Here is a 112,886-nt window from a genome sequence, read left to right as displayed (position 1 = left end):
GGTGGCCGCAAGCCCCGTTGACCGCCGCGCGCGCGCGCGGCATCACTCGGCCATGAGCTTCGCATCCCGCCTGACCCGCGCGCCCCTTGCGCATGAGCCCGACCGCGCCGCCGAGGCGGCCGACCGTTTCGCCGCCCAGCCGCCCGAGATCCGCGCCCTGCTGGAGGGCACGGCGGGCTGCAGTCCCTATCTCTGGGGGCTGATGACGCGCGAGGCCGACTGGCTGGAGGATCTGCTGGCCGGTGCGCCGGAGCCGGTCTTCGCGGCGCTGATGGACGAGGTCCGGGGGCTGTCGCTCGAGGCGCTCAAGCCCGGGCTGCGTCAGGCCAAGCGGCGCGCCGCGCTCCTGATCGCGCTGGCCGATCTGGGCGGGCTTTGGCCGCTCGAGGCGGTGACCGGCGCGCTGACCGATTTCGCCGATCTCTGCGTCGATGTGACGATCCGGCGCCTGGTCGCGGCCGAGATCGCGCGGGGCAGGCTGCCGGGTCTGAGCGAGGCCGATGCCGACACCGCGGGCGGCATGGTGGCGCTGGCCATGGGCAAGCAGGGCGCGCATGAGCTGAACTATTCCTCGGATATCGACCTGATCTGCCTGTTCGACCAGGACCGGTTCGACCCGGCCGATTTCCACGAGGCCCGCAGCGCCTTCGTCAAGATCACCCGGCGGATGACCGCGATCCTGTCCGAGGCCACCGGCGAGGGCTATGTCTTCCGCACCGATCTGAGGCTCAGGCCCGATGCCTCGGTCACGCCGGTCTGCATGTCGATGGAGGCGGCCGAGCGCTATTACGAAAGCCTCGGGCGGACCTGGGAGCGCGCGGCCCATATCAAGGCGCGGCCCTGCGCGGGCGACATCGAGGCGGGCTGGGCCTATCTCGACCGGCTGCGGCCCTTCGTCTGGCGCAAGCATCTCGATTTCGCGGCGATCCAGGACGCCCATGACATGCGGCTGAGAATTCGCAGCCACAAGGGTCTGCATGGCGGGCTGGTGCTGGAAGGCCATGACATGAAACTGGGGCAGGGCGGCATCCGCGAGATCGAGTTCTTCACCCAGACCCGGCAGATCATCGCGGGCGGCCGCGACCCCGAGCTGCGGGTGCGGGGCACGGTCGAGGGGCTGACGCGGCTGGCGGCCAAGGGCTGGGTGCCCGATGAGGTGGCCGAGACCCTGACCGCCGATTACCAGGCCCATCGCGAGGTCGAGCACCGGCTGCAGATGGTCAATGACGCCCAGACCCATCTTCTGCCCAATTCGGCCGAAGGCATCGTCCGGATCGCGCATTTCTGCGGGGCGCCCGAGGCCGGTCCCTGGCGCGACGCGCTGGCCGCGCGGCTGCGCCGGGTGGCGGGGCTGACCGAAGGCTTCTTCGCCCCCGGCAAGCCCGCCGAGGACCTGCCCGAGATCCCGAAGACCGCGGCCGAGATCGTCGAGCGCTGGCCGCGCTATCCCTGCCTGCGCACGACCCGCGCGCAGGAGATCTTCAACCGGCTCAAGCCCGATCTCTTCTCGCGGCTGACCAAGGCGCCGCGCCCCGACGAGGCCTTCGCGGCCTTCGACGGCTTCCTGGCCGGTCTGCCCGCCGGGGTGCAGCTTTTCTCGCTGTTCGAGGCCAATCCGCATCTGATCGACCTGCTGATCGACATCACCAGCGTCTCGCCCGAACTGGCGCAGTATCTCTCGCGCAATGCCCGGGTGCTCGACGCGGTGATCGGCGGCAGCTTCTTCGAGGACTGGCCGGGGCGGGCGGCGCTGACGGATGCGCTGGACGACCGGCTCGGGGCGCTCGGCGATTACGAGGCCCAGCTCGACGCCGCGCGGGCCTGGGCACGCGAATGGCATTTCCGGATCGGGGTGCATTTCCTGCGCGGGCTGATCGATGCCAAGACCGCAGGCGCGGAATATGCCGATCTGGCCGAGGCGGTGCTGGCAGCACTCTGGCCCCGCGTCGTGGCGCAATTCGCGGCCAAGCATGGCGCGCCGCCCGGCAAGGGCGCCGTGGTGCTGGGCATGGGCTCGCTCGGGGCCGGGGCGCTGAGCGCGCGCTCGGATCTCGACCTGATCGTGATCTACGATGCCGACGGGGTCGAGGCCTCGGACGGTCGCCGGCCGCTGGCCTCACGCGCCTATTACGCCAAGCTCACCCAGGCGCTGGTGACGGCGCTGACCGCGCCGATGGCCGAGGGCCGGCTTTACGAGGTCGACATGCGGCTTAGGCCCTCGGGCAATCAGGGGCCGGTCGCGACCTCTCTGCAGAGCTTCCGGAACTATCAGCGCGACGAAGCCTGGACCTGGGAGCATCTGGCGCTGACCCGGGCGCGTCCGGTCGCGGGCGAGGCGGCGCTGGGCGCCGAGGTCGAGGCGTTCCGGCGCGCACTGTTTGCCGACAAGGCGGATGTGGCGCGCACGGTTGCGGGCATTGTCGACATGCGGCGGCGGTTGGCCGGGGCCAAGCCCGCGAAATCGACCTGGGACGGCAAGCAGGGGCCGGGCAGGGGGCAGGATATCGAACTGATCGCGACGGCCGCGGCGCTGATCGCGGCCAGCCCCGCGACCGCGGTTGCCGAGCAGATGGCGGCCGGGGTCGATGCGGGCTGGTTGCGGCAGGACGAGGCTGCGGCGCTGGGCGCGTCCTACCGGCTGCAGCGCCGGATCCAGGGCGCGGCCAAGCTGATCTCGGACTCGCCGCTCGACCCGGCGCGGCTTGGCGAAAGCGGGCAGGCCTTCCTGCTGCGCGGCACCGGTGCGGCGGATGTGGCCTCGCTTCAGGACCTGCTGGAGATTCAGCGGGCGGCGGCGGCCAAGGCCATCGAGGCGGTGATTGCGCGCAGCCCGGCCGAGGAGGAGAAGGCGGATGCGGATTGAGCTGGCGGACCCGCGTGGCGTAATCCGCGAATCCTACCGGATCGAGGGCATCGGTGCGCCCGAATGCCGGTCGATCTTTCTCGACTGGGCGATCGGGTTGCCCGAGGGCGTCGACCCCCAGCGCGCGCTGCGGCGGCTGCTGGCCGAACATGCAGCCGCCGCGCCCGATCACCCGATGACGGCTGTGCTCCGGGCAGGGCTGGAGACGGGGCCGCGGGCGCGGCGGCGCGGCGGGGCGCGCGGCAGACGAAGCTGACCCCCCGGGACGGCGCCTCCCGGCTCTGATCCCCGCAATGTGACCTGCCGGGCCGGGCGGTTCGGGCCGGGAAGGGCGCCGGGCCGCTTTCGGAACATCGGGCCCGCCGCCGGATGTCCCCGACCCGGGCCATCCTGCGGGCAGGGCTGGTCGGCGTTCGTCGATCAGTGCCGCGAAACGCCCCGTCGTCTTCGGTTGCCCGTCTGGCCGGTGACCCGCCCGCGTTGCAGCGGCCATTCCGAAGCCTTTGCGCATGATCCGCGACACACTCCGCCCCGGGGGAGCTGCCTTTCTTGCGGGCTGTTGAACGGGCCAACCCGATGCAGCCCGGTCGGAATGGATTGCGGGCGTCGACTTGCCATGTGCCCGGGGCAAGTCGGGTTCCTGCGCGCTGTTGCGTCGTCGGGACCACGGACCGCGAGAGGAGGGAGGGGGCCGACCGGGTCCACCGCGGCCTGCCGCGGGTTCTTTCTGACCGGCCGGGCGCCCCGATACGCTTCCGGTGCAGGGGGCATGATCCGGGTCGGATTTTTCCTGCACCCGCCCGGGGATGGGCGCGGTCGGGCAACGCCATAGGAATGTGAGGCAGACTCATAACAATGGTGACAAACATGAATTGGACTTGTCTCGCAGAAGGCGCTACCTGCCGCCCATGACCCATACCGTACCCCGCCCCGCCCGCCTCGCCCTCTCGCCCGTCTTCGACACCCTTCGTGCGGCTGCGCGTGACCGGGTTCTGGTCCTTGACGGGGCGATGGGCACGCAGATCCAGAAGCTCGGCCTGAGCGAGGAGGATTTCACCGGCCATGGGGCGGGTTGCGGATGCCATCTGCATGGCGACAAGCCGCAGAAGGGCAATAACGACCTCCTCAATCTCACCAATCCGGATGTGATCGAGGAGATCCATTACCGCTATGCCCTCGCGGGCGCGGATCTGGTCGAGACCAACACCTTTTCCTCGACCACCATCGCCCAGGCCGATTACGGTCTGGAAGACAAGGTCTTCGCGCTGAACGAGGCGGGCGCGCGGCTGGCGCGCAAGGCCATGGACCGGGCCGAGGCCGAGGACGGGCGGCACCGCTTCGTCGCGGGCGCGCTGGGGCCGACCAACCGCACCGCCTCGATCAGCCCCGATGTGAACGACCCCGGATACCGGGCCGTCAGCTTCGACGATCTGCGGATCGCCTATGCCCAGCAGCTGCGCGGGCTGATCGCGGGCGGCACCGATCTGGTGCTGATCGAGACGATCTTCGACACGTTGAACGCCAAGGCCGCGATCTTCGCCTGCGAGGAGGTGTTCACCGAGACCGGCCTGCGCCTGCCGGTGATGATCTCGGGCACCATCACCGACCTGTCGGGGCGCACGCTCTCGGGGCAGACGCCCACGGCCTTCTGGCATTCGGTCCGTCACGCGAACCCGCTGACCATCGGGCTGAACTGCGCGCTGGGGGCCGATGCGATGCGCCCGCATCTGGCCGAGCTTTCGGCCGTGGCCGATACCCTGATCTGTGCCTATCCCAATGCGGGGCTTCCCAACGAGATGGGCGAATACGACCAGACCCCGGACGAGATGGCGGCGCTGGTCGCGGGCTTCGCAGAGGACGGGCTGGTCAACGTGGTCGGCGGCTGCTGCGGCTCGACCTACGATCATATCGCGGCCGTGGCACAGGCGGTGAAGGGGCATGCCCCCCGCAGCCTGCCCAGGCCCGCGCGTCATTTGCGGCTGTCGGGGCTCGAGCCCTTCACCCTGACCGACGATATCCCCTTCGTGAATGTGGGCGAGCGGACGAACGTCACCGGCTCGGCCCGCTTCCGCAAGCTGATCAAGGAGCAGGATTACGCGACCGCCCTGGATGTGGCGCGCGATCAGGTCGAGAACGGCGCCCAGATCATCGACGTGAACATGGATGAGGGGCTGATCGATTCGAAACAGGCGATGATCGATTTCCTGAACCTCGTCGCCGCCGAGCCCGATATCGCCCGCGTTCCGGTGATGATCGACAGCTCGAAATGGGAGGTGATCGAGGCCGGCCTGAAATGCGTGCAGGGCAAGCCCGTGGTCAACTCGATCTCGATGAAGGAGGGCGAGGAGGCCTTCCTGCATCATGCGCGGCTGTGCCGGGCCTATGGCGCGGCGGTGATCGTGATGGCCTTCGACGAGCAGGGCCAGGCCGATACCGAGGACCGCAAGGTCGAGATCTGCCGGCGTGCCTACAAGCTTCTGACCGAGGAGGTCGGCTTCCCGCCCGAGGACATCATCTTCGACCCCAATGTCTTCGCCGTCGCGACCGGCATCGAGGAGCATGACAATTACGGCGTCGATTTCATCGAGGCCACCCGCCGGATCACGGCCGATTGCCCGCATGTCCATGTCTCGGGCGGTGTCTCGAACCTGTCCTTCAGCTTCCGCGGCAACGAGCCGGTGCGCGAGGCGATGCATGCGGTCTTCCTGTACCACGCCATCCAGGCCGGCATGGATATGGGCATCGTCAATGCCGGGCAGCTGGCAGTCTATGACCAGATCGACCCCGAGCTGCGCGAGGCCTGCGAGGATGTGGTTCTGAACCGCAACGCCAATGCCACCGAGCGGATGCTGGAGCTGGCCGAGAAATATCGCGGGCAGGGCGGCGGCAAGACCCGCGAGAAGGACATGTCCTGGCGCGAGCTGCCGGTCGGGAAACGGCTGGAACATGCGCTGGTCAACGGCATCACCGAATTCATCGAGGCCGATACCGAGGAAGCCCGGCTGGCCGCCGAGCGACCACTGCATGTCATCGAGGGCCCGCTGATGGCGGGGATGAACGTGGTCGGAGACCTCTTCGGCGCGGGCAAGATGTTCCTGCCGCAGGTGGTGAAATCGGCGCGCGTGATGAAGCAGGCCGTGGCCGTGCTGCTGCCCCATATGGAGGCCGAGAAGGATGGCCGCCGCGAGGCTGCGGGCAAGGTCCTGATGGCCACCGTCAAGGGCGACGTCCATGACATCGGCAAGAACATCGTCGGCGTCGTTCTGGCCTGCAACAATTACGAGATCGTCGATCTGGGGGTGATGGTCCCGCCCGAGAAGATCATCGCCGCCGCGAAGGAGCACGAGGTCGACATCATCGGCCTGTCGGGGCTGATCACGCCCTCGCTCGACGAGATGGTGCATATGGCCTCGGAGATGGAGCGTCAGGGCTTCGACATTCCGCTGCTGATCGGGGGGGCGACCACCAGCAAGGTGCATACGGCGGTGAAGATCGCGCCGCATTACAGCCGGGGGCAGGCGGTCTATGTCACCGATGCCAGCCGCGCGGTGGGCGTGGTCTCGTCGCTCCTGAGCGACAACCAAAGGGCGGGCTATGTCGAGGGCATCCGCGAGGAATATCGCGAGATCGCCGAAAAGCATGCCCGTGGCGAGGCCGCCAAGAAGCGTCTGCCGCTGGCTGCGGCCCGCGCCAATCCGGTGCCGATCGACTGGACGGCCCATGCCCCGGTCAGGCCCTCCTTCCTCGGCACCAGGGTCTATGACCGCTGGGATCTGTCGGATCTGGCCGCGCATATCGACTGGACGCCGTTCTTTCATGCCTGGGACATGCGGGGGGTGTTTCCGCGCATTCTCGAGGACGAGAAGAAGGGCGAGGCGGCGCGCACGCTTTACGACGATGCGCGGCGGATGCTCGACCGGATCGTGCAGGGCGCGTGGTTCGCGCCGAAGGGCGTGGTGGGCTTCTGGCCTGCCAATGCGGTGGGCGACGATGTCCGGCTTTACACCGGCGAGGACCGGACCGGGACGCTTGCGACTTTCCATACGCTGCGCCAGCAGACCGCCAAGCGGCCGGGCGTGGCCAATGCCGCGCTGTCGGATTTCGTGGCCCCCGAAGGCGTCGCGCCCGACTATCTGGGCGGTTTTGCGGTGACCGCGGGCCCCGAGGAGGTCGCCATCGCCGAGCGCATGGCGGCCGAACATGACGACTATAGTGCGATCATGGTCAAGGCGCTTGCCGACCGCATCGCCGAGGCCTTCGCCGAACGGATGCATTCGGAAGTGCGCCGGACGCTCTGGGGCTATGCGCCCGACGAGGCCTTCAGCCCCGAAGAGCTGATCGCAGAGCCCTACAAGGGCATCCGGCCCGCGCCGGGCTATCCGGCCCAGCCCGACCATACCGAGAAGGTGACGCTGTTCCGGCTGCTCGATGCCGAGCGCGCGGTCGGCATCCGGCTGACCGAGAGCATGGCGATGTGGCCGGGCTCGTCGGTCTCGGGGCTCTATTTCGCCCATCCCGACAGCTATTATTTCGGGATCGGCAAGGTCGAGGCCGACCAGGTCGCCGATTATGCCGCGCGGAAGGGGATTGCGCTCTCCGAGGCCGAACGCCATCTGGCACCGGTGCTGAATTACACCCCCGGCAGGGGCGGCGACGCGGCGGCAGCCTGAAGCCACGCGCTCTACGCGCCCGGCGGATCTCGCCGGGCGCTCAGCCCCGTTTCAGGGCCCGGGCCGTCAGGCTCGACAGCGCCAGCGAGGCCAGCACGCAGAAGGTGAAGAGGTAAAGCCCCCAGGCGGTCTCGACCCGGCCCATGCCGATACCCTTGACCACCACCACATAGATCGCGATCAGGAACACATCGGCCATGGCGAGCTTGCCCATGACATGGATCGCGGGCAGCAGCCGTGGCGAGGCCAGATCGTACTGGATCAGCGCCAGCCCCACGGTCTTGGCATAGGGCGCGACCAGCGCCAGAAGCGTCACCAGCAGCGCCAGCAGGATGTCGGTCTGCCAGAGCGAGGCGAGCCCCGACAGCACCGAGATCTCCGACAGTCCGAACAGTGGCAACAGCCCCGCGCGCAGCAAGGGCGCCGCCCAGGCGATGGGGAACAGGACCAGCAGCGCCAGATTGGCGAGGCGCAGCAGGCGCAGGGTCACGGCCGTTCCGTCACCGCACCGCCTCGATGGGGCCTTCGGCGCGGCCATGGATGAACTGGTCGAGATAGGGATCGCCCGAGTGGTCCATGTCGGCGACGGGGCCCGTCCACTGGATCACGCCGCCATGCAGCATCGCCACATTGTCGGCAATTGCCCGGACGGAGCTCATGTCATGGGTGATAGTCATGGCGGTCGCGCCCATCTCGACCACGATCTCGCGGATCAGCTCGTTGATGACGCCGGCCATGATCGGGTCGAGCCCGGTCGTGGGCTCGTCGAAGAAGATGATCTCGGGCTCGGCCGCGATGGCGCGAGCCAGGCCCACGCGCTTTTGCATGCCGCCCGAGAGCTCGGCCGGGAACAGCTCGGCGACATCGGGCTTCAGCCCGACCCGGCGCAGCTTCTCGATGGCGATCTCGCGGGCCTCGGCCTTGGGCCGCTTGCCGGGGCCGCGCAACAGCCGGAAGGCCACGTTCTGCCAGACCGGCAACGAGTCGAACAGTGCGCCGCCCTGGAACAGCATCCCGAACCGCGCCAGAAACGCCTCGCGCTCGGCCTTCGAGGCGTCTTCGCCCTGGATCAGGATCTGGCCCGCATCGGGCCTGACAAGCCCGAGGATGCATTTCAAAAGCACCGACTTGCCGGTGCCCGAGCCGCCGATGATGACCATGCTCGCGCCTTTCGGAACGGACAGGTTGACGTCGCGCAGCACGCGGTTGCGGCCGAAGGCCTTTTCGATGTGGCGAAGCTCGATCATGCGGAGAAGAACAATGTGGTGAGAAGATAGTTCGAGGCGAGGATCAGGATCGAGGCGGCCACCACGGCGGATTTCGTGGCCGCGCCGACGCCCTGGGCGCCGCGACCCGAATTCATGCCGAAATAGCAGCCCACGAGCGCGATCAGGAAGCCGAAGACCGCGCCCTTGATCAGCCCCGAGGTCACGTCCCAGAACTCGAGGTAATCGGCGGTATTCTTGAGATAGGCGGCGGCGTTCAGCCCGAGGCTCTTGGTGCCGACCAGATAGCCGCCGAGAATGCCGATGGAATCGCCCACCGCCACCAGGATCGGCACGGTCAGCGTCGCTGCCAGCACCCTCGGCACGGTCAGATAGCGCATCGGGTCGGTCGAGAGCGTGGCCAGGGCGTCGATCTGCTCGGTCACCTTCATCGTGCCGATCTCGGCCGCGATCGACGAGGCCACGCGCGCGGCCACCATCAGCCCGCCAAGGACCGGTCCAAGCTCGCGCACCATGCCGATGGCCACGATCGAGGGCACCACCTGCCCGGCATTGAAGCGCGAGCCGCCCTCGTAGATCTGCAGCGCCAGAGCGGCCCCGGTGAAGACGGCGGTAAGCCCGACCACGGGCAGGCTGTTATAGCCGATCACCCAGATCGCATGGCCGAGCTCGCGCAGGTAGAAGGGTGGCCGGACCAGGGCGTAGAGTGTGGCCAGGCCATAGAGCGCAATCCGGCCGATGGCCGCGAGCGCCCCCAGTACGGCGCGTCCGAGCGCGCCGAGCGGCGCCAGCAGGGTCATGCCCCGGCTCCGCTGACGTAACGGCGGGCATAGCGGCGCCCGAGCGCGGTCATGATCTCGTAGCCGATGGTTCCGGCCGCGTCGGCGACCGCATCCACCCCCTGTTCGGGGCAGAGCAGGTCGAGCGCGGGCGGCACCTTGCGAAGATGGGTGATGTCGGCGGTGATGAGGTCCATCGAGACCCTCCCGAGGATCGAGCAGGGCGTGCCCTCGAACCAGAGCTGGCCCCGGTTCGACAGCGCCCGGTGCATGCCGTCGGCATAGCCTGCTGTGACGGTCGCGACCACGCGGCGATCGGGGGCGGTATATGTATAGCCGTAACCGATGCTCTCGCCCGGTTCAACCTCGCGGGTCTGGATCACCGGGAAGGAGAGGCCGACGACCGGCTCGGCCTCGGCGAAGGGCATCCCGCCATAGACGCCCATGCCGGGCCGGGTGACGTCGAAATGATAGTCCGGTCCCAGCAGCACCCCGCCGGTGGCCGAGAGCGAGCGCGGCACGTCGCAGCCTTCGGTCATCTCGCGGAAGGCGGTCAGCTGCTGGAGGTTCGCGGGGTGCTCGGGCTCGTCGGCGCAGGCCAGATGGCTCATGATCAGAACCGGCTTCGCGGCCAGAACGATCTCGCGCAGCGCGGCCCATTCGGCCGGTTCGAGACCCAGCCGGTTCATCCCCGAATCGAGCTGGATGCCGAAGGGCCGGCCGGGCAGGCCCTCCATATGGCGGGTGAGCTGCTCGACCGAGTTCAGCATCGGCACCAGATCGAGATCGCCGATCATGTCGGTATCGCCCGGCATATGGCCCGAGAACACGCAGATCTGCGGCCCCGGTCCCAGCGCGTTGCGGATCTGGGCGCCTTCCTCGGCGGCGGCGACGAAGAAGCGCCGGGCGCCGGCCTGGGCCAGCACGCGGGCGACGCGGTCGCCGCCAAGCCCGTAGCCGTCGGCCTTGACGACGGCCCCCGTTTCCACGCCCGCCCCGCTTGCGCGGTCGAGCGCCTTCCAGTTCCGCGCGAGCGCGTCGAGATCGATCGTGAGTGTTCCGGTAGCCATGGGCGCTGTTGTGCCACGCGCGCGGGCCGCGTCAAGAGCGGAATGCCCCGGGCGCGGGGCCGCGACCCAAGGTCCGATCAAAACCCCTCGACCGCCTGTCCCTGCTGCCAGGGTTGGACGAGGTTGCCGAAGCGGGTGAAGCGGCCCTCGAAGCTGAGTTCGACCGAACCGATGGGCCCGTGCCGCTGCTTGCCGATGATGACCTCGGCCTTGCCGTGCAGGCTTTCCATCGCCTCCTGCCAGCGCGCCATGCCTTCGAGGTCATGATCGCTGGGTTTCTCGCGTTCCTTGTAATATTCCTCGCGGAACACGAACATCACGACGTCGGCATCCTGCTCGATCGAGCCCGATTCCCGCAGGTCGGACAGCTGCGGCCGCTTGTCCTCGCGGCTTTCGACCTGCCGCGACAGCTGCGACAGCGCGACGACGGGAATGTCCAGTTCCTTGGCGATGGCCTTCAGGCCCTGCGTGATCTCGGAGACCTCGTTCACCCGGCTGTCCTTGGCGGTGGCGGGACGCACGAGCTGTAGATAGTCGACGAAGAGCGCATCGAGCCCGTGGGTCCGCTTCAGCCGCCGGGCGCGCGCGGCGAGCTGGCTGATCGGCAGGGCGGGGGTGTCGTCGATGTAAAGCGGGCACGCCTCGAGTTCCTTGGCGGCATTGACGAAGCGGCGGAACTCGGCCTCGGTCATGTCGCCGCGGCGGATCTGTTCGCTGGGCACTTCCGAGGCCTCGGACAGAACCCGGGCGGCGAGCTGCTCGGCGCTCATCTCGAGGCTGTAGAAGCCCACCACGCCGCCATTCACCGCGCCGACCGACCCGTCGGGCATGGTGCCGCGCTTGTAGGCGCGGGCGATGTTGAAGGCGATGTTGGTCGCAAGCGAGGTCTTGCCCATCGAGGGCCGCCCGGCGAGGATCAGAAGGTCCGAGCGGTGCAGCCCGCCGAGCTTCTTGTCGAGATCGGTCAGCCCGGTCGAGACGCCCGCAAGCCCGCCATCCCGCTGATAGGCGGCATTGGCGACCTTCACGGCATCGGTGACGGCGCGCAGGAAGGACTGGAAGCCGGATTCGGACTGGCCCTTCTCGGCCAGCTTGTAGAGCCCCTGCTCGGCCTCGACGATCTGGGCGGCGGGTTCCGAGGCGATGTCGACCTTGGCCGCCTTGTCCGAGATCTCGGCGCCGAGCTTCATCAGCTCGCGGCGGAGCCAGAAATCGTAGATCATCTGGGCATAGTCGCGGGCCGCGAAGGACGAGATCGCCGCCCCCGCAAGCCGCGCCAGATATGCCGGCCCGCCCAGTTCGGCCAGCCCCTCGTCATCCTCGAGGAAGGCCTTCAGCGTGACCGGCGAGGCCAGCTGGTTCTTCTGGATCCGGTTCGCGGCGATTTCGTAGATCCGGGAATGGACCGGGTCGTAGAAATGCTGCGGCTGGACGATGGACGCGATCCGGTCGAAGATCTCGTTATTGGTCAGGATCGCGCCCAGCAATTGCTGTTCGGCCTCGACGTTATGGGGCAGGCCGACGGTCTCTTCGGCTGTCTCGCCCTCGGGCCGGATCGTTCTGACCTTGTTCATGTCGATTAATCTCCCTGCGGCCGGGTTCTAGCCCCCCGCCAATGGCCACGGCAAGCTTTGTAAAGCTGTGGATGGCCTGTGGATGAATTGTGCATGAAGTCCCGCCCCCTTCATCTTGCTGCGAAGGAGGTTCATGCGTCAAGATCTGGGTCGGCCCGGTCCGGGCGGCGGAAAGTCCGGCCAAGCGGCGGGCGGGATTGCGCCTATTGCTGGCGGCGCGCCTCCTGCCAGGCCCGGGGGGCATCGAGAAAGGCCTCGACCTCGGACAGGGTCGTGGCATCGAAGGCGTCCTGGCGCCTGGCCTCGGCCAGAACGTCGCGCCAGGTGCACAGATGGTGCAGCCGGACGCCGTGATCGCCGAGCCTCTTCTCGGTCTCGGGGAAGATCCCGTAATAGAAGATCACCGCCGTATGGCCGCAAACCGCGCCGGTCTCGCGGATCGCATCGACGAAGCTGAGCTTCGAGCCGCCATCCGTGGTCAGGTCCTCGACCAGCAGCACCCGGTCGCCCTCGGCCATCACGCCCTCGATCCGGGCATTGCGGCCATAGCCCTTGGGCTTCTTGCGGACATAGGTCATCGGCAGCGCCATCCGCTCGGCGATCAGGGCGGCGAAGGGAATGCCCGCGGTCTCGCCACCGGCGATGTTGTCGAAGGCCTCGAAGCCCGCCTCGCGCAGGACGGTGACGGTCAGGAAATCCATCAGCGTGGCGCGGATCCGCGGGAAGGAGATCAGCTTGCGGCAGTCGATATAGGTGGGCGAGGGCAGACCCGAGGCCAGCGTGAAGGGGGTCTCGGCATTGAAATGCACGGCCCCGATTTCCAGCAGCATGCGGGCGGACAGGCGGGCGATCTCGGTCTGGTCCGGGAAGGCTGTGGGGATCATGGCGCGGACGTCTCCATTGGCTGCCGGACGGCCCCGCCCGGCGATTTTTCTGCGAAAAATGCGCGGCTCACCGCTCGACCCGCCAGTGCAGATCGAAGCCCGGATCGAACAGCGTGACCGGACCGGCCCCTGTCTCGATCCGCGCCGGATAGGCGACGGGGGCGGCGTCCCGGGTCAGGGTGATGCGGTCCTCGTTGGGCGGCAGGCCATAGAAGGCGGGCCCGTTCAGCGAGGCGAAGGCCTCGAGCCGGTCGAGCGCATCGGCCTGCTCGAAGACCTCGGCAAGGCAGGAAAGCGTGTTGCTGGCCGAAAAGACGCCCGCGCAGCCGCAGGCGCATTCCTTGGCGGGATCGACATGGGGGGCGCTGTCGGTGCCGAGGAAGAAGCGCGCATCTCCGGAGGTGGCTGCTGCGACCAGCGCGTCGCGGTGGCGGGAGCGCTTTGCCACCGGCAGGCAGTAGTAATGCGGCTTGATGCCCCCGACCAGGATATGGTTGCGGGTGATGATCAAGTGGTGGGTCGTGATCGTCGCACCAAGCCCCGCCGGGGCCGCGCGCACGTAATCGACGCCATCCGAGGTCGTGATATGCTCCATCACCACCCTGAGCCCCGGCACGGCCCGGCGGATCGGGTCGAGCACCCGGTCGATGAAGACGGCCTCGCGGTCGAAGATGTCGATCTCGGGGTCGACAACCTCGCCATGGACGCAAAGCGGACAGCCGATCTCGGCCATCTTTTCGAACACCGCCCGAACCTTGCCGAAATCGCTTACGCCCGAGGCCGAATTGGTGGTGGCCCCGGCGGGATAGAGCTTGACCGCCGTCACCAGCCCGGCCGCATGGGCCCGCGCCACATCCTCGGGGTCGGTCTCTTCGGTGAGATAAAGCGTCATCAGCGGCGTGAATTCCGCCCCCTCGGGCAGCGCGGCCAGGATCCGGTCGCGATAGGCGGCGGCTTCGGCTGCGCTCACCACCGGCGGCACGAGATTGGGCATGATGATGGCACGGGCGAAGTCGCGGGCGGATTCGGGCAGAACGCCCGCCAGCATGGCGCCGTCGCGCAGATGAAGATGCCAGTCGTCGGGGCGGCGGATGGTGAGGCTCTGGGTCATGGGGCAGGGCGATACACAATCGTCCGGGCGCTTTCCAGTACCGATCGCGACGCGGGCCGGACCAGGGCCCGGTGAAGCGAAGTCCGGCGGGTTCGCGCCTTTGCCCCGCGGGGGAGGGAAGGGGCGAGCCACCCGCCGGGCGCAAGGCGGGGCTTCCCAGCCGACAATGGAAAAGTCACGGATTCTGTCCTATCTTGGCGGCATGGGAGGAAACGTCTGTACACGAACAGGAGTTTCCATATGGCACTCGCGAATACGCATGTTGCGGGCCCTCGCGGCTCGTTCTTTTCCTCGGTCATTGCGGCCATGGTCCGCATTGTCGAGAACCACCCGCGCACGCGCGCGCTGGACCGGCTGAACGCCATTTCCGATGAGGAACTGGCCGCCCGCGGTCTGACCCGTCAGGACGTGATCCGCCGGATATTCAGCGACCGCTTCTATCTCTGAGTTCCGGCCCGGAGGGGAGGGTTGCGCCCGGATCAGACCGGATCGGCGGGATCGGCTGGGCGGTGACGCCGGAGCTGCCGGTCGAGATCCGTGCGCGGGCCGGTGAATGCGTTGATATGCCCCGAGGCCGTCTCGGTTGCCGCAATGCGGCGGGCATGGCGGCAGACCCTGGCGGCCAGATCCGTCCGGCCCGATTTGTCGAGCCGCTCCATCAATGCGGCCAGATAGGGCGCATGCCGCCGCCGGGCCCGAAACAGCCGGTGATAGACCCCTGACGAAAGCTGCCCTTCGCCTGCCGCGTCGATCAGCTCGGGCAGAACCCCCATCGCCGCGAGATGGGCTTCGAGCGCGTCGCCGCAACAGGGCGCGGCCAGTCGCAGCACGTTGGCGCCGTCGAACAGCGCTGCATGCATCGCATCGAGCGTCTGTGCCGGATCGTAAAGGATCGCGGCGCAGGCGGCCGCCTCGATCATGTCGGGGGCGTAGCCGTACCGCGTGGCGAAATCGCGTCGCCGCGCGATCAGGAAACGCCGGTCCCAGTCAAGCCGCGCCGGGTCGAGCGTGGCCTGCGGCGCCAGCGCCACGACGGCGGCGCCCGGTGCCGCCACCGAATAGGCGCAGGCGGCATAGCCGCACATTCCCGCCCCGTAGAACACGACCCGCTCGAATCCGTCAAAGAACTCCGCATCGATCCGTTCGTCGAAGAAGCCAAAGACCGCCGGGTCGCGGAACCAGGTTGCGCCATGTGCGACCAGCGTCAGCCGCGACCAGCCCGCGGGCTCGGCCAGATGCGCGGCGAGGGTCCGCCCGGCGGTCTCGCCGGTCAGGATCTTGCGCGCCTGCTCGAACGTGACCAGCAGCGTGTCGCCGCCCGGCGCCCAGACCGCCGCATGATCGGGGCCGAGCGCCTTCACCCAGGCGCCGGTTCCTGACCTGTCCAGCAATGTCTGCCAACGGCCTCTGTCGTTCTCGCTCGCCAACCGGTCTTTCATGGCCACCTCTGCAACCCTGAGAAAGCCTAAAGCCAAGTTGCGGCCTTCGAAAGGCGCGTTTCGCCTCGCCGGGCGCGGAACGGCGAGCCCTCGGCAAAAAAATGCGCCGGCGGCTCAGTTGCGTGCGGCGGTGGCGGTCAGTGCCCCCATGCCGATCAACGCGCCGCCGCCCGCCCGGCTCATCCAGCGCAGCACCGCAGCCCGCCGGATCTGCGCCCTCAGCCGGTCGGCCAGCAGCGCATAGGTCAAGGCGTTCAGCGCTGCGAGGCTGATGAAGGTCGCGATCAGCACCGCGAATTGCGGTGCAAGCGGGGATGCCGGGCGCAGGAATTGAGGCACGAAGGCAATGAAGAAGGCGATCGACTTCGGGTTCAGCGCGGTCACCAGGGCCGCATGGCCGAAGACCGCGCAGGCCGGGTGCGGGGCCGGGTCGACCTCGCCGGCCAGCACCGGCGGGCTTCTGAAAAGCCTGATCCCGAGCCAGATGAGATAGGCCGCGCCGATCCATTTCAGGGCTGTGAACAGCGTGGCAGAGGTCAGGATCAGTGCACCGAGCCCGGCAAGCGACGCCGTCATCGCGATCAGATCGCCCAGCGCCACCCCCAGCGCCATGGCCACCGCGACCCGCCGCCCCTGGCTCAGCGCATAGCTCACCACCAGCAGGATCGTCGGCCCCGGCAGCACCAGCAGAACCGCCGAGGCCAGGGCAAAGGCAAGCCAGAGATCCAGGGGCATGAGAGGCACTCCGGAGATGAACGTTCGGTTCGGGATTCTACGCCCTCCCGAAGCCCGCGCAAAGCATGGCGAGATCGCAGATCCCTTCTTCTTGGCCGAAATACCCCGGGGGGAGTCCGAAGGACGGGGGGCAGAGCCCCCCCGGCGCGCAAGATCCCGTCCCCGCGACGGGGCCTCAGAAAGACGGGGCCTCAGAAAAAGGCCTGCAGTCCGGTCTGCGCCCGGCCCAAAATCAGCGCATGAACGTCATGGGTGCCCTCATAGGTGTTCACCGTCTCGAGGTTCACCAGATGGCGCATCACCGGATAGCTTTCGGAAATGCCGTTGCCGCCATGCATGTCGCGTGCGGCCCGGGCGATCTCGAGCGCCTTGCCGCAATTGTTGCGCTTGATCAGGCTGATCGCCTCGGGCGCGGCCTGGGCTTCGTCCATCAGCCGTCCGACCTGCAGGCAGGCCGACAGCCCCAGCGCAATCTCGGTCTGCATGTCGGCAAGCTTCTTCTGGAAAAGCTGTGTCGCGGCCAGCGGGCGGCCGAACTGGCGCCGGTCGAGCCCGTAGCCACGTGCGGCATGCCAGCAAGCCTCGGCCGCGCCCATCACGCCCCAGGCAATGCCGTAGCGCGCCCGGTTCAGACAGCCGAATGGCCCCTTCAGCCCCTCGACCCCGGGCAAAAGTGCCTCTTCGCCGACCTCGACGCCGTCCATCGCGATCTCGCCGGTGGGCGAGGCCCGCAGCGACAGCTTGCCCTCGATCTTCGGGGCCGAAAGCCCGGCCATGCCCTTTTCCAGCACGAAGCCGCGGATCTTGCCGCCATGGGCCTCGGATTTGGCCCAGACCACGAAGATATCGGCCATCGGCGCGTTCGAGATCCAGGTCTTGCGGCCGGTCAGCCGGTAGCCGGTCGCGGTCTTCTCGGCCCGGGTCTTCAGGCTGCCGGGATCCGACCCGGCCTCGGGTTCGGTCAGCCCGAAACAGCCGATCAGCGTGCCCTGTGCCAGCCCCGGCAGATAGCGCTGGCGCTGCGCCTCCGAGCCGTAGGCGTAGATCGGATAGATCACCAGCGAGGACTGCACCGACATCATCGAGCGATACCCCGAATCGACCCGCTCGATCTCGCGCGCGACAAGGCCGTAGGTCACGTAGGAGGCCCCAAGCCCGCCATGGGCCTCGGGCAGGGTCACCCCCAGAAGCCCAGCTTCGCCCATATCGCGGAAAAGCCCGGGCTCGACGGTCTCGTCGCGGAAGGCCTCGGTCGCGCGCGGTTGCAGCCGGTCCCGGGCAAAGGCCCGCGCCGCGTCGCGCAGCATCCGTTCGTCCTCGTCCAGCCTGTCGTCCAGGCGCAGCGGGTCTTCCCAGTCGAACCGCGCCAGCTCGGGCGCCTCCGTCGGTTTCAGCGGGTTCTCCAAGGCCATTCCTCCTCCTTTGGGCTCAGGGACGAGGCATAGCGCGCGCGGCAGGGTGGGGCAATCGCCGCGGCGCGGCGCAGAGCGGCGGGCAAGGGCGAAAGGACAGCGCCGATTGCGGGGGAAATCGGGGCCATAGAAGCGGTGCAGGCGATGCTGGCGGGGCAGGACCATTGCTGCGGCCGCGCCCCTGGTCTCGTGCCGCAGTCGGGCCGACCGGCTCGGGCCGCTGCCGGACTGGTGCGGCACGACGGGTGCCACCCTGCGCGCGGGCGGGGAGATACGCGATTTTTCGACGAAAAATCGGTGCCCGCGCTGGTCCTCTTGGTTTTGCTGTGCGCGATTTCCGGCTTGGTGTCGCCATATTCGCGGACGGTGCTGCATATTCTGCATGCCGTGTCGAATGCGAAGAGCGCGGGCTGGACCAGCGTCGATGCCTTCACCTTCGGCACCCGTCTGACCAATATCACCCGCCATCTCGCCACGCAGGATGGCGACGCGGCGCGTGCCGCCGCCGGGGCCAAGGCGTCCGACTGGGAGGGCCGCCCCCGGATCGTTATATCGCTTCAATTGCGACTGGTCGCTTCGGGTGCTCGGAACCGGCGAGGTGGTGCTTTTGATCACCGACGGGTCGACCGCGACGAGATGGACATCCTGTCGCGGGAGATCGAACGGCTGCGTCTCTTCGCAGATCCGCCGATCTGGATGATCCCGCCTCGGTGCCGGGACGGATTGCCCCCAAGGTATACCTAATAAAGAGGATTTCTTCCCATTTGGACTGTTTCTGGCCGGCCATTCGATCCGCTTGTTTGAGGAACTGTCCGGGGCCGTTTCCGAGACCCCGGACAGCGGCGAGCGCGACCGGTTTCTGGCCGCCATGCGACATTCAGAACCGACTTGATTTAGATCAAAGTCGTGCTTCGGTAAAAGATACATCTGGCAATTACTGTTTGCGGGCGGCGCCGGACCGTTCCCAGCCGACGCCAGCAAACCCGCAGCGAGTCCCCTGTGTCTTTCCCAGCACAGGATTTCGGCATCAAAGGGGCCCTCCCTCCCCGGATGCCGGTCAGTGAAACGCCGTGGGCCCTCCCTCCCACGGCGTTTTTCAGTTCTTCGACGAGCGTTTTTTACGGTGGATCGGGCTAGATCCGAACCATGGCACGCAGTCATTTTATTCCTAAAATGGAATGTAATATGGCGTGAAACCGGTGAAGCCCCTGGCGCTGAACTGGAAGATCGGCGGTCCGCTTCTTGAGATCGCGTTCTTTCTGACTGGGTTTAAGGCGAGGCCGATCAGCGTCTCGACCCGGGGTCGTGCTGTTCGACGCCTTTTCGCGGAACCTTCAGTGTCCTGATGCGGGTATCGCCACCGAGACAGCCGGGGTTTCTTCAACACAAGCAATGCCTTACTGACGAATTCGGATGGCGCATTGGCCGCCGGGCCACATGATTTCGGGCCTGATGCAAAGCCCGGTTTTGGTCCATGTCTTCGCCTTCGGAGAATTCCTGACCGCCATCCCGAGGGCGATGACGCTTCTGAAGAAGGAGGGGTGATCCATGACCATGACCCTTGTCGTGGTCGGGCTTCTGGTCTTGGCCTTCGGTTGGATAATCGACCGGATCGTTGCCTCAAAGCCGAACTGTATCTGTAAGATACTGACGCTGACCGATACCAACCTGCTGAAGACGATCCTCGTGGCGATCGGGACCGCTTCGATCCTTGTTTTCGCCGGACAGATCCACAGGAGTGTCGATGTCGGCCATTTGGCGGTCAATTCGGCCCATGGCCGCGTATTGCCTGGTGGCGGGGGCCTGGGCTTCGGCTGGGCCATCGCGGTTGGTCGGATCGACGCGCTTTGCCTTGCAAGGCTGCGCCTCCTTTTCTGCGGGACGGCTGTCCGGTGGCCCGTTTCGATGTCTGTTGCGGCGCTTGGGCGACGCGTTTGGGCCGGTTGCCGGGAAGTGGGGCGCCATCTCTCCCGGTGATCAGGTTGCAAGAGCCGTTCGTCTTCGGTCTATCGGAAATCCGGCAGCCCCGACGCCCTTCCGCCTTACCTCTCCGACGTATAGACAGCAAATCTGTCCTGTACACCCGGATGAGCCCGGCAATGATGCCCGGGCAGAGCCTCTGAGGCCGTCTTGTTGTCATCGGATGCGGACTTGTCGCGGATGGCGGGGGTGCATGGCGGCTGAGACTGCCGGGCCATCCCGATCCTTCCTGACCCTATCCGGGCGTTCGGGCCCGACCCTCTGCTGACCCCCTTGGTTCTGAAACAGCCAAACAGCGCGCGCATTGTCAGGACGTGGCCCGGCGTCCGGCCGGGTTTGTCCTCTCCGCCGTTTCGTCGGCGAAGGCAACGCGGTCGAAGAGCGATATCCCCACCGGCCCTCTGCCTGGGCAAAGGCATTGCCTGCGCGGTAGGAGCTTCGGTCTATGTCCGGTTGAGTGCAGACCGCTCGGTGTGCCCGCCGCCTTGCCTGTGTCACGGGACCCTGTCTGGCCGGGCATGCGTCTGTTTCGGGAGCGCGCGTCGAGCGCAATGCTGCCGCTTGCTCGACCGGTCTTCGATTTATTCCGGAAACTACATGAAAGGCGTTGCTGGCGAGGCTGGTGACAGAATCTATCCTCGAAATGAGGATGGAGCATCTTCCCGTGCATATCTGCAGCATGGCGGGGGTCGACGTCCTTGACAAACCCTGCAGCGATCCGCGCAGAGCGGGCTCTGCCGGAGCGGAGGGCGGTCCTTCAAAACCAGCGGACGTGCCAGGGATCAGGCCGCGCGGAGCGCGTTCAGGAAGGCGCGTACCCGCTGCGACAGGGTGCCCGTCTCGTCCGAGACCGTGCCGACCGCGTCTTTCAGCGTTCTCGACGTGTCGCCGGAACGCTCCACCCTATGCGAGACGTCGCGGATCATCTGGGCGATTTCGCTGGTGCTGGAAGCCGTCGAATCGGCGTGTTGCGAAATATGCCGGGCGGCCTGGGTCTGTTCGGTCACCGAGACGCGGATGCTGTCCGAGAATGAGCGGACCCGTTCCACGCTGTCGCTGATGCCGGATATGCGGGTGCTCATCATATTGGTTTCGGACTGGATCCGCTTGATCCTGTCGTTGATCGACGTGGTGGCCTGACCGATCCGCTCGGCCAGGGCCTTGATCTCGAAGGCGACCACCGCGAAGCCCTTGCCCGCATCCCCCGCGCGGGTCGCCTCGACCGTGGCGTTGACGGCCAGCAGATTGGTCTGCTTGGCGATCTGCGCAATCATGTTGACGACCTCGTCGATTTCCTTGGCGGCGGATTGCAGGCTTTCGAGCTGTTCGGAAGAGGCCTCGGCCTCTTCCATCGCATTGGCCGAGGCCGTGGCCGCGTTGGTGACGTCCTGGGTGATCGAGGTGATCGATGCCGAGAGCTGCTCGATGGCGGAGGCGACGGACTGGGCGCTGGTTGCGATCCGGGAGGCATTGTCGGACAGCGTGTCGGTGCCCTGGCGCGCGCGGGAAATCTCCGAGTTCATTCCGTCCGCGGCATCGTCGAGCCTGGTCATCGAGCTTGAGAGCACCTCGGTCACGCGGCTGATTTCATCCTCGAAATTGCGGCTGAGCTCGTTCAGGCGGTTTTCGTACTGCTCGGCCTGGGCGGCGAAAAAGGCCGAATTGGCAAGCTCGGTATCGAGCATCAGCACGCGCGAGAGCGTATCCATCAGCGGTGTGGGGTCTTGACGCCGGAAGAAGGATTTCCGGCGCACCTCGTTCATGATGACCCCCTGCAACGCCAGTCCGACACGGGCATAGGCTGCGGTATAGAAGCTTATCGGCAATCCGATCCTGTGATGCACCAGGCCGATCTTCTCGGCGCTGTCGAAATACTGCTGCGAGAAATCCGATGTCAGCATCAGCACCCAGTGCTGCTTTTGCTTCTTGCGGGCGTGATCGCGCAGCGCCTGGCTCGGGAAGAATGCGTCCCAGTCCGGGGTATGGGCGATTTCCTCGTAGAAATCGGCAAGCACCTCGTCGAGATGGGGCAACAGGATCCGGCCCACCTCCTTCACCCGCTCGCGCGTTTCTCCCTGAAGCCCATAGGCCTGAAGCCGGGCCGACGGTTTTCTCTTTTCGGCCATGGTGCTGGGCGGCTCCTTGTTGCGCATGCGGATGCGTCAGCACTGTCGGGCACAAGGGTTGACCTGGCGTTACCTTTCGGGAGTTGCCTACAATACGAATGAAAAAGCCGCCCCGAGGGGCGGCCGTTCACCGGTCATTCCGGAACCTAGCCTACTTGGCCGGGCCGATCATCATCACCATCTGGCGGCCCTCGAGCTTGGGCATGTTCTCGACCTTGCCGATTTCCTTGATCTCTTCGGCAACCCGCTCGAGCAGTTCGCGCCCGAGATTCTGGTGCGCCATCTCGCGGCCGCGGAACCGGAGCGTGATCTTAACCTTGTCGCCATTCTCAAGGAACTTGACCACCGAGCGCATCTTGACCTCGTAGTCGTGGCTGTCGGTGTTGGGCCGGAACTTGATTTCCTTGACCTCGATCACCTTCTGTTTCTTGCGGGCCTCGGATTCGCGCTTCTGCTGTTCATATTTGAACTTGCCGAAATCCATGATCTTGCAGACCGGCGGCGTGGCATTGGGAGAGATCTCGACAAGATCGAGCCCGGCCTGTTCGGCCAGCTCCACACCCCGGGTGGGGGTCACGACTCCGAGGTTTTCGCCCTCTGCACCGATCAGGCGGATTTCAGGACAGCGGATGCGTCCGTTGACGCGAGGGCCGGTATCGCGCGTGGGCGGCGCGTTGTGAGGTCGGCGGGCTATGGTGTTGCTCCTTGGATCGTTTCGATTATTCAGACCCCAAGTTACCGCCGCGCCGGGTTCGCTTCAAGGCGGTTTTCCCTTGCCCGCAACGGATTGCCCCCTGCAGCGACGGGCCGGTTTGCCGCAGGCCGGGGGCTGCGGGGAAAAAACCGCGCCGGAAGCCGGATCCGGACGTTCGGCATCCCGGCAGCTGTCGATCAAGAGAGCCCCCGGTCGCGATCGTCATTCTTGTCGCCCTTGGGTCGGGCGCAACAGGGCGGGAGCTGCTGGCGGCCGGGGCGCCAGGCGAAGCCCAGAAGTTCCCGCATGCGGGCGGCGCGCCATGCCGGCCCCCATGCCAGTCGCGGCCATTGGGGCGGGAGAGGTCAGTGCCAGGGCCAAGGGCCCCGAGGAAGAGTCATCGTCCGCCGCTTATGCGGGCTCTGTTGCACAAATCCGGCGAGGTATTCCTCTTGTGAACCCCGCGTGTCAGCTGCTCTGCATGAGCAGACCGATCTCTCCGAGCGACAAGATCGGGAACTGGCCAGCCCATAACGAAGCGCTCAAACGGCAGGGCTGACTGACGATGAAAGTGCCGTTCGGCATGGCGTTCCGACAGGCGCCCGGGGGCGTCGAAAGCCTGCTGCGGCTGGTCGGCCTCGTCCGGACGGTGCCCGGCTTCAGCGCGCTGTCCCGCCGTCAGAAGACCTTGGCGGTGAACATTCCCTATCGCGCCTCTGAGGGGCCGCGGCATCTGGTGATCGACAGCGCGGGCATCGAGGACGAGGGTTAAGGGGAGTGACATGCACGCTAGCACAATGGTCCGAAATGTCCTGTCTGGCGCAAGATCCGCCTCGGGATCGGCGAGCAGACGCTGGGGGGCCGGGCGTTGAGATCACCGGGCACCGGCTCGGCGAGGCATCGGGGCAGCCCGACCTGCTCAGCCAGATCCCGGAGGATCAGGAGATCGGCAGTGGCGAGCCCGCGAAGGCAGACGGCGCGTATGACACCCGGAAATTCCATGATGCCATTGCCGACCGCGGTGGCCATGCCGTCATCCCAACCGCCGAGACTGCCAGGCCGTGGATGCCCGTCAGCGCTGGTGCCCTTGGCCCGAAACGACCCATGGCGCGCCGCGAAATACCTTAGTCGCGCGCTGTGGCGGCGGTGGAGTGGGGACCATCGCCGCAGCCGCGCCGGAACGAGGATGCACGGCATGAAACTGTCGGGCCAGCGGTCCATGGCCCGGGACTTTGATCGGCAGATCGCCGAGATACAGCTCCGCATCGCCATCCTGAACCGCGACACCACCCTTGGCATGCCCGTCACAGAGGCCGTAGGGGCGGTCTGTCCGCAGATAGAGGAACGCGCCTATCTGCCGATTTCTTCAGCAAAGCCCGTCGAGATCTGCCGTCGGCTGCCTTCTCATGAGCGGCTGTTTCTGGTGTTCACACGCCATCGGGTCCGGCGATCCGGCAGAAATGCCGGCCTCGCCTGACAGCTTATTATACCGCAGCGCAGGGCGCGCTCCGGGACTGTTCGAAAAGCGAAACGCCCGGAGCTTGCGCCGGGCGTTTCGTCGAAGGTCTGGCCGGGATCGCTGCCGGTCAGGCGGCGGGAGCGGCCTCGAGGGCGGCGATGATCGCCGAGAAATCGTCCGCCTTCAGCGAGGCGCCGCCGACCAGCGCGCCGTCGACATTGGAGGTTGCGAAGATCTCGGCGGCATTGCCGGGTTTGACCGACCCGCCATAGAGCAGGCGGATGCCTTCGGCCGCGGCGCCATAGCGTGCGTCCAGCGCGGCGCGCAGGCTGTCATGGACCTCGGCAATCTGCTCGAGCGTCGGCACCCGGCCGGTGCCGATGGCCCAGACCGGCTCATAGGCGACGACCATGCTGTCGCCGGTGACGCCGTCATCGGGCAGCGAGCCGGCAAGCTGTGCACCCACCACGGCCAGGGTCTCGCCCGCGTCGCGCTGGCTCTCGGTCTCGCCGACACAGACCACGGCGGTGAGACCGGCGGCCAGCGCGGCCTCGGTCTTGGCGCGGATCAGCGCGTCGGTCTCGCCGTGATCGGCCCGGCGCTCGGAATGGCCGAGGATCACGTAGCTTGCCCCTGCATCGGCCAGCATCTCGGCCGAGATGTCGCCGGTATGGGCGCCGGAAACAGCCGGGTGGCAATCCTGACCGCCGACCGCAACCTTCGAGCCATGGACCGAATCCGCCATCCGGTCGAGCAGGGTGGTCGGCGGGCAGAGCAGGATGTCGACATCCGGGGCGGCATGGGCGGCAGCCAGAGCCACGGCCTCGCCGAGCGATCCGCTCAGCCCGTTCATCTTCCAGTTCCCAGCCGCCAGCTTCCTGCGCATGCGTTCGCTCCTCGCCAATGATGATGATTCCGGCCTTCCTAGGCGATTTCCCGGCCGGGAGGAACGGCCCTTTTCCACGCAGGGCCGGAACAGGGGCGCGCGCCGTTTCAGGCGGTCGCGGGGCCTTCCTGGGGGTCGTCGGCATCGCGGAACTTGATCGATTCGCCGCAACCGCAGGCATCGACCACATTGGGGTTGCGGAACTTGAAACCCGATTCGAGCAGCGAGACCTCGTAATCGATCTCGGTGCCGAACAGGAACATCTGCGCCATCGGCGCGATCGCCACGCGGGCGCCGTCCTGTTCGACGATCTCGTCCATGGGGTCGATCTCGGCGACGTAATCCATGGTGTATTCCATGCCCGCGCAGCCGCCCTTCTTGACGCCGATGCGCAGTCCCTTGGCCTGCTGCTGCTGCATCAGCCGGGCGACTTCTGCCGCCGCGGCGGGGGTGAGGCTGACTGCCTGCTTTCCGGGAATGGCGAACATTTCGTACCTCGTTTCTGCTGTGCGAAGGGTAGGGCGCGGCGCCCGTCTCGCAAGGGCCGCCGCAGGCGCTTGTGCCGCGCCTTGCCGCCCCCCTTACATGAAGCCGAGTTCGAGCCGCGCCTCGTCGGACATCATGTCCATGCCCCAGGGCGGATCCCAGGTGATGTCGACATCGACCCGCTTGACGCCGGGCAGCGGCTCGACCGCCTCCTGCAGCCAGCCGGGCATGTCGCCAGCCACCGGACAGCCGGGGGCGGTCAGCGTCATGGTGATATGGACGACGGTCTCGGCATCTATCGTGATCGTGTAGATCAGTCCCAGATCGTAGATATTGACCGGAATCTCCGGGTCGTACACGCTGCGGCAGGCCTCGACGACCTGATCGTAAAGCGGGTGATCGGTGGTCGAGGGCTCGATGAGCGGCGTACCTTCAAGCTTTCCCTGCGGCTCGGTCATGGCGGCTCCTGTAATTCCTAGCAATTATATAAGGAATGCGAAATCCGCCGTCCAGAGGCGGAATCGGCTGCAGAAAGCGGCTCTGGTGCCGGGCCGGGCGCCTCGGAAGGGCTTTTGGCAAGGGGGGAACGTCCCCGGAGTGTCGACCCCGGTGTCGCGAAGATGGCTGCCGCGCCCGCCGATCATTATTTCTCGCGTGGCAATGACGGTCCCTTTCAGGTTCTATCCGTGAGAGGGTCATTCGCCAGCCAACTGGCTGTGATATCGGTCTTTTCAACAGGAATCCGGAGATGCGGGGGCGCCGGTGGCCCGCAAGGTGGGACCGCGCTGCTTCGGCCACAAGGGGGCCTTGGCCCGCGCAGCGGCGCGACCTGATTTTTGCAACCTGATTTCCTCCGCTGCCCTGGCCCGGTGGCCTTTCGTTTTTCCGGCAGCCGGTAGAACGGCCGCTGCCTTTCGTCGCGCGCTTTTCATTGCGCGGGCGTTGCGCTAAAGCGCAGCCAATCAGACGGGAGAGCCCCATGAGCGAGCGGAAGAACGGCCTGACCTATGCCGGGGCAGGTGTGGATATCGATGCAGGCAATGCCCTGGTCGAGCGGATCAAGCCTGCCGCCAAGCGGACCGGACGGCCCGGCACGCTTGCCGGGCTGGGCGGCTTCGGCGCGCTGTTCGACCTGAAGGCGGCGGGCTATCTCGACCCGGTGCTGGTGGCCGCGACCGATGGCGTCGGCACCAAGCTCCGGATCGCCATCGATACCGGCCATCTCGACGGGGTCGGCATCGATCTGGTGGCGATGTGCGTCAACGATCTGGTCTGTCAGGGCGCCGAGCCGCTGTTCTTCCTCGACTATTTCGCGACCGGCAAGCTCGAGATCGACGAGGCGGCGCGGGTGATCGAGGGCATCGCCGAGGGCTGCCTGCGCTCTGGCTGCGCGCTGATCGGGGGCGAGACCGCCGAGATGCCGGGCATGTATCATGGCGGCGATTTCGATCTGGCGGGCTTTGCCGTCGGCGCGATGGAACGCGGCCACGATCTGCCCGCCCATGTGGCCGAGGGCGACGTCCTGCTGGGGCTGGCCTCGGACGGGGTGCATTCGAACGGCTATTCGCTGGTCCGCAAGGTGGTCGAGCATGCGGGGCTTGGCTGGGACGCGCCCGCGCCCTTCGCCGAGGGGCCTCTGGGCGCCGCGCTGCTGGCGCCGACGCGGCTTTACGTCAAGCCCGCGCTTGCCGCGATCCGGGCGGGCGGCGTGCACGGGCTTGCGCATATCACCGGCGGCGGTCTGACCGAGAACCTGCCGCGGGTGCTGCCCGAAGGGCTGGGTGCGACGGTCGATCTGTCCTCCTGGGATCTGCCGCCCGTCTTCCGCTGGCTGGCCGAAACCGCCGATCTGTCCGAGGCCGAGCTTTTGAAGACCTTCAATGCCGGGATCGGCATGGTGCTGGTCGTGGCCGAGGACCGGGCCGAGGCGCTGAGCGCACTTCTGGCCGAGGCGGGCGAGAGCGTGGCCCGGATCGGCCGGGTCGGCCCCGGGCAGGGCGTGGCCTATGAGGGACGCCTGCTGTGACCGAACCGACGCGCGTCGCGATCCTGATCTCGGGATCGGGCTCGAACATGGTGGCGCTGGCCGAGAGCATGACCGGCGATCATCCGGCGCGCCCGGTGCTGGTGCTGTCGAACGATCCGGCAGCGACGGGGCTCGGGCGGGCGCGGGCGCTGGGGATTGCGGCCGGGGCCGTCGACCACCGCCCCTTCGGCAAGGACCGCGCGGCCTTCGAGGCGGCGCTGATGGAGCGTCTTGCCGCCGCCGCCCCCGACATCCTCTGCCTGGCCGGGTTCATGCGGGTGCTGACGCCGGGCTTCACCGAGGCCTGGGCCGGGCGGATGCTGAACATCCATCCCTCGCTCTTGCCGAAATATCGCGGGCTCCACACCCATGCGCGGGCGCTCGAGGCAGGCGATGCCGAGGCGGGCTGCACCGTTCATGAGGTCACGGCCGAGCTCGATGGCGGCCCGATTCTCGGGCAGGCGCGGGTGCCGGTGCTGGCTGACGATACCCCCGACAGGCTGGCGGCGCGGGTGCTGGTGCAGGAACACGCGCTTTATCCCGCTGTGTTGCGCCGCTTTGCCGCCGGCGACCGCACCCCACTATATTTGCCCTGAGACGGCCGGGGGCGCGGGGCGATATGATGCGGCCTTTCCATTTTGCGACATTTTCCCTATCAGGAACGGGTCGGGTGTCATGGAGGTGCTATCTGGGTGATGCGGGTTGAGATGAAGACACTGACGACGACCGAGGCGCTGGCCGCCTTCTGCGAGAAGGCCGCGAGCGCCCCTTATATCACCATCGACACCGAGTTCCTGCGCGAGCGGACCTATTACGCCAAGCTCTGCCTCGTGCAGCTTGCGCTGCCCGGCCGCGAGAGCACCGACGCGGGCGAGGCGGTGCTGGTCGATCCGCTGGCGGGCGACATGTCGCTCGAGCCGCTTTACGCGCTGTTCCGCAATGCCGACGTGGTCAAGGTCTTCCACGCCGCGCGGCAGGATCTCGAGATCTTCTTCACCGAGGGCAAGGTCTTCCCCGAGCCGCTCTTCGACACCCAGGTCGCGGCCATGGTCTGCGGCTTCGGCGAGCAGGTCGGCTACGAGACGCTGGTGCGCAAGATCGCGCGGGCGAGCCTCGACAAGACCTCGCGCTTCACCGACTGGTCGCGCCGTCCGCTCTCGGAGGCGCAGAAATCCTATGCGCTGGCCGATGTCACCCATCTGCGGGTGATCTACGAATATCTCGCGGCCGAGCTGGAAAAGACCGGCCGGGCCAAATGGCTTCAGGAAGAGCTGAGCGTCCTGACCGATCCCGAGACCTATATCGTGCGTCCCGAGGAAGCCTGGCACCGGGTCAAGACCCGTACCCATTCGGGCAAGTTCCTCGTCGCGGTCAAGGAGCTGGCGCGGTTCCGCGAGACCTATGCCCAGGCCCGCAACATTCCGCGCAACCGGGTCTACAAGGATGACGCACTGCTGGAGCTGGCCTCGACCAAGCCGCAGAGCCTCGAGGACCTGTCGCGCTCGCGCCTGCTCTTGCGCGAGGCGCGGCGGGGCGACATAGCCGAGGGGATCATCGCCGCGATCAAGGCCGCGGCCGAGACGCCGCAGGCCGATTATCCGAAGATGCCCGATACCGACGACAAGCTGCAGGTGAACCCGGCGCTGGCCGATCTGCTGCGGGTGCTTCTGAAGGCCAAGTCGGAACAGGCCGGGGTGGCGCAGAAGCTGATCGCCACCGCCTCCGAGCTGGATGCCATCGCTGCCGGGCGGCGCGACGGCGCGGCGCTGCGGGGCTGGCGGGCCGAGGTCTTCGGCGATGACGCGCTCAGGCTGTGCGCGGGCAAGATCGCGCTTGCCGCCAAAGGCAGCAACGTGGCGGTGGTTCCGCTCTGATCCGTCCCGCCCTGCGCAAGGCCCGCGCATGATCTGCCGCGGGTCCGGGGCACGCCCTGCCGGTCGGGCGGGGATGATCTTCCCGGGCCCGGCCGTGCCGCGCAATGGTGTCAGGTCAGCCGCGTCGGGGTACGCCCTGTCAGGATGGGCGCCGGCACTCATAGGCGCGGGCGATCAGGGCTTGTTGCGCTCGCGCCAGTAGGTCGCCTCGCTTGACATGTCGCGGGAATTCAGACGGCGCAGCCTTGCATCGCTCCGGCTCAACGCCTGTTCGAGGTCGCGGCAGTGCAGATATTCGGGCGGGGTCACGGCTTCGGTCGCCGTCCCGGTGCCCGGGTCTTGCGCCGCGGTTTCGCGGGCGGTGGGGTGGACTGACAATCCGCGACAAGCGCGGTCGCACACAGGATCGGGAAAACAGGCCTTGTGGCCATGGTGTTCGCCATCATGGCAGTCGTCGGATATCGCGATCCCCCCCCGCCATCCGGCGGACGGTGCCGTCTGGATGTGTCCTGCCGGGCCCCGCAGCCCATGCCGCTAGCGGCGGGCCTGCCTCTGGTTCTGCGCGCCGCGGACCACCAGCGTGCGGATGCCCTGCAGATCGTCTTCGGACAGGAACCGCCCGGCGGTGATCTGGCGCGAGGGCTCGGTGCCGACCGCTGTCGCGGTCCCGGGGCGCGCGATCCTGAAGTCGAAGACCAGCGTATCGGAGGGGGCTTCGTCCTCGGCTGCAGGGACGGGCACCAGCGCGGCATCCCAGAAGCCCTGACGCTCGGGCAGTCCGGTTGCGGTCAGGATGGCGCCGCCCGGCGCGCGATCGACGGTCATGGCGGTCACCTGATCGACCAGCGGTCTGGGATCGGCGGCCTCGGCGCGGCGCAAAGGCTGTTCTGCGGTGGTTTCGGTCTCGGTCGAGCTGCTGAACCAGTTGAACGGGTTCAGCCGTGACTCGCGCACCGTTCCGCAGGATGACACGGCGAGCGCCGCGCACAGGGCGGCCGAAAGCGATGTTTTCATGGGCAGGCCCCCGGTTGCTTCGTCCAATCGGTTAGCCGAAACCGGCGCCGTTGAAAAGCCGGTCTGGTCCCGAAGCTGGACCTTTGGCCGCACCGCCGCTAATCAGGACCGGTCAGGCAAGGAGAGATGACGTGTCGAGTGAAGCCTTCGAGGAGATCGTGGAGACCTTCGAGTTCCTGGAGGACTGGGAGGACCGTTATCGTCATGTGATCGAACTGGGCCGCGCGATGGAGCCGCTGGCCGAGGCGTTCAAGGTCCCCGCGACCAAGGTCGATGGCTGTGCCAGCCAGGTCTGGCTGATGGCCGATGTCGAGGGCGCGGGTCCCGAGGCGGTCTACCGCTTCCAGGGTGACAGCGACGCGATGATCGTGAAGGGGCTGATCGCGGTGCTGCGGGCGCTTTACAACGGGCTGACCGTATCGAAGGTGCTCGACACCGATGCGGGCGCCGAGCTGGCGCGGCTGGGGCTGGACGAACACCTGTCCTCGCAACGCTCGAACGGTCTGCGCGCGATGGTCGAGCGTATCCGGACCCAGGCCGCGGGCGTCGCCGAAGGCGTCTGACGCGCGGCGGCCGGGCCAGACGGGCCTCGACGGGGCTCGGTCGGGCCTAGACGAGGCTCAGTCGGTGAAACGCACCGCGCCGATATAGGGCAGGTTGCGGTTGCGCTGGGCATAATCGATGCCAAGCCCCACCACGAACCGGTCCGGGATCTCGAAGCCGACCCAGCGCGCGCGCACGTCGACCTCGCGCCGCGCCGGCTTGTCGAGCAGCGCGCAGCATTCCAGCCGTGCCGGCTTGCGCCCGCCCAGAAGGTGCAGCACGTGCTTCAGCGTGTGACCGGTATCGACGATATCCTCGACCACCAGCACGTCGCGCCCCTCGATCTCGCCGCGCAGATCCTTCAAGATCCGCACCTCGCGCGAGGAGGAGGTGGAATTTCCGTAGGACGAGGTCTCGATGAAATCGACCTCGACCGGCAGGTCGAGTTCGCGGACCAGATCCGCGATGAAGATGAACGAGCCGCGCAAGAGACCGACGACGACCAGCTTTTCGGTTCCTGCGAAATGCGCGGTAATCTCGCCCGCCAGCGATTCGACTCGGGCGGCAATGGTCTTCGCCGACAGCAATTCGTCTATGACATATGGTCTCTCGGCCATGGGACCCCCTTGATTTTGCCGGGCTTCTAGCAGAAATGGCGTCCCATTGTCAGCAGCGAACGGGATCCCATGCCGCGCCATTCGGAAAACCGCGAGATGCCTTACACCGCCCAGCAGATGTACGATCTGGTGGCCGATGTCGCGTCCTACCCGCAATTCCTGCCCTGGACCGCAGCCGCGCGCATCCGCTCGCGCAAGGATTTCGGCGATCACGAGCTGATGGAGGCCGATCTGGTGATCTCGTTCAAGGTGTTCCGCGAACGCTTCGGCAGCCGGGTGACGCTCTGGCCGGCGGATTTCCGGATCGATACCGAGTATCTCGACGGGCCGTTCCGCTACCTCAAGTCGCACTGGAAGTTCGAGGACCTGCCCGGGGATCGCTGCAAGGTCGAGTTCTTCGTCGATTTCGAGTTTAAGAACCGGGTGCTGCAGGGGGTGATCGGCGCGGTCTTCAACGAGGCGATGCAGCGGATCGTGCGGGCCTTCGAGGACCGGGCGCGGGCGCTTTACGGCGCGCGCCCCTGAGGCCCGCCGAAAGCCGTTCAGCCCGCCGGGCGCTGCGCGCCCAATGCCGCCAGCAAAAGCGCCAGCGCATGGTCGCGGGTCGCGGCGCGGACCCGGTCGCGGCCGAGCGCGCCGAATTCAACGGTCTCGGTCAGGGTCTCGATCCCGGAAACGGCATCGGCATCGGCACGGCGCCTGGCGAGGCCGAAACAGACCCGGCCCTCGGGCTTGAACTCGGATCCGCCGGGGCCGGCGATGCCGGTGACGGCGACGGCAAGATCGGCTGCCGAATGCGCCAGCGCGCCCGAGGCCATTTCGGCCGCGACCTGTTCCGAGACCGCGCCATGGGCCTCGAGCGTTTCGCTCAGAACCCCCAGCATCGCCTGCTTGGCGGCATTCGAATAGGTGACGAAGCCCCGGTCGAAGACGGCGGAAGAGCCCGGTACATCGGTGATGGCAGCCGAGATCATCCCGCCGGTACAGCTTTCGGCGGTGGCGATCACCAGGCCCGCGGCGCGGGCCCCGGCGATGAGAGGGGCGGCCTTGTCGCTCACATCAGAAAGATATGCGACAGGGCGGCCAGCGCAAGCACCAGAAGCGCCGTCGCAGCGCCCGCCAGCACGTCGTCGAGCATCACCCCGACCGGAGTCTTCATCCGGTCGGCGAAGCCGATCGGTCCCGGTTTCCAGATGTCGAACAGCCGGAAGCCCAGGAAGGCCGCGATCCAGCCGGGGTAGAGCGCGGTCGCATCGACCCCGGCCGCCGCCGCGCCGAACGAGACCGGCAAGAGCGCGATCCACATCCCCGCGACCTCGTCGATCACATATTCCGAGCGGTCCGGGTCGGACGCGCCCGCCGCCGCCTCGCGCACCGCCCAGATGCCGAGCGGGATCACCGCCAGCGTCGCCAGGGCGGTCAGGAAGACCCCGCCGGTCACGTCGAGCGCCCAGAATGCGGGGATCGCCGCCAGCGAGCCCCAGGTGCCGGGGGCCGGGCGCAGGCGGCCGACCCCGAAGACGGTGGCTATCTGCGTGGCGAGGCTCATGGCGCCACCAGCGTCACCGTGGCGAGTGCCGCGATCCCTTCCTCGCGCCCGGTGAAGCCCAGCCGTTCCGAGGTGGTGGCCTTGACGCTGACGCGGGCCTCTTCCATCCCCATCAGCCGCGCCATCTCGGCCTGCATCGCGCCGGCGACGGGGCCGATCTTGGGCCGCTCGCAGATCAGCGTCAGATCGACATTCGAGATCCGGAAGCCCCGCTCGGCCGCCAGCGCGACCGCATGTTTCAGGAAGATCTCGCTGGCCGCGCCCTTCCATTGCGGATCGGAAGGCGGGAAATGCCGGCCGATATCGCCCTCGGCCAGCGCGCCATAGATCGCGTCGGTGACCGTGTGCATGCCGACATCGGCGTCGGAATGGCCCTTCAGCGCCTTGTCATGCGGCACCTTGATGCCGCAGAGAATGACGCCGTCGCCCTCGCAGAAGGCGTGCACGTCAAAGCCGTTGCCGGTGCGAATGTCCATGTTTCTCTCCCGCAGGACCCGCTCTGCGCGGGCGAAATCCACCTTGTGGGTGATCTTGAGATTGTCTTCGTCGCCCTCGACGATGGCCACGTCAAGGCCTGCCGCCAGCGCCACCTCGACATCGTCGGCGGCGCCGCCCGGATGGGCCTCATGCGCGGCGAGGATGGCGCGCAGGTGAAAGCCCTGCGGCGTCTGGGCGCGGTAGAGCCCGTTGCGCGGATGCGGGGCCTCGACCTTGCCGTCGCGCCCTTGCCAGAGCGCATCGGTCACGGGCAGGGCGGGGGCGGCGCCGGGGCTGTCATCGAGCGCGTCGATCACCCGCCCGATCAGTGCGGCCCCGACCAGCGGCCGGGCGCCGTCGTGAATCAGCACCCGCGTGGTGCCGTCGGGCGCGGCGCGCAGGCCCGCCTGTACCGAGGCATCGCGCGTGGCGCCGCCCGGAACGGTCGTGACCCGGGCCGTGCTGCCCGCGAGGGAGGTTTCGAAAAGTACGCCATCCTCGGGGCGCAGAACCACGACAATGGCCCCGATCCGGGGATGGGCGGCAAAGGCCTCTACCGTGCGCGCCAGCACGGCGCGGCCTGCAAGATTCTGATATTGCTTTGGTTTGTCGCCCCCGACCCGGGTGCCGCGGCCCGCGGCCACGATGATCGCCGTGACAGTCATCTTTCGCCCCCCTGCTGCCCGCCGGGATTTTAGGCAAGCCCGTGCTGCGGGGCAATGGGGCAAACTGGCGGCGATGAGTGCTTGATTTTTGTGCAAATGAATTTTCCGATGGGCCAAAGCCTGTCAGGATGATTGCCATTGCGGGGTGGGAAAGCTAAATCGATCTCAAATGCACAAGGATTAATCAATTGGCCATTCATATGGCAGACATCACGCTCGACCCGCCGGTTCTTCTGGCGCCCATGGCGGGCATCACGGACTTGCCGTTTCGACGGCTGGTTGCCTCCTTCGGGGCCGGTCTGGTGGTGTCCGAGATGGTCGCGAGCCAGGAGATGGTGCAGGCCAAGCCGGGGGTGCGCGAGCGCGCCGCGCTGGGGCTTGGCGAGGAGGCGACGGCTGTGCAGCTGGCCGGACGCGACCCGGACTGGATGGCGCGGGCGGCACGGATGGTGGAAGAGCAGGGGGCCAGGATCATCGATATCAACATGGGCTGTCCGGCCAGGAAGGTGGTCGGAGGGCTGTCGGGCTCGGCGCTGATGCGCGATCCCGACCGGGCCCTGCGGCTGATCGAGGCGGTGGTGACGGCAGTGTCGGTGCCGGTCACGCTGAAGACGCGGCTGGGCTGGGATGACGATCTGCGCAACGCGCCCGATCTTGCACGCCGGGCCGAGGCGGCGGGGGTGCGGATGATCACCATCCATGGCCGCACCCGCTGTCAGTTCTACAGGGGCCGGGCCGACTGGCGCGCGATCCGCGAGGTCAGGGAGGCGGTCTCGGTGCCGGTCGTGGCCAATGGCGATATCGTCTGCGGCGAGACCGCCTCGGCGGCGCTGGCGCAATCGGGTGCCGACGGGGTGATGGTCGGGCGCGGGGCGCAGGGGCGGCCCTGGCTTCTGGCCGAGATCGGCGCCCGGATCGCGGGGCGTCCGGCGCCCGCCGCGCCCCGGGGGGCGGCGCTGACCGAGATGGTCGCGCGCCATTACGAGGACATGCTGGGCTTTTACGGTGCGGCGCTTGGCGGACGCGTCGCGCGCAAGCATCTGGGCTGGTACATGGACCGTGCGGGCACGCCCGGCTCCCTGCGCCGCCGGGTGCTGACGGCGCCGGCCGGGGCGGCGGTGCTGGCGCTTCTGCCCGAGGCGCTGGCCTCGGAGCGGAGGGCCGCGGCATGACGCTCGATCAGGACGCGATCTGGACCGCGCTGCCCATTCCGGCCTTCCTGCTCGATGCGGATGACCGGATCACCAATATCAACCCGGCCTCCGAGCTGTTCGTCAATGCCACGATCAAGACCCTGAGCGGGGTGCCGGTCTTCGACAGGCTGGCGGTCGATGCGCCGCTCGACGAGGCCTTCGCCCGGGTTCGCGCCAACCGCGCGCCGCTTTTCATCAACGATGTCGATGTCAGCGCGGGCAACAGGCCGCCGGTTCTGTGCAATGTGCAGGTGGCGCCGATGAACGACGCCGAGGAGCAGCTGCTGCTTCTGGTCAGCCCGCGCGAGATCGCCGGGCGGCTCGGCCGGGTGCATTCGGTGAAATCGGCCGCCAGGTCGGCCATCGGCATGGCCGAGATGCTGGCGCATGAGATCAAGAACCCGCTTGCGGGCATTACCGGGGCAGCGCAGCTCTTGTCGATGAACCTCTCGAATGGCGATCTCGAGATGACCGATCTGATCGTCGAGGAGAGCCGCCGGATCGTGAAGCTGCTCGAACAGGTCGAGCAATTCGGCAATCTGCGCCCGCCGGCCTGCAAATCGGTCAATATCCACGATGTGCTGGACCGGGTGCGCCGCTCGGCAACGGTCGGCTATGCCGCCAACATGGCCATCCACGAGGAATACGACCCCTCGCTGCCGCCGACCTGGGCCGATCCCGATCAGCTGATGCAGGTCTTCACCAACCTCATCACCAATGCCGCACAGGCGGCCGGTCCGCGCGGCGGCACGATCAGGCTGCGCACCTTCTACGATCTGTCGCTCCGGCTGCGCCATCCCGACGGGTCGGGCGTGCCGGTGCCGCTGCAGGTCGAGATCACCGATGACGGGCCGGGCCTGCCCCCCGAGATTTCCGCCGAGATCTTCGAGCCCTTCGTCTCGGGGCGCGAGAACGGCACCGGGCTGGGGCTTGCGCTGGTCTCGAAGATCATCGGCGATCATGGCGGCTGGATCGCGGTCGACTCGGTGCCCGGGCGCACCGTGTTCCGCGTCTCGCTGCCGGTTGCCCCGAAACCCGAAGAGGATGAGAGCTGATGGACGGAACCGTACTTGTCGCCGATGACGACCGCACGATCCGCACCGTTTTGACCCAGGCCCTGACCCGGGCGGGCTGCAAGGTGCATGCGACCTCGTCCCTGACCACGCTGATGCGCTGGGTCGGCGAGGGCAAGGGCGATCTGGTGATCTCGGACGTGATCATGCCCGATGGCAACGGGCTCGAGATGCTGCCGAAGATCGGGCAGGAGCGTCCCGGCCTGCCGGTGATCGTGATCTCGGCCCAGAACACCATCATGACGGCGATCCAGGCGGCCGAGGCCGAGGCCTATGACTATCTGCCCAAGCCCTTCGATCTGCCCGATCTGATGAAGCGGGCGGCGCGCGCGCTGGAGACCAAGCGCCGGGTCGGCCGTCCGCGCGAGACCGCGCCGCCGACCGGGGGCGATACCCAGGACGACCTGCCGCTGGTCGGGCGCACGCCGCAGATGCAGGCGTTGTACCGGCTGGTGGCGCGGGTGATGAATGCCGATCTGCCGGTGCTGATCACCGGCGAATCCGGCACCGGCAAGTCGCTGATCGCCCGCGCAATCCACGATTTCTCGGACCGCCGCTCGCTGCCCTTCGTGATCGCGACCGCCGCCGACATGGAGGGCATCGACGGTCCCTCGGCGCTGGTGTCGCGGACCCGCGGCGGCTCGATCCTGTTCGACGAGGTGGCCGATCTGAGCGAGGAGGCGCAGGGCCGGATCGTGCGCATGCTCGACAGTTTCGGCGACAACGCCCCAAGGGTGATGGCCACCAGCCAGTCCGACCTGATGGCGCGGATGGAGGCGGGGCAGTTCCGTCATGACCTGTTCTACCGGCTGGGCGGCGTCAGCGTCGCGGTGCCGTCGCTGCGCGAGCGGGTCGATGACATTCCGCTACTGGCCGAGCATTTCCTCGGCCGCACCGAACGCGACGGCACCGCGACGCGGCGGCTGGCCGAGGAGGCGATGGATCTGATCCGCGCCTATAGCTGGCCCGGCAATGTGCGCCAGCTCGAGCACACGATCCGCCGCCTCGTCGTCACCAGCCCCGAAGAGGTGATCACCCGGGCCGAGGTCGAGGCGGTTCTGGGCAATCAGCCCGAAATCGAACCGCTGGTCGGCGGCGGCGACGGCGAGAAGCTGTCGGCCTCGATCGCCAAGCATCTCCGGCGCTATTTCGATCTGCATGGCGGGGTGCTGCCGCCGCCCGGTCTTTATGCCCGTATTCTGCGCGAGGTCGAAATGCCGCTGATCGAGATCGCGCTGGATGCGACCGGCGGCAATCAGGCCAAATGTGCCGATCTTCTGGGGATCAACCGCAATACCTTGCGCAAGAAGATCACCGATCTCGATATTCGCGTGACACGGCGTCGCAAGTTGATGTAAATTGGCAACAACGCGTGGCCGACCGGACATAGGATCGGCGGTCGCGCGATGAGGCTGATGCCGCGTCCTGGCGGCGCAACGACACGAGGCGAGCGGTGACACATGCCAAGGGCCTTCTGGCCCTGGAAAGGCTTTTACGCCTGCGCAGATCGCGCCAGGCGGGCAATGCCGCCACGCTGAGCGTCGTGGTGCTTGGCCCGGTTCTGGCTGTCCTGACCTTCCTGACACTCGGCCCGCTCGATCAGGGGGCCTCCTCGCACGGGCTGCGGATCGTGCTGCTGGCCGATCTGGTCTATGCGCTGGTGGTGGCGACCCTCGTCGTGCAGCGCATCGCGCGGATGGTGGCCGCAAGGCGGCGGCATTCGGCGGGCTCGCGGCTCCATCTGCGGCTGACCGGCGTCTTTGCGCTGATCGCGCTGATCCCGACCGTCTCGGTCGCGATCTTCGCCGGGCTGACCATCAATATCGGGCTCGAGGGCTGGTTCTCGGAGCGGGTGCGCAATGTGGTCGGGGCCTCGCTGGCCGCGGCCGAGGCCTATGAGGAGGAACACCGCCGCGATCTGGTCTCCGATGCCCATACGCTGGTGGGCTATCTGACGGCGGCGCGGCAGGCGACGGTCTTCCTGTCCGACGGCGACATGCGCCAGATCCTGACCCAGGCCCAGGCGCGGGTGCAGCGCGGCCTGAAGGAAGCCTATGTGATCGACGGATCGGGCGAGATCCGGGCCCGGGGCGAGCGGTCTTATCTCTTCAACTACGAACGCCCGGATCCCGAGCAGATCGTCCGCGCCGGTGCCGGCGAGACGGTGGTGATCCAGGACTGGGACAACAACGAGTTCCGCGCGCTGATCAGGCTCGACGGCTATCTCGACCGTTATCTCTACATTTCGCGCACGGTCGATGGCGACATCCTGAACCTGCTGGACGACACCCAGCAATCGGTGCGGCTGTACCAGCAGCTCGAGCAGGAGCGCGGCCGGGTGCTGTTCGAATTCGGGCTGCTCTATCTCGGCTTCGCGATGATCCTGATCCTCGCTGCCGTCTGGCTGGGGCTGTGGTTCGCCGAGCGGCTGTCGCGGCCGGTGGGCCGGCTGGCGGGGGCTGCGCAGCGGGTCGGCGCGGGCGATCTCGATGTGCGGGTGCCCGAGGAGACCAGCGATGACGAGATCGCGATGCTGGGGCGGATGTTCAATCAGATGACAAGGCAGCTCAAGCTGCAGCGCGATGCGCTTCTCGACAATACCCGCCAGATCGAGCGGCGGCGGCGGCTGTTCGATTCCGTGCTGTCCTCGGTGACGGCGGGGGTGATGGGGCTCGATGCCGAAGGCCGGGTCGAGGTGCTGAACCGCTCGGCGCTGGCGCTGTTGCGGCTGGATGCGGCCGAGGCCGAGGGCCAGGAGCTGCGCGTGGCGGTGCCGGAATTCGCCGAATTGCTGGAAAAGCTGAAGGCCAGCCGCCGCGGCACCGCGCAGGAAGAGGTCCGGCTGCTGCGGGGCGGCAACATGGAGCATCTGCTGGTGCGCATGGCGATGCGCCGGCGCGGCGATGGCGGGGCCGAGGGCTATGTCGTGGCCTTCGACGATGTCACCGATCTGGTGACGGCGCAGCGGATGGCGGCCTGGGGCGACGTGGCGCGCCGGATCGCTCATGAGATCAAGAACCCCTTGACCCCGATCCAGCTCTCGGCCGAACGGATCAAGCGCAAGTTCCGCGGCGCGGTCGGCGATCAGGCCGAGGCGCTGGACCAGATGACCGACGTGATCGTGCGTCAGACCAATGACTTGCGCCGGATTGTTGACGAATTTTCCAAATTCGCCCGGATGCCCGAACCCGACCGCAAGCCGGTCGATCTGACGGCGCTTCTGCGCGATGCGGTGATGCTGCAGGAAGCAGGTCAGCCGGGGGTCGCCTTCGCGGCCGACATTCCGCCGGAACCTGTCCCTGCCGAGCTCGACGCGACGATGATCGCCCAGGCCCTGACGAACATCATCAAGAACGCGGGCGAAGCGATTGAAAGTCTTCGGGAAAAGGGAGAGCCAGAGGGATATGCCCCCGAGATCCGGGTGAGCTTCTCGGTCGAGGATGGCAATGCGGTAATCCTGATCGCAGATAATGGCGTCGGCCTTCCGCAGGACCGTTCGCGGCTGTTCGAGCCTTATGTCACCACCCGCGATCACGGTACCGGGCTTGGCCTTCCCATCGTCAAGAAGATCATCGAGGAACATGGCGGACGGCTCGATCTGCGCGATGCAGAGCCCTTCGCCGAAGGCGCCCATTGCGGCGCCCTGGCTGAAATCACGTTGCCGGTCGGTCCTGTGAAGGCCCCGGCGCCGCGCGCGGCGGACCCCGCGCTTACCGACACGACATCCGCAACCGCGGGAACCGGGGAGTAGGACATGGGCGACATCCTCATCGTCGACGACGAGCGCGACATCCGGGAACTGGTCTCGGATATTCTGCAGGACGAAGGCTACACGACGCGGCTGGCGGCCAATTCCGATGCCTGCATGGCCGAGATCAACGCGGCCGCACCAGCGCTGATGGTGCTCGATATCTGGCTCAAGGACAGCACCATGGACGGGATCGACATCCTGTCGAGGGTCAAGCGCGACAATCCCGATATTCCGATCGTCATCATCTCGGGGCATGGAAATATCGAGATCGCGGTCGCGGCGATCAAGCAGGGCGCCTATGATTTCATCGAAAAACCCTTCAATATCGATCAGTTGCTGGTCGTCATTCGCAGAGCGATGGAGGCCTCGCGGCTCCGGCGCGAGAATCAGGAACTGCGCCGCAAGGATGTGACGCAATTCGAGATGATCGGGTCCAGTCCGGCCTTCAAGCTGTTGAAATCCAATCTCGAGAAGGTCACACGCTCGAATGGACGGGTGATGCTGAAAGGCCCGTCGGGCTGCGGCAAGGAGGTCGCCGCGCGTTACATCCATGCCAATTCCGGCCGCGCCTCGGGTCCCTTCGTCGTGGTCAATTCCGCCTCGATCGAGCCCGAGCGCATGGAAGAAGTGCTGTTCGGCCGCGAGAGCCCGACGCGCGGTGTGGAAAAAGGCCTTCTGGAACAGGCGCATGGCGGGGTTCTTTACTTCGATGAAGTGGCCGATATGCCGCTCGGGACCCAGTCGAAGATCCTGCGGGTTCTGGTCGATCAGCAGTTCCAGCGCGCGGGCGGCACGGACAAGGTGCGGGTCGATATCCGCGTGATTTCCTCGACCACCCGCGATCTGACCGAGGAGATCCAGGCCGGCACCTTCCGCGAGGAGCTCTATCACCGGCTGAACGTGGTGCCGATCGACGTGCCGGCGCTCGACGAGCGGCGCGAGGATATTCCCGAGCTGGCGCGCCATTTCATCGCCGGGTTCAACAAGACACAGGGATTGCCGCTTCGGGCGCTTGGCGAGGAGGCCGAGGCGCTGTTGCAGACCATGTCCTGGCCCGGCAATGTGCGCCAGCTCAAGAACGTGATCGAGCGGGTGCTGATCCTTGGCGAGGGCACCGATCCGATCCTTGCGACCGAACTGCCGATGCAGGCCGAGGGCCCGTCCGAGGAGGGGCGGATTGTGCTGGCGGGCGCGCTGGCCACGCTGCCGCTGCGCGAGGCGCGCGAGCTGTTCGAGCGCGAATACCTGCTGACCCAGATCAACCGCTTCGGCGGCAACATCTCGCGGACCGCCAATTTCGTCGGCATGGAGCGCTCGGCGCTGCACCGCAAGCTCAAGTCGCTCGGCGTTGTGACGACGGCGCGGGCGGGCGGTCGGGTCGCCCATGTCGAGGAGGAGGAGGAACAGCGGACCGCCGCCGATTGACCCTCCATGCCGCTTCTGCGAAGGATTGGGGCAGTTTTCCCTGACGGATACGGGGCGCATGAAGGTCATCATCTGCGGTGCAGGCCAGGTCGGCTGGCAGATTGCCCGCCATCTCTCGGGCGAGAAGAACGACGTCACCATCGTCGACATGAACGCCGATCTGATCCGGCGCGCCACCGAGGCGCTGGACGTGCAGGGGATCGCGGGCCATGCCTCCTATCCTGACGTTCTGGAGCGCGCGGGCGCGCGCGATGCCGACATGATCATCGCCGCGACCCAGTCCGACGAGGTCAACATGGTGACCTGCCAGGTGGCGCATTCGATCTTTGCCGTGCCGCGCAAGATCGCGCGTCTTCGGGCGCAATCCTACCTGACGGCGATCTATTCCGACCTCTACCGCCGCGACCACATGCCGATCGACGTGGTGATCAGCCCCGAGCGCGAGGTCGCCGAGGCCGCGCTGCAGCGTCTGGCCGCGCCCGCCGCCTTCGATACCGAGAGCTTCCTGCAGGGGAAGGCGCAGCTTCTGGGGATCACGCTCGAAGAGGATTGCCCGGTGCTGCGCACGCCGCTGCGCCAGCTCACCGACCTGTTCTCGACGCTGCGGGCGCTGGTGGTGGGGGTGCGCCGCGAGGGCACGCTTTTCGCGCCCGAACCGGGCGACCAGCTGTTTCCCGAGGACCAGATCTATGTCTTCGCCCATGTCGAGGACCTGAACCGCACGCTGGAGATCTTCGGCAAGTCGACCAAGAAGCAGGAGCGCGTGGTCATCATCGGCGGCGGCAATGTCGGGCTGGCGGTGGCCAAGGCGCTGGAGGCCCATGCCGACCGGATCCGCGCCAAGGTGATCGAGATGGATCGTCGCCGGGCCGAGGTGGCGGCCGACGCGCTGGAACGCACCATCGTGCTGAACGGCGACGGGCTCGACATCAACCTGCTGGCCGAGGCCAATATCGAGCGCGCCGATGCCGTGCTGGCGGTGACCGATGATGACAAGACCAACCTCCTGGCCGCCGTGCGCGCCAAGATGGCGGGCTGTCCGATGGCGATCTGTCTGGTCAACGATCCCTCGCTCGTGTCGCTGATGGGCGCGCTCGAGGTCGACGCCTATATCAACCCGCGCGCCACCACCGTCAGTTCGATCCTGCGCCATGTCCGCCACGGCCGGGTGCGGGGCGTCTATTCGATCGGCGATGCCGAGGCCGAGGTGTTGGAGGCGCAGGTGCTGTCGACCTCGCCCATGGCCGGCAAGCGGGTTCAGGATATCGATTTTCCGGAGGGCGCGCTGGTCGGCGCGGTGATGAAATCGGGCGAGGTGATCCTGCCGCGCGGCGATACCCGGATCGAGGAAGGCGACATGGTGGTGATCTTCGCCCTCAGCGCCGACGTCCCCGAGGTGGAGCGCCTGCTGCAGGTATCCATCGACTTCTTCTGAGCCATGCGCCGTCTGGCAGATCTTCCCTTCCTGGTGATCCTGATGGGGATCGGGGCGCTGGCGATGTTTCCGCCGGTCGTGCTTGCGCTGGCCGAGCGCGACTGGACGACGGCGCGCGCCTTCTTCAATTCCGGCCTGCTCTTCTTCGTTCTGGCGGTGCTGATCGGGCTGTCGACCATCAACCGGCCGGTGCATAACCAGGCCCGGAGCCACCTGCTGGCGATGCTGGGCGTCTACACCCTGCTGCCCCTGATGCTGGCGGTGCCGGTCTCGGAGGCGGTCGGAGACACGAGCTTTCTCAATGCCTATTTCGAGATGGTCTCCTGTCTGACCACGACCGGCGCCACTCTGTTCGACAGCCCCGAACGGCTTTCTCCGGGGGTGCATCTCTGGCGGGCGACGGTCGGATGGATGGGCGGCTTTTTCGTCTGGGTCACGGCGATCGCGATTCTCGCACCGATGAATCTGGGCGGCTTCGAGGTCACGGCCGGAACCGGCAGCATCGCGGGCCGTATCGGTTCCGAACGCGGCGAGGTCAGTCCCGCCCACGATCCGCGCGAACGGCTCTTGCGCTTCGCCCGTCAGCTTGCCCCGGTCTATATCGGGCTGACCGGCAGCCTCTGGGTGCTGATGGTGGTGGCGGGCGAGGGGCCGCTGGTCGCGGCCTGCCATGCGATGTCGGTGCTTTCGACCTCGGGGATTTCGCCGGTCGGCGGGGTCGCGGGGGGCCAGAGCGGCGTCCCCGGCGAGATCATGCTGTGGGTCTTCATGCTGTTCGCGATCTCGCGGCAGATGTTCATGTTCGATTTCCGCCCCGAAAGCTGGCGCAGGCTGAAGGCCGATCTCGAATTGCGGATGGGCATCGGCATCACCTGGGTGGTGACCGTCTTCCTGTTTGCCCGGCACTGGGTCGGCGCCTATGAGGTCGCGGCCGAGGAAAACGGCCTGGCCGCGCTGCGCGCGCTCTGGGGCGCGCTCTTCACGGTGACCTCCTATCTCACCACGACCGGATTCGCCTCGGTCGAATGGATCGATGCAAGGCAATGGTCGGGGCTGGCGACGCCGGGGCTGATTCTCGTCGGGCTCGCGGTCTTCGGCGGCGGGGTCGCGACCACCGCCGGGGGCGTCAAGCTGCTCCGGATCTACGCGCTCTACAAGCACGGCATCCGCGAGATGGAAAAGCTCGTGCATCCCTCCTCGGTCGGCGGCGCGGGCGCCTTTGCCCGCCGCATCCGCCGTCAGGGCGCGCAGATCGCCTTCGTCTTCTTCATGCTCTTTGCGCTGTCGGTGGCGGTGGTCATGGTGGCGCTGGGGCTTCTGGGGCTCGATTTCGAGGCCTCGATGGTGCTGACCGTCGCCGCGCTGACCACGACCGGACCGCTGGCGGCGGCCGCGACCGACCCGCCGCTCTCGTATGCCGCGCTTGGCGAGGCCTCGAAACTGGTGCTGGCCGCGGCGATGGTGCTGGGCCGTCTCGAGACCCTGGCCATCATCGCGCTCTTCAATCCCGAGTTCTGGCGCAAGTGAGTTTGGAATGTTGCAAATTTCCCCCCTGCGAGACGTTGAACAGGGGTGGAAACTCGGTAAACCTCGCTTCATACTCGCCCTCAGAGGGAGACGGCTGTCCGCCGACGGGCAGATAGACAACAAGGCAAAGAAAAAATGGCTGCCGATAAGCAAAACCTGCAAGACGCGTTTCTTAACCATGTTCGCAAGACGAAGGTCCCGGTCACGATCTTTCTGATCAACGGGGTCAAGCTGCAGGGCGTGATCACCTGGTTCGACAATTTCTGCGTGTTGCTGCGCCGGGACGGACAGTCCCAGCTGGTCTACAAGCATGCGATTTCGACGATCATGCCCTCTCAGCCGATCAGTCTTTACGAAGGTGAGGATTGAGCCCCTCCGAAGCGGACGGCTCCGAGCCTCGCATCACCCGCGCCTGGGTGCTGCATCCCGACATCGCGTCGGACCGCGAGCGCCGGGAGGCCGGGCCCGCGCTTGAAGAGGCCGTGGCACTGGCGGCGGCGCTTCCCGATCTCGAGGTCGTGGGCGCCGAGACCGTGCCGCTGGCCCGCCCCCGGGCGGGCCATCTCTTCGGGTCTGGCAAGATCGACGAGCTGAAGGAGAGGCTGACCGAGGCCGAGATCGAGCTGGTGCTGATCGACGGGCCGGTCAGCCCGGTTCAGCAGCGCAATCTGGAGAAGGCCTGGAAGGTCAAGATCCTCGACCGGACCGGGCTGATCCTCGAGATCTTCGCCGACCGCGCGCGCACCCGCGAGGGTGTGCTTCAGGTCGAACTGGCCGCGCTCAGCTATCAGCGCACGCGGCTGGTGCGGGCCTGGACCCACCTCGAGCGCCAGCGGGGCGGGTTGGGATTCGTCGGCGGCCCCGGCGAGACCCAGATCGAAGCCGACCGCCGCGCCATCGACGAGGCCATCACCCGGATCCGGCGGCAACTGTCGAAGGTCGTCAAGACCCGCGATCTGCACCGCGCCGCCCGGCGCAAGGTGCCGTTCCCGATCGTGGCGCTGGTGGGCTATACCAATGCCGGCAAGTCGACGCTGTTCAACCGGCTGACCGGGGCCGAGGTGCTGGCCAAGGACATGCTCTTTGCCACGCTCGACCCGACGATGCGGGCGGTCGCACTGCCGACCGGGCTCAAGGTGATCCTGTCAGATACGGTCGGCTTCATCTCCGATCTGCCGACCCAGCTGGTCGCGGCCTTCCGCGCCACGCTCGAGGAGGTGCTGGAGGCCGATCTGATCCTGCATGTCCGCGACATCGCCCATTCCGACAGCGAGGCCCAGGCCGGGGATGTGCGCGCGATTCTCGCCGATCTGGGCGTCGCGCGCGAGACGCCTCAGATCGAGGTCTGGAACAAGACCGACCTGCTCGATGACGAGCGCCGCGCCGCGACCGAAGCGGCGGCCGCGCGGCATGACGAGGTCGCGGCGATCTCTGCCTGGACCGGGCAGGGCGTCGGGCCGTTGCTCGAGGCGGTGACCGAGCGTCTCGATGCGGCACGGCAACGCCGCGAGGTGCATTTGGGTCATGACGACGGACGTCGCCGCGCCTGGCTTTACGAGCAGGGCATTGTCGAGGGCGAGGTGCCCGATGATGAGGGATCGACGCTGACGGTCAACTGGACGGCGCGCCAGGAACAGCGCTTCCGCAGCCTCTAAAGCGTTTTGCATTTAATTTGAGGCATATCCGGCGGCTTTCAGGAAGTTGCAGTATTCATCTGGATCGAACAGGCCACAGATATCCCCAAGGGCTTCGAGCATGGCATCAGAGGTTCTGGCGCCGATGCGGCGCAAGTGGGCTTTGAGCTTGGAGAAGGCCATCTCGATCGGGCTGAGATCGGGGCAGTACACGGGCAAGAACAGAACCAGTAGCCTCGCTTTCGCATAGCTTCGGTCGCGCGCGGGCTTCGGTGGGTGGAGAGGTTGGCGAGGATCATGACGGTTCCCGGATCAGACACCGAGGCCAGTTGCGTCTCGACATACGCGTCGAAAGCAGCCCCGTTCATTGCGCCATTGATCACCCATGGTGCGATCAGGGCGTCCTGCGTCAGCCCGGCGACGAAGGTCTGCGTCCCCCATTGGCCAAAGGGTGCCGCACCGCAGAGCCGCTCACCGACGGTTGCCCGCCCCCGCAAACATGTGAGGTCGGTCCTGACCGCCGTCTCGTTGATCAAGACCAGCCTGTGCGGCTCCGCGCGCATGCTGGGCTGACGGCGCATGATCCGGTCTCTGCGTGCCTGGCGCAACGCGGGCCGATCACGTTCCGCTGCGATCAATCCTTTTTTATATGATGGCCCTGAACGTTCCAGGGCGCGGTGCCGCGAGGAAAGCTGGATTTCGACATCATGTGTCTCTGACAAGGCGGCGGCGAGTTCTTTGAGCGTGATGTCCGGTCCAGCTCGCACGATCTCCAGCAGAAAAGCACGGTATGTTCCATATTGGCCAGCGGGGCGGCCCTGCGCCTTGGGAATGGCGGCCCCCTCTTTCGATGCTCTGCTACAAATCGCACCGCCGTCGCAGCGCTTATCCCAAAACACGCCCTGCCGGCCGAGCAGAGTTCCCCTTGGCCACATAGGCGCAGATCCGCTCCAGAAGGTCCAACGAGCAGGGGGGCCATGATCCACCTCCCGGAAGAAGTGGATCAGACAATCGGACCCGTGTGACTCCCCGCTCGTTTCAGATCAAACGCAAAATGCTCTGGCAGGTGTCTGACGCCGCGCAAGCGGGGCCGCGGCAAGGAAATCTGAACGTCTTACAGTCAGGGTATCGGGCAGATCACGCGCTCAGAACGAGGTGCCGATGACCCTGCCGCGAAACCGCGCCCCGGCGCCCGGCCTTGCCTGTGCCTTTGGCTTCGGGCTGGCGCTTGTCTGCTTTCTCCGTGCCGTGGCCGCCGAGCCTGTCTCACTGATCGGGGTGGGCGGTCTTCTGCAGCCCGAGGGGGCCACGGGGCCGCTTCTGACGCAGATGCGCGGGCCGATGCTGGGACGACCGATGCCGGGCTCCGGGTCGGCGCCGGAGGGCAACCGGGACGGCGTTTCCGGGCCGGTCGGCGCCAGCCTGTTTGTCGGGCGCGGCGGGGCGAGCTTCTTCGCCTCCGATCCGGTGGTCGATCCGGTGGTCCGGGCGCGGCGGGAGCCTGAGCCCGCGACCGCCGTGCTGTTCTCGCCGCTTCGCCCCGGCGGCGGAAATGCGGCTCTGGCCGAGGGCATCCGGCTTCTGATCGGCCGGGCCGAGGCAGGGCGGATGGATTATGATGCGGTTCAGCATGGCGCCAGGATCCGGCCTCCGGGGCCGCCGACCCGGCTGAGCATCGCCGAGATCTACAAATGGATCGACGAGACTCCGGGTCAGCCGCATGCGATCGGCCGCTATCAGTTCATTCCCGCCACGCTGCGCCGGCTTGTGGCCGAGCTCGGGCTTGACGAACGGACCCGGTTCTCGGCGCCGGTTCAGGACCGCCTCGCCGATCTTCTGCTCGAAGAGGCCGGGCTCAGCGCCTTCGGGGCCGGAGAGATGAAGCGCAAGGCGTTCATGCATAATCTCTCGCGGATCTGGGCGGGGCTGCCGACGGCCAGCGGCCGGTCCTATTATCATGGCGTCGCGGGGAACCGGGCGACAATGACCTGGGCGCAGTTCGAGGCGGCGATGTCGCGGATCGCGCCGGAAACGGTAAGGTTGCTGAAGGACGGCTGAGCCTCCGCCCGCCCGCCGCTTCTGTCGGGGGGATCGGTGCGGGGTCCAGTCCTGCAGCGGGCGGGCGCATGCTTTGCGGAAAGCGGACACGATGGCGCCCGGGCGGGGGGCGGACCCTTGCCGCGCGCCTTTGGTCCCTCCCGGCCCGGAACGGCCGTCCGGGGCCCACGCGGGCGTTGGTGGGGGATTTCGTTGAAAAACGCGCCTGCGGGGGCACCGCGCACCAAGTCGTGGGACATGGTTCCGGTTGTCATGCCCCTGCCTCATAAGCAGTCCCCTTTTCCTCCTTTGAGAAACGCCATTCCGAACTCAGGCGATCTCTCGGCCGCTGTCGGAGTTTCTCAACGCATCGGCGAGTTGCGCAAACTGGTGTTGAGCGTCCCGGATCTGTTCTGCCGGTGCCGGGCCCGGGCGGACACGTGCCGGGTCCGGATTACCTGTCGACGGGGCGGGGGCATGTTTCACGAGACTGGCCGTCACCGCGGAAGGCGCGCGGTTGGGGCGGCGGCCGGAAGGCGGGTCAGGATCGCGTCCGCCCGTGTTCAAAATGGCCCAAATTCGGCACCCGGCAAGCTGACCTCGAAGGAGCGCAGTCATCGGGTCCGCGCGCCAAGCCGGTGCTCCGGCAGTTCATCGCCTCAGCTCTCGATTGCCCGGGAATGGCGCGAAAATATCCCGGGCCGTCGCAACCCTCCGTCGGGCCGGGCCGAAAGCGCCGGACAGGCTTGCGGTCGGTCCGCCCGCCCGCGCATGACCCGGCAAGCCCGGTTCAGCGCCCCGCAGGCCGCTTGGCCGGGCGGGGCGCCGGATCAGCGGGATTTCGGCACCAGTGTGGTGATGCCGACTGCGGCGGCGCGGGCAAGGGCGGGGTCGAGCGTCATCGGGATATATTCGCCCCGACGCCAGAGCTCGCCCAGATCGTCGTAATGACGGCTCAGCGGATGGCCCGACTGGCCGGTCGAGATGATGAAGACCGAGCTGTCTGGATCGGCGAAATCGTAGACCGCGCGATAGCCCGCGCCATGCAGACTGGCGAAGGGGAAGGGATCGGTGCCCTTGGTCAGGCCCCGGTTGAGCGTGTTGTCCCCGCCCGAGGTCGGCTGGCGGATGTTCACGATCCATTTCAGCAACGGCGTCTCGCCCAGCACCGGATGGTCGTGCCAGGCCTGATGCGCCTGCCCCCAGCGCAGCGATTCGAGCGATCCGCCATAGGTCTCGGAGAGATACAGCAGCGCCTCGTCGAGCGACTTGCGGGCGATCTCGGTGCAGGTCTCGATCGGGGCCGACTGGCGGATATCGCACCAGATCGAGGCGCCGTCGATGTCACGGAACACCCGCTCGATGAACAGGGGGTCGACATGGGCGAAGGCCCGCGCGAGCGGTCCGAGATCGTCCTCGATCAGGTCGCGCTGAAGAAAGCGCATCCAGGCGGCATAGATCAGCGGCTCGGGCAGATGCTCGTTCATCTCGCCGTTCCAGCCGGCCAGCAGTTCCAGCGCGCGCTGGCGCAGCCTTTCGGGGCTGCCTGCGGGCGCGGGCGCGCCGGTGAACCACAGATCCCTGCCGACCAGAGGCAGCAGCGAGCGCGCGGTGAAGGAGACGGTGTCGAGCTGGGCCTCGATGAAGCTCTCGCGGGTATGGACCTTGCGGGTCTCCATCAGCCGCTTCCAGCGCTGGATCCGCTGGCTGTCACCCCAGTCGAAGCTGACATGAAGCGGAAACGGCCGGTCGACCAGCTTGTTGTTGGTATTGCCCAGAATGCCGCTTGCTGGGTCGCGGAAGCTGGGATTGGCGGCATAGTTCAGCCAGCCCTGCCAGCGGTTTTCTTCCTTCCAGCCCGGCTGGGGCAGGCGGCCCTGGCTCTGGTTGTCTGCCATCCGCCGGGGCATGGCCCCGATCATTTGCAATGCGATGCTGTCGGCATCGGCCAGGGTCAGGTTCAGCGAGGGCGCGATGAAGAACCGGCCGGCTTCGATCGCCTCGTCGACGCTTTGCGAGCGCATGACCTGCATCGCCGCGCTGATCGAGGTATCGGCGCCGTTCAGCAGCGTCCAGCCCAGCGACGCCACATGGCCGGGCGGGGTGATCGAGGCCAGGTCGTAATGGCTGCCGGGCAGCACCGGCCCGTTCTCGGTCCAGCGCAGCGTGATGGTGACCGGCTCGGCATCGGCGACCTTGATGATGCTGCGCCGGGTCTCGAAGGGCCGGAAGCCGTCGGGCGTCCGGTATTCCTGCGGATTGTCAGGGTTCAGCTGTTCGAGGAACACGTCCTGATCGTCGAGATAGGAGGTGGTGAGCCCCCATCCGAGCTTGGCCGAGCGGCCGGAAAGGATCGTCGGAATGCCGGGGATGGTGCCGCCGATCACGCCTCCGGTCGACAGCTCGAGCCGCGCGAGATACCAGATCGAGGGCGCGGAAAAGCCCAGATGCGGATCGTTGGCCAGAAGCGTGCCGCCCGCGGCCGAGCGTTTCGGGGCGGCGGCCCAGGCATTCGAGGCGCCGGCGAAGTCCGGTCCGGCGAAAGGCGAGAGCGGGCCTTCGGCATAGCGCGCCAGCGGCGCCGAGGAGGGCACGACTCCGGGGGCGAGATCGGCATAATCGGGCAGGGCCGCCAGCCCCGGTCCGGGCGCGTCGGGCAGGATGTCCCTCACCCGCTCGGGCTCCATCAGCAGAGAGACCCGGGCCCGCAGCAGCTCGGCATCGAGATGCGAGGACAGCCGCACGCCCATCAACTTGACCAGCGCGATCGAGTCGGCCGGCTGCCAATAGGCGACTTCCGGCCGGAACAGGAAGAACTCGGGCGCGCCACGGCCGCGGGCCTCGGTATTGACGGTCTCGATCCAGGCATTGACGCCGCGGGAATAGGCTTCGAGCGCGGCCAGGGTCTGCGGGTCCTGGGCCTCGACCGAGTCCTGCGCGAGACGATAGATATCGAGCCGCCGCATCAGCTCGTCGATCTTCAGCGTCCGGGCTCCGAACAGTTCGGACAGGCGGCCCTGTGCCGTCCGGCGCAGCACCGTCATCTGCCAGAGCCGGTCCTGTGCATGGGCATAGCCCAGTCCGAAGAAGACGTCCTCGTCGGTCTTGCCGAAGATATGCGGCACGCTGCTATGGTCGCGCACGATCTCGGCCGGGGCGCTCAGGCCCTCGACCTCATGGGTGCCGTTGTAATCGGGCAGCGAGCGCGAGGCGAGATAATAGACCCCGCCGATGCCCAGACCGGCGAGGATGACGACGGCGGTGAAGATCCGCAACAGCCAGCGGAAGAGATGGGGCATGGCGCACCTGTTGTTGACGCCTCGGATGAGGCCGTTAGGTAAGAGAAAAAGACGTTTCATGCAACGAGGGGAGGAGCCGCATGGCACGGGTTGCATTTCTGGGCCTTGGGGTGATGGGCTTTCCCATGGCGGGGCATCTCGCCGCAGCGGGCCATGAGGTTGCCGTTTACAACCGGACAGCTGCCAAGGCCGAGGACTGGGTCGCGCGTCATGGCGGCCGCGCGGCGCCCACCCCGGCCGAGGCGGCGCTGGGGGCGGAGTTCGTGATGGCCTGCGTCGGCAATGACGACGATCTGCGCGCGGTCTGTACAGGCGAGAGCGGTGCCTTTGCGGGGATGGAGGCGGGGGCGGTTTTCGTCGATCACACCACCGTCTCGGCGATGGTGACCAAGGAAATGGCCGCGCTGGCCGAGACCCGCGATATCGGCTTTGTGGATGCGCCGGTGTCGGGCGGGCAGGCGGGCGCCGAGGGCGGCCAGCTTGTCATCATGTGCGGCGGATCCGAGGCGGCCTATGGCAAGGCCGAGCCGTTGATGGCCGCCTATGCCAAGCTTTCCAGGCTTATGGGCGCCAGCGGTGCCGGGCAGCTGACCAAGATGGTCAACCAGATCTGCATCGCGGGGCTGGTGCAGGGGCTGTCGGAAGGGTTGCATTTCGCCGAGAAGGCGGGGCTTGACGGGCGCGCCGTGGTCGAGGTGATCGGGGGCGGCGCGGCCGGAAGCTGGCAGATGACGAACCGCTGTCAGACCATGCTGGAGGATGAATTCGACCATGGCTTCGCGGTCGACTGGATGCGCAAGGATCTGGCCATCTGCCTGGCCACTGCCGAGCGGACCGGTGCCAGCCTGCCGGTCACGGCGCTGGTCGATCAGTTCTACAAGGACGTCCAGAACCTTGGCGGCGGGCGTTGGGATACGTCGAGCCTGATCAGGCGTTTGCGGACGATGGGCTGAGCGCTCTCAGAGCCTGCCAGACCCGGTCGGCTTTGGCCTGACCCGGACCGACCGTTCGGTCTATCGCGAGGTGTTTTGCCGAAATCCAGGGCAGATGCCCGGGAAACCCTCCGAAGGCGGGCCGGCTGCCCTTGCGCAGGGCCGCGTCTGTTTCCATGATCGCGTCCAAAACGGGGAGTGGCGCGATTCCGATGATCAAGATCAAGGCTTGGCCCCGGCTGGGCCGAAGCGAGGCGGCACAGGGGTATTTCCTGGTGGCGCCGCCCTTCCTTTATGCGCTGCTGCTGCTGGCGGTGCCGCTTGCCGCGATCGTTCTGTTCAGCTTCTGGAGCCAGGATTACCTGACGCTCGATACCACGCTGACGCTCAAGAACTACCGCGAGGCCTTTTCCGACCCGCTTTACAGCCAGCTTCTGCTGCGCTCGCTTCTGATCTCGCTGGCGGTGACCGCGGCAACCGTGCTGGCCGCCTTTCCCATCGCCTATTTCATCTCGTTCAGCGTGCCGCCCTCGCAGAAGTCGATGTGGATCTTCCTGATCACCATCCCGTTCTGGTCGTCCTATCTGATGCGGGTGTTTCTGTGGAAGGTGATCCTTGGCTATAACGGCGTGCTCAACACCACGCTGAGCGGGCTGGGGATCATCGACGAACCGCTGAGCTTCATCCTCTATAACGCCAATGCGGTGGTGATCACCCTGGCCCATGCCTATGCGCCCTTCGCGATCCTGCCGATCTTCGTCGCGCTCGAGAAGATCGACCGCTCGCTTCTCGAGGCCAGCCGCGATCTGGGCGAGAGCCGGGCGATGACCTTCCTGAGGGTGACGCTGCCGCTGGCGATGCCGGGGGTGGTGGCGGCGGTGCTGATCGTCTTCATTCCGACCATCGGCGATTACGTGACGCCCCGGCTGGTGGGCGGGCCGGACGGGCTGATGATCGCCAACATGATCCAGACCCAGTTCCTGAAACTCAACAACGCGCCGATGGGGGCCGCGCTGGCGGTGCTGGCCATGGCGATGGTGACGGCGGTCGCGGTGCTGTTCCTGGTGCTGAACCGTCGCTACCTGAGGGGTCAGAAATGAAGGGGCTCCGGCTTTACGCGATCTTCTATCTGATCTTCCTTTACGCGCCTATCGCGCTGCTGCCGGTCTTTGCCTTCAATGACGGCACGGTGATCGCCTTTCCGCTGAGGGGTTTCACGTTCGAGTGGTTCCGCGAGCTGATGACCATCCCGGCGCTGCATACGGCGGTGCTGAACAGCCTGATCATCGCGGTCTCCTCGGCGGTGATCGCCACCTGCCTCGGGATCTGCGCGGCGCGGGCCGGCACGCGATTTGCCTTTCCGGGCAAGAAGGGCATCCTGGGGTTGATCATGCTGCCGCTGGTGCTGCCCGAGATCATCGTGGCGGTCTCGCTTCTGGTGGTGCTGCTGCAACTGGGCCTGCCGCTCGGATCCTGGACGGTGGTGCTGGGCCATGTGCTCATGTGCACGCCGTTTTCCATCGCGATCCTGAACTCGGCCTTCCAGAGCCTCGACGTCTCGCTCGAAGAGGCCGCGATCGATCTCGGCGAGAGCCGCTGGTCGAGTTTCCGCCTCATCACGCTGCCGCTGGTGATGCCGGGCATCGTCTCGTCTCTGCTGATCGCCTTCACGATCTCTCTGGACGAATTCATCATCGCCTTCTTCCTGACCGGCACCAACCCGACCCTGCCGGTCTATATCTGGGGACAGCTTCGCTTCCCGCAGAAGATTCCCGTGATCATGGCGCTCGGCACGCTGCTTGTGCTGACCTCGGTGATCCTGCTGACCGTTGCCGAATATGTCCGCCGCCGGGGCGCCGCGCGCACCGGGAAGGCCGATGCCGGAGGATTCCTGTGAAAGACACGCTGGGCATCGAACGCCCCATCATCGCGCTTGAGAATGTCGAGAAATATTACGGCGAGTTTCACGCCCTGCGCGGCATCTCGGCAGAGATCCGGCAGGGCGAGTTCTTCTCGTTGCTGGGGCCGTCGGGCTGCGGCAAGACCACGCTTCTGCGCACCATCGCGGGTTTCGAGGAACTGTCTGGCGGGCGGCTGACGATCGACGGCAAGGACATGAGGCGCGTGCCTGCCAATGTGCGGCCCACCAACATGGTGTTCCAGTCCTACGCGATCTTCCCGCATCTGAGCGTGGCCGAGAATGTGGGCTTCGGGCTGCGGCGCGAGCCCCTGAGCAAGGCGCAGAAGGCCGCGAAGGTGGCCGAGGCGCTGGAGATGGTCGGGCTGAGGGGCTTTGGCGCGCGCGCGGCCCATGCGCTTTCGGGCGGGCAGCGTCAGCGGGTGGCGCTGGCGCGGGCGCTGATCCTCGAGCCCAAGGTGCTTTTGCTCGACGAGCCGCTCTCGGCGCTCGACAAGAAGATGCGCGAGCAGATGCAGACCGAACTGCGCCGGTTGCAGCGGCAGGTGGGCATCACCTTCATTCTGGTGACGCATGACCAGGAAGAGGCGCTGATCATGTCCGACCGGATCGCCGTGATGTTCGAGGGCCAGATCGCCCAGCTCGACACGCCGCAACAGCTTTACCGGCGGCCCAACACGCGTCAGGTGGGCGAATTCATCGGCGTGATGAACTTCCTGCCCGCGACCGCCCGGGTCGGCGACGAGGATCATATCGAGGTCGAGGCGGCCGGGCTTGGCCGTGCGGTGATCGGCCCCGATCAGCTGCCCGGCGGCTGGCATCCGGGCCAGACCCAGAGCGTGGGCATCCGCCCCGAGACCATGTCGATCCTGTTTCCCGGCGAGACCACCGACCGCCGCGTCGCGACCGGCACGGTCGAGGATCTGTCCTATTACGGCGACATGACCTATTACGTGGTGCGGCTCGACGGGGTCGACCGGCCGATGACGATCTCGATGAAGAACCTTGTCGGGCGCCCGGTCCTCGAGCGCGGCACCGCGGCCCGGGTGGCCTGGGACGCGCGCTCGCTGGTGCTGTTCGCCTGACCGCGCGGGGCGTTCAGGGCGTCCAGATTTCGGGGCCGCCGCAGATCAGCGGGTCGGGAGCGGTCACGACCTTGTCGGATCTGCCCTTGTAATCGACCAGCGATAGCACGTGGCGGATGGCGGCCAGCCTGGCCCGGCGCTTGTCGTCCGAGCGGATCACCGTCCAGGGCGCATGGCCGTTATGGCTGCGGGCGAAGGTCTCGCGGATCGCGGCGGAATAGGCATCCCAGCGGCTGAGGCCCTCGACATCGATCCGGGACAGCTTCCACTGTTTCAGCGGGTCGCGCTCGCGCTTGAGGAAACGGCGCAGCTGTTCGGCGCGGCCGACATTGAGCCAGAACTTGATCAGCAGGATGCCCTCGTCGACCAGCATCCGCTCGAAATCCGGCAATTGGCCGAAGAAGCGTTCGCGCTCTTCCCTGGTGCAGAAATCGAAGACATGCTCGACCACGGCGCGGTTGTACCAGGACCGGTCGAACAGCACGATCTCGCCGCCAGCGGGCAGATGCTCGACATAGCGCTGGAAATACCATTCGCTTTTCTCGCGGTCCGAGGGCGCGGGCAGGGCCACCTGCCGGGCGATGCGCGGGTTCATATTCTTGCGGAAGCGCCGGATGGTGCCGCCCTTGCCGGCGGCGTCGCGCCCCTCGAACAGCACCGCGATGCGCTTGCCCGTGGCCTTCACATCGGCCTGCAGCTTTGCCAGCTCGATCTGCAGCGCCTTCAGCTCGTCGGAATAGGTGTCGCTGTCGAGTCGCCGGTCATGGGGATAGCTCTGGTCCAGGATGTCGTGCTTGTGGCCATCGGCGATGGCCTCGCGAATGTCATCGGGGGCCCCGTTTCGGTAATAGCGGGTAATGGCGCCGTCGAAGGGAAGATCTGTCATCGCATGCTCCGGTCGCTGCCGGACCAGTATGGCGATCAGGCGCCCGGGTGCAATCCGGCCCGTTCCGCAGCCCGCCGGATCGCGGCGACCGCGGCCTCGGGGTCGGCATGATGCGGCATGTGACCGATGCCGTCCAGTTCGGTCAGATGCACATTGGCCAGCCGCTCGGCCAGCGGCCGGGAATGCACCTCGATCGGCACGATGCGGTCGGCGGTGCCATGCAGGATCTCGATCGGCATCGTCAATTCGTCATAGCGTTCGGCCATGGCGCAGATATGGGGCTTGAGCCCGTTCACCTGGCGCGTATTGGCGCGCAGCGTCTCGGGGCGCAGGCTGAGCGCGATGCCGATATGCGCGCCATAGCCCTCGGGCACCGGATCGGGCTCGAAGATCCGGGCGATGGTCTGCTCGGCGACGAAGCGCGGAACGAAGGCCGAGATCAACGGCACCATGAACATCGAGCCGAAATCCGACGAGACCAGTTCGTAATAGGGGCCGAGCCCGCCCGGCCAGGGCATTGCCGCGCCCGCAAGCGAGACGATGGCCGCGGCCCGCTCGGGATGGTCGAGCGCCCAGGCCAGCGCCACCGCGCCGCCGAAGGAATGGCCGACCAGAACCGCCGGGCCAAGCCCAAGCCTGCGGCTGGCGGCTTCCAGCACCGCGGCCTGTTCGGCCGGGCTTTCGCCATTGGGGTGCAGCGGGTCGGTATGGCCGAGCCCGGGCCGGTCGAAGGCGGTGACGCGGAACGCGCCTGACAGCCGGTCGAGCAGATCGAAGGTGAAATCGCGGGTATTGCCCCCCGCGCCATGCAGCAGGATCACATCGGGCCCGCTGCCCTCCTGATGGGCATGGACCCGGCGCCCCTCGATCTCGATCAGCCGTCCGGTCGGCGCATAATCCTCGGCCATGCTCAGAGCGTCCCGATCCGGTTCAGTTCGAACGGCGTGGTCTGGTACATCAGGTTGATCCAGTTGCCGTAAAGAAGATGCGCATGGCTGCGCCAGCGGTTCTGCGGCGGCCGCGTCGGGTCGTCGGCCGGATAGTAGTTCTGCGGCACGTTGATCGGCGTGCCATTGGCCACGTCGCGGTCGTATTCCTGTTTCAGGGTGTCGCTGTCATATTCGAAATGGTTGAAGATATAGAGCGCGCGATGGCCTGCATCCTCGACCAGGCAGGGGCCGCTTTCGTCGCTGCCAAGCAGTGTCACCAGCCCGGGTGCCGCGTCGATCTCGTTCTGCCGCATCTCGGTCCAGCGGCTGACGGGAATGACGCAATCATCCGAGAAGCCGCGCAGATAGGGCGAGGCCGGCGCCAGGTTACGATGCCGGAAGCAGCCGAAGGCCTTGGCGGGCAGGATATGCTTCTGGACGCCGTGGAAATGGTAGATCATCGCCATTCCGCCCCAGCAGACGCCGAAGGTCGAATGCACATGGCTCTGGGTCCAGTCGAAGACCCGGGTCAGCTCGTCCCAATAGGTGACCTCGGTGAAGGGCAGATGCTCGATCGGGGCGCCGGTGATGAGGAAGCCGTCGAATTTCTCGCCGCTGTCGGCGACGTCGGCGAAGGGGCGATAGAAAGCCTCCATATGCTCGGCGGCGGTGTTCCTGGTCTTGTGCTCGGTCATCCGCACCAGGCTCAGCTCGATCTGAAGGGGCGTCGCGCCGATCAGCCGCGCGAACTGGGTTTCGGTCTGGATCTTTTTCGGCATCAGGTTCAGAAGCGCGATCTTCAGCGGCCTTATGTCCTGACGCGAGGCCTCATCCTCGCCCATCACCATCACCCCCTCGCGCGACAGCACGTCATAGGCGGGAAGGTCGGACGGGATCTTGATGGGCATCGGACATCTCCATTCGAACGGCGCGCGAACATAGGCGAGTTGCGGCTGTCCCTCAAGGGTTGCTTCGGTCGATTGACAGAAGAGACCCTGCGTTGTTCCATATCTCGGAACAATCCGCAAAAGACGGAGGGAATGGGTGCGAGGCTGGACAAGCGCTGCGGGCTGGGGCGTCGCTGCCCTTGCGGCCGGTCTGATCGCGGCGGCGGGCGCGGGACGGGCCCAGCAGGAGGGGCCGGAATGGGAGTTGCAACGCTGCGTCTGGCGCTGCCTGTCGGCATTCGGGCCGGCCGACAGTGCTGCCTATGCCGCCTGCGTCTCGCGCGACTGTTCCGGGCAGACCTCCCCCGCAATCGTGCCGCCGAGGCCGCTCTGGTCGAGCGGGGTGACCTCGGATGGGCGCGGCGCCTTTGCCGGGGGGCCGGCCGAGGGCCGTCAGGACGCGTTTTTCTATCTTTTCTGCGCCCGCGGCGGCGAGCGGCTTCTGCAGATTGACGGGATCGGCGGCGGTGCCGGGCCGCGCATTCTGACCCTGGCCATAGACGGGCAGGGATTTCCGGTCACCTTCGCCGCAAGCCCTGGGGCCGGTATGCTTGCCCGGCTGCCGCCCGGGGCACCGGTGCTGGGTGCACTCCAGCGCGGCCAGACGCTCGAGATCCAGGGCGGCGCGGGCCCGAGGCTGGGCCGCTTTCCGCTGGCGGGTGCCGCGGCTGCGATCAGGGCCGCGCTGGCGCTCTGTCGATAGCCTGAGCGATCAGGTCGGTGAAATCCTCGGGGCTGCGCAGGGCTGCCACGTCTTCGGCCCTGACCCTCACCCCCCAGTTCCGCGCCATCGCCTCGTAACGCGGCTGGCGGTGGGCCAGCGCGCGGGCATAGGTCCAGCGCACGAAGGCGTCGGGATCGACCGCCGCATCGGAAAGCCCGGTCCGGGACAGGTAGTCGGCCCAGGCCTCATGCAGGAAGGCGGGTTGGTAATACATCGGCTTCGGTGCCCGGTCGAAGCGGCGCACCAACTCGGCGGTATGGGCCTCGCTGCCCTCGATCCAGACCAGCAGCAGCCGCGCGGCCAGCGCCGAGAGCACCGGATCGGCCGGATCCTCAGGGTCGACCACCTCGCAGATCGAGCCGCCGGAATCGCAGACGAAATCGCCATAGCCGTACAGCTCGGCCGCGCGGTCGATGAAGCGCGGCGTATCCAGCAGGGCCGATATCTCGGCCTCGCGATGCTGTTCCTGGCGGCGCATGTATTCGTCGAAGGGCAGGCCGCCCTTGTCCCGTGCGCCAGGCTTGCCGAGATAGGTCGAGAGCGGCGCGAGATTGTCGAAGGTGATGTTCGAGGCGATGAACACGCTGTCGGTGCGCAGGAGCTCGCGCAGCAGCGGCACCTTCATCGCCTCGCGCTTGAAATTATCGGCGATGAATTCGCCCATGTAGCGGGTGCCGATGCGGTAATCGACCGAGTAGTGGAACCAGCCGCCCGCAGCGCGCAGCATGTTCGAGACATGGGTCTTGCCCAGGCCCGACATGCCGAACAGCAGCACATGCCGCCTGTCTGCCTGCCGCCAGGCCTTTGCCGTGTCATAGATCATTCGATCATCCCTCGATCCGCGGCCGCGTCCTATCCCGGCGCTGCGGGTCGGTCAAACCCATTCGCTTCTGCCCGAACGCAAACGCCCCGGCAGGGCGGCCGGGGCGTCGCTTGCAGCCATGGTGCCAGGCTCAGAAATAATACCCGACCCGGAGCCCCACACCGATGCCGTCATTGCCCTTGAACCTGGTCGTGCTCGGTCCGAACCGCGTCTTGGCATCGCCGATATCGACATAGCGGATACCGCCCGTCACCTTGACCCTGCCGGTCGAGTAGGTGGCGGCCAGACCGATCGAGCGGAACCCGTCGGTCGGCCCGAGATTTCCGGTATAGCTGCCCTCGTGCTTCTCGTAGCCGAACAGGATAGCTCCTGACCAGTTGTCGTTGAACTTACGCCCGAGACCCAGGTTATAAGTGATCACGTCATGGTCGTAATCGACGAGAGATCCGCCCGGCACCACGCTGCCGGTGTAAAGGTCCGGGGTGATGTCGAAGGCCGTCCAGTCCACCCACCTGACAGAGCCGAAGAGCAACGTATCCGCCGCAACGCCGGTCTGGAATTCCAGCGTCAGCGCTTGCGGAATCGTGACATCCAGATCGTTCGAGATGGAAAACGACCCGGCGCTCTCAACCGTATCGAACTTGTGATCGATCGCCGAGCTGTATGTCAGCACCACGCGTGCCGCGATTTCCGGCTTTTCCCAAGCGATGCCGACGATATAGCCGAAATCGGTCTCGGTCGAGGAGTTCAGCGAATAGGCGCCGACCCCGGGAAGGCTCACGGTGCCCGACGTCCTGATGGCGCGGAGACCACCGATCAGGCTGACATTGGAAGGAAGCTCGTATCGCAGCAGCGCCGTGACGCCGGTCGCGTTGACGTCGGCATTCGCGCCGTCAAGCGTCGATGTCGGCGATCCCACCGGATAGTTGTTTGTGCTTTCATAGGACACATCCGCGCCGACCGGTTCGTCGAGGATCAGTGCGAGGGAAGCGTTGTCTCCTAGGTCCTGCTTGAAGGAGAGAGAGGCGCCGTTGAAGCCCGGCAGCATGTCGCCCGAGCCCAAACCGGTGGCGCTGGACGACCCGCTCACATCGGGACTGAACCGGCTGAAGCCGAGTTCGAGATAGGTGCCTTGCTCGAACAGGATGCTGACGGATTGATTGCTTCGCTCGATCCCGCCCGCGAGGACGGGTCCTGTCGTCACGATGGCCAATGCGGCCGCCCCAACGGCATATTTCATTTTCTCCTCCCACTTTTCATTTTTGACTTTTTCTCTTTTGGGAAAACGCTAGCGGGCGGATGCTTCGGCGGTCAATCGTTTCCGCGACGTGCAGGGGATGCGGCCCCTGTTTTCCGGCTGGCGTGTCTTGAGTGCCGCGTTTCCCCGCGCAGGTTGAGGAAGTTCGCCACCAGGATGATCGCGGCGCCGATCAGGACGTAGGCGTCGAGCGGCTCGTCATAAAGCAGCATCCCGACCACGGCGATGACCGGCAGGCGCAGGAAGTCGAGTGGCATGACGATGCTGGCAGGCGCCACCGAGAGCGCGCTGGTCAGGCAGAAATGCGCGGTCAGCCCGGCCAGGCCGATCACCGTCAGGGGCATCCAGGCGGCGGGAGAGGGCCAGGCGATCTGGCCGTCGATCCCGGCGCAGATGAGCCCCATCGCGGCCTGCATTGCCGTCAGCCAGAACAGGATCGAGACGATCGACTGGCTGCGCGTCAGCCGCCGGGTGAACAGCGCCGATCCGGCAAAGCCGATGGCGGCACCGGCCGCGGCGATGGCGCCGGGCTCAAGCGCGGCCGGATCGGGACGGGCCACGATCAGGATGCCCAGAAAGCCCACGAAGGCCGCGAGTGCGCGCATCCGGGTCAGCCGCTCGCCCAGGATCATCGGCGCCAGCACCGCGACCCAGATCGGCGAGGTGAATTCCAGCGCGAAGACCTGCGCCATCGGGATCAGGCCCAACGCCAGGAACCAGAGGTTCTGGCCGGTGAAATGGCAGAGGTTACGGATGAAATGAAGCCCGAGCTGGCGGTGCGAGATCTCGTCCAGTCGCCCGAAGGCGCCGCCGACGGTCAGCACCAGTGCCAGGCCGATCAGCGAGCGGTAGAGCATCAACTCGAAGGTGTCGAGCTCGACCGATACCATGCGGCCCGCCACCGCCATCGAGGAAAAGGCGGCGATGGCTCCGGTCATCCACAGGGCGGCCCGGAGCACAGGGGTCATGGCCGGGCGCTCATGCGGGCAGGCCCGCGATCTCGATCTCGCGCGGCAGGCCGGCGGCCGCCAGTTCCCAGGCCGTGCCCTCCTTGCGGGCACGATGGGCGGCGAAGGCGGCGGCGTCGGTGAATTCCTCGTCCAGCAGGAAGCGGCCGGGCCGGTCGGGGTCTTCGCGCATCTCGAAGCGCAGACAGCCCGGCTCGGCCCGGGTCAGGCGCACATGCTCGGGCGCCGCCGCCCGAAGCGCCGCAAGACGCTCGGGCGTGGCCTCGATCCAGCCGGTGACGGTCACTCCCATTCGATCGTCCCCGGGGGTTTCGAGGTGATGTCGTAGGTCACCCGGTTGATCCCCTTGACCTCGTTGATGATCCGCGTCGCGGTCTCGCCCAGGAAGTCATGGGTGAAGGGGTAATAATCCGCCGTCATGCCGTCGACCGAGGTCACGGCGCGCAGCGCGCAGGCATAGTCATAGGTGCGCCCGTCGCCCATGACGCCCACGGTGCGGACGGGCAGGATGGCGACGAAGGCCTGCCAGATCTCGTCGTAAAGCCCGTGCTTGCGGATCTGGTCGATATAGACGGCATCGGCCTTGCGCAGGATCTCGAGCTTTTCGCGGGTGATCTCGCCGGGGCAGCGGATCGCGAGCCCCGGGCCGGGGAAGGGATGGCGGCCGATGAAGCTGGCGGGCAGGCCAAGTTCGTGGCCCAGCGCCCGGACCTCGTCCTTGAAGAGCTCGCGCAGCGGCTCGACCAGCTCGAGGCCCATCTTCTCGGGCAGCCCGCCCACATTGTGGTGCGACTTGATGGTGACCGAGGGCCCGCCCGAGAAGCTGACGGATTCGATCACGTCGGGATAAAGCGTGCCCTGGGCCAGGAAGCGGGCACCCTCGATCTGGTCGGCATATTTCTGGAACACGTCGATGAAGAGCCGGCCGATGGTCTTGCGCTTGGTCTCGGGGTCGGAGACGCCCTCGAGTTCGCCAAGGAAGAGGTCCTGTTCCTGGGCATGGATCACATGCAGGTTCATGTGGTCGCGGAACATCGCCACCACCTCGTCGGCCTCGTTCAGCCGCAAGAGCCCGTGATCGACGAAGACGCAGGTCAGCTGATCGCCCACCGCCTCGTGCAGGAGCGCGGCCGCGACCGAGCTGTCGACCCCGCCCGACAGCGCGCAGATCACCCTGGCATCGCCGACCTGCTCGCGGATCTTGCGGATCGCTTCCTCGCGATAGGCGCCCATGGTCCAGTCGCCGGTGAAGCCCGCAAGCCGCACGAAATTCTCGTAAAGCGTCTTGCCGTTCGGGGTGTGATGCACCTCGGGATGGAACTGCACGGCGAAGAAGTTGCGCGACAGGTCCGCGGTGATCGCGAAGGGCGCGTTGGGCGATGTCCCGTACACCTCGAAACCCGGCGCGATTTCAGCCACATGGTCGCCATGGCTCATCCAAACCTGTTCGCGGTTGGTCGTGAACCAGCCGTTCAGCAGGTCGATCCGGTCGTCCGAGGGCGTAACATAGGCGCGGCCGAATTCGGCGGTGCCATCGCCGCGCTCGACCCGGCCGCCCAGCATCTGCATCATCACCTGCTGGCCATAGCAGATCCCGAGGATCGGGACGCCCAGCGTGAAGACGCTTTCCGGCGGACGGGGCGATCCCTCGTTCAGCACCGAGGCGGGCCCGCCCGAGAAGATCACCGCCCTGGGCGCGAAGTCGCGCAGGAAGGCGTCGGTGACGTTCTGGTAGGGATGGATTTCACAATAGACGTTCAGCTCACGCAGGCGGCGCGCGATCAGCTGCGTCACCTGGGAGCCGAAGTCGATGATAAGAAGGCGGTCATGCGTGCTCATGGCGTCTCATTATGCGACCCCATGCGCCGTGGCAATCCGCCGGATGCGGAGGCGGTCAGCGGATTTGCGAAAGCAGCTCCACGGCGGTCACGAGGGGACGCACGCCATGGCTGTGATCTTCCTCGAAGACGTTGCCGAGAGCGGCCCATTCGTAAAGCGAGTTGATGTCGAGCCGGGCGCAGTCGGGGCGGACCGACCAGGTCACCTGCAGCGGCGAACAGATGGTCTGGCTGTAGCGCGGTCCGGTGGTCGAGCCGCCATAGGTGACGGGCGTGCCGGTATCGCCGGGCAGGGCGCGCGGCTGGTGCAGACCCTGCACCTGATGGCCGCGGTAGATATAGTCCTTGAAATCCAGCGCGGTGTGGTCGTTGACCAGAAGGAAGACCTGGGATTCGACGCGCAGTTGCGGGTTCTGGCAGCTGTCCGACATGCAGGCCCCAAGCCCCTTGCCCGGGGCCACGTCGCAGGAGCTGAACACCCAATGCACCTCGATGCTATCGCCGGGTTTCGCGCCGTGAAAGGCGCCGAGCCCGGCGGCGGGGTCTTTCAGCTCCTTCTCCGTCAGCTGCGCGGTCTCGTTGCATTTGTAGCCGCCATGCTCGCCGCCGCCCGCGCTGAGCGCGAAACCCGGACCGGCATGTTCGGCATTGGTATGGGTGTGGATGTTGCAGAGATTCATCTGGGAGGCCGGCGGCGCCAGGGTGAAGAGGCGCGCATTGCGGCCGGCGGGCGCCGAGATGTCGCGCGGGGCCTGGGGACCGAAGCCGCGGCAGATGCCGCCAGCCAGAGCGGCGGCCGGGGTGGCGGGACCGGCTCCATACGCCACGGTACCGTGCGCGGCGGGATCTGCGGCGGCCATCTGGCTGCCGTGACCCCGCCCCGGCCTCGAACTGTCGGCCGGGGCGGGGGTGGCCAGCAGGCCTCCGATGAAGGCGAGGGCGGTCAGGGCCAGGAAGGCGGTCAGGCGACGCGGCATCGGGTCCTCTCTTGTCCAATGCCGGTCCTATGCCGGGCGTGGCGGCACGAACCGCGGGTGGACGGCAACATGACGAAGAATATCTCCGCAGACCGAGACCGTCACGGGGCAGGTTGTCGACCGTATCCGGGCGTTTCCCGGGCCAGACAGGGAAAGGGTGGCCGGAATTCGGACAGATGCGGGGCAGGGCGCGCCGCCGATGTCGCGGAAGACAAAGGAAAGGCCGCAAACCGCGCGGCCCGGCACGGGGGATCGGCCTAGAACTCTGATCAGGCAATGCCAGAACGACGGGAGACGTGCATGAGCGAGGCAGAGGCGACGGGCGCGCGCCGGGGCCGCGGCGGTGGCGGTGCCGCGCGGCGTGCGGCGCGCAGCAATCCGGGCATCGAGACGGCGCGGTTCATCACCCGCAACATCCCCGATTTCGAGATCCTGACCCCCGAGGCGCTGGAACTCATCGAGGCCAATGCCGAGACGGTTCTGGCCGAGATCGGCGTCAATTTCGTCGACAATCCGGCCGCCCTTGCGCGCTGGCGCGAGGCCGGGGCCGAGCTTGAGGGCGAACGCGTGCGCATCCCGCGCGGTCTTGCGCGCAGGCTTTGCGCCACCGCGCCCGCGCGCTTCACCCAGCATGCCCGAAACCCCGCGCGCAATGTCGAGATCGGCGGCCGCAATCTGGTTCTGGCGCCGGTCTATGGTCCGCCCTTCGTGCGCGACATCGAGGGCGGGCGGCGCTATGCGACGATGGAGGATTTCCGCCGCTTCGTGCAGCTGGGGCAGATGTCGAAATGGCTGCACCATTCCGGCGGCACCGTCTGCGAACCCACCGACGTGCCCGTCAACAAGCGCCATCTGGACATGCTGCATGCCCATATGACGCTGTCGGACAAGCCGTTCATGGGCTCGGTCACCGATCCGTCGCGGGCCCGGGATTCGGTGGCTATGTGCGAGCAGCTCTTCGGCGCCGACTTCGTCGCCGAGAACACGGTGATGACCTCGCTCATCAACATCAACTCGCCGCTGACCTTCGATGCGACGATGATGGGCGCGCTCGAGGTCTATGCCGCGGCCAATCAGGCCTGCATCGTCTCGCCCTTCATCGTGGGCGGCGCGATGGCGCCGGTGACGGTGGCAGGCACGCTGACCCAGGTGCTGGCCGAAGTCATGGCGGGCGTGGCCTATTCGCAGATGGTGCGGCCCGGCGCGCCGGTGGTCTTCGGCGCCTTCGTGACCTCGATCGACATGAATTCCGGTGCGCCGACCTTCGGCACGCCCGAGGCGAGCCAGATCCTTTATGGCGCAGGCCAGCTGGCGCGGCGCCTGGGGCTGCCGTTCCGCTCGGGCGGGGCACTTTGCGGCTCGAAGCTGCCCGATGCGCAGGCCGCCTACGAGACCGCGCATACGCTGAACGCGGCGCTTTTGGGAGGCGTCAACTTCATGCTGCACGCGGCGGGCTGGCTGGAAGGCGGGCTGGTCGCAAGCTACGAGAAATTCGTGATGGATGCCGATCAGCTTGGCGCGCTGCACCGGATGGCGGCGGGGATCGAGACCGATGGCGCGGCGCAGGCGATGGACGCACTGCGCGAGGTGGGCCCGGGCGGGCATTTCCTTGGCTGCGCCCATACCCAGGCGCATTTCCGCGAGGCGTTCTGGCGCACGGATCTGCTCGATTACAAGCCGTTCGAGACCTGGGACGAGGAAGGCGCGCGCGACACCGCCACGCTTGCCGCGGAGCGGGTCCGTACGCTGCTGAGCCGCTTCGAGGCGCCACCGCTCGATCCGGCGCGGCGTGAGGCGGTCGAGGATTACATGGCCCGGCGCAAGGCGGAAATGCCTGACGCCTTCGTCTGACTCCGGGCGCCCCCGCTCGGCGGGCGCCCGCGCCTGTGCCCGCCCCTCAGCCGGCCGAACGCTGGCTGTCGATCTCGCAGATCAGCCGGGCCTCGGCTATCAGCGCGATGAGCAACTCGACATGCCGCGCGATCGAATATCCGGCGTCGCCAGACTTCCGGGTTTCCTCCATGCGCTCTTCCTGTTCGATCAGCCAGCTCAGCACGGTGCGGGCGTTGCCCGGCATATGTCCCTGCGTCAGCCGCACCAGATCGCGGTCGCGGCGGTAATCGGCCAGACCGAACCGCGCCGCCCGCACCAGCAGGCGGGGGCGACGCAGCGTGGCAAGCGTGGCGGGCAGCATGTTCATGGCAGGACCTCCTGGTAATGACACCGCGTATCCTTGCACAACCATAGCGGGTGTTGCGTCTCCGAAAGAGGCTGCGCACTCTATCCACAGAAATCTTTAGTGTCTGGAAACAATAATGAATGCGTAGTTAATCGGTTAACTGTAACGTAACTAAATCAACCTTTGATTGTAAAATGCGGCAGGCAAGCACCCATGCTCCGGCCGCATTTCCAGAGAGCCGAAGGAAGGAGTGCCGTGGCCATGCATCGCCAATTGCAATCCGCGCCGGCGTGGCTGCCCCGGGCGGCGCGGCTCTATCTGGCTCATATCGAAGGGGGCGTGTCGCTGCGCGCCCTGGCCCGGATCGAGGGCTGCCATCCCTCGACCGTCATGCGCCAGGTCCGTCGGGTGGAGACCCGGCGGGACGATCCCCTGATCGATGACGCGCTGAGCCGCCTTGGCGCTGAGCCCGTCCCGTCCGATGATCCCCAGAAGGAGACCCCCTACATGTCCTCGACAATGCGTTCGCGTCGTCCGGTTGCGGATGAGGCCACGATCAGTCGCGAAGCGCTGCGCATCCTGCGGCGCCTGAACGAGCCGGGTTCGTTCATGGCCGTTGCCCGTGACATGGAGAAGGCCGCTATCCTGCGCGAGAGTGGCGGAGGTCAGACCACGCGGACCGCGGTCGTCGACCGCTCGGTCGCCGAGGCCTTCGCATTGAAGGACTGGATCGTCTGCCGCAATCGCGGCCGGGTCACGATCTACGATATCAGCACGGCCGGGCGGGCGGCGCTGAAGCGGCTGCAGATGCGCGAGGCCGAGCGGCGCGACGGTCTGGCCGAGCCGGCCTCGCCCTTTGCCGAGCAGCACCGCGACTGGGAAGAGGGCAAGACGGCGCGGGCCGAGCGGATCCGCTTCAACCGGGCCGAGTCGCCGCTGTCGATACTGGCACGGCGCAAGGAAAAGGATGGCAAGCCCTTCCTCAGCCCCGATCTGGTCGCGGCGGGCGAGCGGTTGCGCGAGGATTTCGAGGTGGCCCAGCTCGGCCCCCGGGTGGCGCAGAACTGGGACCGGTTCCTGACCGGCGGCGATCGCGGCGCCTTCTTCAGCAATGACGGTCCGGCCGAGGGGCCGGGCGCGGCCCGGGAGAGGGTGAGCGCCGCGCTGCGCGAGCTGGGGCCCGGGCTTGGCGATGTGGCGCTGCGCTGCTGCTGTTTTCTCGAGGGGCTGGAGCAGGCCGAGAAGCGCATGGGCTGGTCGGCGCGCTCGGGCAAGATCGTGCTCAGGATCGCGCTGCAGCGGCTCAAGCGGCATTACGAGACCCTTGGCGACAAGGGCGGGATGATCGGATAGCCGGGGACGCGCTTTTTGGCCTTTGCTGGTGCCCGGAACCGCGTGATTGCCGGTTCCGGGCGTTCTCATGTGCGGGCCGATGGCAGCAGAGTCCCTGGCCGCGCAAGAGGTTCAGGGCATCAGGCGGCGGACATAGCCCGGAAGCGCGAAGGCGGCCTTGTGGACCTCGGGGGTATAATACTCGGTCGAAATCCCGGCCGCCGCCGCCCGGGCCTCGAGCTCGGCCAGCGACACCGCGCGGCCCGGACCGTCGGTGCCCCAGCCGAAGGCCATCGGGCCGCCGGCATAGGTCGGCACCGTCGCGAGGTAGCATCCCCAGTCGGCAAAGAGCGCCTTGAAGGCACGCATCGAATTGGTCAGCTCGGCGCCCTGGACGAAAGGCACTCCGTTCTGCGTCACCAGGATGCCCCCCTCGGTCAGCGCGCGCTTGGCATGGCCGTAGAAACTGTCGGTGAACAGCACCTCGCCCGGTCCGATCGGATCGGTGGAATCGACCACGATCACGTCGTATTTCTGCTGGGTATTGCGCATGAAGGCGGCGCCGTCATCGATCACGAGCTTCAGTCGCGGATCGTCGAAGGCGCCTTGGCTGATGCCGGGCAGGTAGGTCTTGCAGAACTCGACCACGCCGGCGTCGATCTCGACCATGGTGACCTCCTCGACTGCGGGATGGCGCAACACCTCGCGCGCCATCCCGCCATCGCCGCCGCCGACGATCAGAACCCGCCTGGCCGCACCATGTGCGAGGATCGGCACATGGGTCAGCATCTCGTGATAGATGAAATTGTCGGCCTCGGTCACCTGCACCACGCCGTCCAGCGTCATCACCCGACCGAAGCTCGGATTTTCGAAGACCCTCAGCCGCTGGTGTTCGGTCCGGCTGTCATAGAGCAGCTCGGTCTCTTCCAGCGCCTGGCCATAGCCATTGTGCAGGCGTTCGAGGGTCCAGCCCGGAATCAGGGTGTCTGTCATAGCGTCGCTCCTTGATTTCTGTCTGTTTGAAGGCCCGGCCCCGGGCTCAGGTCGGAAAGGCTTCGGCGAGCGCATGCGCGCCCGCCGGGGTCAGAGGCAGATGGCACGCCCGCTCGGGGCGGCACAGCACGCCCGCGCACCGCGCGCGCGGGCCGGGGCAGGCGCGGCAAATCCGGCGCCGCCCGCGACCGGTCCGGGGCAGGGCGAGGCCGGGCCTCGGGAAGAAGGCCGGCTTGCGGCCGGTCGGGACCGCATCCTGCTGCGGGGCGGTCAGCCCGCCGCGTGCCGCGAGGCTCTTGAGGAGCGCGACCGCGCGGGGGCCCGTGCCAAGGTCATGCCAGACCCGGATCCTGCGCGGCGTGGCATTGCGCGGCCCGGTGCGGCTGCGCAGATGCCCCCTGGCGCGGGCCAACCCGACACGCACCCCGCCTGCGACCATGCTCCCGGCAAGTGCGAAATGGCGGTGGCGGCCCTGCTTGCGCACCCTGATAGGCGCAGCCTCGGTCGGCTGGCGCGGAGCAGCAGAGATCCCGGACCCGAAAGCCGGTTCGCCCAAGCGCGCCATCGGGATCGAGGCACGCATCGGGGTGGCGGTCGGCGCGGTGCTGCGGGAAATATCGGGACCGTCCTTCATGGCGCAAGCCTTCCGGGCCCCGGCGACGGGGTCAAGCCGTAACCCTTCGGTCAGGGGCCGAAATGCCGGGTCCCCCGTCTCTGCGAGAGCGAAAGCCACCGGGGCCGTTCCGCAGACCGCCGCGAAGAGAAGAAGACCGATATGCGTCAATGCCGTATCGCAGGGGCATCGCCCCGCCCGCCGCCAGTCCGAAGGCTCTGCCGGGGCTGCGCGCATCGGTTCGGCAACCGCAGCAGCCGCACCGATCCTGGCTGGCTGCCACCGCAAGTCTTGCAGGATATTGTCATGTCAAGGGGTATGTCGCGCCGCGAGACGGCGCGACCATTCTGGCCTGGTTATGCCTGGCACCGGCCGGTCAGGCGGCGACGCGCGCGGCCACCACATCCTCGCCGCGGAGCAGCTCCTTGACGCGGATATCGCCGGCGTTGAAAGCCGTACGCAGCACGTCGACCGCCCGCCAGGGTTCGGCATCGCCGCACATGAAGACGTCGAAGGCGCCATAGCCGATCTCGGGCCAAGTGTGGACCGAGATATGGCTTTCTGCCAGCACCGCCACGCCGCTCACGCCCTGGGGGCTGAACTTGTGGGTGTGGATGTGCAGAAGCGTCGCGCCGCATTCGTCGACGCAGTCGCGGAACGCCTTCTGAATCCGGTCCTCGTCATCCAGCCCATCGCCATCGACGACCTCGATGATCAGATGGGTCCCGGCAAAGATCCGGCCTTCACGGCGTATGAAATGGTCGTCACGCGCAACGTCAAAGACATCGCGAGTGGCGTCGGCGGCCGGGTGGCCGCGGTGATCTTCCGCATGGGCGCCTGTCTCCAGACCGATCCCCAGTCGGAAGAGGTTGGCGTCAGTCATGGCGCGCCCCTTCTTACCAGCAGATTGAATCCAGTCGGTCCCTTAGCGCCCCCCCGGGAAGATCCGAAGTTGGGATCGGGTCCGATCGTTCGCGTCACCTATGGAAGGTTTGGGATTCGATCAATAGCAAATTCGGGAAAATGACGCGAAAGCGGCACCTGCGGAGCAGAAATCCGCCACGCCGCAGCCACAGCCTAGGCATGGCGTCCCGTTTTTCCCGCTGAGGGGGCGTTGGACAAATGATCCGGAGCGATTAAAGTGACCGATATCGGCAACCGGTCCGGGTGGGGCAGTTGCCGGGAATATTTTCCATGAGTTTCTTTTGGGGACGTCTTGATATGAAAACGGAATTCCTGCTTGGGGCCGCGCTGGCGGTCTCTCTTGGCGGGGCTGCGCCCGCGGCGACGCTGTCGGCATCGGAGATCCTCTCGCAATTCTCGATCGTGACGGCCGGCGATCTCGACACCAACCAGGACAATTACGGACGCGCCTATGTCGGCGGCGATCTGGTCGCCTCCTCGGGCAAGGCCGATTTCGCCAATCGCGACATGCCGGGGTCGGCCTATCCCGATGTGATCGTCGAAGGCGATGCGCGCGGGCCGGGCGCCATTCGCATCGGCTCCGGCGGAACCACCCTGGCTGTCCGGGGTGATGTCTCGGTCGATACCGTGCAGTTCGGTGTCGAGCGGACCGGCGAGGTGCTGGTCGGCGGGACGTTGTCGGAGGGCACGAGACAGAACATCAACAACAAGGAAACGCCGACCTTCGACGGAGTCCGGGTCGAAAGCGGGCTTCAGGGCGATGCCGGTTTCGAGGCGCTGTTCCCGACCGATATGGTTGCCACCCTGAACAAGGCCTCGGAGGATCTTTCGGCGCTTGCCGCAACCGGAACTGCCACCGTCAGCGGTGGCAACACGCTGAAGATCGACGCCACCAGCGGCGGGCTCAATGTCTACAATTTCGACATCTCCGATTTCGGCGGCGCCATCGGTCAGATCGATTTCAGCCTCGGCGCGAGCGATACGCTGATCCTGAATGTGTCGGGGTCTTCGATCCTGTTCGAGGACAACCTTCTGGGCCTGCAGGCCAGCGACGGGCAGCGCATCATCTGGAACTTCTACGAGGCGACCTCGGTCACTCTTGATCGGATGGTGTACGGCACGGTGCTGGCCGGCAATGCCGCGCTGACCAATTCGACCGCCATCGAGGGCAATGTCTTCGCGGCTTCGGCCGTGCTGCGCGGTCAGGTTCATCTGCAGCCCTTCGCGGGCGAGCTGCCTTCGACCGACCCGGCGCCGGTTCCGCTTCCGGCCACGCTGCCGATGCTGGCTGCGGGCCTCGGGCTGATCGGAGCGATGCGCCGCCGCCGGACCTGAGCCGCGCACGACGAGACGACAAGACGACAAATGGCGCGACGCCGGCCGGGAACGGCCGGCGTTCGGCATTCCGGGGCCTCCGGAGGCGTCTGTTCTTGGGGTAATATGATACCTATTTCACAAGTATCTGAAAAACAACAATTAAGTCGGGCTCAACGCTCTTGACCCGCTCGCGGAAATGCTTAGAAAGCGTCCATCCGAGTTCCGGAGCGGTCCGCCGTTTCCGGGCCGATCTTTCAGCCGATACAGGGCAGAGCCAATGAAAACCTTTACCGCTACCCCGGCGGATATCGAGAAGAAATGGATCGTGATCGACGCCGAGGGCGTCGTTCTCGGCCGTCTCGCCTCGATCATCGCCATGCGTCTGCGCGGCAAGCACAAGCCGTCCTTCACGCCTCACATGGACATGGGCGACAACGTGATCGTCATCAACGCCGACAAGGTGCAGATGACGGGCAAGAAGCGCAGCGACAAGAAATACTACTGGCATACCGGCCATCCGGGCGGCATCAAGCACCGCACTGCCGCGCAGATCCTCGAAGGCGCCCATCCCGAGCGCGTCGTGACGGCTGCGGTCAAGCGCATGCTGCCGGGCAATCGCCTGAGCCGCCAGCAGATGACCAATCTGCGCGTCTATGCCGGGGCCGAGCATCCCCACGAGGCCCAGAATCCCGAAGTGCTGGACGTCAAGTCCATGAACTCGAAGAACACCCGGAGCGCGTGATGGCCGAAGAAATCAAATCTCTCGATGAGCTGCAGTCGGTCGTGTCCGGCACGCCTGCCGCTTCGGCTGACGAGAATGCGCCGCGCGAGCCCGTTCGCGATTCGTTTGGCCGCGCCTACGCCACCGGCAAGCGGAAAGACGCGGTTGCCCGTGTCTGGATCAAGCCGGGTTCCGGCAAGGTCACCGTGAACGGCAAGGACATCAACGCCTATTTCGCGCGTCCCGTGCTGCAGATGATCCTGCGCCAGCCCTTCACCGTGGCCGGTGTCGAAGACCAGTTCGACGTGATGGCGACGGTTGCCGGCGGCGGTCTGTCGGGCCAGGCCGGTGCGGTCAAGCATGGCATCTCGAAGGCGCTGCAGCTTTACGATCCGAGCCTGCGCGGCGCGCTCAAGGCGGCCGGCTTCCTGACCCGCGACAGCCGGGTCGTGGAACGGAAGAAATACGGCCGCCGCAAGGCCCGCCGGAGCTTCCAGTTCTCGAAACGCTGATCCGCGTTTCCCCCGATTTCGAAGGGCCGTGCCGAAAGGTGCGGCCCTTTTTCCGTTTCGGGCCGGGCAGTGGTCGTGTCCCCGCGGGATCGCCGGGCCGCTCTCTCGCGCTGCAGATCGCCGGAACGAACGGACAAGGCGGGCTTCGGCCCCCGGTGCGAGGCGCTCGTGGCGGTGGGGTGCTGGAAAGGGCGCGCCTGCGCCACAATCCGGACCTTCTGTCCTGCAGGCGGCAGGCCTGCGCAGGTCTTCCCGGCCCCCGGCAGGTCTTCCGGCGCGCTATTTCGCAACCGGGGGAGCTTGTGGTCGGCGCGTCGCTGGACTGCGCCGGGCGGAAGTCAATCGCCTGGAACCTGACGCCCCTCGCCTGGCCGACGAGGGCGGCTCTCGTCTATTCAGGGGCGGTTCGGAAAACCGGCTCCATCTCGTCAAGCGTCTCGGGCGGAAGGTGGCAGAGGATGGAATGGCCGGCCGCGCGCTCGACCATGGGCGGCAGATTTCTTTTGCAAAGATCGTCCGGGACCCTGTGGGCCCAGCGGCAGCGGGTCTGGAACGGGCAACCGGGCGGCGGGTTCAGCGCCGAGGGCAGCTCTCCCTCCAGCAGGATCCGGGTCTTCTCTATGCGCGTATCGGCGACCGGCACGGCCGAGAGCAGCGCCTCGGTATAAGGATGATAGGGGGGCGCGAAGACCTGCGCGGCGAGGCCGATCTCGACCACATGGCCGAGATACATCACCATCACCCGGTCGGCGAGATAGCGCACGATCGAGAGATCATGCGAGATGAAGATCAGGGTGGTCCGCTGGCTGCGCTGGATTTCCATCAGCAGATCCGCCACCGCTGCCTGCACGCTGACATCGAGCGCCGAGACCGGCTCGTCGGCCACCACGATGCGGGCATTGCCGGCAAAGGCGCGGGCAATGCCCACGCGCTGCTTCTGTCCGCCCGAGAGCTGGCGCGGCAGCCGCTCGGCGAAGTCGCGCGGCAGTCCGACCAGCTCGAGCAGTTCGAACATCCGCGCGCGGCGGGCACGGCGGGTCTTGCCGATGCCGAAGACCTCGAGCGCGCGCAGGATCTGGTGGCCGACCCGCTGGGCGGGGTTGAGCGTGTCGAAGGGGTTCTGGAACACCATCTGCAGATCGGCGACGGTCCGGGCCCCGCGCTTCTGTACGGGGGTGTTCTGCAGGTCCCGACCGTGCAGCCGCACCTGGCCGCCGGTCGCGGTCTCAAGCCCGAGCAGCACCCTGGCGAGGGTGGACTTGCCGCACCCGGATTCGCCGACGATGGCAAGCGTCTCGGCGGTGCGGGCCTCGAAACTGAGCCTCTCGTTGGCACGGATGAGCGCAGGTCGGCGGCGCCCGAACAGGCCTCCGGACGAGATTTCGTAATATTTCCGCAAATCGGTGACGGTCAGAACCGGCGGCCCGATTTCGCCTTGGGGCGGGTTTGCGGGGGCGCTCGCGCGGCTTTGCCAGTCGATCTCCTCGAAACGGAGGCACCGCGCCTCATGGCCGCCCGGGAGGCCCGTGGCGTCGGGCACTGGCCGCATGGAGATTTCGGTCGCGTCGCAGAGCCCGGGGATGGCATGGGCGCAGCGGGGCGCGAAATTGCAGCCGCGGGGGCGGTCCTGCGGCATCAGGAAGCGGCCGGGGATGGTCTCGAGCCGCTCTGAGGTCTTGTCAGTGCCGGGCCGCGGGATCGCGCGGAACAGCGCCTGGGAATAGGGGTGACGCATCCGCTCGAAGACGGACCGCACCGGGCCGTGCTCGACGGCCTCACCCGAATACATGACGCAGATCCGGTCGCAGACCTCGCATATCAGGCCGAGATTGTGCGAGATGAAGAGAAGGGCGGTGCCGTATTTCCGGCCCAGGCCGCGTATCAGATCGATGATGGCGGCCTCGACGGTCACGTCGAGCGCGGTGGTCGGTTCGTCGAGGATCAGAAGGGCCGGGCGCGACATCAGCGCCATCGCGATCACGATCCGCTGTTGCTGGCCGCCCGAAAGCTGATGCGGATAGGCATTCAGGATGCGGGCGGGATCGGGCAGGCCGACATCGGCGACCATCGCCTCGGCCAAAGCCCTGGCCTCGGCGCGCGAGGCGCCGGCATGCACCATCGGCACCTCCATCAGCTGGCGGCCGATCCGCATCGCAGGATTGAGGCTCGCCATCGGCTCCTGGTAGACCATCGCGATTTCGTTGCCGCGGATGCGGCGAAGCTCATTGGCCGGAAGCTGGCCGAGGTCGCGTCCGCGAAAGCGGATCGTGCCGCCGGTGATGCGGCCACTCGGGCCGAGATCGCGCAGGATCCCGAGCGCGACCGTGGATTTGCCGCAGCCGGATTCGCCCACGAGCCCGACCGCCTCGCCAGCGCGGATCGAGAGCGAGAAAGCCTCGACCGCGGGAATGTCGCCCTTGCGCGAGGAAAAGCCGATGGACAACCGGTCGATGACAAGGAGCGGCTCGGTCATCTGCCGATCCGCCCGGTATGGGGCGCGAATTTTCGACGAAAATTCGTCATCGTGTCATTCCTTCAGGCTTTCCTCGCGGAGCCCGTCCGCAAGCAGGTTCAGGCCCAGAACCAGGCTCATGATCGCGATGGCGGGCACCAGGGGTGGAAATGGCACGAATTGCAGAAGACCCCGGCCGGCATTGATCGAGGTGCCCCAGTCGGGGCTCTCGGGGGGCAGGCCGAGACCGAAGAAGCCGAGCGTGCCGAGCAGGATGGTGGTGTAGCCGATCCGGAGGCAGAAATCGACAAGGAGCGGCCCGCGCGCATTGGGCAGGATCTCCCACAGCATGATGTACCACGCCCCCTCGCCACGGGTTTGCGCGGCGGCCACGTAATCGCGGGCGCGCAGATCGAGCGTCAGGCCGCGCATGATCCGGAACACCGACGGCGCATTGACGAAGACCACCGAGACGAAGACGATCAGCGCCCCCGGGGGCAAGGCGAGGATCCCCAGCGGATCGGCGCTCCAGGCGAGTCCGGCATAAAGCCAGCCGCCCAGCGCCAGCGTCGCCGCGATCAGCCCGGCGCAAAGGCGCGGCCGGGTCCGGAAGCGCGCATTCCACAGGATCGTCAGGAAGATCAGCGGGAACAGGAACAGCACCCCCGCCATGTAGCGGGGCACGCCCATCGCCACGATCTCGGGCGTCACCAGCAGGAAGAAGAGCAGGATCACCGGGAAGGCCAGTACCAGATTGGCAAGAAAGGTGAGGCCCGCATCCAGGCGTCCGCCGAGATAGCCGGCTGGTAGCCCGAGCGTGATCCCCACCATGAAGGCGAAGACGGTCGCGGCGGGCGCAATCGCCAGCACCACCCGCGCGCCGCTCACCGCGCGCGAGAAGACATCGCGCGCAAGCGCGTCGCCGCCGAGAAGATAATAGCCATAGGCCGTGCCGTCAGAACCGGGCAGGGGGGTGCCGGGGGGCTTGTTCTTCATGCCCGCGATCACGTCGGTGACCGGGTCGAAGGGCGCGATCTGACCGGCGAAAAGCGCGACGAAGACCCAGAACACCACCAGCCCGAGCCCGACGGCACCGGCGGGATTTGCCAGCAGGTGGCCGAGCAGCCCGAGCCGTCGCCGAAACAGGGCGATCAGCGCGAAGCTCGCCCCCAGCGACAGCCAGACCGGCCAGAGCCGGGTCGCGATCCGCCCCAGGATGCCCTTCGCCTCGGGCGACGCCAGGATCCCTCCGATCAGGAATGCCACGAGCACCGCCGCAACCGCCCGGAGCGACAGCCGCAAGAGCCCGCCCGTCACCCGCACCGCGATGCCCGGCCCGGTTCGCGCGGCCTCCGGCCCGGCGCCGCCGCCTCGGCCCGCGGCCAGCAGCGCCAGCGGATGGGCCAGCGCCGCCAGTGCCAGGGCAATCAGTGCGGCCCCGAGTACGGGAACCAGCCAGGGGCCGAGGCCACCGGTCCAGCTCAGCCGCTCCATCCCGTCCCTCTCATGCCACGCGGATCCGCGGGTTCAGGAGCGCATAGCCGATATCGGACAGAAGCTGGGTTGCCAGCACCACGATCACCGCCACCACCGAGATCGCCAGCAACAGGTCGATATCGTTGTTCTGCGCGCCCTGGACCAGCGCATCGCCGAAGCCCGGATAGACGAACAGCGCCTCGACGATCACCACCCCCGTCAGAAGCCAGGGAAATTGCAGCATGATCACCGTGAAGGGCGCGATCAGAGCGTTCCGCAGCGCGTGGCGCAGCACCACGGCGCGAAAGCTCAGCCCCTTCAGCCAGGCGGTGCGGATATATTGCGCCGTCATCACCTCGGCCATCGAGGCCCGCGTCATCCGGGCGATATAGCCCATGCCGTAAAGCGCCACCGTCACGACCGGCAGGGTGAAGTTCCGGAAGGTCACCCCGTCGACCGCCGACTTCGCTGAGCCCGTGAACCATTTCAGCCCGACCATGGACGAAGCGAAGAGTGCGACGAAAATCACCCCCGAGACATATTCCGGCGTCGAGGTCGTGGCGATCGAGACCGTCGACAGCCCGCGGTCGAGCGCCGAGCCCTCGCGCATGCCCGCCAGCACCCCGATGACCAGCGCAAGCGGAACCATTACCGCGAAGGCCCAGCCCATCAGCACCCCGGTCCGCTTCAGCCGCTCGGCGATCACCCCGGCCACCGGCTGCCGGAACTTGGTCGAATAGCCCCAGTCGCCCTGCAATACGCCGCAAAAGCGCGGGACGGCCGCAGGCGCGAGGCCGGGATGGCCGCGCAGACAGCGCCCGCCCAGGATCTGTCCCGCCGCATCGGTCGCGGTTGCCGCAGGCAGCACGCCCAGCCATTCGCCATAGCGCCTCAGCATCGGTTCGGCATAGCCGTTCTTCTCGAGCCAGCCCGCGACCTCGGCATCGGTGATCCGCGTGCCGGCCTGGGTCTTGGCGAGCTTCTCGAGATTGGGCGCGAGATTGGTCAGCAGAAAGACGAGGAAGCTCATGCAAAGCGCGCTCAGCGCCAGACCGCCCAGACGCCTCAGGATGAAACCGGCCAGTCCGGCCTGTGTGCCTTCCCCGGCCATCGCTCCGGATCAGGCCCAGCCCAGATGATGGATGTTGATCTCGTATTTCGGATGCATCCCGGCATTGAGCACGCCCTCGCGGGCATGGCGGTAGAGCGAGCGGAAATAGGGGATGATCGCGACGCCCTCCTCGACCATCATCCGTTCCAGCTTCGCCATCACCGCGCGCCGCGCGGTATCGTCGGCAATGGCGGTCGCCTCGTCCAGCAGCGCGTCGAATTCGGCATTGCGGAAGCCGGTCTCGTTCCAGGCCGCGGTCGAGCGATAGGCGAGGTTCAGCATCTGGATGCCGGTCTCGCGATGGCTCCAGTTGGTCGAGGAGAACGGATATTTGGTCCAGTCGTTCCAGAAGGTCGAGCCGGGCAGCACCGTCCGCCGCACCTTGAAGCCGGCATCGCGAAGCTGTGCGGCGACGGCATCGGTGGTGTTCTTGCGGTAATCGTCATCGATCGAGATCAGTTCGTGTTCGTAATCCGTCATCCCGGCCTCCTGCATCAGCCGGAGCGCCTCGGGGATGTCCTGCCGGTGGGCCTCGATCTCGGCATAGTCCGGATGCACCCCCGGCGTGACATGGAAGTTGTTGCGCGATTCCCGCCCGCGTCCCGAGATCCCCAGCTCGAGCGGCACCGCATTGTCGACCGCCAGTGCCAGCGCCCGGCGCACGCGCGGATCGGCATAGGGGCGGACGCCTCCGATCTCGGCCTCCTGATTGGTCCGGATCACCACGGTCGAGGAGGTGCCGACCGTGCTCTCGACCCAGCCCAGCGCGGTGAAGATGTCGATGAAATCCGACACCGTCTCGTAGGTCATGTCGAACTCGCCCGCATCGGCGCCCGCAAGCCAGGCGGCCGGGTCGGTGCCGTAGTCGAGAAACTCGACCCGGTCGAGCCAGGCGCCGTCGCCCCAGTAGCTGTGCCCGGGATTGCGGACCAGCACGATGCGCTCGCCGACCTTGAACTCCTCGAACATGTAGGCGCCGGTGCCGATGCCGTGATCGGCGACCGAGGTGCCGATCCAGTCGCGATGCATCACCGCGGCCGGGTAATCGGCCATGCCGAACATCAGCGTGCCGTCGGGGCGCAGCAGGTGCAGCCGGACGGTCAGCGCGTCGACGATCTCGATGGCACCCTCGGCGGCCTGGCCGTTCTCGACCATGGCCGCCATCCGCGAGGGCATGGAATTGCCCTCGACCGAGCTGTCGCACCAGCCCGCGAGGTTTGCTGCCACATCCTCGGCGGTGAAGGCCTCGCCCGTGTTCCAGGTCACGCCGGGGCGAAGCTTCAGCGTGTATTCGGTGGCGTCCTCATTGGCCTGCCAGCTTTCCAAGAGCATCGGGCGCAGCGTGCCGTCGGGGTTCAGCTCGGCCAGGTATTCGACGATGCCGCGTGTCTCGTTGGCCTTTTCCGACCAGTCATAGGTCCGCGGGTCGGAAAGCGCGCGGCAATCCATCTGGATCCGCAGCGTGCCGCCGCGACGGGGCGCGGGCTGGGCGCGGGCGGGCGCGGGCCGGCCGATCAGCCCGTAGGCTGCACCCGCGCTCAGGCCCAGCGCCGTCGCCCGGCCGAGAAACTCGCGCCGGTCCATCAGCCCCGCGCGATATTCGCGCGCATAAAGCTCTGCGGCCGGATGGGCCTGGTCGGGGCGGTCGGACGGCGTGGTCATGGCTCGGATCTCCCTGTCGAATGCGCCGGACCTGGCGCGAGGGGCCGGTCCGGCTTGGCCCGGCCGCGTGCGGGCCGCACGCTGAGGTTCTGATCGCGCGCGGGCCGCGCGCCGGGGCTCTGATCGCGCGCGGCCCGCGCGCGGGGATGGGGCGCCGCGATCGTCCGGACCTTCCCGGCGTCCGGCCATTTCACGGCATATGGCTCAGCAAAGACGACATCCCGCCGCGATGCAAGCCTCGGCTTCGGAGCCGGGAACAGCCGCGCGCGGGGAGGCGGCCGCGCCCTGGCGCGTCCAGCAGCCCCCTGTCGCGGGGGCGATGGGGCCGCTGCATCAGTGCCCCTTGCGGAACCGGCTTGGCGAGGCGCCCGCCCGGGCCTGGAAGGCGCGGGTGAAATAGGCGGGCGAGGCATAGCCGAGCGCCGAGGCGATCTCCTTGATCGGAGCCCGGGTATCGGCCAGAAGCCGCCTTGCCTCGCTGATCTTGCGTTCGGCCAGAAGTTCGGAGGCGCTGCGCCCGCAGGTGCGGTTGCAGACCCGCGTCAGATGGGTGGGCGTCACGCCGAGGGCGGCGGCATAGTCCGAAACGGACTTGGCCGAGCGGAATTCCTTCTCGACCAGCGCGGCGAAGCCCGAGGCCAGCCGGCGCGCCGGATCCGGGCGGCCGGTGGCGGCCTCGTCCAGGGCGATCTGGCGGTCGAGCCAGACCGAGACCAGCCCCGCCAGATGCCGGATCGCGCGCCGGGCCTCGGGCCGTCTGCCCTCGAGCTCGCGCTGCAGGCTCTCGACCAGAAACGTCAGTTCGGCCTGCACCGCGCCGTCGCGGATGCGCAGGTGATGCGGCCCGTCTGGCAGTTCGATAGCGGGCAGATCGGCGAAGACGATGCCGGTGCCGTAGACCTGGCTTGTCATCTCGAAGCCATGCATGGTGTGCGCCGGGATGAACACGGCGTTATGGGCACCATAGCCCCGGGTGACGCCGCCGACGGTGATCCGGCCCTGGCCCTTGGTGATCCAGAGCAGTTGCGGCGCGGAATAGCTCCGCATCGCCTCGACCCGCCACCGGCTGCCATTGGTCAGGCGCGAGAACGGAACCAGGCGAAGTTCGGAGAACAGCGACATAAAGGAAAATCCCGGGTGCAAGGGCGCGCAAGGCGTCTGGCGCGCCGATCTTGGTCCGATTCGGAGGGCCGGTAAAGCGTGCCCGGCCGGGAAGGGCGGTTCAGCCCGCAGGCCAGCGCGGCCAGCCTCCCAGCCGCGAGCGGAACCAACTGCGCTGTCGCTTGGCATATTGGCGCGAGGCGGTCTTGGCGGACGACACGGCCTCGGCAAGCGGGATTTCGCCATGCAGATATGCCACCAGATCGGGCGCGCCGATGGCCTTGGCCGACAGCAGCGCCGGATCCCAGCGGGGCAGGTTGGCGCGGACCTCCTCCAGCGCGCCTTCCGCGATCATCCGCTCGAAGCGCGCATCGATCCGGGCGTTCAGCCAGTCGCGGCCGGCCTCGATCACCAGGGGCTGCGCGGCCGCGAGGGGCAGGAGCGGGGGCGGGGTCTCGTCCTGCCAGGCGGCAAGCCCGCGGCCGGTTGCGCACTGGACCTCCCAGGCGCGCTGGACCCGGACCGGGTTCAGCCGGTCGATCCGCGCCAGCGTGGCGGGGTCGAGCGCGCCCAGCAGCGCCTCAGGCCCCTCCGCGGCCAGACGCCGGTCGGCCTCGGCCCGGATCTCGGGCGGGGTCGGCGGGATCTCGGCCAGACCCTCGGTCAGCGCGGTGAAGTAAAGCCCGGTGCCGCCGACCACGATCGGGCGTTCGGGGCCCCGCAACAGGGGCGCCAGATCGCGCAGCCAGTGACCGACCGAATAGTCCGCCGTGAAGGGGACATGGCCGTAAAGCGCATGCGGCACGCTGGCTTCTTCGTCGGGCGTGGGGCGGGCGGTCAGCACCTGCCAGCCCTCGAACACCTGCAGCGCATCGGCATTGACGATCACGCCGCCCTGCGCCCCGGCGATGGCCAGCGCCAGCGCCGACTTGCCGCTGGCGGTCGGCCCCGCGATCAGGACCGGCCGCGCCGGGTCGAGATCGGGCAGCCCTGCTGCCCCGGTTCCGGCCTGTTGGGCGTTGAACCCGCCCCGCTTTTCCGACATGGTGCCGCCCGACTGACATTCCTGAAAACAGAGGCAGACCATATGAGCGACGGCAGCGCCGATCAACCGAAGCCGGCCTATAACCGCGTGCTTCTGAAAATCTCCGGCGAAGCTCTGATGGGCGATCAGGGCTATGGTCTTCACCCGCCGACGGTCGAGCGCATCGCGCGCGAGGTCAAGGCGGTGCGCGATCTCGGCGTCGAGATCTGCATGGTGATCGGCGGCGGCAACATCTTCCGCGGGCTGCAGGGCTCGGCCCAGGGCATGGAGCGGACCACCGCCGATTACATGGGGATGCTGGCGACCGTGATGAACGCGCTGGCGATGCAGTCGGCGCTGGAGGAGATGGGCGTTTTCTGCCGGGTGGTCTCGGCGATCCGGATGGATGAGGTGGCTGAGCCCTATATCCGCCGCCGCGCCGTCCGCCATCTGGAAAAGAAGCGGGTGATCATCTTCGCCGCGGGCACCGGGAACCCCTATTTCACCACCGATACCGCCGCGACGCTGCGCGCCAACGAGATGGCCTGCGAGGCGATCTTCAAGGGCACCAAGGTCGACGGGGTCTATGACAAGGACCCGGTCAAGCATGACGATGCCGTGCGCTATGACGAGATCAGCTATGACGACTGTCTGGTGAAGAATCTCAAGGTGATGGATGCCTCGGCGATCGCTCTGGCGCGCGACAACGACCTGCCGATCATCGTCTTCAGCCTGGACGAGCCGGGCGGGTTCCGCGGCATCCTAGCCGGGCAAGGCACCTATACAATCGTGCACGGATAGCGGTATAGCAACCAAAACACGCGACACCACGAGGCAACGGGAAGAAAGACCATGGCGGAAGACGAGCTGGATATCGACCTTGACGACCTGACCCGCCGGATGGACGGCGCGATGGCGTCGCTCAAGCACGAGTTTTCCTCGCTCCGGACAGGGCGCGCCTCGGCCAGCATGCTTGACCCCGTCACGGTCGAGGCCTATGGCACGCCGACCCCGATCAACCAGGTGGGCACGGTCAACGTGCCCGAGCCGCGCATGGTCACCATCAATGTCTGGGACAAGTCGATGGTGAACAAGGTCGAGAAGGCGATCATGGAATCGGGGCTCGGGATCAATCCGCAGACCAACGGCACCATCATCATGCTGCCGATCCCCGAGCTGAACGAAGAGCGCCGCCGCGAGCTGACCAAGGTCGCGGCCCAATATGCCGAACAGGCCCGCGTGGCCGTGCGCAACGTGCGCCGCGACGGCATGGAGCAGCTCAAGAAGGCCAAGGCGGCCGGCATGGGCGAGGATGACAACAAGATCTGGCATGACGAGATCCAGTCCCTGACCGACAGGTATATCGCCCAGGTCGACAAGGCGCTCGAGACCAAGCAGCAGGAGATCATGCAGGTCTGACTGCAATCGGTCCCGCAGGGGCGGAAAGGGGGCGGCGTGGCCGCGAAGGACAGCAACCAGAGCGGGCCCGCCCATGTCGCCGTCATCATGGACGGCAATGGCCGCTGGGCCCAGATGCGCGGCCGGCCGCGTCTCTTCGGCCATCAGGCCGGGGCGCGCCGGGTGCGCGAGATCGTCGAGGCCTGCCCCGATCTCGGCATCCGCTACCTGACGATCTTCGCCTTCTCGACCGAGAACTGGCGCCGGACCCAGGTCGAGGTCACGGGCCTGATGACGCTGTTCCGCCGCTACATCCAGAAGGAGGCGACGGCGCTTCTGGAAAAGGGCGTGCGGGTGCGCTTCATCGGCGACCGCGACCGGCTCGATCCCAAGCTGGTCGGCATGATGCATGCGCTGGAAGAGCTCACCGCCGGCAACGATCTGGTGAACCTGACGGTCGCGATCAATTATGGCGGCCGCGACGAGGTTGCGCGTGCCACCAAGCGGCTCGCCCGCGAGGTGGCGGCCGGGCGGCTCGATCCCGAGGATGTCGATGCCGAGACGCTGGCGCATTTCCTCGACACCTGCCTCCTGCCCGACCCCGATCTGGTGATCCGGACCTCTGGCGAGGCGCGGATCTCGAACTTTCTGCTGTGGCAGTCGGCCTATGCGGAATATGAATTCACGCCCGTGCTCTGGCCCGATTTCACGGCGGCGCATTTCGCCGAGATCGTCGGCAATTACGGCACGCGCGAGCGGCGCTATGGAGCGGTATTGAGCTGATGGCTTCGGGTGGGTCCTGGGAAGATCTGCTGCCCCGTCTCGGGTCGGCAGTGGTGATGGCGACCATTGGTATCCTGGCGGTCTGGCTGGGCGGGGTCTGGTTCACCGGGCTGGCGGCGCTGGTCTCGGGCACGATGGTCTGGGAACTGACGCGGATGATGGTGCCCGGCGCGGCCGGACGGCTGCCGATCCAGATGGCGCTGGTCTCGGGTGCCACGGTGATGGTCGCCTGGCTTCTGCCCCCCTATGCGGCCTTCCCGCTTCTGGCCATTCCCTGCGTGATCGGCGCCTGGCAACTGCCACGCGACCGCGGCATCTATCTGGCCTTCGCGATGGCGATGCTGGTCACGGGCTACGGGCTTGCGAGCTTCCGCGCCGATCACGGCATCGTATGGCTGGTCTGGCTGATCCTCGTGGTGATCGCGACCGATGTTGCGGGATATTTCGCGGGCCGTTTCATCGGCGGGCCGAAATTCTGGCCGAAGGTCAGCCCCAAGAAGACCTGGTCGGGGATTCTGGGCGGCTGGTTCGCGGCGATGCTGATCGGTCTGATCTTCCTCAGCTTCACCACGGCGGGTCCCGATCTGCCCTGGATCTCGATGGCATTGTCCTTCGCCAGCCAGATGGGCGATGCCGCCGAAAGCGCGCTAAAACGCCGCGTCGGCGTGAAAGACAGCTCCTCGCTCTTGCCCGGCCATGGCGGATTGTTCGACAGGTTCGACGGTCTGCTGGGCGCCTCCCTGTTCATGCTTCTGGTGGCTCAGCTTGTCTATGTCCCTGAAGTGAGGTTCTGAACGGCATGCAAAGACGGCGGATCACCGTATTCGGTGCGACCGGCTCGATCGGCGAGAACACCATCGACCTTCTGACACGGCAGGGCGGGGCCGGGGCCTATGATATCGTCGCGCTGACCGGCGGTCGGAACGTGAAACGCCTGGCCGAGCAGGCCATTGCGCTGAAGGCCGATCTGGCCGTGACCGCCTTCGTCGACTGTCTGGACGATCTGAGGGCCGCCCTGGCCGGCTCGGGGGTCGAGGCGGCGGCAGGTCCAGCCGCGCTGATCGAGGCGGCTGCCCGCCCCGCCGACTGGTTCATGTCGGCCATCGTGGGCTTTGCCGGGCTGGCACCGGGGCTGCGCGCCCTCGAACATGGCACGACGCTGGCGCTGGCCAACAAGGAAAGCCTGGTCGCGGCCGGGCCCTTGCTGCTTGGGACTGCCAAGGCCCATGGGGCACGGGTGCTGCCGGTCGACAGCGAGCATTCGGCGGTGTTCCAGGCGCTGCTGGGCGAGGATGTGGACGCGGTCGAGCGGGTGATCATCACAGCCTCGGGTGGCGCCTTCCGGGACTGGCCGATCGAGGATCTGGCCAGGGCCACGCCCGAACAGGCCTCGTCGCATCCGAACTGGTCGATGGGACGACGCATCACCATCGATTCCGCCTCCATGTTCAACAAGGGCATGGAGCTGATTGAAACCAAGGAATATTTCGGGATCGCACCTTCGAAGATCGAGGCTCTGGTCCACCCGGAATCCCTGATCCACGCCATGGTGGGCTATCGCGACGGCGCGATCATGGCCCATGTCGGACCGCATGACATGCGCCATGCCATCGGCTATGCGCTGAACTGGCCCGAGCGCCGGGCGCTCCCGGTCGAGCGGCTCGATCTGGCCAGGATCGGCCAGCTCAGCTTCCGTCCGGCCTGCGAGACGCGCTGGCCCGCGCTCAGGATTGCGCGCGAGGTGATGGAGGCCGGTGGCATGACCGGGGCGGTGTTCAATGCGGCCAAGGAAGCCGCGCTCGACGCCTTCCTCGCGCGCGAGATCGGGTTCACCCAGATGTCGGACGTGGTGGCCGCGGTCCTGGACCGGCTTTCCGCCGATACCGCTCTGATGAATTCGGAGCTCGACCTTGAGAACGTGCTGCGGGTGGACCATCTGGCACGGGAAGAGGCCGCGCGGACCGTCCGGTCGATGCCGAACTGAACCAGAACAAGGCTGGAAGTCATTGGATATCGCTTCGCTGTTTCCCTCTTTCGGGAATGCCGCCTTCACCATCGTCGCCTTCATCGTGGCGCTGTCGGTGATCGTCACCGTACATGAGTACGGCCATTACATCGTCGGCCGCTGGACCGGGATCCGGGCCGAGGTGTTCTCGCTCGGGTTCGGGCCGGTTCTGGCCTCGCGGGTCGACCGGCACGGCACCCGCTGGCAGATCGCGGCATTGCCGCTGGGCGGCTATGTGCGCTTCTGGGGCGATTCCGACGGGGCCAGCGGCAAGGATGCCGAGGCCCTCGACGCGATGGATCCGGAGAAGCGGCGCCATACCATGCATGGCGCGCCCCTCTGGGCGCGGGTGCTGACGGTGGCGGCGGGACCGGTCTTCAACTTCGTGCTGTCGATCGCGGTCTTCGCGATGCTGGCCGTTGTCGGCGGGGTCGCGATCGAACCGCCGACGGTGGGCAAGCTGACCCCCTTGCCCGCCGAGCAATCCGCGCTGCGCGAAGGCGACACGATCCTGGCGCTCGACGGCCGCGCGACGCCCGATTTCAATGCCTTCTACGACGCCGTGGCACAGCTGCCGATGGACAGCGAAACCGCCTATCTTCTGCGCCGCGACGGGGTCGAGCAGGAGGTCGCGGGGCCCTATCCCTTCCCGCCGGTAGTCTCGGCGATCCAGCCGAAATCGGCCGCGAAGGAGGTAGGGCTGAAGGTGGGCGACGTCGTGACCGCCATCGATGGCCAGCCGATCCGCGCCTTCAGCCAGTTGCAGGACGTGGTGACCGCCTCGGAGGGCGCGCCGATCGATCTGACCGTCTGGCGCGATGGCGAGACGCTGAGCCTTTCGCTGACGCCAAAGCGGATGGACATGCCCAATGCCGAGGGCGGATTCGAGACGCGCTGGCTGATCGGGATGACCGGCGGGCTGGCCTTCGAGCCCGCGACCCGGATGGCGGGCCCGCTCGAGGCGCTGTCCTATGGCGCCGAGCAGCTTGGCTTCATCGTCCAGTCGAGCCTGTCGGGCCTTTACCACATGATCGCGGGCAAGATCAGCTCGTGCAACCTGTCGGGGCCGCTCGGCATCGCCGAATCCTCGGGAGCGGCGGCCAGTCAGGGCCTGGAGAGCTTCGTCTGGTTCATCGCCATGCTCTCCACCGCGGTCGGGCTTCTGAACCTGTTTCCGATCCCGGTCCTCGATGGCGGGCATCTGGTCTTCTACGCCTATGAGGCCGTGGTCGGCCGCCCGCCCAGCGACAAGGCGCTGAGGGTTCTGATGGCCGCGGGTCTCGCGCTGCTGATCGGGCTGATGGTCTTCGCGCTTACGAACGACATCTTCTGCCCCTGACAGCGCCCCGCCAGACAATGCGGGGGGCTGATCGGCCTCTCTCTCTCTCTCTCTCTCTCTGTGGCGTGAATAAGGCCTGCGGCGCAGGCGCAGGCGATCCGGATGAAACAGGCCCCGCGCCCATGGCGCGGGCCAGCTCCGGGCAGGGGACGAAGCGCGCCGGGGCGGCGGGGCGACAATCGCGCCCCGGGAGCGCGCTGGCTTTAAGGCCCTCTCTTTGCGCAAGGGGCGGCAATCTTCGGTCATTTTCCTGTCCTCGGCCTTTTGACAAAGCCCCGTCCGCGGGCTAGCAAGGCGGAAACAAAGCGTCACCTTGGGACGGGCACATGACCAAAGCTTCGCAGGGATTTCTCGGCACCGGGCCGGGGGCTCGAAACCTCGCCTTCTCGGCCGTCGCGCTGGCCGTCGGGCTCGGCGCGGGGCTGCCGCAGCTTGCCCTTGCGCAGAGCTACAGTTTTTCCAATGTGCGGGTCGAAGGCAATGAGCGGGTCGATGCCTCAACCGTCGCCACCTATGCCGATATCGCCAAGGGCGAGACCATCTCGGCCGCGCGGCTGAACGATGCCTATCAGGCCATTGTCGGCAGCGGTCTCTTCGAATCCGTCGAGCTGGTGCCGCAGGGTGGGACGCTTGTCATCAAGGTGACCGAATACCCGACGGTGAACCGCATCAGCTTCGAGGGCAATGCCCGGATCAAGGACGAGGATCTGCAGAAGATCATCCAGTCCCAGTCGCGCCGGGTCTATTCGCCCGCCACGGCCGAGGCCGATGTCGCCGCCATCATCGCGGCCTATGAGCAGTCCGGTCGTATCGCCGCCACGGTCACGCCCAAGATCATCGAGCGGTCCGAGAACCGCGTCGATCTGGTGTTCGAGATCGTCGAAGGCGACGTGGTCGAGATCGAACGCATCTCCTTCGTCGGCAACCGGGCCTATTCCGAAGGCCGTCTGCGCCGCGCGCTCGGCACCAAGCAGGCCGGCATCCTGCGGCGCGTGATCCGCTCGGACACCTTCATCGCCGACCGGATCGAGTTCGACAAGCAGGTGCTGAGGGATTTCTACATGTCCCGCGGCTATGTCGATTTCCAGGTCCTGTCGGTCACGCCCGAACTGACCCGCAACCGCGACGCCTATCTGCTGACCTACAATATCCGCGAGGGGCAGAAATTCGATTTCGGCAGCGTCACCGCCAGTTCCGACCTGTCCGAGATCGACCCCGACGAGTTTCTGGCCGCGGCCAAGGTCTCGGAGGGTGATACCTATACCCCGATGGCGATCGAGAACACCGTCGTCCGGATGGAGCGGCTTGCGGTCCAGAAGGGGCTGAATTTCATCCGCATCACCCCGCGCATCACCCGCAACGACCGCGATCTGACGCTCGATGTCGATTTCGTGATCGAGAGGGGGCCGCGGGTCTTCGTCGAGCGGATCGATATCGAAGGCAACGCGACCACGCTTGACCGGGTGGTGCGGCGCCAGTTCCGCACCGTCGAAGGCGACCCCTTCAACCCGCGCCAGGTCCGGCAGACTGCGGACCGCATCCGCGCGCTCGGCTTCTTTGCGAATGCCGATGTCTCGGCGCGTGAGGGCACCAGCCCGGATCAGATGATCATCGATGTCAATGTCGAGGAACAGCCGACCGGGTCGCTTTCCTTCGGTCTGAGCTATTCGCAGACCGACGGGGCCGGGGCCGCGCTTTCGTTCAGCGAGAACAACTTCCTCGGCCGCGGTCAGTATCTGAGTTTCCGGATCGACACCGGCACCGACAACTCGACCTCGCGCTTCGTCTTCGCCGAGCCCGCCTTTCTGGGGCGCAATGTCCGGTTCCGCTTCGCGGCCACCTATGCCCAGACCGACAGCGGCAATTATGACAGCAAATACGCCACGCAGAAGATCGAGATCGCGCCGTCGCTCGAATTCCCGGTCTCCGAGAATGGCCGGTTCGAGCTGCGCTATGCTATCGGCGAGAACACCTTCAAGAATTACAAGGGCTCGTCGAGCTACCTTCAGGCCGAGGCAGAGGATCCGGGACAGACCTATTCCAAGATCGGTTACGGATTCACCTATGATACCCGCCGCAGCGGGCTCGACCCGAATTCGGGCATCGTACTGAAGTTCAACCAGGACTATGCCGGTCTTGGCGGCGATCTCGAATTCATCGAGACCACGGCGCTGGTCGGCGCCCAGAAGATGGTCTGGAACGAGGAAGTCACTCTGCGCGCCGAACTGGAAGGCGGCGTGATGTCGATGCTCGGCAACTCGAAAAGCCGGGTGACCGAACGCTATTTCCTCAACGGCAAGATCCGCGGCTTTGACGGCAACGGTCTGGGTCCGCGCGATGGCAAGGAGGCGCTCGGCGGCAACATGTATGCCGTGGCGCGGCTCGAGGCCGAATTCCCGCTGGGCCTGCCGGCCGAATACGGCATCACCGGCGGCGTCTTCGCCGATTTCGGCTCTGTCTGGGGGCTCGACGATGCGGGTGCCATCGATGACAGCTTCAATCTGCGTTCGGCGGTCGGCTTCTCGGTGTTCTGGAAGACCCCGATCGGGCCGCTGCGCTTCAACTTCTCGAATGCGGTGATCAAGGAAGATTACGACAAGGTGCAGAACTTCGACTTCACCGTCTCGACGAAGTTCTGATCCGATGCGCGGCTGTCTCGCGGCGAATGTGCTGGCCGCACTGCTCGGCCTTGCCGCTTCCGGCGCCTTCGCGCAGGAGGATCGCCCGGTCTTCCTCAGCCCGATCCTGACGCTCGATCAGGACCGGGTGTTCGAGGACAGCAAGGCCGGGCAGGCCGTCGAGGAGGAGCTTCAGGCCGCGACCGCAGCGCTTGCCGCCGAGAACCGCCGGATCGAGGCCGAACTCGTCGCCGAGGAACGCGCACTGACCGAGCGGCGCGCCAATCTGCCGCCCGAGCAGTTCCGGCCGCTGGCTGCGGCCTTCGACCAGAAGGTCGAGACCATTCGCGCGACCCAGGACCGCAAGGCCCGCGAGCTGACCCAGCGGCGCGAGGAAGAGCGGCAGGCGTTCTTCCGGAAGGCGCTGCCGGCCCTGGCCGAGATCGTACGCGAGCGCGGCGCGGTCGCCGTACTGGCGCGCGACGCGGTGATCCTGTCGGCCGGTCAGGTCGACATCACCGATGAGGCGATCGAGCTTCTGGACGAGCGTGTCGTTTTCACCCCCGATGAGGGGCATGCGCCGGATGCGGACGGCACCTCGCCATCGGATCCCGCACCGGAGGCTGGCGGAGAGCTGTCGCCAGACGCGCCGGCACCGGCGCCGCAGTCAGGCGCGACAGAAAGCGGGGATTAGCCCGGCTTGTCTCGGGCCGGGGGAGTTGTTACTGCGCTCTCTACCGCGTGATCAGTTTGCAGTCGCTTCCTCGCAAGGAGACATGTCCGATGTCCGACGCCCAGGCCCTTGAGGCTGATATCGACGAAATCCAGAAGATCCTTCCGCACCGTTACCCGTTTCTCATGATCGACCGGGTCACGGATATCATCCCCGGCAAAAGCGCCGTGGGCCTCAAGAACGTCTCGATCAACGAGCCGCATTTCAAGGGACATTTCCCCTCGAAACCGATCATGCCGGGCGTGCTGATCGTCGAGGCCATGGGGCAGACCGGCGGTGTGCTGGTCGGCAAGTCGGTGGATCTGGCCGATGACGACCTGCTGGTCTATTTCATGGGAATGGACAAGTGCAAGTTCCGCCGGATGGTCGTTCCCGGCGATGTGCTCGAGCTGCATGTGACGGTCAAGCGCGGCGGCTCGAAGAAGGTCAAGATCTGGAAATTCGAAGGTGTGGCCAAGGTCGGCGGCGAGATCGCGGCCGAGGCCGAATTCACTGCGATGATGGATATCAACCCGGAGTAATCCGCATGGCGATCGACCCCAGTGCGACGATCCACCCTTCGGCCATCGTCGAGGCGGGGGCCGAGATCGGCCCCGGGGCCGTCATCGGCCCGTTCTCGGTGATCGGGCCCGAGGTGCGTCTCGGCCCCGGCGTGGTGGTGAAAAGCCATGCCATCGTGACCGGACTGACCGAAATCGGCGAGGGGACGGAGATCTTTCCCTTCGCCAATATCGGCGACATCCCGCAAGATCTCAAATTCCGCGGCGAGAAGACCCGGCTGATCGTCGGCAGGCGCAACCGCATCCGCGAGGCGGTGACGATGAATACCGGCACCGAGGGCGGGGGCGGCATCACCCGGGTCGGCGATGACTGCCTGTTCATGACCGGCAGCCATGTCGGTCATGACGTCCAGGTCGGCAATGGCGTCATCATGGCCAATCACGCGGCTTTGGCCGGGCATTGCATCATCGGCGACAATGTCGTGATCGGCGGGCTGTCGGGCATCCACCAATGGGTGCGCGTGGGCGAGGGCGCCATCATCGGCGCGGTGACCATGGTCACCAATGACGTGATCCCCTTCGGTCTGGTCCAGGGACCGCGTGGCGTGCTGGACGGGCTGAACCTGATCGGTCTCAAGCGCCGCGGCGTCTCGCGCGAGGAGATCTCGGCGCTGCGCGCGGCCTTCCAGGAGCTCGCGACCGGCGATGGCACCTTCCATGACCGGGCCGAGCGGCTTGCCGCTGCGACCGACAGCGATCATGTGCGGCAGATGGTCGATTTCGTGCTGGCCGAGACCGACCGCTCTTTCCTGACGCCGAAGCCATGACCGGCATTCCGACTGCCCTGATCGCCGGAAGCGGCGCGCTGCCCGCCCATCTCGCCCGCGCCATGGAAGCCGCGGGCACGCCCTTCCTGATCGCCCAGGTCGAGGGCTACGAGATGGCCGAAGCCGGGCACTGGCCGGTCGAGACCTTCGCGCTGGAGCGACTGGCGCTGCTGTTCGATCTGCTGCACGAGCGCGGCATGCGCCGGGTGGTGCTGGCCGGGACGGTGCACCGGCCCCGGCTCGAGCCCGAACGGATCGATCCGCGCACCGCGCAGATGCTGCCCCGCATCCTGCCGCTGCTGGCCCAGGGCGACGATGGCGCGCTGCGCGCGGTGATCGCTCTGTTCGAGGAGGACGGCTTCGAGGTCGTCGGCGCCGATGAGGTGGCGCCCGGGCTGCTGCCGCCGCCCGGTATCCCGACCGCGGCCCAGCCCTCCGAGGCCGACCGGCGCGATGCTGCGCGCGCGGCCGCTATCGTGGCGGCGCTTGGCGGCTCCGATCTGGGGCAGGGCGCGGTGGTGGCGCAGGGGCTTTGCCTCGCGGTCGAGACCCTGCCCGGCACCGATGCGATGCTGGCCTGGGTCGCGGATGTCGCGGGCGCCTGCCGCCCCGACCCCAAGGGCGCGAAGGGCGTTCTGTGCAAGGCGCCGAAGCCCGGGCAGGAACGTCGCATCGATCTGCCTTCCATCGGCCCCGCCACGCTCGAGGCGGCGCATCGCGCCGGGCTTGCGGGGATCGCGGTCGAGGCCGGGGGCGTGCTTGTGCTCGAGCCGGACGAGACGCTTGCCCGGGCCGATGCGCTGGGGCTGTTCCTCTGGATCCGCGAGCCGTGACCCGGATTTTCCTGATCGCGGGCGAGGCTTCGGGCGATGCGCTCGGGGCGGCGCTGATGGCGGGGCTGCGCCAGCTCGATCCAAAGGTCGCCTTCTTCGGCGTCGGCGGGCCGCAGATGGCGGCCGAGGGGCTGGAAAGCCTGTTTCCGATGGACGAGCTTTCGGTGATGGGCATTGCCGAGGTGCTGCCGCGCTATTCGGCGCTGATGCGCCGGATCAACCAATGCGCGGCCGAGGTGGTGCGGCTCTCGCCCGATGCGCTGATTACCATCGACAGCCCCGATTTCTGCCTGCGCGTGGCGCGCCGGGTGAAGGCGCAAAGCCATCATGTGCGGACCGTGCATTACGTCGCGCCGACGGTTTGGGCCTGGCGTCCGGGGCGCGCCGGGCGCATGGCCGGGGTGATCGACCAGGTGCTGGCGTTGTTCCCGTTCGAGCCGCCTTATATGGAGGCTGCGGGGCTGCGCTGCGATTTCGTCGGCCATCCGGTCGTGGCCGCGCCGCGCGCGACACCCGAAGACGCGCTTGCCTTTCGCGCCCGCCACGGCATTGACCCCGAGGCCCCGCTTTGTCTGGTGCTGCCGGGCTCGCGCCGGGGCGAGGTCGCGCGCCTGGCCCCGGTTTTCGGGCAGGCGCTGCAGACGGTGCTGGCCCAGCATCCCGAGCTGCGGATCGTACTGCCCGCCGCGCCGGGCGTTGCGGAGCTGGTGGCCGGGCAGAGCGCCGGCTGGCCCGGCACGCCGCTGGTGATCGACCCGCGCGCCGATCCGGCGGGCGCGGCCAGGGACAAGCGGGCGGCCTTTGCCGCGGCCGATCTCGCGCTGGCGGCGTCGGGCACGGTCTCGCTGGAGCTGGCGGCCACCGATACGCCCATGGTCATCGCCTATGACATGAACTGGCTCAGCCGCCAGATCATCGGCCGGATGCTGCGGCTGCCGACCGTGACCCTCGTGAATATCGTCAGCGAGACCCTAGCCGTGCCCGAATTCCTCGGTGCCGATTGCCAGCCCGGTCCGATCACCGCCGCACTTTGCCTTCTTCTGGAAGATCCGGCCTACCGGGCGCCCCAGCTCGAGGCGATGCGGCTGACGATGAAGCGTCTGGGTCAGGGCGGCGAGAAGCCGGGGCTGCGGGCGGCGCGCGCGGTCATGGACGGGATCGACAGCGACCGCCGAGAGCCGCGCGGCACCCCCTGACGGCCTCGTCAGGGCTTTTCGATGATTCCCTGCATCTGCGAAAGGACCTCGGGCATCGTGCTTTTCACCAGCTCGATGATCTGCGGCTGCTGCGCGTTCAGGATTTTCGGCAGTTTCTGCATGACCGAACGCCCCTCGGGCGTGGCATAGAAATCGCGCAGGGCCTCGATTTCGTCCAGTGTCATCAGGTCGGCCATCAATTCATCCTGCTCCAGCATCAGCGCACGCAGGCGATCCGTATATATATCGTAATACAGGGTTTCTATCCGGCGGAGCTGCGATGTCGTGAGCCGGTTGCCCGAGGCCTCGATACTGGCGACGGTCGGGCGCCACATCGAGCGCACGATCTCCTCGAGATCCATGTCGGACACGGCGCGATGGACATAGTCATGCGCCGCCTCGAGCCTCTCGTCGCGGCTCGCGTCGGCCCAGAGGGGCGGGGCCAGAAGAGCCCCGACAAGAGCAGGGGCAAGCCAAGAGCGCATCCGTGTATCCTCCATTCTATCTGACCGGGGCAGGATGCATGTCGCGCATGGCGCCTCAACCCCGATTGTGACCGCGCCAGATCCAGCCGCCGCCCAATACCCGACTGTTGCCGGTTTCATACAGAACGCAGGCCTGGCCGGGGCTGACCCCTTCTTCCGGTGTCAGCAGCTCGACCTCGGCCTCGGTGTCCGAAAGCGGGCGCAGGATCGCACTGCGGGGCGGGCGGGTCGAACGGACCTTGACCGACACCTCCCATTCGGGCTCTGCGTTCAGCGGCCGGTCGCCCAGCCAGTTGATCTCTCGCACCGGGACGATCCGGGTGGCAAGCATTTCCTTCGGCCCCACCACCACCTGGCGGGCGTCGACATCGAGCCGCACGACATATAGCGGCTCGTCGAGACCACCGATGCCAAGCCCCCGGCGCTGGCCGATCGTGTAATGGATCACGCCGCGATGGCTGCCCAGCACCCTGCCATCGACATGGACGATGTCGCCCGGCTCGGCCGCGCCCGGGCGCAGCTTCTCGATCACCGAGGCGTAATTGCCCTCGGGCACGAAGCAGATGTCCTGGCTGTCGGGCTTGTCGGCCACCGGAAGGCCGTATTTCGCCGCGAGCGCCCGGGTCGCATCCTTGTTGGGCAGATGCCCCAGCGGGAAGCGCAGATAGTCCAGCTGGTCGGGCGTGGTCGAGAACAGGAAATAGGACTGATCGCGCGCCGGATCGGCCGCGCAATGAAGTTCGGGTCCGTTCGGCCCGATCTTGCGCTGGATGTAATGGCCCGTTGCCATGCAGTCGGCCTCGAGATCCCTGGCCGTCGCCAGAAGGTCGCGGAACTTCACGCGCTCGTTGCAGCGGATGCAGGGCACCGGGGTCGCGCCGGCAAGATAGCTGTCGGCGAATTCCTCGATCACCGCGTCGCGGAACACGTTCTCGTAGTCGAGCACGTAATGCGGGAAGCCCACGCTTTCGGCCACGCGCCGCGCGTCATGGATGTCGCGGCCGGCGCAGCAGGCGCCCTTCTTGGCCAGCGCCGCGCCGTGGTCGTAAAGCTGCAAGGTGATTCCCACGACGTCATAGCCCTGCTCGGCCAGCAGCGCGGCCACGACCGAACTGTCGACCCCGCCTGACATGGCAACGAGGACGCGGGTTTCGGATTCGGGCTTCGCAAAGCCCAGCGAGTTCAGAGGGCGCGCGGCGCCGTCGAGAGGCATCTTGGGAACTCCAGGGAACAAGTCTCGGACAATATAGGAAAATGCGAGATACTCTCAAGTCCCGCCTTCACCCTCCTTTAAGCAGGAAAACGCCACCCTCACGCCGGATTTGCAAGGGATAAGTAGGCATGTTCCTGAAACGCATCGATGGACCGCGCACCGTTAACCTGCCCGACGGCAGCACGATGAGCCGGGCCGATCTTCCTCCGGTTGATACGCGGCGCTGGGTGGCCAGCCGCAAGGCGGCCGTCGTCAAGGCGGTTGCCGCAGGGCTCATTTCCGAGGAGGAAGCGCTTGACCGCTATAAACTTTCTTGTGAAGAATTCGGTAGTTGGAAGAAGGCGGTGCGCGATCACGGCATCGCCGGACTGAAGGTCACATCGCTGAAATCCACACGTCGAACCGAGCCGTGAAGTGGATGAGTCAGATTGCGTATGGACAACCATAAATTGCAAATGCTAGGGTAAATATTAAGGTAACGTGCAATTAACCATTGTTCGTCAGGTTTCGACAAAGTCCACGGTACTTAACGGAGACCTAGCCATGCGCGTTCTGTTGGTGGAAGATGATCCGTCCACAGCGAAGAGCATCGAGCTTATGCTGACCCATGCCAACCTCAACGTCTATACCACGGACCTTGGGGAGGAGGGCATAGATCTCGCAAAGCTCTATGACTACGATTTGATTCTTCTTGACCTCAATCTGCCCGACATGAACGGCCACGAGGTCCTGCGCCAGCTGCGGCTGGCGAGAATCGACACTCCGATCCTCATTCTGTCGGGGGCCGCCGATACCGAGAACAAGATCAAGGGCTTCGGCTTCGGCGCCGATGACTACATGACCAAGCCGTTCCATCGCGAAGAGCTGGTGGCGCGCATCCATGCCATCATCCGCCGCTCGAAGGGCCATTCCCAGTCGGTGATCAGCACCGGCAAGATCGAGGTCAATCTCGACGCCAAGACGGTCGAGGTCGAGGGCAAGCCGGTGCATCTGACCGGCAAGGAATACCAGATGCTCGAACTGCTCTCGCTCCGGAAGGGGACGACCCTCACCAAGGAGATGTTCCTGAACCATCTCTATGGCGGCATGGACGAGCCCGAGCTGAAGATAATCGACGTCTTCATCTGCAAGCTTCGCAAGAAGCTGGCCCAGGCCACCGGCGGCGAAACCTATATCGAGACGGTCTGGGGCCGGGGCTATGTGCTGCGCGACCCCGAGCCGGATCAGGCCATGTCAGGCTCTTTCGCGCTCGGCGCCTGAGGCGGCGAACGCATCCGCTGGAAATCCGGCCGCCGGCCCCCTATCACTCTGCAAGGGGCAATGCGGGGGGTCGGAATGACCGACGAACGTCCAGTCGAAACGCTGTCGGAGAGCGAAGCGCGGGCAGAGCTGGCCCGGCTGGCCGAGGCCATTGTCAGGGCCGATGCCGCCTATCACCAGGAAGACGCGCCCACGCTGTCGGACGCAGCCTATGATGGGCTCAAGCGTCGCAATGCGGCCATCGAGGCCCGATTCCCGGCGCTCAAGCGTCCTGACAGCCCGTCGGACCGGGTCGGGGCCGCCCCCGCAGAGGGCTTCGCCAAGGTCGCGCATGTCCGGCGCATGCTGTCACTGGCCAACGCCTTCGACAGCACGGATGTGGCCGAGTTCGATGCCCGTATCCGCCGCTATCTGGGCCTTGCCGATGACGCGGCACTCCTCTACACGGCCGAGCCCAAGATCGACGGGCTCTCGCTGTCCCTGCGCTATGAAGGCGGTCGGCTGGTTCAGGCGGCGACCCGGGGCGATGGCGAGGTCGGCGAGAATGTCACCGCCAATGCCCGCACCATCGCCGACATCCCGGCGACACTGACGGGCGCTCCCGACATCCTCGAGGTCCGCGGCGAGGTCTATATGGCCCATGCCGATTTCGAGGCGCTGAACGCGCGTCAGACCGGGGCCGGGGCCAGGACCTTCGCCAACCCGCGCAATGCCGCAGCCGGCTCGTTGCGCCAGCTCGACCCCTCCGTCACCGCCTCCCGGCCGCTGAAATTCTTCGCCTATGCCTGGGGCGAGGTCTCGGTGCCCCTGGCCACGACCCAGATGGAGGCGATCGGGCGGCTGAAAACGCTGGGCTTTCAGGTCAATCCGCTGACGGTGCTCTGCGATGGCCCCGAGGCACTGGCCGCACATTACGCCGGGATCGAACAGCGCCGCGCGACGCTGGGCTATGACATCGATGGCGTGGTCTACAAGGTGAACGAGCTTGCCTTGCAGGAGCGGCTGGGCTTCCGCGCGACCACGCCCCGCTGGGCCATCGCCCACAAATTCCCCGCCGAGCTTGCCTGGACCCGGCTCGACCGGATCGAGATCCAGGTCGGCCGCACCGGGGCGCTGTCGCCGGTGGCGCGGCTCCATCCGGTGACGGTGGGCGGCGTCGTGGTCTCGAACGCGACGCTCCATAACGAGGATTACATCGCGGGCCGCGATTCGAAGGGCAACGAGATCCGGGGCGGCAAGGACATCCGCGAGGGCGACTGGGTGCAGGTCTATCGCGCGGGCGACGTGATCCCGAAGGTGGCCGATGTCGATCTCGCGAAACGCCCCGAGGGCACGGCGCCCTACCGCTTTCCCGAAACCTGCCCGCAATGCGGCTCGGAGGCGATCCGCGAAGAGGGCGATGCGGTCCGGCGCTGTTCGGGCGGACTGATCTGTCCGGCCCAGGCGGTCGAGCGGCTCAAGCATTTCGTCAGCCGTGGCGCCTTCGACATCGAGGGGCTGGGCGCGAAACAGGTCGAGGCGCTTTACAAGGATGGCTGGATCAGGGAGCCCGCCGACATCTTCGAGCTTGAGGCGCGTTACGGCGAAGGCCTGCAGCAGTTGAAGAACCGCGAGGGCTGGGGCGAGAAATCAGCCACGAACCTCTTTACGGCAATCGAAACGCGGCGGACGATCCCGCTCGACCGGCTGATCTTCGCGCTCGGCATTCGCCATCTGGGCGAGGCCGCGGCCGACCTTCTGGCCCGCAACTTCCAGACATGGGAGGCCTTCGAGGCGGCGGTCACCCATGCCACCGCCGGCGAGGGCCCGGAATGGGAGGCGCTTTTGTCCATTGACGGGGTCGGCACGGTGATGGCTACCTCGCTGATCACCGCTTTCCATCAGGAGGCCGAGCGTGCCTCGATCGACCGGCTGGTCGCGCATCTGACGGTCGCGCCGGTGGCGCCTAGGGCGGCCGTCGACAGCCCGGTCGCGGGCAAGACCGTGGTCTTTACCGGCACGCTCGAGAAGATGAGCCGGGCCGAGGCCAAGGCGCGGGCCGAGGCGCTGGGGGCCAAGGTCGCGGGCTCGGTCTCGAAGAAGACAGATCTTGTCGTGCTGGGCCCCGGGGCCGGCTCGAAGGCGAAGAAGGCCGGGGAACTGGGGATCGAGACCGTCGACGAGGACGGCTGGCTGGCGCTGATCGAGGGCGCATGAGCGGTCGGCCCGATATCCTGTTCCCGCTGTTCGGGGCGCTCGACACGCTGGACGGGATCGGGCCGAAATCGGTCAGGCTGCTGGCCCAGCTCGGGGTCGAGAAGCCGCGCGACCTGATCTTCACGCTGCCCCATAGCGGCATCGACCGCCGCCCCGTAGAGACCATCGACGGGCTGGCGCCGGGCGAGGTCGCGACGGTCGAGGTTCTGGTCGGCGCCCATATGCTCGCGCCGCGAAAGGGGCGGCCCTATCGCATCCAGGTTCAGGATGCGGCGACGGCCTTCCAGCTTGTCTTCTTCCATGCCCGCGGCGATTATCTGACGAAGATCCTGCCCGAAGGCGCGCGGCGGATCATCTCGGGCAGGCTCGAGATATTCGACGGCATGGCGCAGATCGCCCATCCCGATCATATCCTGCCGCCGGGCGAGGCCGGGGAGATCCCGGAATTCGAGCCGGTCTATCCGCTGACGGCCGGGCTCACGCTGAAGACGATGACGAAGGCGGTGGCCTCGGCGCTGACCCGCGCGCCCGATCTGCCCGAATGGATCGATCCGGCGCTTCTGGTACGCGAAGGCTGGCCGGGCTGGCGCGCGGCTGTGATGGCCGCCCATGCACCGCAATCCGCGCGCGACATCGCGGCCACCGCACCCGCGCGGCAGCGGCTGGCCTATGACGAATTGCTGGCCCATCAGGTCACGCTGGCGCTGGCGCGGGCCGATCAGCGTCGCGGCAAGGGCCGGGCAAGCCAGGGCGACGGGCTGCTGCGGCAGAAGGCGCTGGCGGCGCTGCCCTTCCGTCCGACCGGGGCCCAGAGCCGTGCGATGGCGGAGATTGCCGCGGATATGGCGGCCGAGGCGCGGATGACCCGGCTTTTGCAGGGCGATGTCGGCGCGGGCAAGACGCTGGTCGCGTGGATGGCGCTTCTGGTCGCGGTCGAGGCGGGCGGGCAGGGCGTGATGATGGCCCCGACCGAGATCCTCGCCCGCCAGCATCTGGAAAGCCTGTCGCCGCTGGCCGAAAGCGCGGGCGTGGGGATCGGGATCCTGACCGGCCGCGACAAGGGGCGCGAGCGCGAGACCAAGCTGGCGGCGCTGGCCTCGGGCGAGATCCAGGTGCTGGTGGGCACCCATGCGGTTTTCCAGAAGGATGTGGCCTTCCGCGATCTCAGGCTCGCCATCGTCGACGAACAGCACCGCTTCGGCGTGGCCCAGCGGCTGGAGCTTGGCGCCAAGGGGCGGGGCGTCGACATGCTGGTGATGACCGCGACCCCGATCCCGCGCAGCCTCGCGCTGGCGGGCTACGGCGATCTCGACGTCTCGGTTCTGGACGAGAAGCCGCCGGGCCGGACCCCGGTCAAGACCGCGCTGGTCTCGGTCGAGCGGATGGACGAGGTGGTGGCGCATCTGCAGAAGGCGGTGGCCGAGGGGCGGCAGGCCTATTGGGTCTGTCCGCTGGTCGAGGAATCCGAGGTCTCGGACCTGACCGCCGCCGAGGAACGCTTCAAGCGGTTGCGCGCGGTCTTCGGCGAGAAGGTCGGGCTGGTGCATGGGCAGCTGCCGCCCGCCGAGAAGGACGCCGCGATGCGCGCCTTTCAGCAGGGCGAGACCTCGGTTCTGGTCGCAACCACGGTGATCGAGGTCGGCGTGGACGTGCCCAATGCCTCGATCATGGTGATCGAGCGGGCCGAGGGCTTCGGGCTGGCGCAGTTGCACCAGCTGCGCGGCCGGGTCGGGCGCGGGGCGGCGGCCTCGACTTGCCTTCTGATGTATCAGGCGCCCTTGGGAGAGGCGGGGCGGCGGCGGCTGGAAATCCTGCGCGAGACCGAGGACGGGTTCCGGATCGCCGAGGAAGACCTGGCGATGCGTGGCGCGGGCGATCTGATCGGCACGGCGCAATCGGGCCTGCCGCGCTTTCGCATCGCCGATCTGGAACGGCAGGCGGGGCTGATGGCGGTCGCGCAAAGCGATGCGCGCAGGCTTCTGGCCGAGGATCCGGAACTTGCCGGGCCGCGCGGGCAGGCGGTGCGCGTGCTGCTCTGGCTGATGGAGCGCGACAAGGCGATTCGTCTTATCAAGGTCGGTTAACGAGCTGATTCGGAAGGCAAATCAAAATGTTCCTAAAAAGTTCTTTACAGGCACCCCTGAAAATGAGAACAAAATGGCAACACCGATCAAACGGGAGCCCAAACCCATGCTGACCGAGCTGAGATCCGTTCTGAACCGCTGCCGCGCCACGCTTTGGCAGGACGCCGCGGGAGCTGCTGCACTGATGGTTCTGCTGATCGCGGGGCTGCATCTGCCGGGCCTCGTCTGAGACTGTTCCCTCTGCCTGCTGTCCAGTGCCGGACCCGTCCCCGGGTCGTTTCGAAGTCTGCCTCTTCCGTGCGCCGGACCGCTTCCTGACCGCCGCCTCCTGCCCGGGAGTGCGGCGGTTTTTTTATCTCGCTGCGCGGATCTGTCGCCCCGGATACAGAAACGCCCCGCCCGGGGAGAGATCCGGACAGGGCGCATCTGAAGCTGCCTGATGGCGGGATGTCAGCCGACGAAGGCCTTCTCGACCACATATTCGGCAGGCTCGGAATTGGCGCCCTCATTGAGGCCCCAGCCTTCCATGATCGCCATCACGTCCTTGTTGAAATCGAGCGAGCCGCAGACCATGGCGCGGTCGGTGGCCGGATCCATCTGCGTGCCCGCGAGGCCGAGATCGGCGAAGACCTTGCCCGAGGCGAGGTTGTCGGTGACCCGCCCCATCCATTTCGAGGTCTCACGGGTGGTCGTGGGGTAGTATTTCAGCTTGTTGCCGACGAATTCCCCGATCAGCGGGTCTTCGGGCAGGCTCTCGACCAGCTGGCGCCCGAATTCCAGTTCCGCCACCTCGCGGCAGGTATGCATCATGATGACCTCGTCATACCGCTCATAGGTATCGGGGTCGCGCATCAGGCTGGCGAAGGGGGCGATGCCGGTGCCGGTCGCGAGGAACCACAGCCGCTTGCCGGGCAGGAGCGCGTCCAGGACTAGCGTGCCGACGGGCTTGGGCCGCAGGATGATCTCGTCGCCGGGCTGGATATGCTGCAGCTTCGAGGTCAGCGGGCCGTCCTGGACCTTGATCGAATAGAAGTCGAGCCCGTCATCCCAGGAGGGCGAGGCGATCGAATAGGCGCGCATGATCGGCTTGCCGTTATCGCCGGGCAGCCCGATCATCACGAACTCGCCCGAACGGAACCGCAGCGATTGCGGCCGCGACGTGCGAAAATAGAACAACCGGTCGGTATAGTGGCGGACCTCGGTCACGGTCTGCGCATCGGGCAGGGTTTTCTTGGCGGGCTCTGTCACGGCAGTCTGCTGGTTCATCAGTGTCACGTGACGGGGCAGATGCCCCGTTCCTCCTTCTAGGTGTCCTTCTCGGGCGGGAAAACCCCAATAGCGGCCTCAGGCAGGTCGCAATGCCGTTATCACCCGGCGGGCCAGGTTTTCGCCAATTGCGGTAGCCGCCACCATGACTCAAATCAAGCGGGAATGTCCGGGGCGAAACCATGCCGCATCACCGATAGGGACATCATGTCTTCCGCGCGGCCAGGGCAGAATGTCTTCCCGGCGGCGATACATTCTCCGGTGCAATCGCCTTTAGTTCTTTTGATATTTGGAAGAATATTAAAATCTGGCAAGGAAAAGATCAGACCCGGCAGATTGCAGTGCACGCGGTCTCTCTCGGTGACCTTTGCCGACATGCCTCTGGCCCGTCCGCGGTTGCGGCGCATCTCTGCCAGTGGCCCTCGCATGGCCGCAGGAGTGCGGGCTTCGCTCCGACACATCGATCTCACGGCGCCGGGCGATGGCGGGAGCGGAGGCGATATTGCCTCGAATACCGGTTGCCATTTCGACAATCCCGGTTTCCGATTGCGCCTCGGCCCCGGCAGGATGCCCACGACCGCGCCACCGCAATTCCGGCGCCACGGACAGGGATTGCGGGGCTTTCGCGCAATTCGGCCAACTGCGGGATGCGGCGGCCGGTCGACGAGAAACCGCGTGCAACCGTTTCTGACCGGAGGAATGGCCGCAATCGACCGGCAAGGGCTTTGACAGGCGGGTTCCCAGGGGGGGCGACTTTTGCGCGCAGTTCCCTAGTATGGGCAATTGGTTCCACTTGAGACTAGATGTATCATCGGCAATAAACCGGGCCTGCGTCCTCGAGGGGGAGGGCGTCAGACACCAAAACAGATCTCAAGGGAGGATCGCATGAAAGCTCTGACTACCGTCGCCACGGCCATGGCGCTGACCCTGTCCGCCGGAGCCGCTCTTGCGGACTGCGATCCGGGCGAGACCGTGATCAAGTTCAGCCATGTGACCAGCGCGACCAGCCCCAAGGGGCTTGCCGCCGACCTGCTCGCCTCGCGGGTCAACAAGGAGATGGACGGCAAGGTTTGCATGGAGGTCTATCCCAACACCACGCTTTACGATGACGACAAGGTGCTGGAGGCGATGCTGAACGGCGATGTGCAGATGGCCGCGCCGTCGCTGTCGAAATTCGAGAAATACACCAAGAAGCTGCGGATCTTCGATCTGCCCTTCATGTTCAAGAACATGGACGCCATCGACGCGTTCCAGACCTCCGAGACCGGCGAGGCGATGAAGCAGTCGATGATGCGCCGGGGCCTTCTGGGGCTGGCCTTCTGGCATAACGGGCTCAAGCAGTTCTCGGCCGACAAGCCGCTGCTGCTGCCCGGGGATGCCAAAGGGCTGAAATTCCGGGTGCAGGCCTCGGACGTGCTGGTGGCGCAGATGGAGGCGCTCGATGCCAGCCCGCAGCCGATGGCCTTCTCCGAGGTCTATGGCGCGTTGCAGACCGGCGTCGTCGACGGCCAGGAGAATACCTGGTCGAACATCTACACCCAGAAATTCTTCGAGGTGCAGGACGGCATCACCGAATCCAATCACGGCGTGATCGACTACATGGTCGTGACCTCGGTCGAATGGTGGGAGGGGCTCGATCCCGAGATCCGCGACCAGCTTGCCACGATCCTGCAGGAGGTGACGGTCGAGCGGAACACCGAATCGACCAATGTCAACGAAGCGGCCAAGCAGGCGATCATCGAGGCGGGCACCACGGTGCGCACGCTGACGCCCGAGCAGCGTCAGGCCTGGGTTGACGTCATGAAACCGGTCTGGGCCCAGTTCGAGGCCGATGTCGGTGCCGATGCCATCGCGGTGGCGCAGGAAATCAACGAACAATACTGACGCTTTGTGACCGTGCAGGGCGGCGGCTTCCGTCAGGGGGCCGCCGTTCCCGGCGCGGTTTCGCCATGCCAGAGGGAGGCTTGGGGCGATGAGTGGAGCCTATCGGCCAAGGACCGCGCTGGGGCGCGCGGTTCATGCCGTCGAAGAGACGGTGATCGCCCTTCTTCTGGGGCTCATGGTGCTGGTCACCTTTGTCAACGTGGTGCTGCGTTACGGCTTTAACGCAAGCCTGGTCTGGAGCCTCGAGCTGACGCTGACCCTGTTTGCCTGGCTGGTGCTGTTCGGCATCGCCTATGGCTTCAAGATCACCATGCACCTCGGCGTGGACGCAGTCCTCAACATGGTGTCGTCGCGAAGCCAGCGGCTGTTGTCGCTGGTCGCGGTGGCGATCTGCCTGGTCTATGCGGCGCTGATGATGAAGGGGGCCTGGGATTACTGGGCGCCCTTTGCCAACCTTCCGCCGACCACCGGGCACTGGTTCCCGACCGGCCTCAAGGAACTTAAGCCCTGGGATTATCGCGGCTACGTGCCGACCGAACGGATCCCGCTGCCCGAGATCCTGCGCGCGCCGCTGGAATATCTGTTCCTGCCCGAGGGCGAGGACCCTTACGAGAAACTCCCTATCGCCGTGCCCTATGCGATCATTCCCTTCGGCGTGGCGATGATGCTGTACAGGCTGGTCGAGGCGGCATTCCGGATCGTCACCGGCCGCCAGCAGGGGCTGATCGTCAGCCATGAAGCCGAAGACGCGGTCGAGGAAGCCGCCCGCGAGAAGGACGCCTGAACCATGCATGTCGTGTTGTTGTTTGTCATGGTTGTCGGGTTTCTCCTGATCGGCGTGCCGATCGCGGTCTCGCTGGGCATGGCCTCGATCATCTTCCTGCTGCTGTTTTCCGATACCTCGCTGGCCGCGGTGGCGCAGTCGCTCTATCAGGCGATGGCGGGGCATTACACGCTTCTGGCCATTCCCTTCTTCATCCTGGCCTCGAGCTTCATGTCGACGGGCGGCGTCGCGCGGCGGATCATCCGCTTTGCCATCGCCTGCGTCGGGCATATGCGGGGCGGGCTGGCCATCGCGGGCGTCTTTGCCTGCATGCTGTTCGCAGCCCTCTCGGGTTCGTCGCCCGCGACCGTGGTCGCCATCGGCTCGATCGTGATCGCGGCGATGCGCAAGGTCGGCTACAGCCGCGATTTCGCGGCCGGGGTGATCTGCAACGCGGGCACGCTGGGCATTCTCATCCCGCCCTCCATCGTGATGGTGGTCTATGCCTCGGCGACCGATGTCTCGGTCGGGCGGATGTTCCTCGCGGGCGTCATCCCCGGCACCCTCGCGGGCCTGATGCTGATGACCGCGATCTATGTGATGGCCCATGTCAAGGGCATGCCCAAGGGCGAATGGCAGGGCTGGGGCGAGGTCTGGGAAAGCTTCCGCGAGGCCTTCTGGGGGCTGATGCTGATCGCCATCATCATGGGCGGCATCTACGGCATTCCGGGCGTCGCCTCGGCCATCTTCACGCCGACCGAAGCCGCCGCGGTCGCCTCGGTCTATGCCTTCCTGATCGCGATCTTCGTCTATCGCGACATGGGCCCGCTGAAACCGCGGGACGGGCGCGGGCCCGTGGCGCTCTGGCAGAAGCCGCAGGCGCTTTTGACCGGCTTCATCCACCGCGACACGAGGCGCACGCTCCTCGATGCGGCCAAGCTCACGATCATGCTGATGTTCATCATCGCCAATGCGCTGATCCTCAAGCATGTGCTGACCGACGAGCAGGTCCCGCAGAAGATCGCCGGCGCGATGCTCGAGGCCGGTTTCGGCAAGATCATGTTCCTGATCGTGGTCAACGTGATCCTGCTGATCGGCGGCCAGTTCATGGAGCCCTCGGGGCTGATCGTGATCGTGGCACCGCTGGTCTTCCCGATCGCCGTCGAGCTGGGCGTCGATCCGATCCACCTCGGCATCATCATGGTGGTGAACATGGAGATCGGGATGATCACGCCGCCGGTCGGGCTGAACCTCTTCGTCACCTCGGGTGTGGCGGGCATGCCGATGATGCGGGTGGTGCGCGCGGCGCTGCCCTTCCTCGCGGTGCTTTTCGTGTTCCTGATCCTGGTGACCTATGTGCCCTGGATCTCGACCTGGCTGCCGACATCGCTGATGGGGCCCGAACTCATCACCCGCTGATCCGGTCGAGCGCAGGGACCTCGGTCCCGGCGCTCGGCCTTACGGGCTGCGCCGCGCCCGGGCGCATCGTCCTGCCGGTTCGGGCCATGCGCGAACCCGAGGCTGCAATCTTCTCTTGGGGAACGGAGCCCGTGGCTCAGGCGCAGGAGGCTGCGGCCTCGGCCGCGTCGAAGGCATCGAGCGTGGCTTCGAGCGACAGCATGATCGAGGCATGGCGGTTCTTGTAGTCCCGTGCGGGCAGCAGCACCTCGAGCCCCTCGAAGGGGGCGGCGGGCACCGGGCCCTCCTGCTTCAGCATCGCGTGCAACTGGTCGCGCGCGGTCTCGATCTGGGCGCGGCTGCATCCGATGATGGCCGAGCCCACGACCGAGGCCGCGGCCTGACCGAGCGCACAGGCCTTCACATCCTGCCCGAAGCGTATGATCCGCCCGTCCCTGACATCGAGATCGACCGTGACCGTCGAGCCGCAAAGCGGCGAGCGCTTGCGCGCCGTGCCCATCGGCGCCTCGAGCCGGTCGAGATGCGGGATCTCGGCGGCGAGTGCCAGGATCTTCTGCGAATAGAGCTTGATCAGATCGTTCTGGGCCTGCATGGCGTTTCCTTCCCCGCGCATCTTTCCTAAATAACCCGCGCGCGCCCGAATTCAAAGGAGTTCCCGAATGGCCTTCGACCCAGCGAGCCTCACCTATAATGCGGACGGGCTGATCCCGACCATTGCCCAGGACGAGGCCGGAACGGTGCTGATGATGGCCTGGATGAATGCCGAGGCGGTGGCGCGCACGCTGGAAACCGGGCGCGTCACCTACTGGTCGCGCTCGCGCCAGGCCTTCTGGGTCAAGGGCGAGACCAGCGGCCATGTCCAGCGCCTGATCGAGATGCGCGTCGATTGCGACCGCGACTGCCTGCTGGTGCTGGTCGAGCAGGCGGGCCCGGCCTGCCATACAAACCGCCGGAGCTGTTTCTACACCGCGATCCGCGACGGGGCCGAGGTCGAGATCCTGTCGCCGATGGCGGATTAAAGCCCGACCATGCGGCGGATGTCGGCAGGCGTTGCCCCCTCGGTGCGATAGGCGGCGATGGCGCGGGCGTCGTCGCGCTTGGCCAGCCGCTTGCCGGCCGCGTCCAGGATCAGCCGGTGGTGGTGATAGGCAGGCGTCGGCAGGCCCAGCAGCGCCTGCAGCAGCACATGGATCGGGGTCGCCTCGAACAGATCCTCGCCGCGCGTGACCTCGTCGATCTGCTGGAAGGCGTCATCGACCACCACGGCCAGATGGTAGGAGGTGCCCAGATCGCGCCGGGCGAGAACCACATCGCCCACGGTTTCGATCAGCGCGCGCGCGTCAAGCCGGTGCCGTCCCGGCTGTGCGGGCCCGGTCTCGGTGAAGCCGGGCAGGGCGGGGCCCAGCCGCTCGAGCGCCCGGGCCATGTCGAGCCGGATCGCGTCCCCGGGCCCGGCTTCTGCCAGCCTTCGCCCCCGGCAGGTACCGGGATAGACCAGCCCGTCGGGTCCCAATACCGGCGCGCCCGCCTGCGGTGCCGACAGGGCGGCGCGGATATCGCTGCGGCGGCAGCGGCAGGGATAGGTCAGCCCCATCGCCCCCAGCCGGTCGAGCGCGGCGCGATAGGCCGCGAGCCGCTCGGACTGGCGCAGCACCGGGCGCGGCCAGTCGAGCCCGAGCCAGGTCAGATCGTCATGGATCTGCGCCTCCCATTCGGGGCGTGACCGGGCGGTGTCGATATCCTCGATCCTCAGCAGCATCTCGCCGCGCCCGAACGCGGTCAGGGCCGCGAAGGCATGGCCCAGATGCAGGGGGCCGGTGGGAGAAGGGGCAAAGCGGGTGCGCATGACGCCTTTGCTAGCGCGCGCCGGGGGCAAGGGCCAGAGTGCCTAAAGCCCCGCCCGGCGGTCTGCCCCGCGCTGAAAGATTAGGATCCAGGCCAGGATGATGAACATCGGATGGGTCAGCCCGCCCGAGAAGATGATCGCCGGGATCCAGATCACCAGCGTCACCAGCGCGACGAACCAACGCCCGATCAGCAGGATCGAGAGCGGCGGCAGGAACAGGGCGAGAACGTAGAGCATCGGGCCTCGGCGGATCGGGAGCGGTCGCGTCCTATATGGGGCGCGCGGCGCGAATGTGAAGCGCTCAGCCCGCCGCGCCCAGCCAGGCGGTCCAGTCCGCTTTGGCACGGTCGCTATAGCCCTTGTAGCGGTCGCGCCGTCCGCGCCGTCCGCCCTTCAGCCCGTCGACCGGCGGGAAGAGCCCGAAATTGACGTTCATGGGCTGGAAGGTCTTCGCCTCGGCGCCGCCGGTGATATGGATCACGAGCGCGCCCGTCGCCGTGGTGGCAGGCACCGCGGGCAGGCTGCGGCCCTGGATCGCCGCCGCGGCCAGCCGCCCGGCCAGAAGCCCCATCGCCGAGGATTCGACATAGCCCTCGACCCCGGTGATCTGTCCGGCAAAGCGGATATGGGGCTTCGATTTCAGCCGCAATTCGGCATCGAGCAGGGTCGGCGAATTCAGGAAGGTGTTGCGGTGAATGCCGCCCAGCCGCGCGAAACGGGCATTCTCCAGCCCCGGAATCATCCGGAAAACATCGGTTTGCGCGCCGTACTTCATCTTGGTCTGGAAGCCCACGATATTGTAGAGCGTCCCCAGCGCATTGTCGCGGCGCAGCTGGACGATGGCATGGGCCTTGATGTCGGGCGCATGCGGATTGGTCAGCCCCACCGGCTTCATCGGACCATGGCGCAGCGTCTCGCGGCCGCGCTCGGCCATCACCTCGATCGGCAGGCAGCCGTCGAAATAGCCCGCCGTCTCACCCTCGTGAAATGCGGTCTTCTCGGCCGTCAGCAGGGCGTCGATGAAGGCTTCGTACTGGTCGCGGTCCATCGGGCAGTTCAGATAGGCGGTGCGCTCTTCCTCGGTCTCGCCCTTGTCATAGCGCGACTGGAACCAGGCTTTCGTGAGGTCGATGCTGTCGAAATGAACGATGGGCGCGATGGCGTCGAAAAAGGCCAGCGCCTCGGCGCCTGTCTCGGTGCGGATCGCCTGACCCAGCGCGTCCGAGGTCAGCGGGCCGGTCGCGAAGATCCAGTGGCCGTCCTCTGGAAGGGACGTGATTTCAGCATCTTCACGCCGGATCTTCGGGTGGTCCATAAGCCGGGTCGTGACGCCTTGCGAAAAGGCCTCGCGGTCGACGGCCAGCGCGCCGCCCGCAGGCAGGCGGTGGGTGTCGGCCATGTCCATGATCAGGCTGCCCGCCGCGCGCATCTCCCAATGAAGAAGCCCCACGGCATTCTGTTCGTCGTCGTCCGAGCGGAACGAGTTCGAGCAGACCATTTCGGCGAGATCGCCGGATTTATGCGCGAAGGTGCCGGTCTTCGGGCGCATCTCGTGGATCACCACGTCGATCCCCGCCCGGGCGGCCTGCCAGGCGGCCTCGGCCCCGGCCATGCCGCCGCCGACGATATGAAGTGTCTCTGTCATGGCGCCCGATCTAGCGGGCAGCGGCGGCGAAGGAAAGGGGCTCCGGCTTCGGCTGCATGCGGATGACGATCTTCTGGCGGTGCAAAACCAGAGGATGGGCACACCGGCGCCCGCCGGAACGCTTTCCGGTACCACGGCGCGGATCGTGCGGCAGTCTGCGAAGTCCGCGCCCCCCGTAAACCGTCAGGATCTTGCGCAAGGACGCATCCAGGTGGGCCATAAGGGGCAAATTGCAAAACAGCCCCGTGAGTGTCTTCATCCTGCGGTCGCGATTATGCGTCCTGAACGAAGGGAGGTCAGTCAGGCAGGTCCGCGCCATCGACATGGCGCAAACACGCAGGATGCTTCGGGGGCATGCCGTCCTGAGGCAGCGGGGCGGACGCGATCCGGCCTTATTCGACCGACACGTCCTCTTCGTCCCCGTTTTCGCCCTGATCGGCAATCCGCGCGACCGAGACGACCTCTTCGCCCGTCGCCGCATCCAGCACCCGCACGCCGCCGGCCGAGCGCGAGCGGAAGCTGATCTGATCGACCGGCACCCGGATCGACTGCCCGCGCGAAGTGGCCAGCATTACCTGATCGTCCATCTCGACCGGGAAGGACGCGACCAGCGGGCCGCCGCGCAGCGCCTTGTCGATGGCCTGCACGCCCTGGCCGCCGCGGCCGCGCACCGGGTAGTCGTGGCTGGAACTGATCTTGCCTTGGCCGCGCGCGGTGATGGTCAGGATCAGATCCTCGGCCGCCGACATTTCGGCATAGCGCGCGGGCGAAAGCTGACCGACCTCGACCGCCTCTTCATCCTCGTCGGCTTCGCCATTCTCGTCGGTGACGCCCGCCATCAGCCGGCGCTGTTTCAGATAGGCCGCACGTTCGGCCGGATCGGCCGAGAAGTGGCGGATGACCGACATCGAGACCACGCTGTCACCCTCGGCCAGCCGGATGCCCCGCACCCCGGTCGAGTCGCGGCCCGAGAAGACCCGCACATCCGTGGTCGCGAAGCGGATCGCCCGGCCGGTTGCCGTGACCAGCATCACATCGTCCTGAGCATCGCAGATCGAGACATTCACGAGGCTGACCCCCTCGGGCAGCTTCATCGCGATCTTGCCGTTGCGCTTGATATTGGTGAAGTCCGACAACCGGTTGCGCCGCACATCGCCCGCCGAGGTGGCGAAGACGACCTGCAGGTTCTCCCACTCGTCCTCGGGCTCGTCGATCTTCATCAAGGCGGCAATCGATATGCCCATGTCGATCGGCAGGATATTGACGATGGCCTTGCCGCGGGCTGTGCGTCCCGCCTGCGGCAGGCGCCAGCATTTCAGCTCGTAGACCATCCCGTCGGTGGTGAAGAACAGAAGCTGGGTATGGGTATTGGCGACGAAAAGCGTGGTGACGACATCGTCTTCCTTGGTCGCCATCGAGGCGAGCCCCTTGCCGCCGCGGTTCTGGCTGCGGAATTCGGCGAGCGGCGTGCGCTTGATATAGCCGGACTGGGTGACGGTCACCACCATGTCCTCGCGCTCGATCAGGTCCTCGTCTTCCATGTCGCCCGACCAGTCGGCGATCTCGGTCCGGCGCGGCACCGCGAACTGTTCGCGAACCTCGCGCAGCTCGGTGCCGATGATCGCCATGATCCGTTCGCGCGAGCGCAGGATGTCGAGATAGTCCTTGATCCTGGCGGCCAGTTCTTCGAGCTCGTCGGTGACCTCCTTGACCCCGATCTGGGTCAGGCGCTGAAGCCTGAGATCGAGGATCGCGCGGGCCTGAATCTCGGAGAGGTTGTAGGTGCCGTCCTCGTTCATGGTATGGGTCGGGTCGTCGATCAGCTTGATGTAATCGGCGATCTCCTGGGCGGGCCAGCGCCGCTCCATCAGCTTGACGCGGGCTTCGGCCGCATCGGTCGAGGCGCGGATCGTCGCCACCACCTCGTCGACATTAGAGACCGCGACCGCCAGACCGCAGAGGATATGGCTGCGCTCGCGCGCCTTTCGCAGCTCGAACGCGGTGCGCCGGGCCACGACCTCTTCGCGGAAGGCGATGAAATGGGACAAGAAGTCGCGCAGCGTCAGGGTCTCGGGCCGGCCGCCGTTCAGCGCCAGCATGTTGCAGCCGAAGGAGGTCTGCATCGGGGTGAAGCGGAACAGCTGGTTCAGCACCACATCGGGGGTCGCGTCGCGTTTCAGCTCGATCACGACCCGGACGCCGACCCGGTCGGATTCGTCCTGCACATGGGCGATGCCCTCGATCCGCTTGTCGCGGGCGGCCTCGGCGATCCTCTCGATCATCGTCGACTTGTTCACCTGATAGGGGATCTCGTCGATGACGATCGCGTAGCGGTCCTTGCGGATCTCCTCGACCCGG

The 112,886-nt window shown here is 66.8% G+C and carries 104 protein-coding genes and 2 pseudogenes (1 of these 106 cut by a window edge); 54 read left to right on the top strand and 52 right to left on the bottom strand.

The annotated features are described in order from the left end of the window. Window positions 1–52 precede the first annotated feature (52 nt). The 3 genes from B5V46_RS09995 (at window position 53) to metH (ending at window position 7,533) form a co-directional block, all read left to right on the top strand. A complete protein-coding gene (locus tag B5V46_RS09995) occupies window positions 53–2,863 on the top strand; it encodes a glutamine-synthetase adenylyltransferase (protein WP_080616468.1) in 2,811 nt (936 codons plus the stop codon). Further along, on the top strand, window positions 2,853–3,119 hold the full coding sequence (locus B5V46_RS09990; RefSeq protein ID WP_080616467.1) for a hypothetical protein: 267 nt from the start codon (window positions 2,853–2,855) through the stop codon (window positions 3,117–3,119). Before B5V46_RS09995 ends, B5V46_RS09990 begins: the two co-directional genes overlap by 11 nt. Before the next feature lie 652 nt (window positions 3,120–3,771). After that, a complete protein-coding gene (gene metH / locus B5V46_RS09985; RefSeq protein WP_080616466.1) occupies window positions 3,772–7,533 on the top strand; it encodes a methionine synthase in 3,762 nt (1,253 codons plus the stop codon). A gap of 40 nt (window positions 7,534–7,573) precedes the next feature. On the opposite strand, the gene B5V46_RS09980 is transcribed toward metH, so the two are convergent. From B5V46_RS09980 to pyrC, 7 genes are all read right to left on the bottom strand, one after another. After that, window positions 7,574–8,011 (bottom strand): paraquat-inducible protein A, encoded by a 438-nt coding sequence (locus B5V46_RS09980; RefSeq protein WP_196774393.1) that lies wholly within the window; start codon window positions 8,009–8,011, stop codon window positions 7,574–7,576. A gap of 22 nt (window positions 8,012–8,033) precedes the next feature. After that, window positions 8,034–8,780 (bottom strand): ABC transporter ATP-binding protein, encoded by a 747-nt coding sequence (locus B5V46_RS09975; protein WP_080616464.1) that lies wholly within the window; start codon window positions 8,778–8,780, stop codon window positions 8,034–8,036. Next, the gene (locus B5V46_RS09970) at window positions 8,777–9,559 is read right to left on the bottom strand and encodes an ABC transporter permease (RefSeq protein ID WP_080616463.1); all 783 of its coding nucleotides are present in this window, start codon (window positions 9,557–9,559) and stop codon (window positions 8,777–8,779) included. Before B5V46_RS09970 ends, B5V46_RS09975 begins: the two co-directional genes overlap by 4 nt. Further along, entirely contained in the window at window positions 9,556–10,608 is a 1,053-nt protein-coding gene (alr, locus tag B5V46_RS09965) for an alanine racemase (protein ID WP_080616462.1), read from the bottom strand. The genes B5V46_RS09970 and alr overlap by 4 nt, the downstream gene beginning before the upstream one ends. Before the next feature lie 77 nt (window positions 10,609–10,685). Next, entirely contained in the window at window positions 10,686–12,182 is a 1,497-nt protein-coding gene (locus B5V46_RS09960; RefSeq protein WP_080616461.1) for a replicative DNA helicase, read from the bottom strand. Window positions 12,183–12,385: 203 nt separating this feature from the next. Then, entirely contained in the window at window positions 12,386–13,066 is a 681-nt protein-coding gene (locus B5V46_RS09955; RefSeq protein ID WP_080616460.1) for an orotate phosphoribosyltransferase, read from the bottom strand. 67 nt (window positions 13,067–13,133) lie between these two features. Continuing rightward, window positions 13,134–14,177, bottom strand: a complete 1,044-nt coding sequence (gene pyrC, locus B5V46_RS09950) for a dihydroorotase (RefSeq protein ID WP_080616459.1) — start codon at window positions 14,175–14,177, stop codon at window positions 13,134–13,136. A gap of 240 nt (window positions 14,178–14,417) precedes the next feature. Between pyrC and B5V46_RS09945 the strand changes: the two genes are divergently transcribed. Next, window positions 14,418–14,624: a hypothetical protein gene (locus tag B5V46_RS09945; protein ID WP_080616458.1), complete on the top strand. Its 207-nt coding sequence runs from the start codon at window positions 14,418–14,420 to the stop codon at window positions 14,622–14,624. A 32-nt stretch (window positions 14,625–14,656) separates the two neighbouring features. Here B5V46_RS09945 and B5V46_RS09940 read toward each other — a convergent pair whose 3' ends face one another. The 3 genes from B5V46_RS09940 to B5V46_RS09930 all read right to left on the bottom strand — a co-directional run bounded on the left by B5V46_RS09940 (window position 14,657) and on the right by B5V46_RS09930 (window position 17,763). Continuing rightward, window positions 14,657–15,568, bottom strand: coding sequence for a phosphoadenosine phosphosulfate reductase (locus B5V46_RS09940; protein WP_155774012.1), 912 nt, complete (start codon window positions 15,566–15,568; stop codon window positions 14,657–14,659). Window positions 15,569–15,730: 162 nt separating this feature from the next. Further along, on the bottom strand, window positions 15,731–16,351 hold the full coding sequence (locus B5V46_RS09935; RefSeq protein ID WP_080616456.1) for a LysE family translocator: 621 nt from the start codon (window positions 16,349–16,351) through the stop codon (window positions 15,731–15,733). A 191-nt stretch (window positions 16,352–16,542) separates the two neighbouring features. Further along, window positions 16,543–17,763, bottom strand: a complete 1,221-nt coding sequence (locus B5V46_RS09930; protein ID WP_080616455.1) for an acyl-CoA dehydrogenase — start codon at window positions 17,761–17,763, stop codon at window positions 16,543–16,545. A 297-nt stretch (window positions 17,764–18,060) separates the two neighbouring features. Here B5V46_RS09930 and B5V46_RS09925 point away from each other — a divergent pair, with 297 nt between their 5' ends. From B5V46_RS09925 to B5V46_RS09920, 3 genes are all read left to right on the top strand, one after another. After that, the gene (locus B5V46_RS09925) at window positions 18,061–18,507 is read left to right on the top strand and encodes a VWA domain-containing protein (protein ID WP_196774230.1); all 447 of its coding nucleotides are present in this window, start codon (window positions 18,061–18,063) and stop codon (window positions 18,505–18,507) included. Between the two features lie 669 nt (window positions 18,508–19,176). After that, on the top strand, window positions 19,177–19,308 hold the full coding sequence (locus B5V46_RS20670) for a hypothetical protein (protein WP_255377917.1): 132 nt from the start codon (window positions 19,177–19,179) through the stop codon (window positions 19,306–19,308). 3 nt (window positions 19,309–19,311) lie between these two features. Further along, window positions 19,312–19,740, top strand: a complete 429-nt coding sequence (locus tag B5V46_RS09920) for a hypothetical protein (protein WP_080616453.1) — start codon at window positions 19,312–19,314, stop codon at window positions 19,738–19,740. A 785-nt stretch (window positions 19,741–20,525) separates the two neighbouring features. Here B5V46_RS09920 and B5V46_RS09915 read toward each other — a convergent pair. Together B5V46_RS09915 and infC are read right to left on the bottom strand one after the other, a co-directional pair. Then, on the bottom strand, window positions 20,526–21,869 hold the full coding sequence (locus tag B5V46_RS09915) for a globin-coupled sensor protein (RefSeq protein ID WP_196774229.1): 1,344 nt from the start codon (window positions 21,867–21,869) through the stop codon (window positions 20,526–20,528). A 151-nt stretch (window positions 21,870–22,020) separates the two neighbouring features. Further along, window positions 22,021–22,563, bottom strand: coding sequence for a translation initiation factor IF-3 (infC, locus tag B5V46_RS09910; protein WP_080616451.1), 543 nt, complete (start codon window positions 22,561–22,563; stop codon window positions 22,021–22,023). A 481-nt stretch (window positions 22,564–23,044) separates the two neighbouring features. On the opposite strand from infC, the pseudogene B5V46_RS09905 reads away from it, so the two are divergent. Then, window positions 23,045–23,884, top strand: a pseudogene (locus B5V46_RS09905) (IS5 family transposase); the annotation flags it as partial. Between the two features lie 265 nt (window positions 23,885–24,149). Here the strand turns inward: B5V46_RS09905 and tpiA are convergent. The 3 genes from tpiA to B5V46_RS09890 all read right to left on the bottom strand — a co-directional run bounded on the left by tpiA (window position 24,150) and on the right by B5V46_RS09890 (window position 25,852). After that, complete coding sequence (tpiA, locus tag B5V46_RS09900) at window positions 24,150–24,908, bottom strand: triose-phosphate isomerase (protein WP_080616450.1); 759 nt, start codon at window positions 24,906–24,908, stop codon at window positions 24,150–24,152. A gap of 107 nt (window positions 24,909–25,015) precedes the next feature. Next, window positions 25,016–25,396, bottom strand: coding sequence for an iron-sulfur cluster assembly accessory protein (locus B5V46_RS09895; RefSeq protein WP_080616449.1), 381 nt, complete (start codon window positions 25,394–25,396; stop codon window positions 25,016–25,018). A 93-nt stretch (window positions 25,397–25,489) separates the two neighbouring features. Then, window positions 25,490–25,852, bottom strand: a complete 363-nt coding sequence (locus B5V46_RS09890) for an SUF system Fe-S cluster assembly protein (protein ID WP_080616448.1) — start codon at window positions 25,850–25,852, stop codon at window positions 25,490–25,492. A gap of 521 nt (window positions 25,853–26,373) precedes the next feature. Between B5V46_RS09890 and purM the strand changes: the two genes are divergently transcribed. The 3 genes from purM to rnd all read left to right on the top strand — a co-directional run bounded on the left by purM (window position 26,374) and on the right by rnd (window position 29,294). Then, the gene (gene purM, locus B5V46_RS09885; protein WP_080616447.1) at window positions 26,374–27,420 is read left to right on the top strand and encodes a phosphoribosylformylglycinamidine cyclo-ligase; all 1,047 of its coding nucleotides are present in this window, start codon (window positions 26,374–26,376) and stop codon (window positions 27,418–27,420) included. Next, window positions 27,417–28,016, top strand: coding sequence for a phosphoribosylglycinamide formyltransferase (gene purN, locus B5V46_RS09880; protein ID WP_080616446.1), 600 nt, complete (start codon window positions 27,417–27,419; stop codon window positions 28,014–28,016). The genes purM and purN overlap by 4 nt, the downstream gene beginning before the upstream one ends. 111 nt (window positions 28,017–28,127) lie before the next feature. Next, window positions 28,128–29,294: a ribonuclease D gene (rnd, locus tag B5V46_RS09875; protein WP_080618012.1), complete on the top strand. Its 1,167-nt coding sequence runs from the start codon at window positions 28,128–28,130 to the stop codon at window positions 29,292–29,294. A 174-nt stretch (window positions 29,295–29,468) separates the two neighbouring features. Here the strand turns inward: rnd and B5V46_RS19760 are convergent, their stop codons facing one another. Together B5V46_RS19760 and B5V46_RS09870 are read right to left on the bottom strand one after the other, a co-directional pair. Beyond that, on the bottom strand, window positions 29,469–29,672 hold the full coding sequence (locus B5V46_RS19760; protein WP_155774010.1) for a hypothetical protein: 204 nt from the start codon (window positions 29,670–29,672) through the stop codon (window positions 29,469–29,471). Between the two features lie 156 nt (window positions 29,673–29,828). Further along, the gene (locus B5V46_RS09870; RefSeq protein ID WP_080616445.1) at window positions 29,829–30,308 is read right to left on the bottom strand and encodes a hypothetical protein; all 480 of its coding nucleotides are present in this window, start codon (window positions 30,306–30,308) and stop codon (window positions 29,829–29,831) included. A gap of 131 nt (window positions 30,309–30,439) precedes the next feature. Here B5V46_RS09870 and B5V46_RS09865 point away from each other — a divergent pair, with 131 nt between their 5' ends. Further along, window positions 30,440–30,871: a SufE family protein gene (locus B5V46_RS09865; RefSeq protein ID WP_080616444.1), complete on the top strand. Its 432-nt coding sequence runs from the start codon at window positions 30,440–30,442 to the stop codon at window positions 30,869–30,871. Between the two features lie 57 nt (window positions 30,872–30,928). Here the strand turns inward: B5V46_RS09865 and hpt are convergent, their stop codons facing one another. Beyond that, window positions 30,929–31,468 carry a hypoxanthine phosphoribosyltransferase gene (hpt, locus tag B5V46_RS09860; RefSeq protein ID WP_080616443.1) on the bottom strand — a complete coding sequence of 180 codons (540 nt, stop codon included), beginning with the start codon at window positions 31,466–31,468 and terminating at the stop codon, window positions 30,929–30,931. 69 nt (window positions 31,469–31,537) lie between these two features. Here hpt and B5V46_RS09855 point away from each other — a divergent pair, with 69 nt between their 5' ends. Continuing rightward, a complete protein-coding gene (locus tag B5V46_RS09855; protein WP_080616442.1) occupies window positions 31,538–31,993 on the top strand; it encodes a type II toxin-antitoxin system RatA family toxin in 456 nt (151 codons plus the stop codon). A 17-nt stretch (window positions 31,994–32,010) separates the two neighbouring features. Here the strand turns inward: B5V46_RS09855 and B5V46_RS09850 are convergent, their stop codons facing one another. The 3 genes from B5V46_RS09850 to B5V46_RS09840 are packed head-to-tail and all read right to left on the bottom strand — an operon-like array spanning window position 32,011 to window position 34,159. Then, entirely contained in the window at window positions 32,011–32,526 is a 516-nt protein-coding gene (locus B5V46_RS09850) for a CinA family protein (RefSeq protein ID WP_080616441.1), read from the bottom strand. Then, a complete protein-coding gene (locus tag B5V46_RS09845) occupies window positions 32,523–33,017 on the bottom strand; it encodes a phosphatidylglycerophosphatase A (RefSeq protein ID WP_080616440.1) in 495 nt (164 codons plus the stop codon). Before B5V46_RS09845 ends, B5V46_RS09850 begins: the two co-directional genes overlap by 4 nt. Next, window positions 33,014–34,159 carry a bifunctional 2-C-methyl-D-erythritol 4-phosphate cytidylyltransferase/2-C-methyl-D-erythritol 2,4-cyclodiphosphate synthase gene (locus tag B5V46_RS09840; RefSeq protein ID WP_080616439.1) on the bottom strand — a complete coding sequence of 382 codons (1,146 nt, stop codon included), beginning with the start codon at window positions 34,157–34,159 and terminating at the stop codon, window positions 33,014–33,016. Before B5V46_RS09840 ends, B5V46_RS09845 begins: the two co-directional genes overlap by 4 nt. Window positions 34,160–34,359: 200 nt before the next feature. On the opposite strand from B5V46_RS09840, the gene dusB reads away from it, so the two are divergent. The 9 genes from dusB to hflX all read left to right on the top strand — a co-directional run bounded on the left by dusB (window position 34,360) and on the right by hflX (window position 46,218). Next, a complete protein-coding gene (gene dusB, locus B5V46_RS09835) occupies window positions 34,360–35,331 on the top strand; it encodes a tRNA dihydrouridine synthase DusB (RefSeq protein WP_080616438.1) in 972 nt (323 codons plus the stop codon). Continuing rightward, window positions 35,328–36,407 (top strand): nitrogen regulation protein NR(II), encoded by a 1,080-nt coding sequence (locus B5V46_RS09830; protein WP_080616437.1) that lies wholly within the window; start codon window positions 35,328–35,330, stop codon window positions 36,405–36,407. Before dusB ends, B5V46_RS09830 begins: the two co-directional genes overlap by 4 nt. Beyond that, on the top strand, window positions 36,407–37,783 hold the full coding sequence (locus tag B5V46_RS09825) for a response regulator (protein WP_075782092.1): 1,377 nt from the start codon (window positions 36,407–36,409) through the stop codon (window positions 37,781–37,783). The genes B5V46_RS09830 and B5V46_RS09825 overlap by 1 nt, the downstream gene beginning before the upstream one ends. A 95-nt stretch (window positions 37,784–37,878) precedes the next feature. After that, a complete protein-coding gene (locus tag B5V46_RS09820; protein WP_155774009.1) occupies window positions 37,879–40,176 on the top strand; it encodes a PAS domain-containing sensor histidine kinase in 2,298 nt (765 codons plus the stop codon). A gap of 3 nt (window positions 40,177–40,179) precedes the next feature. After that, window positions 40,180–41,601, top strand: a complete 1,422-nt coding sequence (locus B5V46_RS09815) for a sigma-54 dependent transcriptional regulator (protein ID WP_080616436.1) — start codon at window positions 40,180–40,182, stop codon at window positions 41,599–41,601. A gap of 58 nt (window positions 41,602–41,659) precedes the next feature. Further along, window positions 41,660–43,036: a Trk system potassium transporter TrkA gene (trkA, locus tag B5V46_RS09810; protein WP_080616435.1), complete on the top strand. Its 1,377-nt coding sequence runs from the start codon at window positions 41,660–41,662 to the stop codon at window positions 43,034–43,036. A gap of 3 nt (window positions 43,037–43,039) precedes the next feature. Next, window positions 43,040–44,563 carry a TrkH family potassium uptake protein gene (locus tag B5V46_RS09805; RefSeq protein ID WP_080616434.1) on the top strand — a complete coding sequence of 508 codons (1,524 nt, stop codon included), beginning with the start codon at window positions 43,040–43,042 and terminating at the stop codon, window positions 44,561–44,563. Between the two features lie 135 nt (window positions 44,564–44,698). Further along, the gene (hfq, locus tag B5V46_RS09800) at window positions 44,699–44,932 is read left to right on the top strand and encodes an RNA chaperone Hfq (RefSeq protein ID WP_080616433.1); all 234 of its coding nucleotides are present in this window, start codon (window positions 44,699–44,701) and stop codon (window positions 44,930–44,932) included. Beyond that, window positions 44,929–46,218 (top strand): GTPase HflX, encoded by a 1,290-nt coding sequence (gene hflX / locus B5V46_RS09795; protein WP_231119079.1) that lies wholly within the window; start codon window positions 44,929–44,931, stop codon window positions 46,216–46,218. Before hfq ends, hflX begins: the two co-directional genes overlap by 4 nt. Before the next feature lie 12 nt (window positions 46,219–46,230). Here the strand turns inward: hflX and B5V46_RS20845 are convergent, their stop codons facing one another. Beyond that, window positions 46,231–46,380 carry a hypothetical protein gene (locus B5V46_RS20845; RefSeq protein ID WP_369822852.1) on the bottom strand — a complete coding sequence of 50 codons (150 nt, stop codon included), beginning with the start codon at window positions 46,378–46,380 and terminating at the stop codon, window positions 46,231–46,233. 24 nt (window positions 46,381–46,404) lie between these two features. Then, window positions 46,405–46,760: pseudogene (locus B5V46_RS20840) on the bottom strand (transposase); the annotation flags it as partial. 598 nt (window positions 46,761–47,358) lie between these two features. On the opposite strand from B5V46_RS20840, the gene B5V46_RS09785 reads away from it, so the two are divergent. Beyond that, on the top strand, window positions 47,359–48,255 hold the full coding sequence (locus B5V46_RS09785) for a hypothetical protein (RefSeq protein ID WP_231119078.1): 897 nt from the start codon (window positions 47,359–47,361) through the stop codon (window positions 48,253–48,255). Between the two features lie 809 nt (window positions 48,256–49,064). Here the strand turns inward: B5V46_RS09785 and B5V46_RS09780 are convergent. Next, window positions 49,065–51,533: a penicillin acylase family protein gene (locus B5V46_RS09780; protein ID WP_080616432.1), complete on the bottom strand. Its 2,469-nt coding sequence runs from the start codon at window positions 51,531–51,533 to the stop codon at window positions 49,065–49,067. A gap of 80 nt (window positions 51,534–51,613) precedes the next feature. On the opposite strand from B5V46_RS09780, the gene B5V46_RS09775 reads away from it, so the two are divergent. The 4 genes from B5V46_RS09775 to B5V46_RS09760 all read left to right on the top strand — a co-directional run bounded on the left by B5V46_RS09775 (window position 51,614) and on the right by B5V46_RS09760 (window position 55,468). After that, window positions 51,614–52,486 carry an NAD(P)-dependent oxidoreductase gene (locus B5V46_RS09775; protein ID WP_080616431.1) on the top strand — a complete coding sequence of 291 codons (873 nt, stop codon included), beginning with the start codon at window positions 51,614–51,616 and terminating at the stop codon, window positions 52,484–52,486. A 191-nt stretch (window positions 52,487–52,677) separates the two neighbouring features. Further along, complete coding sequence (locus B5V46_RS09770; protein WP_080616430.1) at window positions 52,678–53,565, top strand: ABC transporter permease; 888 nt, start codon at window positions 52,678–52,680, stop codon at window positions 53,563–53,565. After that, the gene (locus B5V46_RS09765) at window positions 53,562–54,362 is read left to right on the top strand and encodes an ABC transporter permease (RefSeq protein WP_080616429.1); all 801 of its coding nucleotides are present in this window, start codon (window positions 53,562–53,564) and stop codon (window positions 54,360–54,362) included. The genes B5V46_RS09770 and B5V46_RS09765 overlap by 4 nt, the downstream gene beginning before the upstream one ends. Continuing rightward, window positions 54,359–55,468 (top strand): ABC transporter ATP-binding protein, encoded by a 1,110-nt coding sequence (locus B5V46_RS09760; RefSeq protein ID WP_231119077.1) that lies wholly within the window; start codon window positions 54,359–54,361, stop codon window positions 55,466–55,468. Before B5V46_RS09765 ends, B5V46_RS09760 begins: the two co-directional genes overlap by 4 nt. 13 nt (window positions 55,469–55,481) lie before the next feature. Here B5V46_RS09760 and ppk2 read toward each other — a convergent pair whose 3' ends face one another. The 3 genes from ppk2 to metA are packed head-to-tail and all read right to left on the bottom strand — an operon-like array spanning window position 55,482 to window position 58,191. After that, window positions 55,482–56,354 carry a polyphosphate kinase 2 gene (gene ppk2 / locus B5V46_RS09755; RefSeq protein WP_080616428.1) on the bottom strand — a complete coding sequence of 291 codons (873 nt, stop codon included), beginning with the start codon at window positions 56,352–56,354 and terminating at the stop codon, window positions 55,482–55,484. A gap of 35 nt (window positions 56,355–56,389) precedes the next feature. Continuing rightward, window positions 56,390–57,262: an alpha/beta fold hydrolase gene (locus B5V46_RS09750; protein ID WP_080616427.1), complete on the bottom strand. Its 873-nt coding sequence runs from the start codon at window positions 57,260–57,262 to the stop codon at window positions 56,390–56,392. Between the two features lie 2 nt (window positions 57,263–57,264). Further along, complete coding sequence (gene metA, locus B5V46_RS09745) at window positions 57,265–58,191, bottom strand: homoserine O-succinyltransferase (protein WP_080616426.1); 927 nt, start codon at window positions 58,189–58,191, stop codon at window positions 57,265–57,267. A 136-nt stretch (window positions 58,192–58,327) separates the two neighbouring features. Between metA and B5V46_RS09740 the strand changes: the two genes are divergently transcribed. Next, a complete protein-coding gene (locus tag B5V46_RS09740) occupies window positions 58,328–58,933 on the top strand; it encodes a hypothetical protein (RefSeq protein WP_080616425.1) in 606 nt (201 codons plus the stop codon). On the opposite strand, the gene B5V46_RS09735 is transcribed toward B5V46_RS09740, so the two are convergent. The 6 genes from B5V46_RS09735 to B5V46_RS09710 form a co-directional block, all read right to left on the bottom strand. Then, complete coding sequence (locus B5V46_RS09735) at window positions 58,905–59,777, bottom strand: ATPase (RefSeq protein ID WP_080616424.1); 873 nt, start codon at window positions 59,775–59,777, stop codon at window positions 58,905–58,907. The genes B5V46_RS09740 and B5V46_RS09735 overlap by 29 nt on opposite strands. 130 nt (window positions 59,778–59,907) lie before the next feature. After that, window positions 59,908–60,981, bottom strand: coding sequence for a hypothetical protein (locus B5V46_RS09730; protein ID WP_231119299.1), 1,074 nt, complete (start codon window positions 60,979–60,981; stop codon window positions 59,908–59,910). A 107-nt stretch (window positions 60,982–61,088) separates the two neighbouring features. Continuing rightward, window positions 61,089–62,003, bottom strand: coding sequence for a DMT family transporter (locus B5V46_RS09725; protein WP_080616422.1), 915 nt, complete (start codon window positions 62,001–62,003; stop codon window positions 61,089–61,091). A 10-nt stretch (window positions 62,004–62,013) separates the two neighbouring features. Then, on the bottom strand, window positions 62,014–62,295 hold the full coding sequence (locus B5V46_RS09720) for a putative quinol monooxygenase (protein ID WP_080616421.1): 282 nt from the start codon (window positions 62,293–62,295) through the stop codon (window positions 62,014–62,016). After that, window positions 62,286–63,842 (bottom strand): glutamine-hydrolyzing GMP synthase, encoded by a 1,557-nt coding sequence (gene guaA / locus B5V46_RS09715; protein ID WP_080616420.1) that lies wholly within the window; start codon window positions 63,840–63,842, stop codon window positions 62,286–62,288. Before guaA ends, B5V46_RS09720 begins: the two co-directional genes overlap by 10 nt. Window positions 63,843–63,897: 55 nt before the next feature. Beyond that, window positions 63,898–64,818 (bottom strand): delta-class carbonic anhydrase, encoded by a 921-nt coding sequence (locus B5V46_RS09710; RefSeq protein ID WP_080616419.1) that lies wholly within the window; start codon window positions 64,816–64,818, stop codon window positions 63,898–63,900. Window positions 64,819–65,118: 300 nt separating this feature from the next. On the opposite strand from B5V46_RS09710, the gene B5V46_RS09705 reads away from it, so the two are divergent. After that, window positions 65,119–66,669, top strand: coding sequence for a trimethylamine methyltransferase family protein (locus tag B5V46_RS09705; protein ID WP_080616418.1), 1,551 nt, complete (start codon window positions 65,119–65,121; stop codon window positions 66,667–66,669). Window positions 66,670–66,715: 46 nt separating this feature from the next. Here the strand turns inward: B5V46_RS09705 and B5V46_RS09700 are convergent, their stop codons facing one another. After that, entirely contained in the window at window positions 66,716–67,018 is a 303-nt protein-coding gene (locus B5V46_RS09700) for a DUF6477 family protein (protein ID WP_080616417.1), read from the bottom strand. A 240-nt stretch (window positions 67,019–67,258) separates the two neighbouring features. On the opposite strand from B5V46_RS09700, the gene B5V46_RS09695 reads away from it, so the two are divergent. Then, window positions 67,259–68,350 (top strand): DUF6456 domain-containing protein, encoded by a 1,092-nt coding sequence (locus B5V46_RS09695; RefSeq protein ID WP_080616416.1) that lies wholly within the window; start codon window positions 67,259–67,261, stop codon window positions 68,348–68,350. 111 nt (window positions 68,351–68,461) lie between these two features. Here B5V46_RS09695 and speE read toward each other — a convergent pair whose 3' ends face one another. The 3 genes from speE to speD all read right to left on the bottom strand — a co-directional run bounded on the left by speE (window position 68,462) and on the right by speD (window position 70,818). Then, window positions 68,462–69,322: a polyamine aminopropyltransferase gene (speE, locus tag B5V46_RS09690; RefSeq protein WP_080616415.1), complete on the bottom strand. Its 861-nt coding sequence runs from the start codon at window positions 69,320–69,322 to the stop codon at window positions 68,462–68,464. A gap of 46 nt (window positions 69,323–69,368) precedes the next feature. Further along, window positions 69,369–69,956: a hypothetical protein gene (locus B5V46_RS09685; RefSeq protein WP_080616414.1), complete on the bottom strand. Its 588-nt coding sequence runs from the start codon at window positions 69,954–69,956 to the stop codon at window positions 69,369–69,371. 355 nt (window positions 69,957–70,311) lie between these two features. Next, window positions 70,312–70,818 (bottom strand): adenosylmethionine decarboxylase, encoded by a 507-nt coding sequence (gene speD, locus B5V46_RS09680; protein WP_080616413.1) that lies wholly within the window; start codon window positions 70,816–70,818, stop codon window positions 70,312–70,314. A 338-nt stretch (window positions 70,819–71,156) separates the two neighbouring features. On the opposite strand from speD, the gene B5V46_RS09675 reads away from it, so the two are divergent. From B5V46_RS09675 to rpsI, 3 genes are all read left to right on the top strand, one after another. After that, the gene (locus B5V46_RS09675) at window positions 71,157–72,194 is read left to right on the top strand and encodes a collagen-binding domain-containing protein (protein WP_196774228.1); all 1,038 of its coding nucleotides are present in this window, start codon (window positions 71,157–71,159) and stop codon (window positions 72,192–72,194) included. A gap of 259 nt (window positions 72,195–72,453) precedes the next feature. Next, window positions 72,454–72,918: a 50S ribosomal protein L13 gene (gene rplM / locus B5V46_RS09670; protein WP_042461976.1), complete on the top strand. Its 465-nt coding sequence runs from the start codon at window positions 72,454–72,456 to the stop codon at window positions 72,916–72,918. Then, window positions 72,918–73,409, top strand: coding sequence for a 30S ribosomal protein S9 (gene rpsI, locus B5V46_RS09665; RefSeq protein WP_080616411.1), 492 nt, complete (start codon window positions 72,918–72,920; stop codon window positions 73,407–73,409). Before rplM ends, rpsI begins: the two co-directional genes overlap by 1 nt. 391 nt (window positions 73,410–73,800) lie before the next feature. Here rpsI and B5V46_RS09660 read toward each other — a convergent pair whose 3' ends face one another. The 6 genes from B5V46_RS09660 to miaA form a co-directional block, all read right to left on the bottom strand. Next, a complete protein-coding gene (locus B5V46_RS09660; RefSeq protein WP_080616410.1) occupies window positions 73,801–75,882 on the bottom strand; it encodes a dipeptide ABC transporter ATP-binding protein in 2,082 nt (693 codons plus the stop codon). A 54-nt stretch (window positions 75,883–75,936) separates the two neighbouring features. Continuing rightward, entirely contained in the window at window positions 75,937–77,355 is a 1,419-nt protein-coding gene (locus B5V46_RS09655; RefSeq protein WP_080616409.1) for an ABC transporter permease, read from the bottom strand. A gap of 10 nt (window positions 77,356–77,365) precedes the next feature. Next, entirely contained in the window at window positions 77,366–78,421 is a 1,056-nt protein-coding gene (locus B5V46_RS09650) for an ABC transporter permease (protein ID WP_080618007.1), read from the bottom strand. A gap of 36 nt (window positions 78,422–78,457) precedes the next feature. Next, on the bottom strand, window positions 78,458–80,110 hold the full coding sequence (locus B5V46_RS09645) for an ABC transporter substrate-binding protein (protein WP_080616408.1): 1,653 nt from the start codon (window positions 80,108–80,110) through the stop codon (window positions 78,458–78,460). Between the two features lie 333 nt (window positions 80,111–80,443). Next, window positions 80,444–81,232 (bottom strand): AraC family transcriptional regulator, encoded by a 789-nt coding sequence (locus tag B5V46_RS09640; protein WP_080616407.1) that lies wholly within the window; start codon window positions 81,230–81,232, stop codon window positions 80,444–80,446. 100 nt (window positions 81,233–81,332) lie between these two features. After that, a complete protein-coding gene (gene miaA, locus B5V46_RS09635; protein WP_080616406.1) occupies window positions 81,333–82,256 on the bottom strand; it encodes a tRNA (adenosine(37)-N6)-dimethylallyltransferase MiaA in 924 nt (307 codons plus the stop codon). A gap of 42 nt (window positions 82,257–82,298) precedes the next feature. Between miaA and pyrH the strand changes: the two genes are divergently transcribed. The 12 genes from pyrH (at window position 82,299) to lpxB (ending at window position 94,467) form a co-directional block, all read left to right on the top strand. Continuing rightward, the gene (gene pyrH / locus B5V46_RS09630; RefSeq protein ID WP_042461993.1) at window positions 82,299–83,036 is read left to right on the top strand and encodes a UMP kinase; all 738 of its coding nucleotides are present in this window, start codon (window positions 82,299–82,301) and stop codon (window positions 83,034–83,036) included. A gap of 51 nt (window positions 83,037–83,087) precedes the next feature. After that, on the top strand, window positions 83,088–83,654 hold the full coding sequence (gene frr, locus B5V46_RS09625; protein WP_080616405.1) for a ribosome recycling factor: 567 nt from the start codon (window positions 83,088–83,090) through the stop codon (window positions 83,652–83,654). Window positions 83,655–83,690: 36 nt separating this feature from the next. Continuing rightward, complete coding sequence (uppS, locus tag B5V46_RS09620; protein ID WP_369822774.1) at window positions 83,691–84,416, top strand: polyprenyl diphosphate synthase; 726 nt, start codon at window positions 83,691–83,693, stop codon at window positions 84,414–84,416. Further along, the gene (locus tag B5V46_RS09615; protein WP_080616404.1) at window positions 84,416–85,210 is read left to right on the top strand and encodes a phosphatidate cytidylyltransferase; all 795 of its coding nucleotides are present in this window, start codon (window positions 84,416–84,418) and stop codon (window positions 85,208–85,210) included. Before uppS ends, B5V46_RS09615 begins: the two co-directional genes overlap by 1 nt. Window positions 85,211–85,215: 5 nt before the next feature. Beyond that, a complete protein-coding gene (gene dxr, locus B5V46_RS09610) occupies window positions 85,216–86,400 on the top strand; it encodes a 1-deoxy-D-xylulose-5-phosphate reductoisomerase (RefSeq protein WP_080616403.1) in 1,185 nt (394 codons plus the stop codon). Window positions 86,401–86,422: 22 nt separating this feature from the next. Beyond that, complete coding sequence (rseP, locus tag B5V46_RS09605) at window positions 86,423–87,760, top strand: RIP metalloprotease RseP (RefSeq protein ID WP_080616402.1); 1,338 nt, start codon at window positions 86,423–86,425, stop codon at window positions 87,758–87,760. Between the two features lie 326 nt (window positions 87,761–88,086). Then, window positions 88,087–90,399 (top strand): outer membrane protein assembly factor BamA, encoded by a 2,313-nt coding sequence (bamA, locus tag B5V46_RS09600; protein WP_080616401.1) that lies wholly within the window; start codon window positions 88,087–88,089, stop codon window positions 90,397–90,399. 4 nt (window positions 90,400–90,403) lie between these two features. Beyond that, entirely contained in the window at window positions 90,404–91,072 is a 669-nt protein-coding gene (locus B5V46_RS09595; protein WP_080616400.1) for an OmpH family outer membrane protein, read from the top strand. 89 nt (window positions 91,073–91,161) lie between these two features. Continuing rightward, the gene (gene fabZ, locus B5V46_RS09590) at window positions 91,162–91,632 is read left to right on the top strand and encodes a 3-hydroxyacyl-ACP dehydratase FabZ (RefSeq protein ID WP_080616399.1); all 471 of its coding nucleotides are present in this window, start codon (window positions 91,162–91,164) and stop codon (window positions 91,630–91,632) included. Between the two features lie 5 nt (window positions 91,633–91,637). Next, on the top strand, window positions 91,638–92,438 hold the full coding sequence (lpxA, locus tag B5V46_RS09585) for an acyl-ACP--UDP-N-acetylglucosamine O-acyltransferase (RefSeq protein WP_080616398.1): 801 nt from the start codon (window positions 91,638–91,640) through the stop codon (window positions 92,436–92,438). Next, window positions 92,435–93,271, top strand: coding sequence for an LpxI family protein (locus B5V46_RS09580; protein ID WP_080616397.1), 837 nt, complete (start codon window positions 92,435–92,437; stop codon window positions 93,269–93,271). Before lpxA ends, B5V46_RS09580 begins: the two co-directional genes overlap by 4 nt. Beyond that, entirely contained in the window at window positions 93,268–94,467 is a 1,200-nt protein-coding gene (gene lpxB, locus B5V46_RS09575; protein ID WP_080616396.1) for a lipid-A-disaccharide synthase, read from the top strand. The genes B5V46_RS09580 and lpxB overlap by 4 nt, the downstream gene beginning before the upstream one ends. Before the next feature lie 8 nt (window positions 94,468–94,475). On the opposite strand, the gene B5V46_RS09570 is transcribed toward lpxB, so the two are convergent. Both B5V46_RS09570 and mnmA read right to left on the bottom strand, forming a co-directional pair. After that, a complete protein-coding gene (locus B5V46_RS09570) occupies window positions 94,476–94,952 on the bottom strand; it encodes a DUF2059 domain-containing protein (RefSeq protein WP_196774227.1) in 477 nt (158 codons plus the stop codon). Between the two features lie 55 nt (window positions 94,953–95,007). Next, a complete protein-coding gene (gene mnmA, locus B5V46_RS09565; RefSeq protein ID WP_080616394.1) occupies window positions 95,008–96,165 on the bottom strand; it encodes a tRNA 2-thiouridine(34) synthase MnmA in 1,158 nt (385 codons plus the stop codon). A gap of 128 nt (window positions 96,166–96,293) precedes the next feature. Here mnmA and B5V46_RS09560 point away from each other — a divergent pair, with 128 nt between their 5' ends. From B5V46_RS09560 to B5V46_RS19755, 5 genes are all read left to right on the top strand, one after another. Then, window positions 96,294–96,578, top strand: a complete 285-nt coding sequence (locus tag B5V46_RS09560; RefSeq protein WP_080616393.1) for a DUF1153 domain-containing protein — start codon at window positions 96,294–96,296, stop codon at window positions 96,576–96,578. Window positions 96,579–96,708: 130 nt separating this feature from the next. After that, complete coding sequence (ctrA, locus tag B5V46_RS09555; RefSeq protein ID WP_080616392.1) at window positions 96,709–97,425, top strand: response regulator transcription factor CtrA; 717 nt, start codon at window positions 96,709–96,711, stop codon at window positions 97,423–97,425. A 75-nt stretch (window positions 97,426–97,500) separates the two neighbouring features. Next, window positions 97,501–99,621 carry an NAD-dependent DNA ligase LigA gene (gene ligA / locus B5V46_RS09550; RefSeq protein WP_080616391.1) on the top strand — a complete coding sequence of 707 codons (2,121 nt, stop codon included), beginning with the start codon at window positions 97,501–97,503 and terminating at the stop codon, window positions 99,619–99,621. Continuing rightward, a complete protein-coding gene (recG, locus tag B5V46_RS09545; protein WP_080616390.1) occupies window positions 99,618–101,705 on the top strand; it encodes an ATP-dependent DNA helicase RecG in 2,088 nt (695 codons plus the stop codon). Before ligA ends, recG begins: the two co-directional genes overlap by 4 nt. A 73-nt stretch (window positions 101,706–101,778) precedes the next feature. Beyond that, window positions 101,779–101,934 carry a hypothetical protein gene (locus B5V46_RS19755; RefSeq protein WP_155774007.1) on the top strand — a complete coding sequence of 52 codons (156 nt, stop codon included), beginning with the start codon at window positions 101,779–101,781 and terminating at the stop codon, window positions 101,932–101,934. Window positions 101,935–102,155: 221 nt separating this feature from the next. On the opposite strand, the gene B5V46_RS09540 is transcribed toward B5V46_RS19755, so the two are convergent. Further along, entirely contained in the window at window positions 102,156–102,971 is an 816-nt protein-coding gene (locus B5V46_RS09540) for a ferredoxin--NADP reductase (RefSeq protein WP_080616389.1), read from the bottom strand. A gap of 155 nt (window positions 102,972–103,126) precedes the next feature. Next, window positions 103,127–103,348: a hypothetical protein gene (locus B5V46_RS19750; RefSeq protein ID WP_155774006.1), complete on the bottom strand. Its 222-nt coding sequence runs from the start codon at window positions 103,346–103,348 to the stop codon at window positions 103,127–103,129. A gap of 508 nt (window positions 103,349–103,856) precedes the next feature. Here B5V46_RS19750 and B5V46_RS09535 point away from each other — a divergent pair. The 3 genes from B5V46_RS09535 to B5V46_RS09525 all read left to right on the top strand — a co-directional run bounded on the left by B5V46_RS09535 (window position 103,857) and on the right by B5V46_RS09525 (window position 107,037). Next, the gene (locus B5V46_RS09535; RefSeq protein WP_080616388.1) at window positions 103,857–104,855 is read left to right on the top strand and encodes a TRAP transporter substrate-binding protein; all 999 of its coding nucleotides are present in this window, start codon (window positions 103,857–103,859) and stop codon (window positions 104,853–104,855) included. Between the two features lie 88 nt (window positions 104,856–104,943). Next, entirely contained in the window at window positions 104,944–105,639 is a 696-nt protein-coding gene (locus B5V46_RS09530) for a TRAP transporter small permease (RefSeq protein WP_080616387.1), read from the top strand. A 3-nt stretch (window positions 105,640–105,642) separates the two neighbouring features. After that, window positions 105,643–107,037: a TRAP transporter large permease gene (locus tag B5V46_RS09525; protein ID WP_080616386.1), complete on the top strand. Its 1,395-nt coding sequence runs from the start codon at window positions 105,643–105,645 to the stop codon at window positions 107,035–107,037. 136 nt (window positions 107,038–107,173) lie between these two features. Here the strand turns inward: B5V46_RS09525 and B5V46_RS09520 are convergent, their stop codons facing one another. Next, entirely contained in the window at window positions 107,174–107,629 is a 456-nt protein-coding gene (locus tag B5V46_RS09520) for an iron-sulfur cluster assembly scaffold protein (RefSeq protein ID WP_080616385.1), read from the bottom strand. Between the two features lie 67 nt (window positions 107,630–107,696). On the opposite strand from B5V46_RS09520, the gene hisI reads away from it, so the two are divergent. After that, the gene (hisI, locus tag B5V46_RS09515; RefSeq protein ID WP_080616384.1) at window positions 107,697–108,056 is read left to right on the top strand and encodes a phosphoribosyl-AMP cyclohydrolase; all 360 of its coding nucleotides are present in this window, start codon (window positions 107,697–107,699) and stop codon (window positions 108,054–108,056) included. On the opposite strand, the gene gluQRS is transcribed toward hisI, so the two are convergent. The 4 genes from gluQRS to gyrA all read right to left on the bottom strand — a co-directional run. Then, a complete protein-coding gene (gene gluQRS / locus B5V46_RS09510; protein WP_080616383.1) occupies window positions 108,053–108,883 on the bottom strand; it encodes a tRNA glutamyl-Q(34) synthetase GluQRS in 831 nt (276 codons plus the stop codon). The genes hisI and gluQRS overlap by 4 nt on opposite strands. 42 nt (window positions 108,884–108,925) lie before the next feature. Next, window positions 108,926–109,120, bottom strand: a complete 195-nt coding sequence (locus B5V46_RS09505) for a hypothetical protein (protein ID WP_080616382.1) — start codon at window positions 109,118–109,120, stop codon at window positions 108,926–108,928. A gap of 64 nt (window positions 109,121–109,184) precedes the next feature. Further along, complete coding sequence (gene trmFO / locus B5V46_RS09500) at window positions 109,185–110,528, bottom strand: methylenetetrahydrofolate--tRNA-(uracil(54)-C(5))-methyltransferase (FADH(2)-oxidizing) TrmFO (protein ID WP_080616381.1); 1,344 nt, start codon at window positions 110,526–110,528, stop codon at window positions 109,185–109,187. Between the two features lie 392 nt (window positions 110,529–110,920). After that, window positions 110,921–112,886 carry the 3' portion of a DNA gyrase subunit A gene (gene gyrA / locus B5V46_RS09490; RefSeq protein WP_080616379.1) on the bottom strand. 794 nt of this gene lie beyond the right edge of the window, so 1,966 of the gene's 2,760 nt are visible here — the last part of the coding sequence; the start codon falls outside the window, past its right edge — the gene reads right to left on this strand; the stop codon is at window positions 110,921–110,923.

Source organism: Rhodovulum sp. MB263, assembly GCF_002073975.1.
Lineage (GTDB): Bacteria > Pseudomonadota > Alphaproteobacteria > Rhodobacterales > Rhodobacteraceae > Rhodovulum.
The sequence above is the reverse complement of the archived record's forward strand: the minus strand, read 5'-3'. Positions and strand labels throughout refer to the sequence as shown.

Bases quoted from the DNA above. Each gene is read 5' to 3' on its own strand.
- B5V46_RS09995 (WP_080616468.1), top strand. From the start codon at position 53: ATGAGCTTCGCATCCCGCCTGACCCGCGCGCCCCTTGCGCATGAGCCC.
- B5V46_RS09990 (WP_080616467.1), top strand. From the start codon at position 2,853: ATGCGGATTGAGCTGGCGGACCCGCGTGGCGTAATCCGCGAATCCTAC.
- metH (WP_080616466.1), top strand. From the start codon at position 3,772: ATGACCCATACCGTACCCCGCCCCGCCCGCCTCGCCCTCTCGCCCGTC.
- B5V46_RS09975 (WP_080616464.1), bottom strand. From the start codon at position 8,780: ATGATCGAGCTTCGCCACATCGAAAAGGCCTTCGGCCGCAACCGCGTG.
- B5V46_RS09970 (WP_080616463.1), bottom strand. From the start codon at position 9,559: ATGACCCTGCTGGCGCCGCTCGGCGCGCTCGGACGCGCCGTACTGGGG.
- alr (WP_080616462.1), bottom strand. From the start codon at position 10,608: ATGGCTACCGGAACACTCACGATCGATCTCGACGCGCTCGCGCGGAAC.
- B5V46_RS09960 (WP_080616461.1), bottom strand. From the start codon at position 12,182: ATGAACAAGGTCAGAACGATCCGGCCCGAGGGCGAGACAGCCGAAGAG.
- B5V46_RS09955 (WP_080616460.1), bottom strand. From the start codon at position 13,066: ATGATCCCCACAGCCTTCCCGGACCAGACCGAGATCGCCCGCCTGTCC.
- pyrC (WP_080616459.1), bottom strand. From the start codon at position 14,177: ATGACCCAGAGCCTCACCATCCGCCGCCCCGACGACTGGCATCTTCAT.
- B5V46_RS09945 (WP_080616458.1), top strand. From the start codon at position 14,418: ATGGCACTCGCGAATACGCATGTTGCGGGCCCTCGCGGCTCGTTCTTT.
- B5V46_RS09935 (WP_080616456.1), bottom strand. From the start codon at position 16,351: ATGCCCCTGGATCTCTGGCTTGCCTTTGCCCTGGCCTCGGCGGTTCTG.
- B5V46_RS09930 (WP_080616455.1), bottom strand. From the start codon at position 17,763: ATGGCCTTGGAGAACCCGCTGAAACCGACGGAGGCGCCCGAGCTGGCG.
- B5V46_RS20670 (WP_255377917.1), top strand. From the start codon at position 19,177: ATGGCGCATTGGCCGCCGGGCCACATGATTTCGGGCCTGATGCAAAGC.
- B5V46_RS09920 (WP_080616453.1), top strand. From the start codon at position 19,312: ATGACCATGACCCTTGTCGTGGTCGGGCTTCTGGTCTTGGCCTTCGGT.
- B5V46_RS09915 (WP_196774229.1), bottom strand. From the start codon at position 21,869: ATGGCCGAAAAGAGAAAACCGTCGGCCCGGCTTCAGGCCTATGGGCTT.
- tpiA (WP_080616450.1), bottom strand. From the start codon at position 24,908: ATGCGCAGGAAGCTGGCGGCTGGGAACTGGAAGATGAACGGGCTGAGC.
- B5V46_RS09895 (WP_080616449.1), bottom strand. From the start codon at position 25,396: ATGTTCGCCATTCCCGGAAAGCAGGCAGTCAGCCTCACCCCCGCCGCG.
- B5V46_RS09890 (WP_080616448.1), bottom strand. From the start codon at position 25,852: ATGACCGAGCCGCAGGGAAAGCTTGAAGGTACGCCGCTCATCGAGCCC.
- purM (WP_080616447.1), top strand. From the start codon at position 26,374: ATGAGCGAGCGGAAGAACGGCCTGACCTATGCCGGGGCAGGTGTGGAT.
- rnd (WP_080618012.1), top strand. From the start codon at position 28,128: ATGAAGACACTGACGACGACCGAGGCGCTGGCCGCCTTCTGCGAGAAG.
- B5V46_RS09870 (WP_080616445.1), bottom strand. From the start codon at position 30,308: ATGAAAACATCGCTTTCGGCCGCCCTGTGCGCGGCGCTCGCCGTGTCA.
- hpt (WP_080616443.1), bottom strand. From the start codon at position 31,468: ATGGCCGAGAGACCATATGTCATAGACGAATTGCTGTCGGCGAAGACC.
- B5V46_RS09855 (WP_080616442.1), top strand. From the start codon at position 31,538: ATGCCGCGCCATTCGGAAAACCGCGAGATGCCTTACACCGCCCAGCAG.
- B5V46_RS09845 (WP_080616440.1), bottom strand. From the start codon at position 33,017: ATGAGCCTCGCCACGCAGATAGCCACCGTCTTCGGGGTCGGCCGCCTG.
- B5V46_RS09840 (WP_080616439.1), bottom strand. From the start codon at position 34,159: ATGACTGTCACGGCGATCATCGTGGCCGCGGGCCGCGGCACCCGGGTC.
- dusB (WP_080616438.1), top strand. From the start codon at position 34,360: ATGGCAGACATCACGCTCGACCCGCCGGTTCTTCTGGCGCCCATGGCG.
- B5V46_RS09830 (WP_080616437.1), top strand. From the start codon at position 35,328: ATGACGCTCGATCAGGACGCGATCTGGACCGCGCTGCCCATTCCGGCC.
- B5V46_RS09825 (WP_075782092.1), top strand. From the start codon at position 36,407: ATGGACGGAACCGTACTTGTCGCCGATGACGACCGCACGATCCGCACC.
- B5V46_RS09815 (WP_080616436.1), top strand. From the start codon at position 40,180: ATGGGCGACATCCTCATCGTCGACGACGAGCGCGACATCCGGGAACTG.
- trkA (WP_080616435.1), top strand. From the start codon at position 41,660: ATGAAGGTCATCATCTGCGGTGCAGGCCAGGTCGGCTGGCAGATTGCC.
- B5V46_RS09805 (WP_080616434.1), top strand. From the start codon at position 43,040: ATGCGCCGTCTGGCAGATCTTCCCTTCCTGGTGATCCTGATGGGGATC.
- hfq (WP_080616433.1), top strand. From the start codon at position 44,699: ATGGCTGCCGATAAGCAAAACCTGCAAGACGCGTTTCTTAACCATGTT.
- B5V46_RS20845 (WP_369822852.1), bottom strand. From the start codon at position 46,380: ATGGCCTTCTCCAAGCTCAAAGCCCACTTGCGCCGCATCGGCGCCAGA.
- B5V46_RS09785 (WP_231119078.1), top strand. From the start codon at position 47,359: ATGACCCTGCCGCGAAACCGCGCCCCGGCGCCCGGCCTTGCCTGTGCC.
- B5V46_RS09780 (WP_080616432.1), bottom strand. From the start codon at position 51,533: ATGCCCCATCTCTTCCGCTGGCTGTTGCGGATCTTCACCGCCGTCGTC.
- B5V46_RS09775 (WP_080616431.1), top strand. From the start codon at position 51,614: ATGGCACGGGTTGCATTTCTGGGCCTTGGGGTGATGGGCTTTCCCATG.
- B5V46_RS09770 (WP_080616430.1), top strand. From the start codon at position 52,678: ATGATCAAGATCAAGGCTTGGCCCCGGCTGGGCCGAAGCGAGGCGGCA.
- B5V46_RS09765 (WP_080616429.1), top strand. From the start codon at position 53,562: ATGAAGGGGCTCCGGCTTTACGCGATCTTCTATCTGATCTTCCTTTAC.
- ppk2 (WP_080616428.1), bottom strand. From the start codon at position 56,354: ATGACAGATCTTCCCTTCGACGGCGCCATTACCCGCTATTACCGAAAC.
- B5V46_RS09750 (WP_080616427.1), bottom strand. From the start codon at position 57,262: ATGGCCGAGGATTATGCGCCGACCGGACGGCTGATCGAGATCGAGGGG.
- metA (WP_080616426.1), bottom strand. From the start codon at position 58,191: ATGCCCATCAAGATCCCGTCCGACCTTCCCGCCTATGACGTGCTGTCG.
- B5V46_RS09735 (WP_080616424.1), bottom strand. From the start codon at position 59,777: ATGATCTATGACACGGCAAAGGCCTGGCGGCAGGCAGACAGGCGGCAT.
- B5V46_RS09725 (WP_080616422.1), bottom strand. From the start codon at position 62,003: ATGACCCCTGTGCTCCGGGCCGCCCTGTGGATGACCGGAGCCATCGCC.
- B5V46_RS09720 (WP_080616421.1), bottom strand. From the start codon at position 62,295: ATGGGAGTGACCGTCACCGGCTGGATCGAGGCCACGCCCGAGCGTCTT.
- guaA (WP_080616420.1), bottom strand. From the start codon at position 63,842: ATGAGCACGCATGACCGCCTTCTTATCATCGACTTCGGCTCCCAGGTG.
- B5V46_RS09710 (WP_080616419.1), bottom strand. From the start codon at position 64,818: ATGCCGCGTCGCCTGACCGCCTTCCTGGCCCTGACCGCCCTCGCCTTC.
- B5V46_RS09705 (WP_080616418.1), top strand. From the start codon at position 65,119: ATGAGCGAGGCAGAGGCGACGGGCGCGCGCCGGGGCCGCGGCGGTGGC.
- B5V46_RS09700 (WP_080616417.1), bottom strand. From the start codon at position 67,018: ATGAACATGCTGCCCGCCACGCTTGCCACGCTGCGTCGCCCCCGCCTG.
- B5V46_RS09695 (WP_080616416.1), top strand. From the start codon at position 67,259: ATGCATCGCCAATTGCAATCCGCGCCGGCGTGGCTGCCCCGGGCGGCG.
- speE (WP_080616415.1), bottom strand. From the start codon at position 69,322: ATGACAGACACCCTGATTCCGGGCTGGACCCTCGAACGCCTGCACAAT.
- B5V46_RS09685 (WP_080616414.1), bottom strand. From the start codon at position 69,956: ATGAAGGACGGTCCCGATATTTCCCGCAGCACCGCGCCGACCGCCACC.
- speD (WP_080616413.1), bottom strand. From the start codon at position 70,818: ATGACTGACGCCAACCTCTTCCGACTGGGGATCGGTCTGGAGACAGGC.
- B5V46_RS09675 (WP_196774228.1), top strand. From the start codon at position 71,157: ATGAAAACGGAATTCCTGCTTGGGGCCGCGCTGGCGGTCTCTCTTGGC.
- rplM (WP_042461976.1), top strand. From the start codon at position 72,454: ATGAAAACCTTTACCGCTACCCCGGCGGATATCGAGAAGAAATGGATC.
- rpsI (WP_080616411.1), top strand. From the start codon at position 72,918: ATGGCCGAAGAAATCAAATCTCTCGATGAGCTGCAGTCGGTCGTGTCC.
- B5V46_RS09660 (WP_080616410.1), bottom strand. From the start codon at position 75,882: ATGACCGAGCCGCTCCTTGTCATCGACCGGTTGTCCATCGGCTTTTCC.
- B5V46_RS09655 (WP_080616409.1), bottom strand. From the start codon at position 77,355: ATGGAGCGGCTGAGCTGGACCGGTGGCCTCGGCCCCTGGCTGGTTCCC.
- B5V46_RS09645 (WP_080616408.1), bottom strand. From the start codon at position 80,110: ATGACCACGCCGTCCGACCGCCCCGACCAGGCCCATCCGGCCGCAGAG.
- B5V46_RS09640 (WP_080616407.1), bottom strand. From the start codon at position 81,232: ATGTCGCTGTTCTCCGAACTTCGCCTGGTTCCGTTCTCGCGCCTGACC.
- miaA (WP_080616406.1), bottom strand. From the start codon at position 82,256: ATGTCGGAAAAGCGGGGCGGGTTCAACGCCCAACAGGCCGGAACCGGG.
- pyrH (WP_042461993.1), top strand. From the start codon at position 82,299: ATGAGCGACGGCAGCGCCGATCAACCGAAGCCGGCCTATAACCGCGTG.
- frr (WP_080616405.1), top strand. From the start codon at position 83,088: ATGGCGGAAGACGAGCTGGATATCGACCTTGACGACCTGACCCGCCGG.
- B5V46_RS09615 (WP_080616404.1), top strand. From the start codon at position 84,416: ATGGCTTCGGGTGGGTCCTGGGAAGATCTGCTGCCCCGTCTCGGGTCG.
- dxr (WP_080616403.1), top strand. From the start codon at position 85,216: ATGCAAAGACGGCGGATCACCGTATTCGGTGCGACCGGCTCGATCGGC.
- bamA (WP_080616401.1), top strand. From the start codon at position 88,087: ATGACCAAAGCTTCGCAGGGATTTCTCGGCACCGGGCCGGGGGCTCGA.
- B5V46_RS09595 (WP_080616400.1), top strand. From the start codon at position 90,404: ATGCGCGGCTGTCTCGCGGCGAATGTGCTGGCCGCACTGCTCGGCCTT.
- fabZ (WP_080616399.1), top strand. From the start codon at position 91,162: ATGTCCGACGCCCAGGCCCTTGAGGCTGATATCGACGAAATCCAGAAG.
- lpxA (WP_080616398.1), top strand. From the start codon at position 91,638: ATGGCGATCGACCCCAGTGCGACGATCCACCCTTCGGCCATCGTCGAG.
- B5V46_RS09580 (WP_080616397.1), top strand. From the start codon at position 92,435: ATGACCGGCATTCCGACTGCCCTGATCGCCGGAAGCGGCGCGCTGCCC.
- B5V46_RS09570 (WP_196774227.1), bottom strand. From the start codon at position 94,952: ATGCGCTCTTGGCTTGCCCCTGCTCTTGTCGGGGCTCTTCTGGCCCCG.
- mnmA (WP_080616394.1), bottom strand. From the start codon at position 96,165: ATGCCTCTCGACGGCGCCGCGCGCCCTCTGAACTCGCTGGGCTTTGCG.
- B5V46_RS09560 (WP_080616393.1), top strand. From the start codon at position 96,294: ATGTTCCTGAAACGCATCGATGGACCGCGCACCGTTAACCTGCCCGAC.
- ctrA (WP_080616392.1), top strand. From the start codon at position 96,709: ATGCGCGTTCTGTTGGTGGAAGATGATCCGTCCACAGCGAAGAGCATC.
- ligA (WP_080616391.1), top strand. From the start codon at position 97,501: ATGACCGACGAACGTCCAGTCGAAACGCTGTCGGAGAGCGAAGCGCGG.
- recG (WP_080616390.1), top strand. From the start codon at position 99,618: ATGAGCGGTCGGCCCGATATCCTGTTCCCGCTGTTCGGGGCGCTCGAC.
- B5V46_RS19755 (WP_155774007.1), top strand. From the start codon at position 101,779: ATGGCAACACCGATCAAACGGGAGCCCAAACCCATGCTGACCGAGCTG.
- B5V46_RS09540 (WP_080616389.1), bottom strand. From the start codon at position 102,971: ATGAACCAGCAGACTGCCGTGACAGAGCCCGCCAAGAAAACCCTGCCC.
- B5V46_RS19750 (WP_155774006.1), bottom strand. From the start codon at position 103,348: ATGTCGGCAAAGGTCACCGAGAGAGACCGCGTGCACTGCAATCTGCCG.
- B5V46_RS09535 (WP_080616388.1), top strand. From the start codon at position 103,857: ATGAAAGCTCTGACTACCGTCGCCACGGCCATGGCGCTGACCCTGTCC.
- B5V46_RS09530 (WP_080616387.1), top strand. From the start codon at position 104,944: ATGAGTGGAGCCTATCGGCCAAGGACCGCGCTGGGGCGCGCGGTTCAT.
- B5V46_RS09525 (WP_080616386.1), top strand. From the start codon at position 105,643: ATGCATGTCGTGTTGTTGTTTGTCATGGTTGTCGGGTTTCTCCTGATC.
- B5V46_RS09520 (WP_080616385.1), bottom strand. From the start codon at position 107,629: ATGCAGGCCCAGAACGATCTGATCAAGCTCTATTCGCAGAAGATCCTG.
- hisI (WP_080616384.1), top strand. From the start codon at position 107,697: ATGGCCTTCGACCCAGCGAGCCTCACCTATAATGCGGACGGGCTGATC.
- gluQRS (WP_080616383.1), bottom strand. From the start codon at position 108,883: ATGCGCACCCGCTTTGCCCCTTCTCCCACCGGCCCCCTGCATCTGGGC.
- B5V46_RS09505 (WP_080616382.1), bottom strand. From the start codon at position 109,120: ATGCTCTACGTTCTCGCCCTGTTCCTGCCGCCGCTCTCGATCCTGCTG.
- trmFO (WP_080616381.1), bottom strand. From the start codon at position 110,528: ATGACAGAGACACTTCATATCGTCGGCGGCGGCATGGCCGGGGCCGAG.